Consider the following 113,880-nt stretch of genomic DNA (forward strand, 5'->3'; position numbering starts at 1 on the left):
TGACAGTTCTTCCACGGCGCGCTGCTGCTTGCGGTTGTCCTGCAGCATGCCACCCAGCAAGTCGATCTGTTCTGCCAGGGCCTGGGGTTCGGCCTTGGCCTCGCGGAACAGCAACTCGAAGGCATCGCGCTCGGCCTGCAAGTGCGCATTGGCCTGGCTGGCCTGGGCCTGCAGGCCGGGCAGTTCTTCACGGCCCTTGGCCAGGCGGCCACCGATCAGCATCACCTGCTTCAGTTGTGGCAGGTAGGCGTGCCAGGCATTGGCCAGGCCCGCCAGGTGCTGGCTGTCGGCGAGCGCGGTGTCGATCTGCGCCAGTTGCTGCAGGCTGCGCTGCTGGCTGTCTTCCAGCTGCTGCAGGTGCTGCTGGCCTTCTGCGACCTGTTGCTCGGCCTGTTGGCTGGTGCTGCGCTGCGCTGCCAGCTCCTGGTCCAGGCGGGCCAGGTTGTCCTGGGCGGCAAAGGCCTGGCGCAGACGAGGGGCGTTATCGCTGTGGCGGGCCTGGCTATCGGCAAGCGCCTGACGCGCGGCGTCCAGCGCCTGTTCGAGTTCGCTGGTGCGCACCTGCAGTTCGGCTTGCTGCTGCTGTTGCTCGGCGATCTTCGCTGCCACCGGTGCCAGTTGCGCGGTCAGTGTCTGTTGGCGGTGGAACTGGTGACGCTGCGGGGCCAGGCGCTCCAGGCGCATGAGGTCCAGTCGCTGGTCAGCCAGTTGTTGCCAGTCCTGTTCGGCGGCCTGCAGCGCGGTGCCGGCTTCGGCGTGCTGGGCCTGCAACTGGCGCTGCTCGTTCAGCCAGTTGCGTTGCTGTTCCAGCTGACGCTCGCCGGCCTGGTCGGCCTTGAACTGCTGTTGCGCCTGCTCCAGACGCTGGTCGAGCTCGGCGCGGGCTTCGGTGGCCATCGGTAGCAGGTGGCTGGCACGGTCCTTCAGGGCGTTGTGGGCCTCGCCGGCTTCGCGGGCCTTACTGAAGGCGCGCTGGCCCAGGCGGGTATAGATGGCAGTATTGGTGAGCTTTTCCAGCAGCTCGCTGCGCTCTTTGTCATCGGCCTTGAGGAAGGCGCCAAACTCGCTCTGTGCCAGCATCACCGCGCGGGTGAACTGTTCGAAATTCAGGCCCAGGCGAGCTTCGACCAGCTGCTTGTATTCGTTCTTGCCGCTGCCCAGCACCTGCTCGCTGTCCAGGTCGTAGAGGCTCTGGCGGCTGTGCTGCAGCTTGCCGTTGGCCTTGTCGCGGGCGCGGTTGGCTTCCCAGCGGGCACGGTAGCGGCGGCCATCGATGCCGACGAAATCGACTTCGGCAAAGCCGCTGCCGGTGCCGCGGCGCAGCAGGTTGCGCGGGTCGGAGGTGGGGATTTCACCGTCGGCGTCCGGCACCTTGGCTTCGCGGCCAATGTCGTTCAGGCGTGGCACGGTGCCGAACAGCGCCAGGCACAGGGCATCGAGCAGGGTACTCTTGCCAGCACCGGTGGGCCCGGTGATGGCGAACAGGCCGGCGCTGGCCAGCGGCTCGGCGGTGAAGTCGATGTCGACCGGGCCGGCCAGGGATGCCAGGTTCTTCAGGCGGATGGCGAGAATCTTCATGGCTGTTCCTCTTCCTGCTGCACGTCCTGCAACAGCAGGGCGAAGTCGGCCAGCGCCTGTTCGTCGGCGGGGTTGCCATAGGCCTGCTCCCAGGCGCGGCTGAACAGGTCTTGCGGGGTCATCTGGGCCAGTTCGACAAAGGCCAGGTCATCGTCTTCGGCGTTGTTGCGGCCGGCGTATTCGGCGCTGATGCGGATCAGGCGCACGGCCTTGCCTTGCAGTGCGGTTTCGATCTGCTGGCGCAGGTCGGGTTGCGGCTCGTCCAGTATCACCCGCACCTCCAGCCAGGGCTGGCGGTTGGGGTCTTCGAGCAGGTCGATCACTGGCAGCTCGGCCAACTGCTCCAGCAGTTCGCCCAGTGGTGCCGGGCCGACCCGTTGCAGGGCTACGGCGCGCGGTACCGGGCGTGGTTCGACGCTGACCAGGCCGGTGCCGTCCAGCTCCACTTCCAGCACCTGGTGCGGGTAGTTGATTTCGGCGAACGACAGCGGGATCGGCGAGCCGCTGTAGCGGATGCGTTCTTCGCGGTTGACCTTCTGCGGCTTGTGCAGGTGGCCCAGGGCGACGTAGCTGATGGCCTTGTCGAACAGCTTGGCCGGCAGTGCCTCGGCGTTGCCGATGATCAGGCTGCGCTCGGAGTCCTCCGACACCGCGCCACCGGCCATGTGCGCGTGGCTGATGGCGATCAGCGCCTGGTCCTTCTTGCGCTTCTTTTGCGCGGCGGCGATCAGCTGCTGGTGCACCTGGGTGATGCCTTGCAGGTAGTCGTCACCCAGTTGCGGGCCGGTCACTTCGGCCGGGCGCAGGAAGGGCAGGGCCAGGCACCAGGCGGCGACCTTGCCACGGCCGTTGGTCAGCGGAATCAGCAGGCGCTCGGCATCCAGCTGGCCCTCGTCCAACCAGTGCACACGGCCCAGGGCATGGGTGCGCAGGCGGCGCATCAGCGCCGCGGGCAGCTCGATGCGCGAGCCGGAGTCGTGGTTGCCAGCGATCATCACAATGTCCAGCTTCGGCTGTTGCTCGTGGGCCTGGACGATGAAGTCGTAGAGACGTTCCTGGGCTTTGACCGGCGGGTTGACCGTGTCGAAGATATCGCCGGCGATCAGCAGCGCATCCGGCTGGCGCAGGCGCAGCTGGCCGAGCAGCCAGTCGAGGAAGCAGGCGTGTTCGAAGTCGCGTTCCTGGCCGTGCAGGCTTTGGCCCAGGTGCCAGTCGGAGGTATGAAACAGACGCATGGATGACCTGTTGGTGTCGAGTCGAGCAAGCGGGGGCTTGGCTTGGGTGATGGGTGTTGCGCAAGGGCGGTATGGTAACCCAAGCCTATGCGGCAAGGCAGTCGCTCCTGGCGGGTAAGTGCTTTCCTACAAGCAGGTCCGCGCACTGAACGCCTTGTTCATTGACGGCCTAACGGCGTTTTCCTAGCGTCCTTGGGTTTCAAGCCTCAAGGACGCAACAATGATCAAGGATCTGACCGAGCGCTCGCTGCTTCAGTCTTGTCGTTCATTCACGTTGCACAACTTGGCCGAACAGGAGTAACCCCTCATGTTCGAAGCGGCCAGGTTTGGCGACGAGATTTCACACACCGGCGCATTGGGCGGCTTTCTGCTGGGCGCTGCCCTGGGTATCGCACTGGTGGCCACGGTGGCCATCGCCACCTTCACTTGCGGGTTAGGCGTGGCTTTGCTGGCCGGCATCGCGGCAGGTCTCGGGGGCAGCTTGCTGACCGCTGCCGGCGAGGCACTGGGCAGTCTGTTCTCATCCCCCTCAGGGACGATAACGACTGCCTCACCCAACGTGTTCATCAACAGCCGCGAGGCCGCCCGCGTCGAAAAAAGCATCGGCGCCTGCGACAAACATCCTGGCCCGGTGCAGATCGCCGAAGGCTCGACCAATGTCTTCATCAATGGCGTCGCGGCGGCGCGCAAGGGCGACAAGCTGACCTGCGGCGCGACCATTTCCGGGGGTTCGAACAACGTCTTCATCGGCGGTGGCACTTACCGCTACCTGCCCGTGGATGACGAAGTCCCGGAGTGGCTGCGCACTACCGTGGATGTGCTGATGGCGATTGCTGGCGCAGCCAGTGGCCTCGCGAATGTGCTCAAGATGGGTACCCAGGCCGGTATGAAGGCCGCCCTACCTTGTGCCCTGAAATTCACGGCCGGCTTCATTGCCGGCGAAGTGGCCGCCCGTTACATGGTCGAACCCGTGGCACGCAAGGTGTTGGGTGGACTGGTTGGCAACCCGGTCGACCTCACCACCGGTCGCAAGCTGATCCCCGACGAGATCGACTTCAGCCTGCCCGGGCTGATGCCGATCGAGTGGTCACGTTTCTACGCCAGCGACCTTACCGTCGACCGCGTGCTCGGGCGCGGCTGGGTGCTGCCCTGGGAGCAAAGTCTGCGTCGGCGGGGCTCATTCATTTACCTCACCGACAACCAAGGCCGCAAAGTTCCGTTCGTGACCCTGCAACCGGGCGAACGGATCTACAACCCGCACGAGCAGGTGTACCTGGTGTGCACCGAGGGCGGCCACTACATCCTGCAAACGCGGGACAACCTGTTCTTCTACTTCGGCGAAGTGCCAGACACCAACAGCGAAGTGCCGCTGCAGCGCATCGAGAACGTTCTCGGTCACTTCCTGCATTTCACCCGCACGCCCGATGGTACGCTGACCGACATCAGCGCCACCGGCGGTACCCGCGTGCACCTGCACTACGACCACCCGCTGGGCCGCCTGACCGACATCAAGCGCGTGGTGAACGACCAGGCCGTCGAAACGCTCACCCAGTACCGCTACGATGAACACGGCCAGCTGAGCGCGGTGATCAACCGCAACGGCCACACCGTGCGCAGTTTCAGCTACGCCGAAGGCCTGATGGTGACTCACAGCAACGCGCTGGGCCTGGGCTGCCATTACCGCTGGGAAACCCTCGGCGGCCAGCCGCGGGTGGTCGAGCACTGGACCACCGATGGCGAACACTACCACTTCCGCTACGACCTCGATGCCCGTACCAGCTGGGCCACCGACGTGCTCGGCCGCGAGCTGGAAGTGCAGTACAACCCCGACCACCGGGTGATCGCCAGCCGCGACTACGGCGGCGAACGCTACGCCGCCGAGCTGGACGACAATGGCAACATGGTCGACCTGACCTTGGCGGACGGTAGCTGCCTGCAATTCAAGTACGACGAATTCTCCCGTCTGCTCGAAGAGACCGACCCGCTAGGCCGCAAGACCACCTACGAATATCACCACCTGACCACGCTGGTGACCCAGGTCAGTTACCCGGATGGCAGCACCTGGCGGGCGCGCTACGACGCCAAGGGCAACCTGCTCGCCGAATTCGATGCCCTGGGTCAAATGACCGAATACCTGAACAGCGATGACGGCCTGCCGCACACCATCATCGACGCGACCTACAAGTCCAAGTACCTGTGGTGGAACACCTTGGCCCAGGTCGAGCGTTACCAGGATTGTTCGGGCAAGAACACCTGGTACCGCTACGACGAACGCCAGCACCTCGTCGCGGTAACCGATGCGCTGAACCAGACCACCACGCTGGAGCGCAAGCCCGACGGTGAGGTGCTGCGCATCAGCCATCCCGACGGCACGGCGGAAACTTTCACCTACAACGACCTTGGTCAGGTGCTCGACCACACCGATGGCAAAGGCCAGATCACCCGCCTGCTACGCACTTCCCGTGGTTTGCCGAGTAACCGCCGGGACCCGAAAGGAGGTGTGGTTCGTTACGAGTACGACAAGGCTTGGCGCCTGACCGGGTTGGTGAACGAGAACAACGCCACGTACCGCTTTGCCTATGACGCCTCGGACCGGCTGACTGAAGAAGTGCGGGTGGATAACCTGACCCGGCGTTTCAGCTACAACCTCGGCGGCCATCTGACCCGGCTGGATGAGATTGGTTATGGCGAAAATGCCGAGCGGCCGGAGCGGCATACGCTGTTCGAGCGTGACAGCATTGGCCGGTTGGTCGCCAAGATCAACCGCGATGCGAGCCAGACCTTCGCGTACGACGACGGAGACCGGTTGCTGAGCATCGAGCGGCAGCCGACCGGGATCGGCAAGCAGCTAGGGATCACGGAAGAGAAGCTGGAGTACGCCTACGATCTGCTGGGGCGGCTGACCAAAGAAATCACCCCCGACGGCACGCTCGGCTACGAGTACGATCCGCTCGGCAACCTGACTACGCTGACCCTGCCGGATGGTCGTAAGGTCAATCACCTGTACTACGGCAGTGGGCATCTGCACCAGCTGAACCTGGATGGCCAGGTGATCAGCGACATGGAGCGTGACGACCTGCACCGGGAGGTGTACCGGACCCAAGGCAAGCTCACCAGTTGCTTCGGTTATGACGCGATGGGGCGCAAGGCGTGGCAGTTTGCCTCGAACTTGCCGGCAGACAAGCTCTCGCAGGTGCACAACACCGGTATCAATACCTCATTGCTGGTGGAGCATGCGTACAACCCGATTCACCGCCGTTACCAATACGACCCGGCAGGTGAACTGGTGCGTACGCTCGACAAGCTGCGTGGCGAGATCAAGTACGAGTACGAAGCGAACGGCCAGTTGCGCAGCCGCGATACGGGCTCGCTGGTTGGCAGCGAAGAGTTTCGTTACGACCCTGCGGGCAACCGCCTGGATTTCAATGCCCGGCAATTTGCCAAGTCCAGGGACAACCGCATCACACACTGGCGGGACCAAGAGTACCGCTACGACCCGTGGGGCAACCTGATCGAAAAATGCTCGGAATATGGCAACCGGTTGCAGCGCTTGGGCTATGACGGTGAAAACCGGCTGGTGCGGGCGGAGACATGGGTCAATGGCAAGCTGGAGAGTGCCGGGCACTACCGTTATGACAGCCTGGGGCGGCGGGTGGCCAAGCTGGCTGAGATCAATGGGCAGGTCGAGCAGAAGCGCTTCCTCTGGCAAGGGCTGAGGATGCTGCGTGAGGAGACGCCGGGGCAGAGCATCCTGTATCTGTATGAGCCGGGTAGCTATGCGCCGTTGGCGCGGGTTGATCAGGCGGAAGGGGAGGAGCAGAAGCTTTATTATTTCCATACTGACCAGATTGGTACGCCGCTGGAGGTCACGGACAGTGACGGTAAGATCGTCTGGCAGGCGACGTATCGCTCGTGGGGGGCAATAGAGAGTCTGCCGATCAATGAGATCGAGCAGAATTTGCGTTTCCAAGGTCAGTACTTTGATAGCGAAACGGGACTGCACTACAACACGTTCCGCTACTATGATTCGGAGGTCGGTAAATATATATCGCATGACCCAATAGGCTTGTTAGGCGGAATAAACTTATATCAATATGCGCCGAACCCTGTTAGCTGGCTGGATCCTTTGGGATGGATTACCTATAATACGATGCCTGCGATAGATGGTTTCCAGAAGCATCATATTATCCCGCAGCAGCTATCTAATCATGCGGCCATGCAGGCGGGCGAGGTGAATATTCATAAGCTGTCCAATATTATTTATCTGCCTAAGTATGAGGAGAACCATCCGGTGCGAACGGTGCATCGTGGCTCTCACGCGCAATATAATTCGGCTGTAGAGAAGAAACTGGATATTATTCACGAATACGGCAAGAAAAATGGCTGGACCAAAGCGGACTACCAGAAGGCTATTCACGGAGTCATGGTTGATGAGAGAAAAGGTCTGCGTGCAGGTAAAACGATGCTGAATAAAAACTCTGTTCGGGGAGCGACTTGTGGCTAAAAATTTTATACTTTCTATTTCAGATGACTATCCTGAAAGTTATTGGCTGAAGACAAAGATGTTGTCTGGTGAGGATTCTGGGATTTTCAAAGAGTGCGTGGTTGTAAGCAAGGATATAAAAGTCTGTTTCGAGGGGCCGAAAAGGGTCAGTACTTCCAAGCTCCTTAGCTATGATTTTTTTTTCAGTGATGGGCCCAATTTGATTTCGCCGCGGCTCTACGAACTAATGAGGAGAGAAAGTATTTCTGGTGTTCAGTTTGTGGATGCGGATCTACTGATAGGTGAGGCTTCCTATACTGGTTACAAGATATTAAATGTTATAGGTAAATCACCAGCCTTTAACTTGAAAGAATCTGTTAGTGAGCCGTTACTTAGCTATATGCCAGATGGTCCGAGGTGGTTCAGTAAGATAGTTTTGGATAATGAGGCGGTGCTTTCTAGTGATGTCGTTAGGGCTGAAGAGGACAGCCCTACGATTGTGGTGACTGCTCGCGTCAAGTCTGTTTTGGAGAATGGCTTGGTGCGCGGGGTGCAGTTTAAGGATTAGATGCCTGTGCCGTCGAGTTTTCCCGAGAGTTATTTTCTGTGTAAATTTTTTGTTGTACGACTTTGATGGCGTGATCTTTAACAGTTAAAATAGACTGGCTCTGCCAAATTGCTGGCGGAGCCAAATATTTTTAGGGCAAATACGGTCAGCGCAACCCGCACGAGCAGGTGTACCTGGTGTGCACCGAGGGCGGCCACTACATCCTGCAAACGCGGGACAACCTGTTCTTCTACTTCGGCGAAGTGCCAGACACCAACAGCGAAGTGCCGCTGCAACGCATCGAGAACGTTCTCGGTCACTTCCTGCATTTCACCCGCACGCCTGACGGTACGCTGACCGACATCAGCGCCACCGGCGGAACCCGCGTGCACCTGCACTACGACAACCCGCTCGGTCGCCTGACCGACATCAATTGGTGAACAACGAATTTCTGATCGCGCCGATCTGGAAGCCTTGAGTGTTTCGTGACTTGGCTCTCGCTTTGCGGGAGGTATCAAGCTTGCCCTCAAAGGCATGCTGATTTACCCTCCGAACCGGCCATGATCATGGCTATTCGACACTCATGGACGACGATCACAGGAGTCACCAATGGAAGGCATCCCACAAACCCAATCCACCCCAGGCAACCTCAAGCCAAAATGGCGGGAGCGTTTCGCCTTCTTCGATCAGTACGGCGCACCCACCTCCGAGCCCTACAAAGCCGCTTTCCGCGCCTTGCCATTTGGCAAGAAGCTGCTGATCAACAACAACTTCATCGCCTTTTTCTTCGGCCCGATCTACTGGTTCGTGCTGGGGCTGTGGAAGAAGAACCTGGTCATGCTGGCCATCATGATCGCCATCGGCGTTCTCCTGAGCTACTACGAGATCGCGACGGGTAGCGAGATCCCTCGCCCGGTGGATAACGGCATCAGCATGGCGTTTGCGTTTCTGTACAGCTTCCTGACCAACCGTGCCTACTACCTGAAGCAGACCAAAGGGCAGCAGAGCTGGAACCCGTTCGAGGGGCAGCGGTTCATCTGAGCCGTCAGCCAGTTCAACCGGTGCTCGCAGGTTGATGAAGCCCTGATCACGGTCTCTGTAGGAGCGGCCTCGTGTCGCGAAAGGGCCGCAAGGCGGCCCGGCGATTTTGCGGTGATGCGCAGATCCTGGGGGCGCTTCGCACCCCTTTCGCGACACAAGGCCGCTCCTACAGGGGTCGCGCATGTCTTGGGGCTGTGTAGTCAGTGCCGGGTGATATCCCCGGTTTGCCGGTGCAACAGCAACTCGGCCAAGGCCTTGGTCATCTGTACGTGATGCACCGCGTTGACCAGTATGTTGATGCCGGGCTCGCCGGCATTGGCGCAGATGTATTCGTCCAGCGAGTCTTCGATGCCGGCCATCAGCTGGAGGGGGTGGATCAGGGCGTCAACCGAGGGTGTGTCCTGGTTGATGGTGTAGAAGGGGCGGGCCGTTAGTTTTACGGGTGGATCGGGGACGATCTTTTTCATGATTCAAACCCTTTGCTTGATCAGAGAATGCCACCACCGCAACCTTCTCACGGGTTTAGGTGGCAGCCGTGCGCGGGGTGAGAAACCGAGGAAGCAAAGGAAAACTCGGCCAGACCGAAGTCTGCCCGCGCGCGGCCGCCATGAAAGCTGACGGAATTTGCTTATCGTCGGGTTCTCACACCCGGTCACCGAAGCGACCCGGAAACGTTATCCGTGAGGTGTTTCCCCGACAACAGCGATAGTTCGGCAGCGCGCGTAGGATAATTCCCAAGCGGGTTGATTCTGAAGCATTGGGTTGCAGGTTCAGAAATATCTTACGGTGGCACCGGCTGCGCCGGTGTTCGCGGGCACGCCCGCTCCCACAGGTACTGTGCAAGGTTCTCGGCGGGCGCGGTCACTGTGGGAGCGGGCATGCCCGCGAAGAGGCCCGCACAGGCAACCACTTACTTGGGATAGAGCGGCGGCAGGCTGCCGTTCTCGCCCGCTGGCAACAACACCTGCTCAGCCGGCGGAATCGTACCGATCGCCCGCCACAAGTCCTCACCCTGCCAATACTGCCCGCTCTCGCTATACAGCGCCCCGTTCAACCCATCCAGTGCATCCGACAACGGCACGAACCGCGCGGCCATCTCGGCCAGGGTTTCCGGCTGCTGGCGGGCCCAGGCGTCCAGCGCCTGGCGGGTTGCCTGTGGGTCGTTGGCCTGGCACGCGCGCTTGAGATCATCCAGCAAGGTACGCGGGCTCGGCCCGGCCTGCGCGGCGCGCAGCACCGCTGGCTGCGAGCGGGCGCGCCACCACAGGGCAAAGCCCAGCACGGTGGTGAGGGCGAACACCAGGGTGGCCAGCTGCCAGGGCCACAGCAAGCTGCTGGCACTGCTGTTGTCGCCAACCGGGGTGTCGGCGCTCAGCGCCGGGTTGTCCTGCACATTCAGCGTGCGCGCCGGCAGGCTGCTGTGCTCCAGGTGGTCTTCGCGGGTGTTCCACCAGGCCACTTCCAGCGCCGGCAGGGCCAGCGTACCGCTGTGGGTCGGCACCAGGGCTTCGCGCTCTTCGCGGTTGGCGGTCATGCCGCGGTCGCTGATTTCGTTGCGCAGCAATGGCTGGTCGGGGTACCGGCGCAGGCCGGTGATTTCGGTGGCTGGCAGCGGTGGCAGCTGGGTGCTGGACAAGCCTTCGGCACGCAAGGTGATGTTGCGGGTCAGCGAGTCGCCAATCTGCACCTGCTGGTTGCCAGGGTCGGGGTTCCAGTGCTCTTCCAGGGTCAGGCTGCGGGCCGGTAGCCACGGCACGCCAGCCGGCCAGGCCGCCGGAATCGGCCGTACGGCCAGGCGTAACGGCAGCGAGCTGACCTGCACCTGGTGGCCGGCCCGGGCCGTGCCGTTGGTTTGTGGGGCTTCGTCCGGGCTGGCGGCGGCGGTAGCGGTGAAGGTCAGCGGCGGGATGTCGAGGGTGCCGCTTTGCTGGGGATACACGGCATAGCGGGTTTCGATCACGCCGTGACGGACGCCGTTGATTTCCTTTTCATAGGTGCGCGATTCACCCAGCGGTTCGACTTTGGCGTTCTCCAGTTGCAGCGGGCTGAGGCTGCTGTCGTCGTACAGTGCCACCGAATGGTAGATGCGCAGGGTGAGTACGGCCTGGGCCTGGACGTAGACCTCGTTGCTGTCGAGCGTGGCTTCGATGAACACCTGCGAGGCGCTGTCCTGGCGGCTGGCGTCGGCCTGCAGCACTTGCAGTTCGATGGCCTGGCTGTGCGACTGGCCCAGTTGCAACTCGGGGATACGCAGGCTGCCACTGCGCCGTGGCAGCAGGGTGATGATCCAGCGGGTGCTGGCGCGGGTTTCGCCGTCGAGGCTGTGCAGGCTGTTCAGCTGGCGCGTGCCGCGCACTTCGAAGTCACCCTCCAGCGCGCGCAGGTCGGGCTTGCCGAACTGGGTGACGTCCTGGCTTTCCAGGGTCAGCTCCAGGCTTTCGCCAGCTTCCAGGCGGGTACGGTCAACGCTGGCCTGCAGCACTGGTTCGGCCTGGGCCAGCACGGCCCAGAGCAGGCTGAGGAGAAAGACGCCGAAGCGACTCATCGTGGGGTTTCCTGATGCAATTGCTGTTCATACCAGAATTTGCGCCGCAGCAGCTCCGCCGGGTTGTCGGGGATCTCCCGCAGCCATTGTTCCAGGGCCTGGCGCTGTTCGGCATCGAGGCTGGTCGATACCGGGCGCTGCGGCGGCTGGATGACGCTGTCATCCGCGCCGGCCTGGTTGCCGGGTGCTACCTGGCTGTTGCTGCTGCCTTCGCCGGGCTGCTCGGCGCTGGGTTGTTCGTCGTTGCCGGGCGTGCCCTGGGCCGGGCTGTTGGCCGAGCTGCTGTTGCCTTCGGTTTCGCTGCCGGGCGTGCCTTGGGCATCGCTGCTGGCCGGTTGCTCCTCGGCCTTGGCCTCGCGCTGTTGCAGCAGTTGCTGCACCAGCGCCTGGTTGTCCAGCGCCGCCTGCAGGTCGGGTTGGCGTTCCAGGGCTTGTTCGTAGGCGTCCAGGGCGGCTTCCAGTTCACCGCTGCGGGCCAGGGCATTGCCTCGATTGTAGTGGGCGGCGGCCGTGTCGCCTTGGGAAAAGGCTTCGGCGGCACCGCTATAGTCGCCCGCCTGGTACAGGGCCATGCCGCGCCATTGCGGGTCCTGGAACTGGCGCGCGGCGCTGGCTGGGCGGTTTTGCTCCAGCAGGCGCTGACCTTGCTGGTCGGGGCGCAGCCACAGGTCATTGAATTCGAAGGCCTGGCTGGGCTGGGGCAGGGCCAGCAGCAGCGGCAGGCAGAACAGCCAGCCGCGTCGGCCGGCACAGGCGGCCAGCAGCAACAGCGGCAGCAGCAGCCAGTAACCCTGGTCGGCCCAGCTGTCCAGTTGCAGGGTCCGGCCGTCGTTGCGCCCGGTGCGCGGGTTGTCGAACAGGCCCAGGCCACGAAGGTCGAGGTCGTCGATACGGGCATGCCGGTAGCGCCCGCCCGTGCCGCTGATGAAGCCCTTGAGGCTGGCGCTGTCCAGGCGCGGCAACAGGATGCCGCCCTGGTCGTCCTTGAGGTACTCGCCGTTGGCCTGGCGCACCGGTGCGCCTTCGCGGCTGCCGATGCCCAGCATCAGCAGGCTCGGGCCCTGGCGGCCGAGGGCCTGGGCGATGCCTTGGCGCTCCGGGGCGCTGAGCGACGAGCCGATCAGCAGCAGGCGGCCCTGGCCCAGGCCGCTCTGGGCCAGCAGGGCCAGGCCTTTCTGCACGGCCAGGTCGGCCCGCTGGCCGGGTTTGGGCATGATCGACGGGTCGATCGCCTCGAGCAGGTTGCGGCTGGTAGCCAGGTCGTCGGACAGCGGCACCAGGGTGTGCGCGGAGCCGGCATAGACCACCAGCGCGGTCTGACTGTCACGGCGGTGTTCCAGCAGGTCGAGGATTTTGCGCCGCGCCTGCTCCAGGCGGTTGGGCGGGCTGTCCTCGGCGAGCATCTGTGGGGTCAGTTCGAGGAGGATCACCAGCGGGTCGGCCGGGCGCTGGCGGTTTTCTTCCACGCGCTGCCAACTGGGCCCGAGCAGGGCCAGGATCACCAGCATCCAGGCCAGGCCCAGCGCCACCCACGGCAGTTTGCTGGTGCTGCCGCTGCCACCGCCTAGCAGTACGCCATGGAACGCCGGCGGCAGAATCATCTGCCAGCGCCCGGCGCGCTTGCGCCGGTGCCACAGTTTGTACAGCAGCCAGCCGAGCAGGGGCACGGCCAGCAGCCATAGCGGGCGCAACCATTGGGGCCACAGTTCGATCATCGCCGCCTCCTCAGGCGCAGGCGCTTCAGGCGCTGGCGCCATTCCGGATGCGGTTGCAGGAAGCGCGGCTTGCGCAGCAGGCGCTGCAGCAGGTTGTCGGGCCATTGCACGGCCACCACCAGCAGCACGCTCAGCAGCAGCGCCAGGGCCAGGGGCCAGGCATACAGGGCCTTGGCCGTGCGTGCCTGGGTCGGTTGCTGGGCCACAGGTTCGAGCTGGTCGAGGGTGTCGCCGATGGCGTCCAGTTCGGCGCCGTCATGGGCGCGGAAGTAGGTGCCGTGGGTGATGTCGGCAATTTCCTTGAGCGAGGCTTCGTCCAGGTCCAGGCTCGGGTTCAGGCCGAGCAGGCCAGGAGTGCCACTGGCCTCGGGGTTGGCGCCGATACCTATGGTGTAGATGCGCACGCCTTCCTGAGCGGCCAGGCGGGCGGCGGTCAGCGGGTGGATCTGCCCGCCGTTGTTGGCACCGTCGGTGATCAGCACCAGCACCCGGCTTTGTGCCGGGCGTTGGCGCAGGCGCTTGACCGCCAGGCCAATGGCGTCGCCGATAGCGGTGTTCTTGCCGGCGATGCCGATCTGCGCTTCGTCGAGGAAGGTGCGCACGGTGCGCCGGTCGAAGGTGAGCGGGGCCTGCAGGTAGGCCTGGCTGCCGAACAGGATCAGGCCCACGCGGTCGCCTTCGCGGTCCTGCAGGAAGTCGCCGAGCAGCGCCTTGACCAGGTCGAGGCGGCTGATGTCTTCGTTCTGCCACTGCATGTCGGGGAAGTCCATCGACCCGGACACATCCACCGCCACCAGCAGGTCGCGGCCGCTGGCGGCCACTGGCACCGGGTCGCCCAGCCATTGCGGGCGGGCGGCGGCGCACAGCAGCAACAGCCAGATGACGACAAAGGGCGCCTGCTGGCGCCAGGTCGGCAGGTTGAGGCGCGCGCGGCGCCCGGCCAGGCCTTCCAGCTCGTTGAGGAAGCCCACCTTGAGCACCGGTTCGCCGCTGTCGGCGGCCGGCAGTACCAGGCGTGCCAGCCACGGCAATGGCAACAGGGCGAAGACCCACGGCCAGGCCAGTTCAAACATGCTTGCGGATCCAGGTTTCGACGGCCTGGCTGAGCCCGGCGATGGCCTTGTCATCGAGCTTGCACTCGGGTTTGTAGGCGCCCTCGACCAGCACCATCCAGCGGGTCAGGCCGGCGGCCGGGCAGCGGTTGTCGAGAAACGCCAGCCACTGGCGGCCATTGAGGGTATGGCTGTTGGCGCCCGGGTAGTGGCTGCGGCACAGGCGCTTGAGCAGGGCGTTGATCTGTTGCAGCCAGGCCCCGGCCGGGGCACCGTCGTAGGGGCGTGGCAGGCGGGCCAGTTCGGCCAGCGCTTCCACGCGTACCGGGTCCAAGGGCTGCTCGGCACGCACGATGCGGCGTTTGCCCGGGCGCCAGCGGCGCACCCGCCACAGGCCCCAGGCCAACAGCGGCAGCACGGCCAGCAGCAGCCACCAGCCGGGTGCCGGTGGCCACAGGCCGATTGGTGCTGGGGTAATCAGCGGTTGCAGTTGATCAAGCGGGTTCATTGGCCGCTGCTCTTCATGACGCGCTCCGTGGCCGCTGGGCGTTCAGGTATTCGCGCAATTGCTCGATCATTTCGCTTTGGGTGCTCAGTGGCATCAGCAGCACGCGCAGCTTTTGCGCCATCAGCTCCCAGCGCTCGATGCGTGCTTCGGCCTGCTGGCGGTAGGCCTGGCGCAGGTTGGCGTCCAGGGTGTCGAGCTCCAGCTGCGCGCTGCGCTGGGCGAAGCGCAGCAGGCCGGCGGCGGGCAGGGCGTGGTCGAGCGGGTCGGACACCGGCATCAGCAGCAGGTCGCAATGGCGCGAGAGCATGGCCAGGTGCTGTTCCACCTGGGCGGTGAGCGAGCGCTCATCGCAGATCACGATGGCCAGGCTGCCGGGGCGCAGCACTTCGCGGGCGCGGCGCAGGGCCAGGCCGAGGCTGTCGGCCCCGGGCGTGGCCTCGGTGTGCAGCGCCTGGTTGACCTTGGCCAGGCGGTTGAGCAGTTGCAGCAGGCTCTGCTTGCTGCGCCGGGGCTTGATTTCGTGGTGTTCGTTGTCGCCGAACACCAACCCGCCGATGCGGTCGTTGTGGCCCAGCGCGGCCCAGCCGAACAGCGCCGCAGCCTGGGCAGCCAGCACCGACTTGAACATCAGCCCCGAGCCGAAGAACAGCCGTTGGCTCTGCTCGACGAGGATGAAGATGGGCCGTTCGCGCTCTTCGTGGAAGAGCTTGGTGTGCGGTTCCTGGGTGCGCGCGGTGACCCGCCAGTCGATGTTGCGCACATCGTCGCCGGCCTGGTACACGCGTACCTGGTCGAAGTCCACGCCGCGCCCGCGCAGTTTGGAGTGGTGCAGGCCCACCAGCGGGCTGCGCTGGCCGGGCCGGGAAAACAGCTGGATTTCGCGCACGCGGTGGCGCATGTCGATCAGCTCGGCAAGGCCGATGCGGATGCCGGGTTGGGCCAGCGAGGCGGTGGGCATGGGCTCAGGCAACGGCGACGACGTCGAGGATGCGCTGGACCACGCGGTCCTGGTCGATCCCCGCCGCTTCGGCCTCGAACGAGAGGATGATGCGGTGGCGCAGTACGTCGAACAGCACCGCCTGGATGTCTTCGGGGCTGACGAAATCACGCCCGGCCAGCCAAGCGTGGGCGCGCGCGCAGCGGTCCAGCGAAATGGAGCCACGCGGGCTGGCGCCGTAGGCGATCCAGTCGGCCAGTTCGGCGTCGAACTTGGCCGGGGTGCGGGTGGCCATCACCAGTTGCACCAGGTATTCCTCCACCGCGTCGGCCATGTACAGGCCGAGGATTTCCTTGCGGGCGGCGAAGATGGCCTGCTGGCTGACCCGGCGCTCGGGCTTGGTCTCGCCGCCCAGGGCTTCACCACGGGCCTGCAACAGGATGCGCCGCTCTACCGCAGCGTCGGGGAAGCCGATTTTCACGTGCATCAGGAAGCGGTCGAGCTGGGCTTCGGGCAGCGGGTAGGTGCCTTCCTGCTCGATCGGGTTCTGTGTGGCCATGACCAGGAACAGCGGCGACAGGTCGTAAGTGCTGCGACCCACGCTGACCTGGCGTTCGGCCATGGCTTCGAGTAGCGCGGACTGCACCTTGGCCGGGGCGCGGTTGATTTCGTCGGCCAGCACCAGGTTGTGGAAGATCGGCCCCTGCTGGAACACGAAGCTGCCGGTCTCCGGGCGGTAGATTTCGGTGCCGGTAATGTCGGCCGGGAGCAGGTCGGGGGTGAACTGGATGCGATGGAACTGCGCCTCGATACCTTCGGCGAGCTCTTTGATGGCCTTGGTCTTGGCCAGGCCCGGCGCACCTTCGACCAGCATGTGGCCGTCGGCCAGGAGCACGATCAACAGCCGCTCGACCAGTTTCTCCTGGCCTAGGATCTGGGAAGAAAGAAAGGTGCGCAGCGCGATCAGCGCTTCACGGTGTTCCATCGGTGACGGTTCCTGGTGTGGGGCCGCAGGCGGCTGGAGGCAACTGCCCTGGCAAGGGGTGATACTTTAATCCATCCGGGGGGGTGGCGACCAATGGCGGTAGGGAAATTTATCCTTGCCCGGGGCCAGCAGGTCCGGAAATGTCCTGCATATGACTGGCCATTGACTGATGTTCCGCTGCGGCGTGTTGGCGCCTGCTTGTGTTTTTGCGCAAGCAGGAGGCACGAGGATGGACTTGAACAGCGGCAGCACAGCACGTATTACGCCGGTCACCCTGCGTTTTGGCGTGTTCTTTGATGGGACCGGCAACAACCTGAGCAATGTGATGCCGGCGGATGCTCCGGGGGGCAAGGGTGCCAGTTATGGCAACGCCTTGAGCAATGTGGCCCTGTTGCATGCGCTGTATCCGGCGCAGGGGGGCACGGCTGATGAGACCATGGTGTTTCTGAAACGCTATGTCGAGGGCGTGGGCACCCTGGCGGGGGAGGCGGATAATGCCTATGCCTCGGCCACCGGGAGTGGGCGTCTGGGGGCCGAGGCGAGGGTCGCCGAGGCCTTGGCGGGGATTGCCGGGCAATTGCAGGACTGGCGCCAGGCGCATCCGCAGGCAAGGGTCGAGCGGGTCGAGTTCGACCTGTTCGGTTTCAGTCGCGGCGCGGCGGCGGTGCGGCATCTGGCCAACCTCCTGCACGATGGCGGCGACGAGCGCTTGGCTGTGCCCTGCGAAATCGGGATCAACTTCATCGGCCTGTTCGACACGGTGGCGGCGATCATCGCGCCACTGCAGGGAGACCTTGACCCCGCCGATGACCGCAATGGTGGCTTGCGTCTGGGCCTGGGCGCGGACATTGCCCGGCAAGTGGTGCAGTTGGTGGCGGGGGACGAACAGCGGCACAACTTCCCGCTGGTGCGCAGCGACCATGACATCGTGTTGCCGGGCGTGCACTCGAACATTGGTGGTGGTTACCCGGATACCACGCAGGAGCAGGTGCTGCTGTGCAAACCGCAGTCTCAGCGGGTGCCGCTGGATATGCGCGCCGAGCACACTCGTGTGCATGCCTCAGTCAGTGCGTTGCTGGCGTCGTCATTTGGCGAAATGGGCGCGCCCAGGCCACGGGTGCTGGCCTGGGAGGTTCCGATTGCCGGTGGCCGGTCGAGTGAGGCGCAAAAGCAGGTGTACGCGGCGGTGTACCGCGAACGGGAAGTGGCGGGGCAGCTTTCCCGGGTGTACCTGAGCATCATGCGCGAGCTGGCGGTGCGGGCGGGGGTGCCGTTTGCGCCATTGGGCGGGCAGGCTGAGCATCGGCTGCCGGATGAGCTGCTGGGCATCAGCCGCAAGTTGCATGGGTTTGCCTTGGGTGAATACGAACAGCCTGGGTTGACCGAGGATGAACAGCAATTGTTGCGCGACAGGTACGTGCATGCGTCGGCGAACTGGAATGCGTTGAAGGGGTTGCACAACAGTGTGCTGGATGTGCTGTTCGTCAATCGGCCGGCGGCAGGAGGGCGGGTGGCGCACGCGAACCCGGCAGCTTGATCAGCCTGTACCGGCCTGATCGCCGGCAAGCCGGCTCCCACAGGGATAGCGTGTGGGTTGCGATCATTGCGGTCGAGGTGGAGCAACGGTCTTGTTCAAAATCTCGAAGCGTGCGCAATCCTTGTGGGAGATTGCCCAGCCCTTTGGGCTGCGCTGTCGCACAGGGAACAATGTTCGAGAGTATGTCACCTTCCCTTGTGGGAGCGGGCGTGCCCGCGAAGCAGACGACGCAGTGTATGGCACCGGCTTTGCCGGTGTTCGCGGCGGTTCGACGCCTCGACACGCCCGCTCCCACAGGGATTTGCGCCGGTCCCAGGCCTTGAAGGCAGTGCGATCGAGGTGGCAGCCGGCTTGCCGGCGATAGGGCTGCAACGCAGCCCCAGGGTTCATGCCGGGTGTCGACGTTTCCTGGCCGAATACGCTTCCTGTGCCAGGGTCAGCAGCACCGTCAGCAGCATGAACACGATCGACGCCACGAACACCCCGTTGGGCAGTTGCTGGTCGAGCATCCAGCCAAAGGCCACCGGCCCGAGTGCGCCGCCGATGCTGAAGCCGGTCGAGACCAGCCCGAAGGCTTTGCCCTCGGCCCCGCGTGGCGCCGCCGCCTTGACCAGCATGTCCCGCGACGGGGCGATGACCCCGGTCAGCAAGCCAATGGCGCCCAGCACCACTACCAACCCCCAGCCCCGCAGCAGCCCCAGGGCCACCAGCGCCGTCAACGCCGCGGCCAGGGCAAAGGCCAATGCCGCCACCAGGCCATGACGACGGGTCCGGTCAGCCAGGGCTCCACCGCATAGCACACCCACGGCACTGCTGAGCAGAAACGCCGTGAGCGCCGTGTTGGCCCAGGCCAGGGTCAGACCTTGGCCCTGGACGAGCGCGGCCACGGAGAACTTTTCGATGGCACTGGTGCTCAGGTTGAGCAACATGAACAGCACAGTCAGCACCCCGAGCATGGGCGTGAACAGTCGCACACGAGCTGCTGGGGAGCTAGCGCTACCTGTGATTCCAGGCCTGGCGACCTGATAGACGCCACTGCCTGGCACCGATATCAACAGCCAGGCGGCAAGCCCCGCTGCGGCGCCTGCCGCCAGGGCTGCCTGTGCGCCCGACACGGCAGCAATGCCAAGAAACATTGCTGGCGTTACCGCCGAGCCGAGGAAGCCGGCAAAGGTATGGATCGAGAACGACCGCCCCAGGCGGCCTTGTTCGATGCCGTTGGCCAGCAGCGCATAGTCGGCCGGGTGGTACACGCCATTGGCCAGACCGGCCATGGCCATCGCCACCAACAGCAGCGTATAGCCGGGGCTGACAGCAACCAGCAGGAAGCTGAGGCTGCCCAGCAGCAAGCCTGCCTTGAGCACCTTGCGCGCACCGTAATGGTCGACGGCATAGCCCAGCGGCGCCTGCACCAGGGCGGAGACGATGTTGAACACGGCCAGGGCCACGCCGAGTTCGACGAACCCTACCCCCAGCAAGCCGGGGAGCACGGGTAGCAGCGCCGGGATCAGCATGATGTGCACATGGCTGACGAAATGCACGGCAGCAATTTGGGTTAGAAGCTTGGGGCCAGCTTTGGGCATGTCGATACCTGTTGCAGGGCGTGCGCACCTGGCGCACGGCAGGGTGTTGGAAAGCCCGCTTACCGGGGAGAGTGGCTGAAACCGGGGAGTCGGCCGTTCAGTACGGCATAGGCCAGCAAGCCTATGACCAGCCCCCAGAACGCGCCGCCTATGCCAAACAGGCTGATGTTGGCCGCCGCCGCCAGGAAAGTGATCAGTGCCGCTTCGCGCGAACGGGCATCGACCATTGCGCTGGCCAGGCTGGTGCCGATGGTGCCCAGCAGGGCAAGGCCGGCCAAAGTGGTGATGAAGGTGGCCGGCAGGGCCATGAACACACTGGCCAGGGTGACGCCGAACACCCCCACGAGGATGTAGCAGACACCGGCAGCGATACCCGCGACCCAGCGTTTGTCCGGGTCTTCGTGGGCCTCCTTGCCAGTACAGATGGCGGCGGTGATGGCCGCGATGTTGAAAGCGTGCGACCCGAACGGTGCCATCAGCAACGAGCCCAGGCCAGTGACTGCCACGATCGGGTTGGCGCTGGTCTTGAAGCCATCGTTGCGCAGCACCAGCATGCCTGGCATGTACTGACCGGTAAGGGTGATCAGGAACAACGGCAGGGCCACGCTCAGGGCGGCGTTGAGGGAAAAGGTGGGCGCGGTGAACAACGGCGTGGCGAACTCCAGCCTGAGCGCTGTCAGGTCCACCTGGCCCTGGAGCAGCAGGTAGCCCAGGCCCAGCAGCAGAATGCCTACCACGGCATAGCGGGCGGTGAAGCGTTTGAATGTCACATAGGCCGCGATCAGTAGCCCGGCCAGCGCGGGGTCGACCGACAGGCCTCCGAATGCACCGATGCCGAACTGCAACAGGATACCCGCCAGCAGCCCGGCGGCAATCCCGCCGGGAATGACCCGCACCAGGCGTTCGAAGTAACCGGTCAGCCCCAGGATCACGAAGCCGGCGGCCGACAGCAGGTAGGCGCCGATGGCCTCGCTGTAGGGCACGCTGGCCAGCGCCGTGACCAGGAACGCAGCGGCCGGCGTGGACCAGGCGGTGATCACCGGCTCGCGGCTGTACCAGGACAGGGCCAGGCCACTGAAGCCAACGCCGATCGATACGGCCCAGACCCATGATGAAGTCAGCTCCGGGCTCAGCCCGGCCAGTTTGGCGGCCTGGAACACCAGGATGAAGGTGCCGCCGTAATTGACGATGACCGAAACGATCCCCGCCACCACGGGGTGAAGGATGTCTGTCAGCCGGAGCGGGGTTGGTGCGGTGTGTGCGGGCGTGTTCATCGGGGCCTCGGGCGTTCTGGCGCATAGGGGTTGGAAAGCCTGGTTTTTATAGCGTTAGAATGGCCGGTATAGCCCAGCCACTTTTCGATACATGGCCATACCAATGTTCAAGCATGCACAACTGGAGTCGGTGAAAGCCTGGATCGGCGACCCGGCGCGCGCGTCGCTGCCTTTGCACGTGCGGATCCAGCGGGCGATACGCCAGCTGATTCTCGAAGGGGCATTGCCCGTGGGTAAGGCCTTGCCCGCCTCGCGTGCACTGGCGACCTCGCTGGCTGTGTCGCGGGACACGGTCGAGGCCGCTTATGGCCAGTTGCACGCCGAAGGCTTCATCGAGCGCCGGGTGGGTAGTGGTAGCTTCGTCTCACCCCGTACGCAGCACCTGCCGGCGCGCGCCCGGGGCCGAAGGGTGAAAGCCCCGGTCGAGCCGCCAGCGCTCAGCCGCCGGGGCCAGGCGCTGTGCCAGGAGGGCGGGGTGCACAATTTCTTCGTCCCTCGGCCGTTTGCGCCGGGGGTGGCAGAAACGCGCAACTTCCCCTTGCAGACCTGGGAAAAGCTGCAGCGGCAGGTGTTCAGGGAACATGGCACCCAGGCGCTGCTGCACAGCGCCGCGCAAGGCACCGAGCCACTGCGGCGGGCGATTGCCGATTACGTCAATCTCGAGCGTGGCGCACAGGCCACGGCCGATCGCGTGCTGATCCTCACCAGTTCGCAGCAGGCGTTCAGCCTGTGTGCCCACGTACTGGCCGATGCCGGCGACCAAGTGGTTATCGAAGACCCGGCTTACCATGGCGCCAGGAAGGCGCTGGTTGCTGCTGGCCTGCATTGCATTGCCGTGGCCGTGGACCCCGACGGCATGCAGGTCGAGCAGATCCCACGGTTGGCCCCCCATGCCAGGGCTGTTTTCCTGACCCCGTCGCACCAGTTCCCTACTGGCGTGACCCTGTCCCTGGACCGGCGTCTGGCGGTGATCGAGTGGGCACGGCAACAACGCGCCTGGATCATCGAGGACGACTACGACAGCGAGTTTCACTATGCCGGCAAACCCACCGCGTGCGTGCAAGGCCTGGATGCCCACGACCGGACGGTTTATATCGGCACGTTCACCAAATCCCTGTTCGCCGGCTTGCGCATTGCCTACATGGTCTTGCCGCCGCAACTGGTCGGGCCGATGACCGCAGCGCGGACGTTGCAGGACGGGCATACGGCTTCGCTGGCACAACTGACCCTGGCCAGGTTCATCGAAGGTGGGCACTTCGGTGCCCATGTGCGCTTGATGCGGACAATCTATGCCGAGCGCCGCGATGCACTGGCGGCGCTGGTGCAGGCGCAGCTGTCCGATTTTCTTGTCGCGCGCGTGCCGGCGGGCGGCATGCAGATGCCCTGTGTTTTCACCAGGCCGATGCCTGAAGAACTCGTGGTCAAGGCGGCGCAGGCGGCAGGCATAGACCTGTTGGGGCTCAGTGCCCTGTATGCGTCGTCGAGGGGGGAGGCGGAAGTGTTGATGGGGTTTGCGGCGCATACCCCGGGCGAGCTGGCGATGGCCGTGGCGAAACTGGCGAAGGTATTGCGCCAGGTCGAGGCCAGCCAAGGGGGCGCAAAGCTGTTGCGCTGAGGCCCGGCAGCAGGACGCCGCCGGGGCAGTTGTCGCGGTCAGTTGGCCAGCTCTACCAGCAGGCTCTTCAGATAGTCGCAGCCTTGCGCATCCAGCGGCTGCAGGGGCAGGCGTGGCGCGCCGACATCCTGGCCGAGCATTTTCAAACCGGCCTTGATGGTGGTGGGCAGACCACGGCGGGTGATGTACTCCAGCAGTTCGTACTGGCGGTAGAACAGCGCGCGGGCTTCGGCCAGGTCGCCTTGCTGCACCGCGTCCCAAAGCGCCAGGTTCAGCGCCGGGATCAGGTTGGGTGCGGCGGTGCACCAGCCGGTGGCGCCGGCCACCAGGGCTTCCAGGGTGAGCGGGTTGCAACCGTTGTAGAAGGCCACCTGGCCATCGGTGGCCTTGAACAGGCGGTGCATGCGCTGGATGTCACCAGTGCTTTCCTTGACCATGGTCACATTCGGCACTTCGTTGAGGATGCGCAGGATCAGCTCCACCGACAGGTCGGTGCCGCTGGTGCCGGGGTTGTTGTAGAGCATGACCGGAATGTCGATGGCCGCACCCACCGCCTTGTAGTGGGCGACCACTTCGGCTTCGGTGAGCTTCCAGTAGGAGATGGGCAGCACCATCACCGCGGTGGCGCCGCATGCCTGTGCCAGGCGGGCGCGCTGCACGGTACGTGCGGTGGTCAGGTCGGAGACGCTGACCACGCTGGGCACGCGGCCGGCAATGCGCGCCTGGCTGAAGCGCACCACCGTTTCCCATTCACTGTCGGACAGGTAGGCGCCTTCGCCTGTGCTGCCCAGCGGTGCGATGGCGTGTACGCCGTCGGCGATCAGGCGGTCGATGGACGTGCCCAAGGCATCCAGGTCGAGCGTGCCGTCTGGCGTGAAGGGAGTGATGGTGTAGCCGATAACGCCGCGAATTACAGGTGTAGACATAACCAGGCACCTCTGCCGTTGTTAAGGAAAGGGTACAGCTTCGATCAGCCCAGGCAGTCGCCATGGGCACGCAAGGCACGGCGTGCGTAGTAGCTGAACGCGGCGCCATGACGTTTGGGGGTGGAGATCCAGTCGTGGGCTTCCTTGCCCAGGGCATCCGGGATGGGGCGGATGTCACCGGCGCCCATGGCCAGCAGCTGCATCTTCGCTGCGCGCTCGAACAGCAGGGCGAGCACGCAGGCTTCCTCGATCGAGCGGCCGGCGATCAGCAGGCCGTGGTGGGAAAGCAGGATCGCGCGCTTGTCGCCGATCGCCCTGGAAATGATTTCACCTTCTTCGTTGCCCACCGGTACGCCGGGCCATTCCTTGAGGAATGCGCAGTCGTCGAACAGCGGGCACAGGTCCATGTGCGAGATGGCCAGTGGCACTTCCAGCATCGACAGGGCGGCGCTGTGCAGCGGGTGGGTGTGGATGATGCAGTTGACGTCGGGGCGTGCGCGGTACAGCCAGCTGTGGAAGCGGTTGGCCGGGTTGGCCATGCCGCGGCCTTGCAACACGTTGAGGTCTTCGTCGACCACCAGCAGGTTGGAAGCGGCGATCTCGTCGAAGCCCAGACCGAGTTGTTGCGTGTAGTAGGTGCCAGGCTGCTCGGCGCGGGCGGTGATCTGCCCGGCCAGGCCGGAGTCGTGGCCACCGTCGAACAGGATGCGGCAGGTGAGGGCGAGTTTTTGTCGAGGGGTGTAGGTGTTGTCGGCCAGCGCCGTCAGCATCTGCTGCTGGGCGAGTTTGACCAGTTGGTCCTTGGGGGTCTGCATGGTGGTCGTCATGGGCGGTACCTGCATGGGGAGGGGCGATGGATTGCTGATCGGCGAGGAACACCGTCAGGACACAAATGCGATATTAATGACACAAAGTGTCATATGCAAGCGATGTGTCATCATCAGCGCCAGTCATCTGAGACTGCGCGGGGGAAGGTATGGCGGGGTTGTCAGAGGTGGTGCAGGGCAACGATTGGCAGGCCAGCCCTGGTCAGAGGGCTGGCACGTGCCCTTCAAGGCGCGCCGAACAGCATCGTCCAGTAAACGCCGTTATCGCTACGCGAGTTCTCGGCAAAGGCCGCACCTACCTGGGTAAACACCGGGTTCATCAGGTTGGCGCAATGCCCGGGGCTGGCCAGCCAGCCTGCCATCGCCTTGCTCGGTGACCCCTGGCCTGCGGCAATGTTCTCGCCGATCTGTCGCCCACGGTAGCCGGCATCCCATGCCCGATCCGCGGGTAGATCACCGTCGAGGTCGCGGTGCGCGAAGAAATTGTCGTTGGCCATCGCCCGGCTGTGGCGCTGCGCCGCCGTTCCCAGGGCGGTGTTCCAGGTCAACGGGCGTGCAGCGGCAAAGCGCTTGCGACCACACAGGCGCGGCTTCGCCCGTGCAGCGTTCACCTGTGCCAGCAGCGCGTTGCTTGCCGATCGCCTATCGCCAAGCTGGGCATCGAGCAGGGGCCGAGCCAGCAGCACCCGCCATTCGTTGCGTGAGCGACTCACACCGATATCGGCATATTGGCTATCGAGCAGGGCTGCGCAGTAGTCGCTGCGGAGCATGTCAAAGGCCTCCTCGGCATCTTGCGCGCCGACCAGGCGGATGGCCCGCACCTTCACCGCCTGATAACCCGCAGCCTTCAATCCTTCTCGCAAACCCCCGTCGTAGCCGACTGGCAATGCCAGTTTCGGTTTCAGCACCAGCGGCGTCGAGCCCCGGACAATGCGCCGCTCGCAGCGTTGTGGCTGGGTGCGATAGTCGTTGATGGCTGCCACCAGTTGCCTTTCCCCGCTGGCATGGGCGGGGTTGGCGAACAGGTGGAAAAAAGGGATGAAGCAGAGCGAGACAAAGGGGGAGCGACGGACTGCTTGGCGCATGGGGTGAATGGCTCTGTTGGATAACGACGGCAAGGCCGATTTGAGGGCTCGGCTAAGACTGTGCGGCTCAATACAGGTTCACGTGTACGCGGTACAATTTTTCGCGGGTACTCAACTTGAATGCTGCAACAAGGTAAACCGCAATGACACAAGCTACCGATCAGGCTTTTTACGACCGCGCGGATGCGCATATCGAACTGGCGAACCAGCAGATCGAGAAAATGGAAGACCTGGGCAAGGTCAGTGCCTCACTGACCTTCGGCGCCTCGCGCTTCAATGCCTGGATGAGTGCCCGCAGTTTCAAGACCAGTGCCGAACTGGCTGCCGCGCGGGAGGAGCTGTTGAAGTATTTCTGCGAGCAATACCGGATGATGCTCGAGGACAACCTGGACGAGCACATCGAGCATTTTGACCGGTATGTGCTGGGCAAAAGCGACTGAACCATGGGGGCGCGATCTCATGGAACTGCACAAGGCTCATTGAATTAGCAGGGACCCTGTGGGAGCCGACCGCTTGCGAATTCAGTCTTCTACCCGCCAGCGCAGCCTTATCGGGCCTTCTTTTCCAGAATCCGCGCCCCGGTACCTTCCTTGCCCAGCACATCCTCGGGGTTGCGCAGCGGGCATTCTTCCAGCGACAGGCAGCCGCAACCAATGCAGTTGTCCAGGCTGTCGCGCAACGCTTCCAGGGTGCGAATGCGGGCGTTCAGGTCTTCGCGCCAGGCGGTCGACATCTCGCCCCATTGCGCTGCCGTGAGTTTGCTGTTGGGCGCGTAGCGGCTGAAGGCCTGCCTGATTTCCTCAAGCGGAATACCCGTGCGTTGCGCCACCTTGATGATGGCCAGCGTACGCAACACCAGCGAAGGATAACGGCGCTGGTTACCCGCCGTACGGATGCTGGCGATAAGCCCCTTGGTCTCGTAGAAGTGCAGTGCAGACACCGCCACGCCGCTGCGTTTGGCCACTTCACCTACCGTTAGCATCCGTGTGTTGTCCGCTGTCATGCCTGCTGACCTCAAGTTAAGTTGAGCTCTTATAGTCCCGCCCGATCTTCTTCGCAACCGCTTTCCCCCGGAGCACGCCCGGCGCTCCCACCGCGACCGCATTGACCTCAAACCATGCGCGAACGCTGCGGGAGCTGGCTTGCCGGCGATGGGCCGCATAGCGGCCCCGATTGCCCGATCAGGGCGGCGACCGATCGCGGCGTATCTGGGTAACCAGGGTAAAGCGGTCATCCGGGTGCACCGTCTCGGAAACCGCCATCAGGTCGCCGTTTTCCTCGCGGTAATGGCGAATGATCTTCAGCCCCGGTGAGCCTGCCTCGGCCTTCAGCACCCGGGCCATTTCCGCGGTCAGCAACACTGCCCGCACCTGCTGGTCGACCACTGCGATCGCCCGGCCATAGTGCTGCTCGATCAGCCCTGCAATCAGCTGGTCGGGGTGCTCGCGGGCCAAATCTATGACCGCGGCATAGTCGCGCTGCGCGTACACATCGGTCCAGCACAGCGGCGCCGCGTTGTGGACACGGTCGACGCGGACGCTCGACACGCAGAAGTAATGCTCGCCCGGTACCAGCCCCAGCCGCGCCGCCTCGCTCAGGTCGGCGACGAAGTGGCGCACGTCCTGGATTTCCCGTTGCTGGGTTTCCGCCAGGTGTGCCAGGTCCGCCACGCTGGCCAGTGACTGCGAGTAGCCACCGCGCGGGCTGCTGGCCTCCACCCGGGTGCCCACGCGCTTGCGCCGCGATACCAGCCCTTGGTTGAGCAACTGGTTGATCGCCGTGCGCACCGTGTGCCGGCTTACATCGTAAAGGTCGCACAGCTCGAACTCGGTCGGCAGCAGGCTGCCCACCGGGTAGCGGCCGCTGGCGATGCCCTCCATCAAGTCCTTTGCCACGGTGGTATAGCGCGTCGGGTTCATGCCGTTGGTCTGTCTCGCGAATTTGTAGCAGCGCCAGGGGCGCAAAGCGGCACCGGAAATCAGGCCTGGGCGGGCAGGCTCATATGCAACAACGGGAACGGCCGGCCTTCGCCGTCCAGCGCTGAGCGGCCGGTCTGGATGAAACCGTAGTGCCGATAGAACCCCACTGCCTGCGGGTTTTGCTCGTTGACATCGACGCTCATCGTGCTGCGCGACTGACGGCCGAAATCCAGCAGCGCGCGGCCTATGCCCTGGCCGTGGCGTTCGGGGTCGACGAAGAGCATCTCCACGTGGTTTTCATTGAAGCCGATGAACCCCAGCGGGCGGTCATCGGTGTCTACCGCAACCCAGAGTTCGACGGCCGGGAGGTAGACGTCGCGCAATTGCGGCAGCAGCGCCTCGATGTCGGACGCTTGCAGAAAGTGATGGGTGGCGCGCACGGCGCGCAGCCAGATGTCGAGCAGCTGCGGGTGGTCTGCAGCGATGCTTTGGCGAATGATCATGGAGTCATGCCTGGGCGGTGTATGGCCTGGGGAGTGCGGGATGAAGGAAAAGGGTACCCGGATTGTGTGGGGCGGGGCAATGGACGGTGGGGCAGGACATCAGTTGATGTGTCGGCCGGGCCGGCCCTTTCGCGGGTAAACCCGCTCCCACAAGCACGGCACTGCCCTCGAGCCCGGCGCCGTACCTGTGGGAGCGGGTTTACCCGCGATCTCAGAAGCCCGCCTCCAGACCCAGCAGGTCCTGCACCGTCTGCCTGCGGCGAATCATCCGCAGCGCCCCATCCTCGATCAGGAACTCCGGCAGCAAAGGCCGGCTGTTGTAGTTCGACGACATCGACGCGCCATAGGCCCCGGCGTCGTGGATCACCAGCAGGTCACCCACCTGCGCCAGGGGCAGGTCATGCGGGGTCAGTTCCTGGTCATCCTGGGTAAATACATCGCCCGACTCGCACAGCGGCCCGGCCACCACGGTCGGCTGCCGTGGGCGCTCCACCGGCTGGCCGTTGGCGTCGAGCAGGGTCATGCGGTGGTAGGCCCCGTACATCGCCGGGCGCATCAGGTCGTTGAAGCCGGCATCGATCATGACGAAGGTATTGCGGCCCACCTGCTTCACGGCGCGCACCTCGGCCACCAGGTAACCCGATTCCGCCACCAGGAAGCGCCCTGGCTCGATCTCCATGCGCACGGGGTGGCCCAGCATCGCTTCGATTTCCTTGCGTGCCACGGCCCAGGTCCGGGCGTAGCGTTGCAGGTCGACCGGCTTGTCGCTGCTGCGGTACGGGGTGGAAAGCCCGCCACCAATGGAGAACGCCTCGATGTCCACGCCCAGGCGGCCGATCAGCTCGATCATCGAGCGGGCCACTTGCTCCAGGTGCTGGTAATCCACCCCGGAGCCAATGTGCATGTGCACGCCCACCAGGTGCAGGCCATGGTTTTTAACGCAGGCCAGCGCTTCGCCCAGCTCTTCGTGCCAGATGCCGTGCTTGCTGTTCTCGCCGCCGGTGTTGGTCTTGCGGCTGTGGCCGTGGCCGAAGCCGGGGTTGATGCGGATCCACACGCGGTGGCCGGGAGAGCGTTCACCCAGTTGGCGCAGCATGTCGATGGAACCGGCGTTGACTTCGATCTTCGAGGCCACCACCCGCTCCAGGGTCGGCCGGTCGAGCGCATCGCAGGTCAGTACCACGCCGGCAGGGTCGCCATCCACGCTTGCACCCGCGGCAAAAGCCCGTTCCATTTCGCCCAGCGACACCGCATCCAGCACCAGACCGTGGGCGCGCATCAGGCGCAGCACATGCAGGTTGGGGTTGGCCTTCTGGGCGAAGCGCACGGTGTCGAACACCTTCAGCTGTTCGACCCGTTCGGCGATGGTGCCGGCGTCGTAGGCCCACAGCGGCGAGCCGTGCTGGCGAACTGCGTCGGCCAGAAGAGTGAAGGGTGCAGTCATGGTGGCGTTACTCATATAAGGAAGGCCACGAGGATGAGCCAAAGCAGGAATTCAGAAAAATAGCTATTTTTCTGTCGGTCATTCATATCTGATATGACCATTGCCGACTTACCGGGTTTTGCCATGAAACTGTCCGTCCGCCATATTGAAGTGTTCCGCGCCATCATGGCCGCTGGCAGTGTCACTGGTGCGGCGCGCCTGCTGTTCACCTCGCAGCCCACTGTCAGCCGCGAACTGGCGCGGCTGGAGCAGGTAACCGGGCTGAACCTGTTCGAGCGCGAGGGTGGGCGCCTGGTGGCGACCGCCCAGGCGTTGCTGCTGATCGAGGAGGTTGAGCGGGCCTACGTAGGGCTGGAGCGCATCGACCGCTTTGCCCAGGCCATCCGCAATTTCGAACAGGGTCGGCTGGCCATAACCTGCCTGCCGCTGTTTTCCCAGACCTTGCTACCCAAGGCTTGCCAGCGCTTTCACCAGCAGCACCGGGGCGTGAGCGTGAGTATCCTGGCGCAGGAGTCGCCTTTGCTGGAGGAATCACTGGTGGCCCAGCAGCATGACCTGGGCCTGACCGAGGTCGAGCAGATACCGCGTGGCGCCTACGGCGAATTGCTGTTCAGCGCCAACATGGTGTGCGTGCTGCCCGAGGGGCATCCGCTGCAGGCCCGGGCCGAGCTGGAGTTGAGCGATTTTCACGAGGTCGACTTCATCAACCTGGCCAGCCTCGACACCTACCGGCAGCGCCTGGACCAGCACTTCCGTGCGGCGGGGGTGAACCGCCGCACGGTCATCGAGACCACCAGTGCTGCCTCGGTGTGCGCCATGGTCCGGCAGGGCCTGGGGGTGGCGATCATCAACCCGCTGAGTGGGCTGGAGGCGGCGCAGGGCGGGTTGCCGATTCGGCGGTTGCGGGTGTCGGTGCCGTACCAGGTGATGCTGATAAGGCCGGACCATCGGCCGGCTTCGGCAGCGGTGGAGCCGTTTTGCCAGGCGTTGCGGGTGCAGGCCCGGGAGATGCAGCAAGCGCTGGCATGATCGTTGTGGGGGGGAACTGCCTTGCACAAAACCTGAAAGCTGGCGCGATCACTGTGGGAGCGGGCAAGCCCGCGAAACAGGCGGCGCGATGAATGGCACCGGCTGTGCCGGTGTTCGCGGGCATGCCCGCTCCCACAGGGGCAGCGCCGGTATTCAGTTCGTTACAGCTCGCAGACGAAGGTACCAGTCCCGGCCAGGATGTTCTCCAGGGTTTCCTTCACTTCATCCATGTCACTCAACTCGCTGGTCAGGTTGATCTCCAGCACCTCATCGCCCTTCAGTGCATCGCGGTCGCCGGCCGCCACTTCGATCAGCAGGCGCTTGGCGCTCAGGGTCACTTTCAACCCGTCCAGTGTCGACGGCTCGTCATCCAGGGTCAGGTCGACGGTGTCTTCGTCCGGGTAGCGGGTCAGCAGGAACATCTGACCCTTGTCGCTGTGGCAGCACAGGGTCGCCATGTTGTCTTCCTCGTCATCGCAAGGGGTGGCGAACAGCAGGGCAGTATTGATTTGCATGGACAAGGCTCGGATCAACGGAAACGGAAGGGAATTCTGACAGTCTTGCCGGCAGGCATAAACGTAAAGTTACCGCCCCTTGACCGAAATTGTCGCAGCGCTGCAAGCCTTGTGACCGATCAGTCGTTAAGCTTCGGCGAGCCCTGGGCGTGCCTGCGCACGTTCAACGCCTGGTTTTACCGTCCGCCTTGCCACGGGTTGGCTATCGTTGATCCGTACACGGCGCACGCAGCGACGCTTCAACTATTACAAAGCCCAAGCGGAGTACCACAGATGGCGTTCTTCACCGCAGCCAGCAAAGCCGACTTCCAGCACCAACTGCAAGCGGCCCTGGCGCAGCACATCAGCGAACAGTCCCTGCCACAAGTCGCGCTGTTCGCCGAGCAGTTCTTCGGCATCATCTCTCTGGACGAACTCACCCAACGCAGGCTTTCCGACCTGGCCGGCTGCACCCTGTCAGCCTGGCGCATCATCGAGCGTTTCGACCCCGAATACCCGCAAGTGCGGGTGTACAACCCCGATTACGAACGCAATGGCTGGCAATCGACCCACACCGTGGTCGAAGTGCTGCACCACGACCTGCCGTTCCTGGTCGACTCGGTGCGTACCGAGCTCAACCGCCGCGGCTACAGCATCCACACCCTGCAGACCACCGTGCTCAGCGTACGCCGCGGCACCAAGGGCGAGCTGCTGGAACTGCTGCCCAAGGGCACCCAGGGCGAGGGCGTACGCCATGAGTCGCTGATGTACCTGGAGATCGATCGTTGCGCCAACGCCGCCGAGCTGACGGTACTGGCCCGCGAGATCGAGCAGGTGCTGGCCGAGGTGCGGGTGGTGGTTGCCGACTTCGAACCGATGAAGGCCAAGCTGCGTGAAGTGGTGGCGGAGGTGGAGCAGACCGCCTTTGGCCCGGCGCAACACGAAAAGGGCGAGGTCAAGGCGTTTCTCGAGTGGCTGCTGGACAACCACTTCACCTTCCTGGGCTATGAAGAATTCACCGTCAAGGGCGACGCCGACGGCGGCCAGATGGTCTACGACGAGCAGTCGTTCCTCGGCCTGCCGCGCCGCCTGCGCGTGGGCCTGACCAGCGACGAGCTGCGCATCGAAGACTACGCCGTGGCCTACCTCAACGAGCCGCTGCTGCTGTCGTTCGCCAAGGCCGCGCTGCCCAGCCGCGTACACCGCCCGGCGTACCCGGACTACGTGTCGATCCGCCAGCTGGATGCCGACGGCAAGGTGATCAAGGAGCATCGCTTCATGGGCCTGTACACCTCGTCGGTGTACGGCGAAAGCGTGCATGCCATCCCTTATATCCGTGAGAAGGTCACCGAAGTCGAGCGCCGCTCAGGCTTCGATCCCAAGGCCCACCTGGGCAAGGAACTGGCCCAGGTGCTGGAAGTGCTGCCGCGCGACGACCTGTTCCAGACCCCGGTCGACGAGCTGTTCAGCACGGTCATGTCGATCGTGCAGATCCAGGAGCGCAACAAGATCCGCGTGTTCCTGCGCAAGGACCCGTACGGCCGCTTCTGCTACTGCCTGGCCTATGTACCGCGGGAAATCTACTCCACCGAAGTGCGGCAGAAGATCCAGCAGGTGCTGATGGAGCGCCTGAAGGCCAGCGACTGCGAGTTCTGGACCTTCTTCTCCGAATCGGTGCTGGCCCGTGTGCAGCTGATTCTGCGGGTAGACCCGAAAAACCGCATCGACATCGACCCGCAGCAACTGGAACGCGAAGTGATCCAGGCCTGCCGCTCGTGGAATGACGACTACTCGGCGCTGGTGATCGAGAACTTCGGCGAAGCCCAGGGCACCAACATCCTCGCCGACTTCCCCAAAGGTTTCCCGGCCGGTTACCGCGAGCGCTTCGCCGCGCACTCGGCGGTGGTCGACCTGCAGCACGTGCTGAACCTGTCGGAAAGCAAGCCGCTGGCGATGAGCTTCTACCAGCCGCTGACCCAGGCCGGCGAGCGCATCCTGCACTGCAAGCTGTACCACGCCGACACTCCGCTGGCGCTGTCCGACGTGCTGCCGATCCTGGAAAACCTTGGCCTGCGCGTGCTCGGCGAGTTCCCGTACCGCCTGCGTCATGCCAGTGGCCGCGGCTACTGGATCCACGACTTCGCCTTCACCTACAGCGAAGGCCTGAGCCTGGACATCCAGCAGCTCAATGACATCCTGCAGGACGCCTTCATCCACATCGTCCGTGGCGATGCCGAGAACGACGCCTTCAACCGCCTGGTGCTGACCGCCGGCCTGCCATGGCGCGACGTGGCGCTGCTGCGTGCCTACGCCCGGTACCTGAAGCAGATCCGCCTGGGCTTCGACCTGGGCTACATCGCCAGCACCCTGAACAACCACACCGACATCGCCCGCGAGCTGACCCGGTTGTTCAAGACCCGCTTCTACCTGGCGCGCAAGCTCACACAGGACGACCTGGATGACAAGCAACTGCGTCTGGAGCAAGCCATCCTGACCGCGCTGGATGACGTGCAGGTGCTGAACGAAGACCGCATCCTGCGCCGCTACCTGGACCTGATCAAGGCCACCCTGCGCACCAATTTCTACCAGCCGGACGCCAACGGCCACAACAAGTCGTACTTCAGCTTCAAGTTCAACCCCAAGCTGATCCCCGAACTGCCTAAACCAGTGCCCAAGTTCGAGATATTCGTCTACTCGCCACGGGTCGAGGGCGTGCACCTGCGCTTTGGCAACGTCGCCCGAGGTGGCCTGCGCTGGTCCGACCGTGAGGAAGACTTCCGCACCGAGGTGCTGGGCCTGGTAAAAGCCCAGCAGGTGAAGAACTCGGTAATCGTGCCGGTCGGCGCCAAGGGCGGCTTCCTGCCGCGCCGCCTGCCGCTGGGCGGCAGCCGTGACGAGATCGCCGCCGAAGGCGTGGCGTGCTACCGCATCTTCATTTCCGGCCTGCTGGACATCACCGACAACCTCAAGGACGGTGGCGTGGTGCCGCCGGCCAACGTGGTGCGGCATGACGATGACGACCCGTACCTGGTGGTGGCGGCCGACAAAGGCACCGCGACGTTCTCCGACATCGCCAACGGCATCGCCATCGACTACGGCTTCTGGCTGGGCGACGCCTTCGCCTCGGGTGGCTCGGCCGGTTACGACCACAAGAAGATGGGCATTACCGCACGCGGCGCCTGGGTGGGCGTGCAGCGCCACTTCCGCGAGCGCGGCATCAACGTGCAGGAAGACCCGATCACCGTCATTGGCGTCGGCGACATGGCCGGCGACGTGTTCGGCAACGGCCTGCTGATGTCCGACAAGCTGCAACTGGTGGCCGCGTTCAACCACCTGCACATCTTCATCGACCCGAACCCGGAGCCTGCCTCCAGCTTTGCCGAGCGCAAGCGCCTGTTCGACCTGCCGCGTTCGGCCTGGAGCGACTACGACACCAGCATCATGTCCGAAGGCGGCGGTATCTTCCCGCGCAGTGCCAAGAGCATCGCCATCAGCCCGCAGATGAAAGAGCGCTTCGCCATTGATGCCGATCGCCTGACCCCGACCGAGCTGCTCAACGCGCTGCTCAAGGCACCGGTAGACCTGCTGTGGAACGGCGGCATCGGTACCTACGTCAAGGCCAGCACCGAGAGCCACGCCGATGTTGGCGACAAGGCCAACGACGCGCTGCGTGTCAATGGCAACGAACTGCGCTGCAAGGTGGTGGGCGAGGGCGGCAACCTGGGCATGACCCAGCTCGGCCGGGTCGAGTTCGGCCTGCACGGCGGCGCCACCAACACCGACTTCATCGACAACGCCGGCGGCGTGGACTGCTCCGACCACGAGGTCAACATCAAGATCCTGCTCAACGAAGTGGTGCAGGGTGGCGACATGACCGAGAAGCAGCGCAACCAGCTGCTGGGCAGCATGACCGACGAAGTGGCCGGCCTGGTGCTGGGCAACAACTACAAGCAGACCCAGGCGCTGTCGCTGGCTGCCCGCCGCGCCCGCGAGCGGATTGCCGAGTACAAGCGCCTGATGGCCGACCTGGAAGCCCGTGGCAAGCTGGACCGCGCCATCGAGTTCCTGCCATCCGAAGAGCAGCTGGCCGAACGCCTGGCCGCCGGCCAGGGCCTGACCCGCGCCGAGCTGTCGGTGCTGATCTCGTACAGCAAGATCGACCTCAAGGAACAGCTGCTCAAGTCGCTGGTGCCGGACGACGACTACCTGACCCGCGACATGGAAACCGCCTTCCCGCCGTCGCTGGTCAGCAAGTTCGCCGAGTCCATGCGCCGCCACCGCCTGAAACGCGAAATCGTCAGCACCCAGATCGCCAACGACCTGGTCAACAACATGGGCATCACCTTCGTCCAGCGCCTGAAAGAGTCGACCGGCATGAGCCCGGCCAACGTGGCCGGGGCCTATGTGATCGTGCGCGACATCTTCCACCTGCCGCACTGGTTCCGCCAGATCGAGGCACTGGACTACCAGGTACCGGCGGAGATCCAGCTGACCCTGATGGACGAGCTGATGCGCCTGGGCCGCCGTGCCACCCGCTGGTTCCTGCGCAGCCGCCGCAACGAGCAGGACGCCGGGCGTGACACCGCGCACTTCGGGCCGAAGATCGCGCAACTGGGGCTCAAGCTCGACGAGTTGCTCGAAGGCCCGACCCGCGAGCGCTGGATGGTGCGCTACCAGGGCTTCGTCGAGGCTGGTGTACCGGAGTTGCTGGCGCGCATGGTGGCCGGCACTACCCACCTGTACACCCTGTTGCCGATCATCGAGGCTTCGGACGTTACCGGCCATGACCCGGCACAGGTGGCCAAGGCGTTCTTCGCCGTGGGCAGCGCGCTGGACCTGACCTGGTACCTGCAGGAAATCAGCAACCTGCCGGTGGAAAACAACTGGCAGGCACTGGCCCGCGAGGCGTTCCGCGACGACATCGACCTGCAGCAGCGGGCGATCACCATCTCGGTACTGCAGATGGCCGATGCACCGGAAGACATGGACGCCCGTGTGGCGCTGTGGGCCGAGCAGCACCGGGTGATGGTGGAGCGCTGGCGCGCCATGCTGGATGACCTGCGCAATGCCACCGGCACCGACTATGCGATGTACGCGGTGGCCAACCGCGAGCTGGTCGACCTGGCCATGAGCGGGCAGGCGGCGGTGGTGCCGTCCTGAGCCCAAGGTGAGTAAAACTAAGCCCCGGCAGCGATGCCGGGGCTTTTTTTGTATTCCTGTGCTGGCCCTTTCGCGGGTAAACCCGCTCCCACAGGAGCATCACAAGGCTTGAGTGTAGTGAGGTCCCCGTGGGAGCGGGCGTGCCCGCGAAGAGGCCGGTACAGGCTTACTTGAACCTGCGCTCCACCCCTTTCTCCACCAGGATCTTCGCCGAAATCTCTTCCACCGAAAAATGCGTGGAATTGATGTTGGGAATGTTCTCCCGGCGGAACAGGCTTTCCACCTCGCGCACTTCGAACTCGCACTGGGCAAAGCTGGAATAGCGGCTGTTGGGCTTGCGTTCGTGGCGGATGGCGGTGAGGCGGTCAGGGTCGATGGTCAGGCCGAACAGCTTGTTGTGGTGCTTTTTCAGCACCGCCGGCAGCTGCAGGCGCTCCATGTCGTCCTCGGTCAGCGGGTAGTTGGCGGCGCGGATGCCGAATTGCATGGCCATGTACAGGCAGGTGGGGGTCTTGCCGCAGCGCGATACACCGACCAGGATCAGGTCGGCCTTGTCGTAATAGTGGGTGCGCGCGCCATCGTCGTTGTCGAGGGCGAAATTCACCGCCTCGATGCGTTCCATGTAGTTGGAATTGCCGCCAATGGAGTGCGACTTGCCGACCGAATACGACGAATGGGCGGTCAATTCCTGTTCCAGCGGGGACAAAAACGAAGAAAAGATGTCGATCATGAAGCCATTCGAAGTAGCCAGGATCTCACGGATGTCCTGATTGACGATGGTGTCGAAGATGATCGGGCGTACACCATCACGCTCGGCCGCAGCGTTGATTTGCTGGACCATGGTCCGCGCCTTTTCCGGCGAATCGATGTAGGGACGGGTGAATTTACTGAATGGAATGCTCTCGAATTGAGCGAGCAGACTCTGGCCCAGGGTTTCGGCGGTGATGCCGGTGCCGTCGGAGATGAAGAACGCGGTTCGTTTCATTTGCGATCTGGGCCTTAAGCTGATGACGTTTCTTGGATATGATAAGTTCGGTTTGCCGAATGCGGCTGTCGGCATTCTCACTTATTTTCCAGGTACAGGCCACAAGCGTCCGGCCAAGTCAACGAAGGCAGGCGGGCGCCCTTGAGCTTTTCCAATACAGTCAGTGGAGAGATCACCTTGGTAGAGTACGTAGTTTCCCTCGAAAAGCTCGGCGTCCATGATGTGGAGCATGTGGGGGGCAAGAACGCATCCCTGGGCGAGATGATCAGCAACCTCGCAGGTGCTGGTGTATCGGTGCCGGGCGGCTTTGCCACTACGGCGCAGGCGTACCGCGATTTTCTCGAACAGAGTGGTCTCAACGACCGTATCCATGCCGCACTCGACGCACTCGACGTGGATGATATCAACGCCCTGACCAAGACCGGCGCGCAGATTCGCCAGTGGGTCATGGAAGCCGACTTCCCGGCACGTCTGGATTCGGAAATCCGTACGGCCTTCGCCGAAATGGCTGCCGGCAACGACAACATGGCGGTTGCCGTGCGTTCCTCGGCCACCGCCGAAGACCTGCCGGACGCCTCGTTCGCCGGCCAGCAGGAAACCTTCCTCAACATCCGTGGCGTCGACAACGTGATCCGCGCGGCCAAGGAAGTGTTTGCCTCGCTGTTCAACGACCGTGCCATCGCCTACCGCGTGCACCAGGGCTTCGACCACAAGCTGGTGGCCCTGTCCGCCGGCGTGCAGCGCATGGTCCGTTCCGAAACCGGCACTGCCGGTGTCATGTTCACCCTCGACACCGAGTCGGGCTTCCGCGACGTGGTGTTCATCACCGGTGCCTACGGCCTGGGCGAAACCGTGGTGCAGGGTGCGGTCAACCCTGACGAATTCTACGTGCACAAGAACACCCTGCAGGCCGGCCGCCCGGCCATCCTGCGCCGCAACCTGGGCAGCAAGGCGATCAAGATGGTCTACGGCGAAGAAGCCAAGGCCGGCCGTTCGGTCAAGACCGTCGAAGTGGACCGCGCCGAGCGCGCGCGCTTCTGCCTGACCGATGCCGAGGTCAGCGAGCTGGCCAAGCAGGCCATGATCATCGAGCAGCACTACCAACGCCCGATGGACATCGAATGGGCCAAGGACGGTGATGACGGCAAGCTGTACATCGTCCAGGCGCGCCCTGAGACGGTGAAGAGCCGCTCCAGCGCCAACGTCATGGAACGCTATCTGCTGAAAGAGAAAGGCACCGTACTGGTCGAAGGCCGTGCCATTGGCCAGCGCATCGGCGCCGGCAAGGTCCGCGTGATCAACGACGTATCGGAAATGGACAAGGTCCAGCCTGGCGACGTGCTGGTCTCCGACATGACCGACCCGGACTGGGAACCGGTGATGAAGCGCGCCAGCGCCATCGTCACCAACCGTGGTGGGCGTACCTGCCACGCGGCGATCATCGCCCGTGAGCTGGGTATTCCGGCCGTGGTCGGCTGCGGCAACGCCACCCAGGTGCTGAAAGATGGCCAGGGTGTGACCGTGTCCTGTGCCGAAGGCGACACCGGCTTCATCTTCGAGGGCGAGCTGGGCTTCGACGTCAAGCAGAACTCGGTCGATGCCATGCCCGACCTGCCGTTCAAGATCATGATGAACGTCGGCAACCCGGACCGCGCCTTCGATTTCGCCCAGCTGCCCAACGCCGGTGTCGGCCTGGCGCGCCTGGAGTTCATCATCAACCGCATGATCGGCGTGCACCCCAAGGCACTGTTGAACTACGCCGGCCTGCCAGCCGACCTGAAAGACAGCGTCGACAAGCGTATTGCCGGCTACAACGACCCGGTCGGCTTCTATGTCGAGAAGCTGGTCGAGGGCATCAGCACCCTGGCAGCGGCCTTCTACCCGAAAAAGGTCATCGTGCGCCTGTCGGACTTCAAGTCCAACGAGTACGCCAACCTGATCGGCGGCAAGCTGTACGAGCCGGAAGAAGAAAACCCGATGCTGGGCTTCCGTGGCGCTTCGCGTTACATCAGCGAATCGTTCCGTGACTGCTTCGAGCTCGAGTGCCGTGCCCTGAAGCGCGTGCGCAACGAGATGGGCCTGACCAACGTCGAGATCATGGTGCCGTTCGTGCGTACCCTGGGCGAAGCCAGCCAGGTCGTCGACCTGCTCGCCGAAAACGGCCTGGCTCGTGGCGACAACGGCCTGCGCGTGATCATGATGTGCGAGCTGCCGTCCAACGCCATCCTCGCCGAAGAGTTCCTGGAATATTTCGACGGCTTCTCGATCGGCTCCAACGACCTGACCCAGCTGACCCTGGGCCTGGACCGTGACTCGGGCATCATCGCCCACCTGTTCGACGAGCGTAACCCGGCGGTGAAGAAGCTGCTGGCCAACGCCATTGCCGCGTGCAACAAGGCTGGCAAGTACATCGGTATCTGCGGCCAGGGCCCGTCGGACCACCCGGACCTGGCCAAGTGGCTGATGGAGCAGGGCATCGACAGCGTGTCGCTGAACCCGGACTCGGTACTTGAAACCTGGTTCTACCTGGCTGAAGGCCAAGGCGCGGTCTGATGCAGTAAAACGCGGGGGTGCGTCTGGCGCACCCCCGCCTGGTTTTTTCCAGGGCGAGCTCCAGCAATGGATCCCGCCCTTTTTTGTGCACCAAGCAACCTTATGCAAAGCAGCAGCACTCTATTCCCCGTGGCCCTGCTCAGTGCCGAACGCCGCGGCGACCTCAGCGAAGACGTGTACCGGATCAAGGCCGGCAACAGCCCTGACCCCAGCGTCGAGCTGGCTGTCACCCGTCTGGGGCTGGCCGATCAGGACCAGGCCCAGGGCGTGCCGGTCGTTCTCCTGCACGGCAGCTTCTCCAACCGCCGCTTCTGGTATTCGCCCAAAGGGGTTGGCCTGGGGGCCTATCTCGCTCGCGCGGGCTTCGATGTGTGGATCCCGGAAATGCGCGGCCATGGCCTGTCGCCGCGCAACCATGACTGGAAGCACAACAGCGTTGCTGCCTATGCCCGCGATGACCTGCCGCTGATTGCGGCTTTCGTGCGCGAGCAGTCGGGGCAGGCGCCGCACTGGGTCGGCCACTCCTTGGGGGGTACGACCTTGGTGGCAGCGCTGGGCGGTGGCTTTCTGGCTGCCGAGCAGGTGGCCAGCGTGGCGCTGTTCGGTACCCAGATCAGCCGCGTGTACTGGCCGTTGAAGGTACCGCCACTGACGTGGGGGGCGAAGCTGCTGCTCAAGCGCTGGGGGCAGATTTCCGGGCCGCGCTTCAAGCGTGGGCCGGAGGACGAGCCGATTGGCCTGGCGCTGGAGAGCATGCGCTGGCATGGCCTGTTCGGACGTTTTGGCGACAAGCAGAGCGACTGGTGGGCGGGGCTGGCCGAGGTGGATGTGCCGCTGCTGGCCGTGGCTGGCGCGGGGGATTTCCAGGACCCGGTGTGGGCCTGCCGCAAGCTGTTCGAGCAGTTGGGCGGCGAGCGCAAGCAATTTCTGCGGCTGGGGCGCGAGGAAGGGTTCGAGGCTTTCGGGCATGTCGACATGCTGGTGAGCAAGGCCGCGCAGGTGCAGGTGTGGCCGTTGGTGGAGCGTTGGCTGCGGGATCCGCTGGTGCCGGTGCATGCGTCCACGGTGATGGTGGAGCCTGTGCCCGCCGGTTGAATTTGCGTTGCCTGTACTGGCCCTTTCGCGGGCACGCCCGCTCCCACAGGGATCACACAGGGGCTAAATGCTGTGAGGTCCATGTGGGAGCGGGCGTGCCCGCGAAAGGGCCGAAACAGGCAAAACACAACTGACTGCCTGGTCCCGGATGACTGCAATGGGCTCTACGGTGTAGCCTTGGACGATACCCGCTTTCGTTGTGACTGACAGGAGCTTCCCATGCAGCATTACGTAACGCCCGACCTGTGTGACGCCTACCCTGACCTGGTGCAGGTGCTGGAACCGATGTTCAGCAATTTCGGCGGCCGCGATTCGTTCGGCGGCCAGATCGTCACCATCAAGTGCTTCGAAGACAACTCGCGGGTCAAGGAGCAGGTCGAGCTCGATGGCAAGGGCAAGGTCCTGGTCGTGGATGGTGGTGGCTCGCTGCGTCGAGCACTGCTCGGTGACATGCTTGCCGAAAAGGCTGCCAGAAACGGCTGGGAAGGCCTGGTGATCTATGGCTGCGTGCGTGACGTCGACGTGCTGATCCAGACCAACGTCGGCGTGCAGGCCCTGGCCAGCCACCCGATGAAGACCGACAGGCGCGGCATCGGCGAGCTCAACGTGCCAGTGACCTTCGCCGGGGTGACCTTCCGCCCGGGCGAGTACGTGTATGCAGACAACAATGGCGTGCTGGTCTCGCCAAGCCCGTTGAAAATGCCGGCGTGATGCGCCGACCGCGCTGATGGAGCTTTGATGTTCGAGGAAGACAACGCGCAGTGGGGGCTGGTACACGCCCTGGTGCTCGATGGCAAAGGCGGCGCGCGCTCGATTGCCCGTACCGAGCTGGACGACTTGCAACTGCAACCCGAGCAGAGCCTGTGGCTGCACTGGGACCGCAGCCATCCGCAAACCCGCACCTGGCTGCTGCGCGACAGCGGCCTGAGTGCGTTCGCCTGCGAGCTGTTGCTGGAAGAAAACACCCGGCCGCGCCTGCTGCCCATGGCCGATGAGCAGCTGTTGCTGTTCCTGCGCGGGGTCAACCTCAACCCGGGTGCAGAGCCCGAGGACATGGTCTCGGTGCGCATCTTCGCCGAGGCGCAGCGGGTCATCTCGCTGCGCCTGCGGCCGTTGCGCGCCAGTGACGAGATTCTCCAGCAGCTTGAAGAGGGCAGGGGCCCGAAATCGGCTTCCGAGCTGTTGCTGCTGATGGGCGAACTGCTGACCGAAAAGGTTCAGGGCCTGGTAAGCGACCTGTCCGAACTGGTCGACCTGGAGGAAGAAAAGGTTGAATCCGACGAACGGTACACTCCGGAGAACGGCTGCCTGCAGCAGATCCGCCGGCGTGCCGCCGGTCTACGGCGTTTCCTTGCTCCTCAGCGGGAGATCTACGCCCAGCTGTCGCGTAGCAAATGGAGCTGGTTCGTCGATGCCGACGCCGATTACTGGAACGAGCTGAACAATAGCCTGATCCGCTACCTCGAAGAGCTGGAGCTGACCCGCGAGCGGGCCGCACTGGTGCTGGAAAGCCAGGATCGCCGGCGCAGCGAGCGGATGAACCGCACCATGTACCGCTTCGGCATCATCACCTGCATCTTCCTGCCCATGAGCTTCATCACCGGGCTGCTGGGCATCAATGTCGGGGGCATCCCGGGGGCGGAAAACCCCTATGGCTTCCTGTTTGCCTGCATCATCGTGCTGGGGCTGGCGGTGGGGCAGTGGTGGCTGTTCCGGCGGTTGCGGTGGGTCTAGAAATGTTCTGCCTGTTCTGGCCTCTTCGCGGGCACGCATTCATTTTGAAACACTCGTCCCAATGCGATGTGTGACCCATCGCCCGGCCATCTCGTCTCTGACTGACACTGCGCGAGGTGCCCATGCACGATCCGTTTGAAGAATCCCTGCGCGACCTGCTCAAGGCGTCACCCTCCGGCAATGACCGGGATGACCGGGACGACGCCGCTTGCCTGGGTCGCGTGCTGAAAACCGCCAACCGCCAGGTTGGCGCAGGTGATCTGTTCAGCCTGCTTGGCCGCTGGAGCCAGGCGCTGCTGATCGCCGTGAACAATGGCGCGGCGCATGTGGCGCCGGTGCGTCGACACTCTTCCCGCAACGCTGCCAACGGCAGCAAAGCAGATAAGGCCGATTGAATATGGAACTCGATCTCTGGACCCAGAGCCTGGTCACCGCCATGACTGCCCTTTGGACCAAGGTAGCGAACTTCATCCCCAACCTGTTCGGCGCGCTGGTCGTGGTGCTGCTCGGTTTCGTGGTGGCCAAGCTGCTCGACACGCTGCTGTCCAAACTGCTGGCCAAGTTCGGCCTGGACCGCCTGATGGCCGGCACCGGCCTGACCAAGATGCTCGGCCGGGTCGGTATCCAGGTACCGATCTCGACCCTGATCGGCAAGATCGTCTACTGGTTCGTGCTGCTCATCTTCCTGGTCTCGGCCGCTGAATCGCTGGGCCTGGAGCGGGTTTCGGCAACCCTCGACATGCTCGCCCTGTACCTGCCGAAGGTGTTCGGCGCAGCCCTGGTGCTGCTGGCCGGCGTGCTGCTGGCCCAGGTGGCCAACGGCCTGGTGCGCGGCGCTGCCGAAGGCATCGGCCTGGAATACTCGGCGGGCCTGGGGCGTATCACCCAGGGCCTGGTGATCATCATCAGTATCTCGGTGGCCATCAGCCAGCTGGAGGTGAAAACCGACCTGCTGAACCATGTGATCGTGATCGGGCTGATTACCGTTGGTCTGGCCGTTGCACTGGCAATGGGCCTTGGCAGCCGCGAAATCGCCGGGCAGATTCTGGCCGGCATCTACGTGCGCGAGCTGTACCAGGTGGGCCAGCAGGTGCGGATTGGAGAGGTCGAAGGGCATATCGAGGAGATCGGTACGGTGAAGACGACACTGCTGACCGATGATGGCGAACTGGTGTCGCTGTCCAACCGCGAGCTGCTTGAACAGCGAGTCAATAGCCGCTAACCGCACAAAGCTGTTAATGTATGCCGCCGCGAAAATCGACCCACGGGGTCGCGCGGCGACATTGACCTGACTGTCGGCCAGATCCGTTTTGAATAAAGTTCATTCGCCGCCCATGCGTTATGACCCCCGCGAGCTCACCGACGAAGAGTTGGTGGCGCGTTCGCATGAGGAGCTGTACCACGTTACCCGCGCCTATGAGGAGCTCATGCGGCGCTACCAACGGACCCTGTTCAACGTCTGTGCGCGTTATCTGGGGAACGACCGTGACGCGGACGATGTCTGTCAGGAAGTCATGTTGAAAGTGCTGTACGGGCTGAAGAACTTCGAGGGTAAGTCCAAGTTCAAGACCTGGCTCTACAGCATCACCTACAACGAATGCATTACCCAGTACCGCAAGGAGCGCCGTAAACGTCGGTTGATGGATGCCTTGAGTCTGGACCCTGTGGAAGAGGCGTCCGAAGACAAGGCTCCGAAGCCGGAAGAAAAAGGCGGGCTGGACAAATGGCTGGTGCATGTGAACCCGATTGACCGGGAAATCCTGGTGCTGCGTTTTGTCGCAGAGCTGGAATTTCAGGAAATCGCCGACATCATGCACATGGGCCTGAGCGCCACGAAAATGCGCTACAAGCGCGCGCTAGACAAGCTTCGGGAGAAATTTGCCGGCCTCGATGAAACTTAGTGGCCTGCAAATATCTCTAACGAACCGGCGAGTTCTGCTAGACTAGCCGTCGAGTTGTCCCCCTTGTTTGTGGTGGGACTGCTTAACTATCACCAGATGGGGATTTAACGGATGAAATTGAAAAACACCTTGGGCTTGGCCATTGGCTCGCTCGTCGCTGCTACTTCTTTCGGCGTTCTGGCTCAAGGCCAAGGCGCTGTAGAAATCGAAGGCAACGTTACCAAGCAGTACTACGACAGCGAACGTAACTTCAAGAACGACGGCACCAATCCTGGTGTTCGCCTGGGCTACTTCCTGACCGACGACGTTTCCCTGGACCTCGGCTACAACGAGACCCACAACGCTCGTGGTGAAGTCTTCAACAAAGACATCAAAGGTTCCAAGACCAAGCTCGACGCCACCTACCACTTCGGTACCGTGGGCGACGCTCTGCGTCCGTACGTTTCCGCCGGTTTCGCTCACGAGAGCCTGGGTCAGGCCACTCGTAGCGGCCGCGACCACTCCACCTTCGCCAACGTTGGCGCTGGCGCCAAGTGGTACATCACCGACATGTTCTTCGCCCGTGCCGGCGTAGAAGCCATGTACAACATCGACAACGGCAACACCGAGTGGGGTCCGACCGTTGGTGTTGGTCTGAACTTCGGCGGTAGCCCGAAGCAAGCTGAAGTCGCTCCGGCTCCAGTTGCCGAAGTGTGCTCCGACTCCGACAACGACGGCGTTTGCGACAACGTCGACAAGTGCCCTGACACCCCGGCCAACGTTACCGTTGACGCCGATGGCTGCCCGGCTGTTGCCGAAGTCGTTCGCGTTGAGCTGGACGTCAAGTTCGACTTCGACAAGTCGGTCGTCAAGCCAAACAGCTACGGCGACATCAAGAACCTGGCTGACTTCATGAAGCAGTACCCACAGACCACCACCACCGTGGAAGGTCACACTGACTCCGTCGGCCCAGACGCTTACAACCAGAAGCTGTCCGAGCGTCGTGCCAACGCTGTCAAGCAGGTCCTGACCCAGCAGTACGGCGTAGAATCCAGCCGTGTTGACTCGGTTGGCTACGGCGAAACCCGTCCGGTTGCCGACAACGCCACCGAAGAAGGCCGCGCTATCAACCGTCGCGTTGAAGCTCAGGTAGAAGCCCAGGCCAAGTAATTGGTTTGAAGCTTGATGAAAAACCCGGCCTCGGCCGGGTTTTTCTTTGCCTGGGATTTGTGGGGTGTGTGTCGGCCCTTTCGCGGGCTTGCCCGCTCCCACAGAGATTGCGCATAGCCTGCGGGATACGACGAACCTGTGGGAGCGGGCAAGCCCGCGAAGGGGCCTTTACAGGCACTGTATCATCCTGCAATTGCCACCAATTCCTGAACCACCTGTTCCCCAACCACCTCCCCAATCACCAATATCGCCGGGCTACGCAAGCCAAACCTCCGCGCATCCTCCACCATCCCCCGCACATCGCTCCTGCACTCCCGCTGCTGTGGCAACGATGCATTCTCGATCATCGCCACCGGCATCCCCGGTGCCATGCCGCCGTCCAGCAACCCTTGGCGTACCTGCTCCAGCCTGGCCACGCCCATGTACACCACCAGCGTCGTCCCGCCCTGGGCCAAGGCCGCCCAGTTCAGCTCGCTGTCGTCCTGGGTATGTGCCGTGACCAGCGTCACGCCTCGGCTCACACCCCGTGAGGTCAGGGAAATCCCGCATTGCGTGGCGCCGGCCAGGCCGGCGGTGATGCCGTTGACCACTTCCACCTCGATGCCATGTCCCTGCAGCCACAGCGCCTCTTCACCGCCACGGCCGAAGATGCACGGGTCGCCGCCCTTGAGCCGTACCACGCAGCGCCCTTGCCGCGCATGGCGCAGCATCAGGCGCTGGATGAACGCCTGCGGCGTAGAGCGGCAGCCGCCGCGCTTGCCCACGGCAATCACCCGGGCCTGCGGGCAATGCTCCAGCACCGCCGGGTTGACCAGGTCGTCGATCATCACCACGGCGGCTTGCTGCAAGGCGCGTACAGCCTTGAGGGTGAGCAGTTCGGGGTCACCAGGGCCAGCACCAACCAGCCAGACTTTTGCATTCATCAGGGTTTCCTCATCGGCAAGGCGCGTTCAGCCCTTGAGCAGGGTGAGCAGCAATATCAGGTTGAACAGCAAGGACAGCAGGGCCAGGGTGCGCCAGACCTTCAACGGCTCGCGCTCCAGCAATGGCCGTGGCCGGCTGGGCAGTTCCTGGCGGTCGCCACGTTCGAGCAGCAGCAACCAGTGTTCGGCGGTTTCGAAGCGTTGCGCCGGGTCGGCTGCCAGCGCCTGCTGCAGGTTGTGCTGCAGCCACTCCGGCAGGTCGGGGCGGTAGCGTGCGGCGTTGACCGGCTGACCGAAGCGCGGCCGCTGGAAGGCCTCCACCTCGCCGTACGGATAGTGGCCGGTCAGCAGGTGATAGAGCGTTACGCCCACGGCATACAAGTCCTGGCGTGGACTGGGCGGCAGGCCGTCGAACGCTTCCGGGGCAATGTATGACGGTGTGCCCGGCAACTCATGCTGCGGGTCTTCGGACAGGCCCGGGCAGTAAGCCAGGCCGAAGTCCAGCAGGCGCAGCTGGCCATCGCTGCCCAGGTGCAGGTTCTCTGGCTTGATGTCGCGGTGCAGCAGGTTGCGCCGGTGCAGTACGCCGACCGCCTGCAGCAGTTGCCGGGCCAGCTCCAGCCACTGCGGCATGGGCAGCGGGCCGTGTTCGGCCAGCAGCGCCGCCAGACTCTGGCCGGGGTATTCGCGCATCACGTAGTACAGGTGCTGGCGCTGGCTGGCTGCGTGCAGTTCGGGGAAGTGCCGGCCAGCGACCCGGCGCAGGAACCACTCTTCCAGCAACAGCCCTTGTGCTGCGCCGGGCTCCTGCTCGCGTGCGGCGGGCAGGGTCTTCAGCAGCCAGGCTTGGCCCTGGCCATCGCGCACCCGGTACAGCAGTGACTGGCGGCTGTGCGAAAGCAGCTTTTCGGCTTGCCAGCCATCGATGGCCTGGCCCTCACGCAGCGGGCCGGGCACCGGCCATTGCTGCAACTGCGCCAGGGTGTCACCCAGGTTGGCTGTGCCCAGTTGCTCGACCTGCACCAGCAAGGCGCTGGCGTTGTCCTGGCTGCCGTTGAAGTGCGCGCTGGCAACCAGGGTGTCGACGGCCAGTTGCAGGTCGGGTTGCTCGCGCAGCACCGCCTGGATGTGCTGGTCGCCCAGGCTGGCCCATACGCCATCACTCAGCAACAGAAAACGCTCGCCTGGCTGCAGCTCGCCTTCCAGATAATCCACCAGCAGCTGCTGGTCCAGGCCCAGCGCGCGCTTGAGCACATGCTGCATGCCGGGCTGGTCCCACACATGGTCTTTACTCAGGCACTGCAGGCGCCCGGCGTGCCAGCGATACACGCGGCAGTCGCCTACGTGTGCCAGGGTAAAGCGCCGGCCACGCAGCACCAGCGCGCTGAGGGTGGTCAGCAATGGCTGGCCGTTACCTTGGGCACGCAGCCAGCGGTTCTGCGCCAGCAGCAGGCGGTCGAGAGCCTGGGGCACGCTCCAGGTTGCGGGGGTAGCGTAGTAGTCCAGGGCCAGCGCCTGCAGGCTGGCCCGGGCTGCCAGGCCGCCATCGGCACATTGGCTGACGCCGTCGGCGAGGGCGAACAGGTAGCCCTTGCTGGCGGCCAGCTCCGGCGCCGGGGTAACCAGGCGCAGGGCGTCCTGGTTTTCCTCGCGTGGCCCGGTGGCGCTGGCCTGGGCAAAGCTCAGTTGCAGGCTCATGGCTGTGCCTCAGACCCGCGCCGCGGTAACCGCAGCCGAGCCCCAGGTGGTGCGCCAGCGCTGTTTCACGCCGTGCAGGCCGAACCAGGCCAGCAAGCCCAGGCTGGCGAACAGCCACAGCCCCAGTTGGTAGTCGCCGGTGTGCTGCTTGATGGTGCCAAGCCCGGCCGCCAGCAGGAAGCCTCCGATGCCGCCGGCCATGCCGATCAGCCCGGTCATCACCCCGATCTCCTGGCGGAAGCGTTGCGGCACCAGCTGGAACACCGCGCCATTGCCGGCGCCCAGGCCGAGCATGGCGCTGATGAACAGCGCCAGTGCGGCGGCTGCGCTGGGCAGGTTGAAGCCGACCGCCGCGATGCAGATGGCTGCCACGCTGTACATGCCCAGCAGGGTGCGGATGCCGCCGAAGCGGTCGGCCAAGGCGCCGCCGAGTGGGCGCATCAGGCTGCCGGCGAACACGCAGGCGGCGGTGTAGTAGCCGGCGGTGACCGGGCTCAGGCCATATTGGTCGCTGAAATAGCCGGGCAGGGCGCTGGCCAGGCCGATGAAGCCACCGAAGGTGACGCTGTAGAAGAACATGAACCACCAGCTGTCACGGTCGCCCAGGGCCTTGAGGTAGTCGGCCATGGCTTTTGGCTTGGGCCGCTGCGGAGCATTGCGTGCCAGCAGGGCGAATACCACCAGGGCCAGCGACAGCGGGATCAGCGCAAAGCCGAACACATTGTTCCAGCCAAAGCCTGCGGCCAGCGCCGGGGCCAGCAGGGCGGCGAACACCGTGCCGGAGTTGCCGGCACCGGCAATGCCCATGGCTTTGCCTTGGTGCTGTGGCGGGTACCACTGCGAGGCCAGCGGCAGTGACACGGCGAACGAAGCGCCGGCAAAGCCGAGAAACACGCCCAGCAGCAGCGCTTGTTCATAGCTGTGCACGCCCAGGTGCCAGGCAGCGGCGAGGGCGACGATGACTACCACCTGGCCGATCAACCCGGCGGTCTTGGGCGACAGGCGGTCGACCAGCACACCCATGGCGAAGCGCAGCACCGCCCCGGCCAGGATCGGCGTGGCCACCATCAGGCCCCGTTGTTGTGCGCTCAGTTGCAGATCGGCGGCAATTTGCACTGCCAGTGGGCCAAGCAGGTACCAGACCATGAAGCTGAGGTCGAAGTACAGGAACGCGGCGAACAGCGTGGGCACATGCCCGGATTTCCAGAAGCTGGTACTCATCGAACACCTCACTCGGCAATGCAGCGGAACGAAAAAGACGCCGCTACCCGCTCCACGGGGGTGGAGGGGAGAGCGACGTCTTTGTCGGGGATTAAGTGGGGCAACCGCCGTTGGCTACCGGTGATATTTGTTCAGCAAGAGATGGGCCAACTCAAGACATGGGGCAACTGTTGGCAGAGGCTGGCATGACATTTTTGTTGCCTGTGAAAGTCTCATGCCAGTCCCGTCACCCCAGCATCTCGTGCATGGCAATGATCTGCTCGGCCACCTGGATCAGCTTCTGCTGCCGGCTCATGGCCTGGCGGCGCATCAGGGTGTAGGCCTGCTCTTCGTTGCAGTCCTTCATCTTCATCAGCAAACCCTTGGCCTGCTCGATGCGCTTGCGCTCAGCCAGTTGCTGGTCGCGAGCAAGCAGCTGCGCCTTCAGCGCCTGGTCACTTTCGAAACGCGCCATGGCCACGTCCAGGATCGGCTGCAGCCGCGCGGCATGGATGCCTTCGACAATGTAGGCGCTGACCCCCGCCTGGATCGCCTGGCGCATCACCCCCGGGTCGTGCTCGTCGGTGAACAGCACGATGGGCCGCGGCTGGTCACGGCTGACCAGCACCACCTGTTCCATCACATCGCGGTCTGGTGAATCGGTATCGATCAGCACTACGTCCGGGCGCACCGTTTCGACGCAGGCGGGCAGGTCGATGGTCAGGTCTGGCGCTTCGATGACCTCGAAGCCGGCCTCGCTCAATGCCGCCTTGAGGCGGCCGAGTTTGCTCCGGGTGTCGTCGATCAGCAGGATGCGCAACATGGTGGTCCCCCTCACGCGCCGACACGGGCATCGGGCAGGTCGCCCAGGGCATGCAGGCTGAAACTGCGGGCATAACCGTAGGGGTCGCTGCCGTCCCAGCGGCTGCCGTCGATCAACAGGCTGCTGCGCATCGGCTGCTCGGGGCAGGCCACGCCCAGGCTTTGTGCTGCCTCGCCATAGAGTGCCAACTGCTGGACCTGGCGTGCCACGCCGAGATAGTCGGGGTCTTCGCGCAGCAGGCCCCAGCGGCGGAACTGGGTCATGAACCACATGCCGTCGGACAGGTACGGCAGGTTGGCCCGGCCGTGGTCGTGCAGGCGCAGGGCGTGCGGATCTTGCCAGTGGTTGCCCAGGCCATCGTGATAGCTGCCGAGCAGGCGTGGTTCGATACTCGCCAGCGGGGTGTCTAGGTAGGCGCTGCCGCTGAGCAGTTGCGCAGTGCTGCGGCGGTTTTCCGGGCTTTGCTCAATGAAGCGGCTGGCCGCGAGGACCGCCTTGATCAGCGCGCGGGCGCTGTTGGGGTATTGCTCGGTGAAGGTGCGGGCGCAGGCCAGGACCTTTTCCGGGTGGTCCGGCCAGATCGACTGGCTGGTGGCCAGGGTGAAGCCTTGGCCCGTGGCCACTGCATCGGCGGCCCAGGGTTCGCCCACGCAGAAGCCGTCGATGCGCCCGGCCTGGATATGCGCGGCCATTTGCGCCGGCGGCACCACCACGCTGTCGACATCGCGCAGTGGGTGGATGCCCTGGCTGGCCAGCCAGTAATACAGCCACATGGCGTGGGTGCCGGTGGGGAAGGTCTGGGCGAAGGTGAGGCGTGCGCCATGCTGGTGCACCAGGCGCGCCAATGCTTCAGGGTTGGTCACGCCTTTGCGTTGCAGGGCCGGGGACAGGTTGATGGCCTGGGCGTTCTGGTTCAGCCCCATGAGCACGGCCATGGCACTGGCCGGTACACCGCCGATGCCCAGGTGCACGGCGTAGACCAGGCCATACAGGCAGTGCGCGGCATCCAGCTCGCCGCTGACCAGCTTGTCGCGCAGCCCGGCCCAGGAACCCTGGCGCTTGAGGTTGAGGGTAAGGCCGTGCTGCTGGGCGAAGCCCTGGGTGGCGGCGACTACCACCGAGGCGCAGTCGGTCAGGGCCATGTAGCCGATGTTCAGGCTGGGCTTTTCCGGCGCGTCGCTGCCGTTGACCCAGGCCAGGGGCGTTGCTCGGGGTACAGTGTTCACAAGGTTCCTCGCCCGTACTGATAAGGCTGTGGGCTTCTTCGGTGCAACCGATGTGCCATCTGGCTTCATCGCCGGTAAGCCAGCTCCCGCAGGTACAGCGCAGGTTTCAGCCCTTGTGTTGTCCCTGTGGGAGCCGGCTTGCCGGCGATGGGCTGCGCAGCAGCCCCACGATTTGCTGTCATGCCAGCCCCACGCTGGCTATAATCGCCCCCTCACTCACCCCGAGCCTTGCCCGCCCATGTATACCCTGGCCCGCCAGCTGCTGTTCAAGCTTTCCCCGGAAACCTCCCACGACCTGTCCCTGGACCTGATCGGCGCCGGTGGCCGTCTCGGCCTCAACGGCATGCTGTGCAAGCAGCCGGCGGCTTTGCCTGTTACGGTCATGGGCTTGAACTTCGCCAACCCGGTGGGCCTGGCGGCCGGCCTGGACAAGAACGGCGCGGCCATCGACGGTTTCGCCCAGCTGGGCTTCGGCTTCGTCGAAATCGGCACCGTCACCCCGCGCCCGCAGCCGGGCAACCCCAAGCCACGGCTGTTCCGCCTGCCGGAGGCTACGGCCATCATCAACCGCATGGGCTTCAACAACCTGGGCGTTGATCACCTGCTTGGCCGGGTGCGGGCTGCGCGTTACAACGGCGTGCTGGGCATCAACATCGGCAAGAATTTCGACACTCCGGTGGAGCGTGCCGTCGATGACTACCTGATCTGCCTGGACAAGGTGTACACCGCCGCCAGCTACATCACGGTCAACGTCAGTTCGCCAAACACCCCGGGCCTGCGCAGCCTGCAGTTCGGCGATTCGCTCAAGCAGTTGCTCGATGCCCTGGCCGAGCGCCGCGAGCAGCTGGCCGGCACGCATGGCAAGCGCGTGCCGCTGGCAATCAAGATTGCCCCGGACATGAGCGATGAAGAAACCGCCCTGGTGGCCGCCGCACTGATGGAATCGGGCATGGATGCGGTGATCGCAACCAACACCACGCTGGGGCGTGAAGGTGTCGAAGGGCTGCCGTACGGTGGCGAGGCGGGCGGCCTGTCGGGCGCGCCGGTGCTGGAGAAGAGCACCCATATCGTCAAGGTGCTGGCGGGTGAGCTGGGCGGCAAGCTGCCGATCATTGCCGCGGGTGGCATTACCGAAGGCCGCCATGCCGCCGAGAAAATCGCTGCCGGGGCGAGCCTGGTGCAGATATACTCCGGCTTCATTTACAAGGGGCCGGCGTTGATTCGCGAGGCGGTGGACGCTATCGCAGCAATGTCCAGGTAACCTGACAGGCCAATGCGCGGGTAAACCCGCTCCTACTGGTATTGCACAGCGCTTGAAGGCAGCAGGGCATCTGTGGGAGCGGGTTTACCCGCGAAAGGGCCGGCGCATTTGATAACATTTGCCAAGGCATAAAAAAGGGCCCCATCAAGGGGCCCCTGGGCCTTCGCCCGCCGCCCGGATAGGGCGTGCATGGTGAATCGAATTCAGTGTCCTCGTTCAGCCAACGGCGTGATTTTCGTTGAGTCTATGGATGCCAGCGGTGCCAGTCATTCCGTCCCAGTTATCACCGCGACCTTCGCGCCAGCCGTTGATCCAGGCTTGGCGAACAGAAGGAAGATTGAAGGGGCAAAGTTCGCGGGATTTGCCGGTGACCCCGTATTGGTAGCCACGTGAATATGCTCTTTCCAACGGATCACGCTTAAGTCTTCTCATAGGGTGTTGCCCTCACTTGTTGACTGTAATGTCCCGTCGGCCTCTCCGAGGCCGGGCAGAGTCTTTCTGCCGGTGTGCGCTCGCTGCCGGCGTGGCGAGCTGAAAGTGCCACCTCGTTGCGAAGTGGCCTGAGACCAGTTCTATCGAATGCGAGTCACGGTGTGAATGATCGATTTGTCATAAGCACGTAACCTTTCCAAGGGTGAGGGGATAAGTAAATAAATGCGACTCAACCTTGTTTAGCGTTGAGCCCGCTATGATCGGGGTTTGCCGATCATTGACGTCATTTCGCCAGCGGTGCTTGCAGATGACAGAAATAATTTGAAATGCGACGAAGGGTCACATCGGCCCCGGTATCGCCAGAATTTTTCGTACTGCCTGATGATCTAAGCTGTCTTTGCCACTGGGCCAAGCGCAGATCGGTCAGGCGGCCCGGCCTTTCATCGCGCACTCGCGTGCCGGGAAAGGCCACCCGCACGCCTGCTGGAAAGGTGTGCGGGCAAACATCGCGGGGTGATGCGTTGCCCCGTCAGTCAAATAGCCCAAGGCGCTGGATTACTCATGTCGGACCGTTTCGAACTTTACCTCACTTGCCCCAAAGGCCTTGAAGGCCTGCTTGCCGAAGAGGCCCGGGGCCTCGGCCTGGACGACGTGCGTGAGCACACCTCGGCCATTCGCGGCGCCGCCGACATGGAAACCGCGTACCGCCTGTGCCTGTGGTCACGCTTGGCCAACCGAGTGCTGCTGGTACTCAAGCGCTTCTCCATGAAGAACGCCGACGACCTCTACGACGGTGTGCATGCGGTCGACTGGGCCGATCACCTGGCAGCCGACGGCACCCTGGCGGTGGAGTTCAGCGGTCATGGTTCGGGCATCGACAACACCCACTTCGGTGCGCTGAAGGTCAAGGATGCGATTGTCGACAAGCTGCGCAACCGCGAAGGCCTGCGCCCATCGGTGGAAAAGATCGACCCTGATGTGCGCGTGCACCTGCGCCTGGACCGTGGCGAAGCCATTCTGTCCCTCGACCTCTCCGGGCACAGCCTGCACCAGCGTGGTTACCGCCTGCAGCAAGGCGCCGCGCCGCTGAAGGAAAACCTGGCGGCGGCAGTACTGATCCGCGCCGGCTGGCCGCGCATTGCCGCTGAAGGTGGCGCACTGGCCGACCCGATGTGCGGTGTGGGTACCTTCCTGGTCGAAGCGGCGATGATCGCTGCCGATATCGCGCCCAACCTCAAGCGTGAACGCTGGGGCTTCAGTGCCTGGCTCGGCCATGTGCCGGCGTTGTGGCGCAAGGTGCATGACGAAGCGCAGGCGCGGGCACAGGCCGGCCTGGCCAAGCCACCGCTGTGGATCCGTGGCTACGAGGCCGACCCGCGGCTGATCCAGCCAGGCCGCAACAACGTCGAGCGTGCCGGCCTGGGCGACTGGGTGAAGATCTACCAGGGCGAGGTCAGCACCTTCGAGCCGCGCCCGGACCAGAACCAGAAAGGCCTGGTCATCAGCAACCCGCCCTATGGCGAGCGCCTGGGTGATGAAGCCAGCCTGCTGTACCTCTACCAGAACCTCGGCGAGCGCCTGCGCCAGGCCTGCATGGGCTGGGAGGCGGCGGTGTTCACCGGCGCGCCGCAGCTGGGCAAGCGCATGGGTATTCGCAGCCACAAGCAGTATGCGTTCTGGAACGGCGCCTTGCCGTGCAAGCTGCTGCTGTTCAAGGTGCAGCCTGACCAGTTCGTCACCGGCGAGCGCCGCGAGGCGCAGCCTGAAGGCGCGGAAATCCGCCAGCAGGCAGCGCTGGCCAGCGAGCCGGCGCGCCTGTCGGAAGGGGCGCAGATGTTCGCCAACCGCCTGCAGAAAAACCTCAGGCAACTGGGCAAGTGGGCTCGCCGCGAGCAGGTCGATTGCTACCGCTTGTACGATGCCGACATGCCCGAGTATGCCCTGGCGGTCGACCTGTACCAGGACTGGGTGCACGTACAGGAATACGCCGCGCCACGTTCGGTCGACCCGGACAAGGCCCAGGCGCGCCTGCTCGACGCGCTGGCAGCGATCCCGCAGGCCCTGGGCATTGCGCCGCAGCGTGTAGTGCTCAAGCGTCGCGAGCGGCAGAGCGGCACGCGCCAGTACGAGCGCCAGGCTACCGAGGGCCGCTTCCAGGAAGTGAGCGAAGGTGGCGTCAAGCTGCTGGTCAACCTCACCGACTACCTCGATACCGGCCTGTTCCTCGACCATCGCCCGATGCGCATGCGCATCCAGCGCGAAGCCGCTGGCAAGCGCTTCCTCAACCTGTTCTGCTACACCGCCACGGCCACCGTGCATGCAGCCAAGGGTGGCGCGCGCAGCACCACCAGCGTCGACCTGTCGAAAACCTACCTGGACTGGGCGCGGCGAAACCTGGCGCTCAATGGCTTCTCCGAGCGCAACCGCCTGGAGCAGGGCGATGTGATGGCCTGGCTGGAAGGCAACCGCGACAGCTACGATCTGATCTTCATCGACCCGCCGACCTTCTCCAACTCCAAGCGCATGGAAGGCGTGTTCGACGTGCAGCGTGACCACGTGCAACTGCTGGACCTGGCCATGGCCCGACTGGCGCCCGGTGGCGTGCTGTACTTCTCCAACAACTTCCGCAAGTTCCAGCTGGACGAGCACCTGATGGCACGTTACGCGGTGGAGGAAATCACGGCCCAGACCCTGGACCCCGACTTCGCCCGCAATAACCGCATCCATCGGGCCTGGCGTTTGCAGCTTCGGTGAGGCGACGAGGTACATTGCGCGGCTAATGGCCAATAGCTATAACTGAGGGCAGGGCAAGATAATCCGCAGGACGCTGACGTGACGAGATGGGTGTATGTCAAAGGGTGGCGTGCGTGCGCGGTTGCTTGGCCTGTGCACAGAGGCCGTGCCCGCCTGGGGGGCGGCGTTGGTCGCCCTGGTTGCGGGCGGCCTGTTGACGAGCGTACTGGCCCTTGCCGCGCAAACCTTCTACAAGCAGCAGCTGCGTCAGCGCTTCGAGTTGCTGGCCAGCGAGCGTTTCAGCCTAATCGCCGAGCGGTTTGACGAACAGCAGCAGCGCCTGGATGGGCTGCGGCGGTTTTTCAGCTTTTCCAACGCAATCACTCCACACGAGTTCGACGGCTACGCCCGCCCATTGCTGCAGCGGACCCTGGCCTACGCCTGGGCGCCGCGTGTCGAAGCCGCGCAACGCGACGAGTTCGAGCGCCAGGCCAGTGCGCATTCCGGCCCGGGCTATGTGATCCGCGACCAGGATGAGCAAGGCCAGTGGCGCCCATCCCCCCAGCGCGACCATTACTTCCCGGTACTCTATAGCCAGTCGGGTGAATTGCCCGGGCTGCCCTATGGGCTGGACCTCGCCGGCCAGGAGGTGCCCCTGGCGGCTTTGGCGCGGGCGCTGGGGCCGGGCAGCATGGCGGTGTCCGAGCCGCTGGGCATGTTCGATACCAGCTCGGATGCGCGTGGCCTGCTGATGGTGGCGCCAGTGTTTTCCGATGCCAACCCCCGCGGCTCGGCAGTGGGCTATGTAATGGCCTTGCTGAGCATGCGTGAGCTGGCCAGTGACGGGCGCCCGGTGGCGACAGACGACAACCTGGTCGTACGCATCGTCGACCCCACCGGGCGGAATGGCCCCGAAGTGATGTTCGATTCGCAGAACCCGCTCGCACCCTTGGAGCTGGCCAGCAACCAACTGTTGCACTTGGCTGACCGCCACTTCCAACTGAGTATCCGGCCGAGCCTGGCCTTCGTGCAGGCCAACCGTTCCTCTGCGGTGTTGGCGGTGAGCCTGCTTGGCGGCTTGTTGAGCCTGCTGCTCAGCGTCTTGCTCTACAGCCTGTTCAGCCAGCGCCAGCGCGCCCTGGCCCTGGTCGAGCAGCGCACCGCCGAACTGCGGGTCAGCGAGCAGTCCCTGCGTGGCACCCACAACCAGCTGCGCAGCGTGCTGGATGCTGCAACCCAGGTGGCGATCATCGCCACCAACCTCAAGGGTGTGGTCAGCACCTTCAACGCCGGCGCCGAGCGCATGCTCGGCTACCCGGCCAGCGAGGCGATCGGCCAGCTGCGCCTGGAGGACCTGGTGCTGCCCGAGGAGTTGAGCCGGCGTGCCCATGCCTTGAGCCTGCGTTACGGCCGGCCGATTGCAGGCGGCCAGGCCATGTTTGCCGAAACGGTGCAGGAGCATGGCGCCGAGCCGGGGGAGTGGACCTTGGTGCGCGCCGACGGCAGCCAACTGGTGGCCAACATGCTGGTCACCGCCATGCTCGATGAACACGGATTGTGGATTGGCTACCTGGCGATCTGCATCGATGTCACTGAACGGCGTCGGGTGCATGAGGCGCTGGCGGCGCGTGACCGCCTTCTGGAGAAGCTCAGTGCCGAGGTACCGGGGGGCATCTACCAGTACCGCCTGGATGGCAACGGCCATTCCTGCTTTCCGTACGCCAGCATGGGCCTGTACGACATCTACGAAGTCGACCTGCAGCAGTTGCGCGAGGATGCCACGGTGGTGTTCGAGCGCATCCACCCGGATGACCTGGAGCGTGTGCGCCGGTCGGTGCGTTACTCGGCAGAACACCTGTCGCCCTGGCGCGAAGAATACCGTGTCTGCCTGCCGCGTGCCGGGTTGCGCTGGGTGCGTGGCGAGGCGACGCCGGAAGTGGGCGAGCAGGGCTGCACCTTGTGGCACGGCTACCTGACGGACATCTCCGACCTCAAGGGCGTGGAGGAAGAGTTGCGTGCGCTGTCGGTGACCGACTCGCTGACCGGTATCCATAACCGCCGCTATTTCCAGGAGCGGCTCAAGTTCGAACTGGAGCGGGCCCAGCGCGACGGCCTGGCGCTGGCGGTGATCATGCTTGACATCGATCACTTCAAGCGCATCAACGACCGCTTCGGCCACGCCGCCGGCGACCACGTGCTGCGCAGCCTGTGCCTGCGTATCGGCCAGCGTCTACGGCGTACCGATGTGTTCTGCCGGTTGGGTGGCGAGGAATTCATGGTGTTGTGCCCGGGTAGCGATGCCGAGCAGGCGCGGCTGCTGGCGCTGGAACTGTGGCAAGGGGTGCGCGATGTTCCAGTGGAAGGCGTGGGTAAGGTGACCGCGAGTTTTGGTGTGGCCGGCTGGCGACCGGGGGAAGGGGCCGATGCCTTGTTGTTGCGGGCTGATGCAGGGGTGTATGCGGCCAAGCAGGGCGGGCGGGACCGGGTGGAGGGGGAGTTGGCCTGAGCGTTCGCGGTTGTCGGTACCGGCCCTTTCGCGGCTAAAGCCGCTCTCACAGGTACAGCGCAGGGTTCAAGACCTGTGATGTACCTGTGGGAGCGGCTTTAGCCGCGAAGAGGCCGGTACTGGCTGACGATCAGTTGGCTGCCGTGCTGCCGGCCAGTTTCGGCTGGCGGTAAAGGTCCAGCAGCACCTGGTCGAGTACCTGCGAGGCGCCCCATGGTTTCGGGTCGTTGAGGATCGCCGCCACCGCCCAGGTATGGCCGTTGCTGTCACGGCTGAAGCCGGCAATCGCCCGCACGGTATTCAGCGTGCCGGTCTTGATGTGCCCTTCACCGGTCATGGCGGTGCGCTTCAGGCGCTTGCGCATGGTGCCGTCCATGCCCACCAGCGGCATCGAGCTCATGAACTCGGCAGCATAGGGGCTTTTCCAGGCGGCCTGCAGCATGGCGGCCATTTCCCGGGTGCTGACCCGTTCGGCGCGCGACAGGCCGGAGCCGTTTTCCATCACCAGGTGCGGTGCGGTAATGCCTTTCTTCGCCAGCCACTGGCGCACCACGCGCTGGGCGGCGCGGGCGTCGTCACCATCGGCATCGGTGCGGAACTGCGCGCCAAGGCTCAGGAACAGCTGCTGGGCCATGGTGTTGTTGCTGTACTTGTTGATGTCGCGGATCACTTCCACCAGGTCTGGCGAGAAGGCGCGGGCCAACAGGCGTGCGCCCTTGGGAACGTTCTCGAAGCGGTCGCCACCCTGGATGCTGCCACCCAGTTCGTTCCAGATCGCGCGCACGGCACCGGCGGCGTAGGTCGGGTGGTCGAGCAGCGACAGGTAGGTCTGCGAGTTGCAGCCGTCACCCAGCTGGCCGCTGACCGTTACGCTGATGCCATCGGCCTGTTGCACCGGGTTGTAGCGCACATCTCCCGAGCATTGTTTGGAGGCCACGGCCTTGACCTGGTTGTCGATGCGGATGCTGGCAATCGGCGGTTCGACCGCGATGGTGACCTTGCCGCCATCGTTGCGAGCCACGAAGCGCAGGGCCTTGAGGTTGACCAGCAGCGAGTCGGGCTTGACCAGGAACGGCTTGTTCTCATCGCCGCCATCGTCGTTGAACTGCGGCAGGTTGGGCTGCACGAAGTGGCTGCGGTCCAGCACCAGGTCGCCGGTGATGGTGCGCACGCCATTGGCGCGCAGGTCACGCATCAGCAACCACAGTTTTTCCATGTTCAGTTTGGGGTCGCCGCCACCTTTGAGGTACAGGTTACCGTTGAGTACACCGTTGCTCAGGGTACCGTCGGTGTAGAACTCGGTTTTCCACTGGAAGGTCGGGCCGAGCAGTTCGAGGGCGGCGTAGGTAGTGACCAGTTTCATGGTCGAGGCCGGGTTCACCGAGACATCGGCATTGAACACGGTCGGTGTGCCGGGGCCGTCCAGTGGCAGCATCACCAGCGACAGGGCCGAATCCTGCAGCTTGTTGGCCTTGAGGGCCTGCTGCACTTTGACAGGCAGCGTGGTATTGACGGCGGCGGCCTGGCTGGGCAGGGCGAGTGGCAACAACAGGCCGGCAAGAACGAGGGGACGAAGCGTTTTGATCATAATGAATAAATACCCTACGGCGAGGGAAAAGGGCATTGGGGCTGTAAGGGATGATGGCCCCAGGATGAAAGAATACGCATTATGCCCCAAGCGCAGCGACGATGCGCCACGTTCGACGGAAAAGCACGCCAATAAAAAAGGCCACCCGTAGGGGTGGCCTTTTCAGCGATCGAGCCGGGCCGGAACTACTCGGCCTTGTTGATCGGCTTTTCCGGATACCAGGCGTCCAGCAGCGGGCTGACTTCGATCTTGGTCAGTTCGCTGCGGCCTTTGAGCCAGGCTTCAACGGCTGCACGCTGTTCTTCGCTGACCGAGCCGCGTTTGACCGAGCACACCAGGCCGAAATCGTCACCGCCTACATAGTCCAGGCCATTGGCATCCATGGCTTCTGCCAGGAACGCGTCGAGGAAAGCATCGATTGCCTGGTCGTCCAGATCTTCCTTGAACTCCAGGTTCAGCTCGAAGCCCAATTCCTGAAACTCGTCGACACACAGCTTCTTGCGTAGGCGACGGGAGCGGTTTGTGGCCATGAAACAATCCTCTTAGGTAATAACGCCGCGCAGTCTACCAGTTAACACGCCTGGCTGCCTGCCTGTGTGCAGGTACCTGTGGCCAGTTCCTTGGCCAGGGCGCGTTCTACCCGGCACATATGCCGCGCCAGTGCCTGGCGCCGAAGGCGTAGCTGGGCGGTGGGCAAGCCGCTGGCCTCCAGGGCTTCGCAGGCCGTTATCAGCTCGGGTGCTTCCAGCATCCGCGCGGCGCTGAGCACCTTGTGCGCCTGTTCGGCAATGGCAGCGCTGTCGTGCTGCGGATGCAGTGCCATCAAAGTGGCCAGATCGGCCTGCAGGCTCTGTTGCAAGGCCTGCAGGAAGCGCTGGCGGTCGATCGGGTCATGCCCGACCACTGCGGCAAGGCCGTCCAGCTGGTACAGCTTGCGCCGCCGTTTTTGCTGACGGCGCGGGTGGATGCCGGCCAGGCGCTGGCTGAGCGTGGCCAAGCTGATAGGCTTGAGCAGGCAGTCGTCCATGCCGGCGCTCAGGCACTTGCGGCGTACCTCCGGCTGCGCGTTGGCGGTGTAGCCAAGAATGGTGCAGCGCGGCCGCTTGCCATGGCGTTCTTCGGTGCGCACGGCGGTGGCCAGCTGATAGCCGTTCATGTGCGGCATGTTGCAGTCGAGCACCAGCACATCGAAATCGCCCGCCCGCCAGGTAGCCAGGCCTTCGCGACCGTCGCGGGCGCTGGTGTGCTCCAGGCCCAGGTAGCCAAGCTGCTGTGCCATCAGTTGCAGGTTGGCCGGGTGGTCGTCGACCACCAGCACGTTCAGCCGTGGGTCGGGCACGTCGAGGTTCTCGAGCAGCGGGGCCGGCTGCGCTGCGGCATCAACCCGCTGCAGCGGCATCTTCAGGCGCACCTGGGTGCCGACATCTTCCAGGCTCTTGATGGTCAGGCTGCCGCCCATCATTTCGCACAGGTTGCGACAGATGGCCAGGCCCAGGCCGGTACCCGCGCGGGCGCCTTGGCTATGCGGGTTGGCCTGGATGAACGGGTTGAACAGGCGTTGCAGGTCGTCGGGGTGGATGCCGATGCCACTGTCGCGCACTTCCAGCTCCAGCACTGCGGGGGTACTGGTGTCGTCCTCCACCACGTTGACGCAGATGCGCACCTGGCCGTGCTCGGTGAACTTGATAGCGTTGCTCACCAGGTTGCACAGTACCTGTTTGAAACGCAGGGGGTCGAGCAGCGCATGGCAGCGTGCGGCCGGCGCGATCATCACCTCCAGGGCCAGGCCTTTCTGCCGCGCCTGGCCCTCGAAAATGCGCCCTACCGATTCGACCAGGGCCGCCAGGTCGACGGCCTCCGGGGCGAGGGACAAGTGCCCGGACTCGATGCGCACGATGTCGAGGATATCGCCGATCAGGCCCAGCAGGTCCTTGGCCGAATGGTAGGCCAGCTCCAGCGCGCCGCGGTCTACCCGACCTTGGTCGGCACGTTTGACTGCCAGCTCGAGCATGCCGATGACTGCATTCATCGGGGTGCGGATTTCGTGGCTGATGGTAGCCAGGAACGTGCTTTTTGCGCGGTTGGCATCGTCGGCCTGCTGCTTGGCCCGGCGCAGCTCCATGACCAGATGGCGGCGATCGCTTATGTCGATCCAGCCACCGATGATGCCCTGCACCTCACCCAGTGAGTCGCGATACGGCAGAATCCAGTGGTAGATGGTCATCTCGCGGCCCTTGATCCGTAGCGGCCGGTCCATGATCAGTGGCGAGCCTTCGGCCATCACCTTCAGGTAATCGGCGTGGATCTGCCGGGTCTGCTCGCAATCGGCGAACAGGCTGCCCTCCAGTTGTTTGCCGATGACCTCGTCGGAGCGGGCCTGCACGGCTTCCAGGTAGCTGTAGTTGCAGCTTTGCAGGCAGCCCTCGCGGTCACGCACGTACATGGGGTGGGGCGTGCCGTTGAGCAGGGCGCGCATGAACGCCAACTGGTCGTTCAGCGCCCGCTCGGCGCGTTGCCGCTGGCGAATCTGCAGGCGCAGGCGAGCGTTCCACAGCAAGGCCAGCAGCAACAGCACGGCGGTGCCCAGTACCACCTGTATCGCCAGCCGGCGATAACCCTGGTCGTTGCCATCCTCGTGCAGGCTGAAGCCGCGCCAGCGGTTGTTGATTACCCCCAGTTCTTCCGGCGAGATGCTCAGCAGCGCCTTGTCGAGGATCGACACCAGCGCCCGGGACGAGGCACTGGTGGCCATGGCGAAGTTGGCAGGTTCGCTGCCGACGGTGGCCCGGATGACCAGTTCGGGGTTGCCGGCCAGGGCGTGGTTGGCGTCGATCAAGGTGGTGATCACCGCATCGACGGCACCGCTGTTGAGCAACGCCATGGAATAGAACGCGCTTTCGGTCTCGACCCAGCCGATTTGTGGATAGTGCCGCGACAGCATGGCGTCCATGGCACTGTAGCGGGTAATGGCGATGCGATGCCCCTGCAGTTGCTCGAGCGAGGTGAAGGGCTTTTTGTCCTTGCGGCTGACCAGTACATAGGCGCTTTCCAGGTAGGGCCGGCTGATTTGCAGGTCGTCTTCGCTTACCCCGCCGTTGGCCAATGCAGCGATCACATCGGCGCGGCCATCCTTTAGGCGGGCAATCATGTCGGCGAGGCCGCTGGCGCGCTGCACTTCGAAACGCAAGCCGGTGCGCAGGCGAATGAGTTCGAGCAGGTCGGCGGTGATACCGCGAAAATGCCCCGAGCCATCGAAATAGGAGACCGGTGCAGCGGTGTCGTCGATCGCCACGCGCATCACCGGGTGGTCCTGCAGCCATTGTTCTTCTGCGTCGGTCAGTTGCAGCCTGCGGTCGGTCAGCAGCAGGTCGCTACCGGCGCTCCAGCGCTTGAATATACTGGCGCGTATGGCTGGGGTCTGGCTGTCCAGGGTCGCGTTCACCAATTCCATCAGCAGCCTGTCCTGCTGGCGCAGGGCAAACCCGAAGCCGATGGCTTCGTGCTTGCCGAAACTGGCCATGCGCAGGCGCGGCAGGTGGCTGCGATTGAGCTGGTAGTGGGTGGAAATGGTATCGCCGATGAACACGTCGGCCTGGCCGAACGCCACGGCATTCAGGGCCTGGCTGGACGAGCCGAAGGCCAGCAGCTCGGCCTTGGGGTAGGCGCTTTTCACCTCCTGCCGGGGCAGGTAATGGTAGAGCATGCCCAGGCGCATGCCGTCCAGGCCCATGTCCAGTGCCCGGCTTTCGTCCTCCCGCGTTACCAGCACCGGTTGGTCGATGGCATAGGGGTGCGACAGCGCCAGGCCATCGCTGGCCGCTTCATAGCCGTTGGCGCTGCCAAGCAGGTCGATATCACCGTGCCGCAGCGCCTCCACCGCCGCCTGCCGGCTGGAAAAGCGCAGCACCCGCACGGGCAACTGCAGGGCCTTGCCGATCAGGCTCGCGTACTCGGCGGTAAGGCCCTGGTAGTCGCGGCCGCCACTGGTGATGTCGAACGGCGGGTAGTCCGGTGCCGAGGTACCCAGCACCAGTTCCTGACGGCTTTCGAGCCATTGTCGTTGTTCGTCCGTGAGCGCAGGCGGTGCCGGCCTGGCCGATGACCGTGCCAGCAGGGCATAGGACGAGGCCTCGTGATGGGTAGCCTGCGCCATGCCGCTGAACAGGAGCAGGGTGAGCAGCAGGCGAACGATAAGGCGCGCCATGACGACCCTCAGACCAGCGCGTTGCGTTTGGCCATTTCGATCAGGTCGACCAGAGTATTGACCTTAAGTTTGTGCATCAGACGCTTCTTGTAGGTACTGACGGTCTTGCTGCTGAGGAACATGCCCTTGGCAATTTCCTTGTTGCTGCGGCCTTGGGCGAAGAGTTGCAGCACCATCAGTTCGCGGTCATTCACCTGACGGAAAAGTTGCAGGTCGGCATCTACCGCCTGGTTATGCTTTATTGCCTGGCTGGGGAAGTAGTTGTAACCGGCCAGCACGGCCTTGATTGCACTGAGCAGCTCGCTCAGGTCTTCCTGCTTGCACACGTAGCCCGCAGCACCCGAGTGCATGCAGCGCACGGCAAACAATGCGGGAGACTGCGCAGTCAGTACCAGCACCTTCAGGGGCAGGGCCATGGCCTGGAAGCGGGCAAGCACCTCCAGCCCGTCTAGCTTGGGGATGCTGATGTCGAGGATGACCAGGTCAGGAGCGGTTTCGCGAATCATCTGCATGGCGTCCACGCCGTTGTCCGACTCGCCGACAACCTTGTAATTCTGGTTTTCCAGCAACATACGGACGGCCAGGCGAATGACGGGATGGTCGTCGACAATAAATATGGAATGCATGTTCAACTTCCCTACGGGCGACTGAGGGTGACAGGCGGAACCTTATCGCAGTTGGAAGTCATCGGGCATGCGAGGAAGGGCTATTAGCTCTATATGGGAAATGGCTTACAAGATAAAACAAAACGGGCTACGAAACAGGCGCGTTTAACTCGATGTCAAAGCGTGATTGGTAACTTTTCATTGATTTTTATTCGTGCTGTTTAACTTGCCGCCAGTATATGTAGGAAGTTTCCCACACTACACGGTGCAGCTCCGAGCGATGCCCGGGGCGGCACCGGCAGGCTCAGGTCGGGCTGGAGCGCCCGGTCATTTCCCGGGCCATTTCGCTGGCATAGCTGTCGGTCATTCCGGCGATGAAGTCGATCATGCGCAGGAAGGCACTGTGCAGCGAACCGTGCGGGTCGGGGGCATTGTTGCCGATCAGGTCCAGTACGCGGCGGCTCTTGAACGAGGGCGTGCGTCCACCGTGCTGTTCGAGGGCGGCACCACAGAAGGTGTTGAGCAGAATCTCCAGGGTGGTGTAGGCGCCGATCTCGTGCAGGGTCTTGCGCTTGTCCTGGAAGATCTTGTTGCGTGCCATGTCCTTGGCTTGCAGCACGCAGCGCTTGGCCGGGCCGTGCATGTGTTCGACCAGGTCGCCCGCCAGTTGCCCGGCCAGCAAGGCCTGCTGCTGCTCGACGAAGGCATGTGCGGCAGCGTTGGTCAGGTGCTCGATGGCCTTGCCACGCAGGATTGCCAGCTTGCGTCGCCGTGAGTCGCCAGGGCCAAGCTGGCGGTAGGTTTCCGGCAGGTCATCACCGACCAGGTCGAGCAGCAGCGCTTCGACTTCGGCATATTGCAGCAGCTCCATTTCCAGGCCGTCTTCCAGGTCGATCAGCGCGTAGCAGATGTCATCTGCGGCTTCCATCAGATAGACCAGCGGGTGGCGCGCCCAGCGCTGGTGTTCCAGTTGCGGCAGGCCGAGCTTGCGGGCGATCTGCTCGAGCAGTGGCAGTTCGCTCTGGTAACTGCCGAACTTGTGCTTCTTGTAGCCCAGGGCGTCGGCGTGGCGCGCGCTCCACGGGTACTTCAGGTAGGTGCCGAGGGTGGCATAGGTCAGCCGGGTACCGCCGTCGAACTGGTGGTACTCCAGCTGGGTGAGTACGCGAAAGCCCTGGGCGTTGCCTTCGAAGTTGAGGAAGTCGGCGCGCTCGTCGTCGCTCATGTCGTCCAGCCAGCCGCGCCCGGCGGCCTGCTGAAACCAGTGGCGGATGGCGTCTTCGCCAGAGTGGCCGAACGGTGGGTTGCCGATGTCATGGGCCAGGCAGGCCGACTGTACGATCATCCCCAGGTCGCTGGGGGCGCACCAGTCCGGCAGGCTGTCGCGCAGGGTTTCGCCGACGCGCATGCCCAGTGAGCGGCCGACGCAGCTGACTTCCAGCGAGTGGGTCAGGCGGGTGTGGATATGGTCGTTGCTGGAAACCGGGTGCACCTGGGTCTTGCGCCCTAGGCGGCGGAAGGCACCGGAGAAGATGATGCGGTCGTGGTCTTTGTGGAAGGGGCTGCGCCCGAGTTCATCGGCGCTGTACAGGGCTTTGCCCAGGCGTTCGCGGGTGAGCAGGGTGTGCCAGTCCAAGGCGCGGTCTCCTGTGGATCGAGGGGTATAGCTTCCGGTGTCCGGAAGGGCAGCGCAAGGGGTAAGCCTGCAATGGCCCTATCGCCGGCAAGCCAGCGCCCACACGGATTGCGCATGGTTTGAGGCCGATGCGGTCGAGGTGGGCGCCGGCTTGCCGGCGATAGGGCCGGTGCAGTCGACGGAAAACGCTCAGGGGCGGCGGCTGCCTTGCAGGTACAGGCGCAGCAGTGGCAGCAGGCTGGAGCCCAGGCGCACCAGCCGCGTCAGGTTGCCGCTGCGCACGCCCTTGCCGGTGAGGAAGCCCAGCGCCACCACGGCGCCAATCCCCCACAGCGGTGCATGCTTGATGCCCAGCCCGTCGTGCAGCGAGCTGCCCATGCCGCGCACGCGGCGCAGTGGCTCCAGCAGTTGCGCGGATTCGTGGCGGATTTCCTGGCGGTGCATTTCCATGCGCAGGCGCAACAGCGCCTTGCGCAGTTCGCGCGGGTTACGGGTGTTTGGCAGTTCTGGCAGGCTCATGGCAACAGGCGCTCCCGGTCCTTGGCGAGTTCCTCGAGGGTGGCGCCAAAGGGCGACGACTCGTCGAACACTGCTGCCTTCAGGCGCAACCCGCAGTACAGCGCGGCGATGCCGTAGAACACGCACAAGCCGATGATGCCGGCCAGGCGATAGCTGTCCCACAGCAGCACCAGCAACAGCCCGGACAGCGCCGTCAGCAGCAGCAGGGCAAAAACCAGGGCCAGGCCGGCGAACAGCAGCAGGCTCAAGGTGCGACCCTTCTGCTCCTGCAACTCGATGCCGAACAGTTCGATATGGCTGTGCAACAGCCCCAGCGCAGCCGCGCCCAGGCGCTTGCCCGAGGCGCTGGCGCCGTTGGCGTCATTCTCCATGGGGACCCCTTAGCGCCGGTTGGCCAGCAGGCCGATCAACAGGCCGACGCCAGCGGCAATGCCGATCGCCTGCCACGGTTTTTCCTGTACGTACTGCTCGGCGCTGCCCAACGCTGCCTGGCCGCGCTCCCGCACCGAGTCCTGGGTCAGTTGCAGGGTTTCGCGGGCCTGGGCCAGGCGGTCGTGGATCTGTTCACGCAACTCGTCTGCCTGGTCGCCGGCCAGGTTGGCGGTGTCGGCCAGCAGTTTCTCGGTGTCGCGGACCAGTGCCTGGAAGTCAGCCATCAATATCTCTTGTGCAGTCTTTGCCGATTTGCTGGCCATGGGTGTCTCCCTGTCGATGAGTGTTGGTAGTTCGAGTAATAGCACGCGCCGAAGGTTCAAGTGCCGGCGCTGGTATGGGCCTTGCTAAGTGCTTTGCCACGTTGCGGGGCGCCCCGGTCGGGTATTGCGCCGATTAAGGGCGCCAGCGCAGCGGATACCGATAAACCTTAACCCAATCCACGACAAACCCAAGAAAAAACCACGCAGGCTCCGCCCGGCTCACCAAACAGGGCAGGGGGCTGGCACCGATTCGGTGCAGGGATGCAGGTTCTTGAACTGTCCTGGTGCCTTTTTCAGCAGGTCTGCCTATTTCATGGAAAACATGCACAGCGCGATGGACTCCCTGGTCCACGGTTCCAACACCCTGTTCATTCTCATGGGTGCCATTCTGGTGCTGGCCATGCATGCCGGCTTCGCGTTTCTCGAAGTGGGCACGGTACGCTACAAGAACCAGGTCAACGCCTTGTCGAAGATCCTCAGCGACTTCGCCATCTCGGCGTTGGTGTACTTCCTCATCGGCTACTGGATCGCCTACGGGGTCAACTTCTTCCAGCCAGCGGCAGCGCTGGCGGCCGACCATGGCTATGCGCTGGTCAAGTGCTTCTTCCTGCTGACCTTCGCCGCGGCGATTCCGGCAATCATCTCCGGGGGCATCGCCGAGCGGGCGCGCTTTGTGCCGCAACTGTGTGCCACGGCGTTGATCGTGGCGTTCATTTACCCGTTCTTCGAGGGTGTGGTGTGGAACGGCAACCTGGGCGTACAGGCCTGGTTGCAGGCACGATTCGGCGCGCCGTTCCATGACTTTGCCGGTTCGGTGGTGGTGCATGCCATAGGCGGCTGGCTGGCGCTGGCGGCGGTGCTGCTGCTGGGCGCTCGCCGTGGGCGCTACCGTGATGGTCGGCTGGTGGCGTTTGCGCCGTCGAGCATTCCCTTCCTGGCATTGGGGTCGTGGATCCTGATCATCGGCTGGTTTGGCTTCAACGTCATGAGTGCCCAGACCCTGCAGGGCGTCAGCGGCCTGGTGGCGATCAACTCGCTGATGGCCATGGTCGGTGGCACCCTGTCGGCCTTGCTGGCCGGGCGTAACGACCCGGGCTTCCTGCATAACGGGCCGCTGGCCGGGCTGGTGGCAGTGTGTGCCGGCTCCGACCTGATGCACCCGATCGGTGCGCTGGCTACCGGTCTGGTGGCGGGCGCGCTGTTTGTCTGGACCTTCACTGCGGCACAGAACCGCTGGAAGATCGACGATGTGCTGGGCGTGTGGCCGTTGCATGGCCTGTGCGGCGTATGGGGGGGCATTGCCTGCGGCGTGTTCGGCCAGGAGGCCCTGGGCGGCATGGGCGGCGTCAGTCTGGTCAGCCAGTTGCTGGGCAGCCTGATGGGCGTGCTGGTGGCATTGGCCGGTGGTTTCGCCGTCTACGGTACGATCCGCGCGCTGCATGGCCTGCGCTTGAGCCATGAGCAGGAGTTCCAGGGCGCAGACCTGTCGCTACACCGGATCGGCGCGACCAGCCAGGATTGAGCCAGGTCAGGTGCACGGTGGGCAGGACAGACCTAGAATAGGCTTTCTACCTGCCAAACCGGACTTGCCCCATGCTGCCTGAATGCCAACTGTTCGGTACCCTCGGCTGCCACCTGTGTGAAGTGGCCGAGGCGGTGCTGATGCCCTTCGTCGATCATGGCCTGCTGGTGGAGCTGGTCGACATTGCCGAGAACGAAGCCCTGTTCGAGCGCTATGGCCTGATCATTCCCGTGCTGCGCCGCTGTGACAACGGCGGCGAACTGCACTGGCCGTTCGATGCCGAACAGGTGGTGGCGTTTCTCGCGCAGTAATGGCTCCAGAGGAGCTGCAACCCTGCTCCAAGGTGATGAATGTGAGCTGATGATCCGGTGCCACATTCAGTCATCGGGAGCCTCGCCATGTTGATCACCCCGCATTTCACGCTTGATGAAATGATCGTTTCTCAACTCGCTGCCAGGGACGGATTCGACAACTCACCACCTCCTGAGGCCAGGGCCAACCTGCAACTGCTGTGCTGTGCGCTGGAACAGGTGCGCGCACTGTTCAATGCCCCAGTCATCGTCAGCAGCGGTTACCGCAGTGAGCAGCTAAACCGGGCGATTGGCGGTGCCGCGAATAGCCAGCATATCCAGGGGTTGGCAGCAGACTTCACGGTGATAAAACTCAGCCCGCGGGAAACCGTGCGGCGGATCAGCGAAAGTGCCGTGCCCTTCGATCAACTCATCCTGGAATTCGACAGGTGGGTGCACCTGTCGGTAACGCGCGACACGCCGCGGCGGCAGGTGCTGACCATTCGCAAAGGTAGCGGCTACCTGCCGGGGCTGCGATGAAGCGCATTGACGCCAGCAAGGGGATGTTCGTATGCTGTATATAAGTACAGTATCAGGGTGAAACCATGCTCAATGTCGAGCAACTCAAGTACAGCGTCAACCGTATGCCCGTCGAGCGGGTGGCCGACGCCGTTCTGGAACTGCGTCTCGAAGGCCTGGTGACCGACGACCGCACGCCGTTTGGCAAGGTCCACTTCAATACCTGTTTCGCCGAGATCGAGGCCTTGTTCCAGCGTGCCGGCTACCACCGCGGGCTGGATGTGGTGGGTTACCAGGGGTTGCTGTATGCCCTCTACGACCCGGGCCGCTGGGAGCCCGTGCAGGTGCTGCGCTGGCTCAAGGAGCGCAGCGAGGCGATGGTCCAGGCTGGTTGAGGGCGTGGGCTTGGGGGATAATGCGCGGCCGTGAACGTTTCGAGCCCTGCCATGACCACGCCTTTCGACCCCGCCCGCCAGCAAGCCAGCACGGTGTGCCTGCCACCCGGTAACTGGGCGACCGTGCTCGACTGCCTGTGTGACCATTTCAAGGCCATTGATCGGGCCCAATGGCTCGACCGCTTTGCCCGTGGTCGGGTGCTGGATGCCGAGGGGCGGGCGGTGTCGGCCGGGCTGCCGTACAAGCGCGGCATGCGTCTGCACTATTTCCGCGAAGTGCCGAACGAGCGGCCGATTCCGGTGCAGGAGGTGGTGCTGCATGTGGATGAGCACCTGGTGGTGGCCGACAAACCGCATTTCCTGCCAGTGACGCCGACCGGTGAATACGTCGAGCAGACCTTGCTGCGCCGCCTGATCCGCCGGCTGGGCAACCCGCACCTGGTGCCGTTGCACCGTATCGACCGGCATACCGCCGGGCTTGTGCTGTTTTCCGCCAACCCGCAGAGCCGCAGTGCCTACCAGCGGCTGTTCCCCGAACGACGCATCGACAAGCGCTACCAGGCCATTGCCGCGGCCATGCCGCAGCATGCATTTCCGTTGGTGCACAAAAGCCGTCTGGTGCATGGCGAGCCGTTTTTCCGCATGCATGAGGTAGAGGGGGAGGCCAACAGCGAAACCCTGGCCGAAGTGCTGGAGAAGAATGGCGAGCTGTGGCGTTACGGGCTGTCGCCGGTGACCGGCAAGACCCATCAGTTGCGCGTGCACATGGCGGCATTGGGGGCGGGGATCAGCAATGACCCGTTCTATCCGCAACTGCTCAACGACGAGGACGACTACCAGCGGCCGCTGAAACTGCTGGCGCAGAGCCTGCGTTTTGCAGACCCGCTGAGTGGGGAAGAGCGCTACTTCGAGAGCCGCTTGCAGCTGGACTGGTAATGCTCACGCGCTCATCGCAGGAACAACTGCTGTAAATGCACTCTGAAAGCTTGCGCGGTCCCCTGTGGGAGCGGGTTCACCCGCGAAGAAGCCTGCGCGGTAGATGGCACCGGCTTCGCCGGTGTTCGCGGGTGAACCCGCTCCCACAGTGACCACGCAATCTTTTAGATCTTGAGCAAGACATTTACTCCCACAAGTACGGCGCACGTAAAAAGTGCATGCCGTACCCTTGGAAGCTGCCCTAGCGGTTGAACCGCTCCACCAGCGAGTACTGGGTACCCGCCGTGCTGGTCAGCTCTTCGCTGAGCAGTGCCGAGTGCTGCGCCTGTTCGGCGGTCTGGTCGGCCAGTTCGGCAATGGTGCTGATGTTGCGGCTGATCTCGTCAGCCACTGCAGTCTGCTCCTCGGTTGCGGCGGCAATCTGTGTGGCCATGTCGGTGATGTTGGCCACCGCTTCGCTGATGCCAACCAGGGCCTCGTCGGCCTGCATCACACGGTCAACGCCTTCCTGCGCCTGGCGATGGCCGGTTTCCATGGTCAGCACGGCATTGCTGGCGGTTTGTTGCAGCTTGGCGATCAGGCCGTGGATCTGCCCGGTGGACTCGGCGGTGCGCTGGGCCAGCTGGCGTACTTCGTCAGCCACCACGGCAAAGCCACGGCCCATTTCACCGGCTCGTGCCGCTTCGATGGCTGCGTTCAGCGCCAGCAGGTTGGTCTGGTCGGCGATGCCCTTGATCACATCGACCACGCCACCAATCTCGTCGCTGTCCTTGGCCAGTTGCGTCACTGTCTGGCCGGTCTCGCCTACGGCTGCCGACAGGCGTTCGATGGCCTCGCGGGTTTCACCGGCAATCTGCCGGCCCTGGCTGGTCAGGCGGTTGGCTTCCTGGGTGGCATCGGCAGTGCGCTGCACGTGGTTGGCCACTTCCTGGGTGGTGGCGGCCATCTGGTTGACCGCAGCGGCGACCTGCTCGGTCTCCACCCGCTGGCGTTCCAGGCCCGAAGAGCTCTTGTGTGCCAGGACATCGGACTGGCGCGCCTGTTCGCTGAGGTGTTCGGCGCTGTCCTGCAGGCGGGTCAGGCAGGTTTTCATGCGCGCGTCCTGGCTGAGCATGGCCATTTCCAGGCGCGCCTGCACGCCACGGCTGTCGGTGTACATCTGCGCGATCAGCGGGTCGGAGGTGGTCTGTTCGGCCAGGCGCAGCAGGCGCTTGAGGCCGCGCTGCTGCCAGCCCAGGCCCAGCAGGCCCAGCGGTACGGAAAGCCCGGCGGCCAGGGCGAAGCCCCAGGAATGGCCCAGCCAGTTGCCGATCAGGAAGCCCACCTGGCTGATCAGGATGAACGGCAGCCAGTCCTGCAGTATCGGCAGCCATTTGTCCCGGCGCGGTACCGGCGGCTTGCCCTGGTTGATGCGCTGGTACAGCGCCTCGGCACGGCGGATCTGTTCGGCGGTGGGCTTGACCCGCACCGACTCGAAGCCGACGACCTGATTGTTGTCGAAGATCGGCGTGACATAGGCGTTGACCCAGTAGTGGTCGCCGGACTTGCAGCGGTTCTTGACGATGCCCATCCACGGCTGCCCTTGCTTGAGGGTTTGCCACATGTGGGCGAACACGGCAGACGGCACGTCGGGGTGGCGTACCAGGTTGTGCGGCGCACCGGTCAGCTCCTCGCGGGTGAAACCACTGATCTCGATGAAGGCATCGTTGCAGTAAGTGATCACACCTTTGGCATTGGTGGTGGAGATCAACCGCTGCTGGGCAGGGAAAGTCCGTTCTCTCTGGGTAATCGGCTGGTTGTTACGCATGGGTTGATAGTCCGCAGGGCTTTCGACAGGTATCGGCAAGCCGCTGGTTTTATTGAATGAATATTTAATGTGCTTGATCCGCGGCAATAAGCCATCAGTTGCTATGGGTTATTCCGCGAGCACGTTCAAGCAAGTTAGCGTCATTATTGCGTTTTTACTGCTGTTTAATGACGGATAAGTCGAATGGTGACCGATTGGCTAGCCAAGAGCTAGCATCGGATAACTGAAGAGGGTGAAGTGCACCAGGTTCAGGCCGAAATGGCAGAGCACCGCGGCGGCCAAACCGCCCCAGCGGTACGCCAGGCCGTAGCCGATACCGGCAAGGGTGGCCAGGTACACCCATTGCCAGCCGGCCCCCAGGTGGGCCAGGCCGAACAGCAAGGCGGCGGCGAACAATGCCAGCCCTTGGTGGCGCAACAACCGTTGCAGGCCGGCCTGGATGTAACCGCGGAACAGCAGTTCTTCGGTCAGGCTTACCAGCAGCAGGTTGTTCAGCAGCCAGAGCCAGGCCTGGTCGGGCCATTTCGGGGCCCAGGCCAGCATGCCAAGTGCCCAGGCACCACCCAGGCAGGCAAGCAGGGTCAGGGGCAGGACGTACAGCAGACTGGTCACCAGGCCCTGGCTGCGCCACAGGATCAGCCAAGGGCAGGCCAGCAGCAGCCACGCGCCGATCAGCGGTTTGTCCAGGTTCAGGTACATCGTGAAGGGTAGGGCGCCGGGGCTGAAGATGACGCCGTCGATGACCTTGGCCGCGTTGAAACCGGGCAGCCAGTGCAGGGCCAGGGCGATGGCCAGCAGGATGAACAAGGTGTGGCCCAGGGCTTGTTGCCAGCGCTGGGGACGGCGAGCGAGCAGAGCGCTGGCGAGCAGGGCGAGAAAGGTGGGCAGGGTGGCGATGCCGAGGTTGCCGTGCCTCAGGGCGAGGGTGTAGCCGAGCGCCAGGAGTAAAAGTGCGATCAGGTGGAAGCGAGGCACAAGTGGTCCTTCTGATTGAACAATGTTGGGTCCGCTGCGCGGTCCATCGCCGGCAGCGGACCCAAGCATACCCGCCTCAGCTCGCAATCAGCTGTCGCAACACATAATGCAATATACCCCCCGCCTTGAAGTACTCCACCTCGTTCACGGTATCGATCCGGCACAGCACCTCGATCTGTTCCTGCTGCCCATCTGCGCGGGTGATACGCAAGGGCAGGCTCATGCCCGGGCGGATCTGCGCGCCGTGCAAGCCCAGCACATCGATCCGCTCCTTGCCGGTCAGCCCCAGTTGCTTGCGGTTGTGCCCGGCCTTGAACTGCAGTGGCAGCACACCCATGCCAACCAGGTTGGATCGGTGAATGCGCTCGAAGCTTTCCGCCAGCACCGCCTTGACCCCCAGCAGGTTGGTGCCCTTGGCCGCCCAGTCGCGGCTCGAACCGGTGCCGTATTCCTGGCCGGCGATCACCACCAGCGGGGTGCCTTCCTGCTGATAGCGCATGGCCGCGTCGTAGATCGACAGCTTCTCGCCACTGGGCACGTGCAGGGTATTGCCGCCTTCTTCGCCCGCCAGCATTTCGTTGCGGATGCGGATGTTGGCGAAGGTGCCGCGCATCATCACTTCATGGTTGCCACGCCGCGAGCCGTAGGAGTTGAAGTCGCGTGGCTCCACGCCCTGCTCACGCAGGTAGCGCCCGGCCGGGCTGTCGGCCTTGATGTTGCCGGCCGGGGAAATGTGGTCGGTGGTCACCGAGTCACCCAGCAGCGCCAGGATCCGCGCACCCTGGATGTCGGTGATCTGCGGGGGTGGCCCGCCGATGTCGTCGAAGAATGGTGGGTGCTGGATATAAGTGGAGTCGGCTTGCCATACGTAGGTGGCCGCCTGCGGTACCTGGATGGCCTGCCACTGTGCATCGCCGGCGAACACTTCGGCGTATTCCCTGTGGAACATTTCCGTGTCGACCTTGGCTACGGCGGCGGCGATTTCCTGCTGGCTGGGCCAGATGTCGCGCAGGTACACCGGCTGGCCGTCCTTGCCGGTGCCCAGCGGATCGCGGGTCAGGTCCAGGCGCACGCTGCCGGCCAGGGCATAGGCCACCACCAGCGGCGGCGAGGCCAGCCAGTTGGTCTTGACCAGCGGGTGCACGCGGCCTTCGAAGTTGCGGTTGCCCGACAACACCGAGGCCACGGTGAGGTCGGCGCTGCCAATGGCTTTTTCGATCGCGTCATCCAGCGGGCCGGAGTTGCCGATGCAGGTGGTGCAGCCATAGCCGACCAGGTCGAACCCCAGTTGGTCGAGGTAAGGGCTGAGCCCGGCGGCCTTGAAGTAGTCGGTCACCACCTTGGAGCCTGGCGCCAGCGAGCTCTTGACCCAGGGTTTGCGCTTCAGGCCTTTTTCCAGGGCCTTTTTCGCCACCAGCCCGGCGGCCATCATCACGCTGGGGTTGGAGGTGTTGGTGCACGAGGTGATCGCGGCGATCACCACGGCGCCATCGCGCAGGATCTGGGTCTGGCCCTGATGGCTGTATTCGATTTCCCCGGCCTGGTCGGCGTTGCCTACCGCCACGCCGCCGCCACCTTCGCTTTCCAGGCGGCTGACCTCTTTGGCCAGCGGTTTGGGTTGCAGTTCGATGAAGTGGTCGAAGGCCTGGCTGACCTGGCCAAGGGCCACCCGGTCCTGCGGTCGCTTGGGCCCGGCCAGGCTGGCCTCGACCTCTTGCATGTCCAGCGCCAGGCTGTCGCTGAACAGTGGCTCCTGGCCCGGCAGCCGCCACAGGCCCTGGGCTTTGCAGTACTGCTCGACCAGTTGCACGGTCGCCTCGGGGCGCCCTGACAGGCGCAGGTAGTCCAGGGTCACCTGGTCGACCGGGAAGAAGCCGCAGGTGGCGCCGTATTCCGGGGCCATGTTGGCGATGGTCGCACGGTCGGCCAAGGGCAGCTCGGCCAGGCCATCACCATAGAATTCGACGAACTTGCCCACCACGCCCTTCTTGCGCAGCATCTGCGTCACCGTCAGCACCAGGTCGGTGGCGGTGATGCCTTCACGCAGCTTGCCGGTCAGCTTGAAGCCGATCACTTCGGGGATCAGCATCGACACTGGCTGGCCGAGCATGGCCGCCTCCGCTTCGATGCCGCCCACGCCCCAGCCGAGCACACCCAGGCCGTTGATCATGGTGGTGTGCGAATCGGTGCCGACCAGGGTGTCGGGGAAGGCGTAGGTGCGACCATCGGCTTCACGGGTCCAGACGGTGCGGCCCAGGTATTCCAGGTTGACCTGGTGGCAGATACCGGTGCCCGGCGGTACCACGCGGAAGTTGGTGAAGGCGCTCTGCCCCCAGCGCAGGAAGGCGTAGCGCTCGCCGTTGCGCTGCATTTCGATATCGACGTTCTCGCTGAAGGCCTGCGGCGTGCCGTAGTGGTCGACCATCACCGAATGGTCGATTACCAGGTCCACCGGTGACAGCGGGTTGATCCGCTGCGGGTCACCACCGGCCTTGGCCATGGCTGCGCGCATGGCGGCCAGGTCGACCACGGCCGGCACACCGGTGAAGTCCTGCATAAGTACCCGCGCGGGGCGGTACTGGATCTCGCGGTCGGAGCGCCGCTCGCCCAGCCATTGGGCGAGGGCGCGCAGGTCGTCGCCGGTGACGGTCTTGCCGTCCTCCCAGCGCAGCAGGTTTTCCAGCAGCACCTTCAGCGACATGGGCAGACGCTGCAGGTCGCCCAGCTGGCGGGCGGCCTCGGTGAGGCTGAAGTAATGGTAGGTCTGGTCGCCGACCTTGAGGGATTTGAGGGTATTCAGGCTATCGAGCGAGGGCATTGCCAACTCCTTCTGCGCCGGTGCCTGGCAAGATCTGCCGGTGGCACCGCTCTGTGTCGATCCGCACGGCACGGACCTGGCTGAAAGGTCAGGTTAGACCGCTTTGCGTCACCTGACCCTTTTCTGGACCGGCGGGGCGTGTCGCAGGTTCCGATCTTCCTTTATCATCGCCGCCCTGCCAGCGCCTGTGGTGCGCCAGCCGTAGTGGAGTGAGAGATGAATACCCTGTTCATGCATTGCCGGCCCGGTTTCGAGGGTGAGGTGTGCGCCGAAATCAGCGAACATGCCGCCCGCCTGGGCGTTGCCGGCTATGCCAAAGGCAAGCCGCAAAGTGCCAGTGCCGAGTTTGTCTGTAGCGAGGAGGGCGGTGCCGAGCGCTTGATGGGGGAACTGCGCTTCAACCAGCTGATTTTCCCGCGGCAGTGGGCCCGTGGCGGTTATGTCGAACTGCCGGAAAGCGACCGTATCAGTGTGTTGCTGGCGCACCTGGCCGACTTTCCGGTGTTCGGCAGCCTGTGGCTGGAGGTGCTGGACAGCAACGAAGGCAAGGAACTGTCCACCTTCTGCCGCAAGTTCGAGGTGCCGCTGCGCAAGGCCCTGGAAAAGGCCGGCCGCCTGGTCGACGATGCCAGCCGCCCACGCCTGCTGCTCACCTTCATCAGCGGCCGCCGGGTGTTCGCTGGCGTTGCCCCTGCTACCAACAGCGCGCTGTGGCCCATGGGCATCCCGCGTTTGAAATTCCCCCGCGAGGCACCCAGCCGCTCGACCCTCAAGCTGGAAGAAGCCTGGCACCAGTTCATTCCGCGCGAGCAGTGGGAACAGCGCCTGGGCGATGACATGACCGGTGTCGACCTGGGGGCTTCGCCGGGTGGCTGGACCTACCAACTGGTGCGCCGGGGCATGCTGGTGACTGCCATCGACAATGGGCCGATGGCCGAAAGCCTGATGGACACAGGGCTGGTCCAGCACCTGATGGCCGATGGTTTCACCTGGCAACCGAAGCAGCCGGTGGACTGGATGGTGTGCGACATCGTCGAGAAGCCGGCGCGTACCACTTCGCTGATCGAGACCTGGCTGGGTGAGGGGCTGTGCCGTGAGGCGGTGGTCAACCTGAAGCTGCCGATGAAGCAGCGCTACGCCGAAGTACGCCGGCTGCTCGACCGCATGGAGGCGACGTTCAAGGCGCGCAAGATCAAGGTGTCGATTGCCTGCAAGCAGCTGTACCACGACCGTGAGGAAGTGACCTGCCATCTGCGCCGGATGGACTTGAAACCGCGCTGAGCACAGCGAATCGCTTTGCTCTTGCTTCGGCTTTTGCTTCTAAGCGCGCGATAGTTCAGGCGCCGCAGATTGCGACTTCAGGAGGCCGAGCGAAGGGACTGCGGAGGGAGGTGACGGGCATGGATGCCCGTCACCTCCCTCCGCAAGCCCTCTGCTCGGCCTCCTGAAGTCGCGAAGATCAAGATCAAGATCAAGATCAAGATCAAGATCAAGATCAAGAGCTGGCTCAGCGTGTTCGCAGGCGGTGCTTGGACCACGTCGCGCGATGCGCGACAATGACGATCATTTGCGGAGCCCCCCATGACCGATTTCACCCCCGACGCCATCCTCGACGCCACTGGCCTGAACTGCCCGGAACCGGTGATGATGCTGCACCAGCACGTGCGTGACCTGGCCGCTGGCGGCCTGCTCAAGGTCATCGCCACCGACCCCTCGACCCGCCGCGACATCCCCAAGTTCTGCAACTTCCTCGGCCACGAACTGCTGCAGCAGCAGGAGGACGCCGGTACCTTCCTGTACTGGATCCGCAAGAAAGCCGACTGAAGCGCTCTGGAACACGCCCGGCGTTGCGCCTACACTGCGTTCCCCAGACAGGAGAGCGCCATGCTGATAGTTGCCGACGAGAACATCCCGCTGCTCGATGCCTTCTTCCAGGGTTTCGGCGAAATCCGCCGTTACCCGGGCCGAAGCCTCGATGCCGCCAGCGTCAAGGACGCCGACATCCTGCTGGTGCGCTCGGTGACCAAGGTAGACCGCCAGTTGCTCGAAGGCAGCCGTGTGCGCTTTGTCGGTACCTGCACCATCGGCACCGACCACCTCGACCTGAACTACTTTGCCGAGGCCGGTATCCGCTGGAGTAGCGCGCCGGGCTGCAATGCCCGCGGCGTGGTCGATTACGTGCTGGGCAGCCTGCTGACCCTGGCCGAGCTGGATGGCGTGGCACTGCCCGAGCGCGTTTATGGCGTGGTGGGCGCGGGGGAGGTGGGGGGGCGCCTGGTGCGGGTGCTGCACGGCCTGGGCTGGAAGGTACTGGTATGCGACCCGCTGCGCCAGGCCGCCGAGGGCGGCGACTACGTCAGCCTCGAGACCATCCTGCAACAGTGCGATGTTATAAGCCTGCACACCCCCTTGCAGCGTGGCGGCGAGCACCCGACCTGGCACCTGCTGGGCCAGGCGCAGCTGGCCCAGTTGCGCCCGGGTGCGTGGCTGGTCAACGCCAGCCGTGGCCCGGTGGTGGATAACGCGGCCCTGCGCGAACTGCTGCTGGACCGCGAAGACGTGCATGCGGTGCTGGATGTGTGGGAGGGTGAGCCGCAGGTCGACTTGCAACTGGCCGACCTGTGCACGCTGGCTTCGCCGCACATTGCCGGCTACAGCCTCGACGGTCGCCAGCGTGGTACAGCGCAGATCTACCAGGCGCTGTGCCGCTTCCTCGGTGTGGATGAACAGGTGCAACTGGCCGACCTGCTGCCTCGGCCGCCGCTTGCGCAGATCGAACTGGATGCCAGCACCGACCCGGCCTGGGCCATGGCCACCCTGTGCCGCGCGGTGTACGACCCACGCCGCGACGATGCCGATTTCCGCCGCAGCCTCAGCGACGACCCGCAGCAACAGCGTGCAGCATTCGACCAGTTGCGCAAGCAGTACCCGCCACGGCGCGAGATCGAGGGGCTAGGGGTGCGCTTGCGTGGGGAGTCGCCGCAGTTGGCGCAGCTGGTCAGTGCCTTGGGTGGGGTGCTGGTCTGACGGTATGTTGAGCGCAGTACCGGCCTTTTCGCGGGTAAACCCGCTCCCACAGGTGCCCCGCTGATCTCAAGGCTGGTGTGGTCCCTGTGGGAGCGGGTTTACCCGCGAAAGGGCCAGCACAGGATTCAGGCAAATAAAAACCCGGCGCAAGCGCCGGGTTGCAAGAAACTCGCCGATCAACCTTTGCGTACGCGCTCGACCCGGCTTTCTTCCAGGGCCTTGCAGGCCTGCTGGATCATCTGCTCGGTGATCGGTACTTCGCGCCCCTGGGCGTCGATGATCGAACCGCACACCTGCGGTTGCGGGGTGGTCCGGGGCTTCTGGTTGTCGCTGCCATGCTGCAAGCTCATGTATTGTCTCCTCATCAGGTTCAAGCGCAGGGTAACCCTGTGCCGTGACCGGCCTGTGACAGTGCCTGCAGGATCACGGCAGCCACAGTCCAGCAGAAACGGCCATAAAGCTCCATAGCCTGGTTAGACCGATAGGCTATAGCAACCTTGCAAGGGTTCCCCAGGCCTGGATGAGTGGTAGGCTGCGGATTCCCCACCATAGTGGTCCGCGCCATGCCCGAATCGGTTTCTTCGCGTCAACGCCGCGCCTTGCGCCTGGGTTGGCAGTTCGTTCGCCCGTACCGTCGCCAGGTGCTGCTGGCCTTGCTGGCACTGGTTGTCACTGCCGCCATCACCTTGTCCATGGGCCAGGGCATCCGCCTGCTGGTGGACCAGGGCTTCATGACCCGCTCCGCGCATCAGCTCAACCAGACCATCGGGCTGTTCCTGCTGCTGGTGCTGGCCCTGGCGGTGGGTACCTTCAGCCGCTTCTACCTGGTGTCGTGGATCGGCGAGCGCTGCGTGGCCGATATCCGTCGGGCCGTGTTCGACCACCTGATCGGCTTGCACCCTGGGTTTTTCGAAGACAATCGCAGCTCCGAGATCCAGTCGCGGCTGACCGCTGATACCACCTTGCTGCAATCGGTAATCGGTTCATCGCTGTCGATGTTCCTGCGCAACGCGCTGATGGTCATCGGTGGCGTGGCTTTGCTGTTCATCACCAACCCCAAGCTCACCAGCATCGTGGTGGTAGCGCTGCCGCTGGTGCTGGCGCCGATCCTGCTGTTCGGCCGCCGGGTACGTAGCCTGTCGCGGCAGAGCCAGGACCGGGTGGCCGATGTGGGCAGCTATGTGGCCGAGGCCCTCGGGCAGATCAAGACCGTGCAGGCCTACAACCATCAGGCGCACGACCGCGAGCTCTTCGCCGGCACGGTCGAAGCGGCGTTTGCCGTGGCCCGGCAGCGGATTGCCCAGCGTGCCTGGCTTATCACCCTGGTGATCGTGCTGGTGCTGGGAGCGGTGGGGGTGATGTTGTGGGTTGGCGGCATGGACGTGATCGCCGGGCGCATTTCTGCGGGCGAACTGGCCGCCTTCGTGTTCTACAGCCTGATCGTCGGCAGTGCCTTCGGTACCCTCAGCGAGGTGATCGGCGAGCTGCAGCGGGCGGCGGGCGCGGCCGAGCGCATTGCCGAACTGTTGGCGGCGCGCAGTGCAATCCTGCCGCCCGCCGTGGCGCAGGTGCTGCCGCAGCAGCGGGCCAGTGGGCGTATCGAGTTGCAGCAGTTGGTGTTCGCTTATCCGTCACGGCCCTCGGTGGCGGCTGTCGATGGCCTGAGCCTGGCCATCGAGCCGGGGCAGACCGTGGCGCTGGTTGGGCCATCGGGGGCGGGCAAGTCGACCTTGTTCGATTTGTTGTTGCGCTTCTACGACCCCCAGCAAGGGCGCATCCTGCTCGATGGCCGGGCGATTACCGAACTCGACCCCGCTCAACTGCGCCAGCAGTTCGCCCTGGTGGCACAAAACCCTTCGCTGTTTCGCGGCACGGTCGAGGCCAACATCCGCTATGGCCGGCCCGAGGCGACCCAGGCCGAGGTCGAGGCAGCGGCCCGTGGTGCCCATGCCGACGCATTCATCCGGCAACTGCCGCAGGGCTACCAGACACCGCTGGGCGAGGGCGGCATCGGCCTGTCCGGCGGGCAGCGGCAACGCCTGGCCATCGCCCGTGCGTTGCTGGTCGATGCACCGATCCTGTTGCTGGACGAAGCCACCAGCGCCCTCGACGCGCAAAGCGAACACCTGATCCAGCAGGCGTTGCCCCGCCTGATGGCCGGGCGCACTACCCTGGTGATCGCCCATCGGCTGGCTACGGTACAGCATGCCGACCGTATCGCGGTCATCGACAAGGGCCGTCTGGTGGCGGTGGGGACCCATCGCCAGTTGATCGAAGAGAGCCCGTTGTATGCGCGGCTGGCGGCCTTGCAGTTCACTACGGGGTAGCTTGTAGTGGCCTTGTAACATTTCTGTAGTATTTGCCTGAGAGTATCTAGCTCAACTGTTGCGTAAGTGCTCGACCTGGCTGCCATTGCTTGATGGCAGCCTTTTTTTGGCCTGCCAGTAACCGGGCTGCGTTGCACCCCATTGCCAGCTTGCGCGGCCCCCCGGTCTTCCTCCTGCTTTCCGAGATCCAAGATGTTGCGTAAATCCCTCAGAGTGCAAATTCTCTCCCTGCTCGGCGGCAGTCTGGTGGCGATGTTGCTGATCGCCCTGGTGTGCTTCCAGTTCCTCTCGTCCAGCGTGCGCGGCTACGCCGAGCTGGTCGACGGGCCGCTGCGGGCCTCGCAATTGATCGACGAAGCCAACCTGCAGTTCAAGATCCAGGTGCAGGAATGGAAGAACGTGCTGTTGCGCGGGCGCCAGCAGGCTGATATGGACAAGTACTGGCAGCAGTTCCAGGCTCGCGAGCAGCAGGTGCAGCAACTGCTCGGGCAATTGATCGATAGCAGCGACGCCAGGCTCAAGGCGCCGTTGCAGCAACTGCGTGACAGCCACCGGCAGCTAGGCCTGGCCTATGCACAGGGGCGCCAGGCATTCCTGGCGGCGGGCGGTGACCCGGTTGCCGGCGACCAGGCGGTCAAGGGCGTGGACCGCGCCGCCAGTGAACAGATGAGCGAACTGGTCGAGCAACTGCGTGCCGATGCCCATCAGCAAGCCGCCAGCCTCAGTGCCGGTGCGGAGCGCACGGTATGGCTGGGCTTGCTGGTGATGTTGGCCTCGGCGGTGTTGGTGGGGCTGCTCAGCCTGTGGCTGGTCAACCGCAGCCTGATCGAGCCGATTCGTCAATTGATCGAGTATGTCGCGCAGCTTAGCCAGGGCCGCTTTGCCGCCCGGGTAGAAAGCCGCCGTGAGGACGAACTGGGCCGCCTGGCGCGGGCCGCCAACACCCTGCGCGACTTCCTCGCCGACACGGTCGGCCGGCTGCAGGACAACGCCCAGGAACTGGAAGGCGCCAGCGGCCGGTTGCGCAGCATCGCCGGCGACATGGCCCGTGGCACCCATGACCAGTTCCAGCGCACCGACCAGGTGGCCACGGCCATGCATGAGATGTCTGCTACCGCCCAGGAAGTCGCGCGCCACGCCGCCGAGGCCGCCCGCGCGGCGGACGACGCCGACCACAGTGCCCAGGCGGGCGAGCAGGTGATGCAGCAGACCATCGATATCATCGGCGTGGTCAACCGCGAAATTGCCGGTACGGCGGCGGTGATTCGCGACCTGGAGCATGACAGCACGCGCATTGGCAAAGTCCTCGAAGTGATCCGTGGCATTGCCGAGCAGACTAACCTGCTGGCGCTCAACGCGGCCATTGAAGCGGCCCGTGCCGGCGAGGCCGGGCTTGGTTTTGCGGTAGTCGCCGATGAGGTGCGCAGCCTGGCCCAGCGCACGGCGGCTTCGATTGCCGAGATCCACCAGATCATCGAAGCAGTGCAGTCGGGGGCGGTGGAAGCGGTCAAGGCCATCGAAAGCGGCCAGCAGCGCAGCGAGGAGGGTGCCGAACAGGTGCAGCAGGCCGGGCAGATGCTGCAGCGCATCACCCTGGCGGTGGAGGCAATCCGCGACATGAACCGGCAGATCGCCACGGCGGCCGAAGAGCAGACCAGCGTGGCCGAGGACATCTCGCGCAACCTGATCGAAATCACCCGCATCGCCACGGCCAACCAGGAGGCCGTACAGCATACCGAGCAGGCGGGGCAGCGCCTGCATGGGTTGTCGGGGCAACTGGGCGAAGTCACCTCCCGTCTCACTGCCTGACGCAGTCCTTGTGGGGGTGGCCTTGTGTCGCGAAAGGCCGCTCCCAAAAAGACGCTGCGCCGGGCTGGCTGCTGGGGAAACCCGCCACTTTCACTGCTTCATCCTATGCCCTGTGGCGGATTGTCGCCACGCTCCCCGTCGCGAGCCCCCGTATTCATTGCTCGATACCCAGTTGGCACATTCCCTGCTCAAGGCGGCGCGCGTGTACACAACAACTGGATAACATCAATGAAGAAATTCCTGCTGACGTTCCTCTGCCTGGGCGTCATCGGCTGCTCCAAACCCGCGGAACCGGAAAAGACTGTCGACGTGCTGCTGATCGGCGGTGGCATCATGAGTGCCAGCCTGGGCACCTACCTCACCGAGCTGGAGCCCTCCTGGAAGGTCGACGTCTACGAACGCCTGGACCAGGTGGCCGAAGAAAGCTCCAACGCCTGGAACAACGCCGGTACCGGTCACTCTGCGTTCTGCGAGCTGAACTACACCAGCGTCGGCAAGGACGGCAGCATCGACATCAGCAAGGCTGTGGGGGTCAACGAGCAGTTCGAGGTATCCAAGCAGTTCTGGGCCTACCAGGTCGAGCAGGGCGTGCTGAGCAACCCGAAGTCGTTCATCAACAACGTGCCGCACATGAGCTTTGTCTGGGGTGACGACAATGTCGCCTTCCTGCACAAGCGCGTCGACGCCCTGCAGCACAGTTCGCTGTTCCGCGGCATGGAAATCTCCGAAGACCACGAGCAGATCCGTAAGTGGGCACCCCTGGTGATGGAAGGCCGTGACCCGGGGCAGAAGGTCGCCGCCACGCGCATGGCCATCGGCACCGACGTGAACTTTGGCGAAATCACTCGCCAGCTGTTCGCCGCGATGACCCGCAACCCCAACGTGTCGCTGAACCTGCGTCATGAAGTGCGCGACATCGTACGCAACGACGACGGCACCTGGCAGGTGCGGGTGGCCGACCTGGCCAACGGTGGCAAGGAAAAGGCCGTCAACGCCCGCTTCGTGTTCATTGGTGCCGGTGGTGGCGCGCTGAAGCTGCTGCAGAAGTCGGGGATCCCCGAAGCCGAAGGCTATGCCGGCTTCCCGGTCGGTGGCCAGTTCCTGATGACCGACAACCCCGACCTGGTCGCCCGCCACCAGGCCAAGCTGTACGGCAAGGCCTCGGTCGGCGCGCCGCCGATGTCGGTACCGCACCTGGACACGCGGATGATCGATGGCAAGCAGGTGCTGCTGTTCGGCCCGTTCGCCACCTTCTCCACCAAGTACCTCAAGCATGGCTCGCTGCTGGACATGTTCGCCTCGCTGAACAGCCACAACGTGCTGCCGATGGTCAATGCCGGCATCGACAACATCGACCTCAGCACCTACCTGATGGGGCAGTTGATGCTCAGTTTCGATGACCGCATGAACGCCCTGCGCGAGTATTTCCCCAACGCCAAGAACGAGGACTGGAAGCTGCTGCAGGCCGGCCAGCGGGTGCAGGTGATCAAGAAGGACCCGGTACTGGGCGGTGTGCTGCAGTTCGGTACTGAAGTGGTGGCGGCGCAGGACGGCAGCATCGCTGCGTTGCTGGGCGCTTCGCCGGGTGCCTCGACCGCGGCGCCGATCATGCTGACCGTGCTGGAAAAGACCTTCAAGGACCGTATCCAGTCGCCAGCCTGGCAGGCCAGGCTCAAGGAAATCGTGCCGAGCTATGGGCAGAAGCTGAACAACAACCTGGCGCTGACCAACCAGACCCGTGAGTGGAGCAGCGAGCGCCTGCAGTTGCTGTATGTGCCGGTGGAGGCTGAGGTGGCGCACTGACACATGTGGGAGCGGCCCAGGGCCGCTCCCACAAGAGGGGCCGCGCTGGGGCGGGGACACCTTCCAAGACACAACAAAAAGCCCGCACAAGGCGGGCTTTTTGATAAGGATTTGGTCGGAGAGACAGGATTCGAACCTGCGGCCTTCTCGTCCCGAACGAGACGCGCTACCTGGCTGCGCTACACTCCGATGAAGGAAATCCTACTGCATCCTTTTTTTGCACGCAAGCCCTTGTTGTTGAAAGGGCCTTTGCAAAAAACAGGGTGCGATCAGAGCTCTTTGACGGTGCGGATCTGGTCCTTGTTCAAGCGCGTGCGCTTGCCGTCCAGTTGCTCGAATTCGTAGAAGCCCGAGTCTTCATCGTACTTCGGTGTGTCGGTGGCCTGGATTTCGCGACCGTCATTCAGGGTAATGACGGTTGGCGATGCGCAGCCAGCGAGGGCGCCCAGGCCCAAGACGAGCAGGAAGGCGGGTAGGGTCCGTTGAATCATCGTGTTTCTCCAGTGCGATGGTGCTAGATGACATTAAGACGCAGGGCGTCCACGCAAGTTCCGTCTACAGTGCAGCATAGCGGCAAACCCGGGGCATTGATCGAAGGCAAGGGCCACGGGCGTCACGCTGTGATGGGTGCGTGCTGTGTTATAACTGCGGCCATCCCATCTTCTTGTGACGGACCCCCATGAAAGCCAAGGCAGATACCCCCTTCGTGCCGCTGAACATCGCCGTGCTCACCGTCAGCGACACCCGCACCTTCGACACCGATACCTCCGGCCAGCTGTTCGTCGACCGCCTGAGCGCGGCCGGCCATCGCCTTGCCGAGCGCGTGCTGCTGAAAGACGACCTGTACAAGATTCGCGCCCAGGTTGCCACCTGGATTGCCGATGACAGCGTGCAGGTGGTGCTGATCACCGGCGGCACCGGCTTTACCGGCCGCGACAGCACGCCCGAGGCTGTGGCCTGCTTGTTGGACAAGCAGGTAGAAGGCTTTGGTGAGCTGTTCCGGCAGATTTCCGTGGCCGACATTGGCACCTCCACTGTGCAGTCGCGCGCCTTGGCCGGGCTGGCTAACGGTACCTTGGTGTGCTGCCTGCCAGGCTCGACCAATGCGGTGCGCACTGGTTGGGACGGTATCCTCGCCGAGCAGCTGGATGCCCGCCATCGCCCTTGCAACTTCGTGCCGCACCTGAAGCAGGCAGCAGCCTGTGACAGCCGTGGCTGAGGTCAGCCAGGCCCGGCCGCTGATGCCGGTGGAACAGGCCCTGGAGCAACTGCTGGCATTGGCTGAAGCGGCTCCGATCCGCGACACCGAGAACCTGCCACTGGCCGAGGCCGAGGGCCGTGTGCTGGCCGCTGACCTGGTGGCCTCGCTCGACCTGCCGCCTTGGCCGAACAGCGCCATGGACGGTTACGCCCTGCGCCTGGCTGACTGGCAGGGCGAACCACTGCCGGTCAGCCAGCGGATTTTCGCCGGCCATGCGCCGCAGCCGCTGCAAGCGGGCACCTGCGCACGCATCTTCACCGGGGCACCGCTGCCCGAAGGTGCCGACTGCGTCGAGATGCAGGAAAACACCGAAGTGGCAGAGGATGGCCGGGTACGCTTTCTCGAGCCGTTGAAAGCCGGGCAGAACATTCGTCCCCAGGGCCAGGAAACCCGCAAGGGCGAACAGGTGATGTGCGCTGGCACCCGGCTGGGGCCGATCGAGCTGGGCCTGGCTGCGACCTTGGGCCACGGCCGCCTGGATGTGGTGCGCAAGGTGCGGGTGGCGGTGCTGTCCACCGGTGACGAACTGGTCGAGCCCGGCCTGCCGCTGGGGCCGGGGCAGATCTACAACAGCAACCGCCGGCTGCTGGTCAGCTGGTTGCAGCGGCTGGGCTGCGACGTGGTCGATGCGGGCATCCTGCCGGATGACCTGGCACGCACCCGCACCTGCCTGGCCGAGCTGGGTGATGTCGACCTGATCCTGTCCACCGGCGGTGTCTCGGTGGGGGAAGCCGACTACCTCGGCGCCGCCCTGCGCGAAGCCGGCGAGCTGGCCTTGTGGAAGTTGGCGATCAAGCCCGGCAAGCCGCTGACCTTCGGCCACTTCCAGGGCGTGCCGGTAATCGGCCTGCCGGGCAACCCGGCCTCGACCCTGGTCACCTTCGGCCTGCTGACCCGGCCCTACCTGTTGCGGCGCCAGGGCGTGGCCGATGTCACGCCGCTGCGTTTCGACATGCCGGCCGGTTTTGACTGGCCCAAGCCCGGCACGCGCCGCGAGTACCTGCGCGCCCGCATCGAACAGGGCCAGGTGCGCATCTACAAGAACCAGAGCTCTGGCGTGCTGCGCAGCGCGGCCTGGGCCGAGGGGCTGGTGGAAGTGCGCGAAGGCAGTACGCCGAAGCAGGGTGACAGCGTGCCGTTCATTCCCTTCAGCGAGCTACTTGGCTGAGCGGCCCAGCCAGGCACTGGCCAGCGGCGCGGCCTCGGCTGGTGCCGCCTGGGCCAGGCGCATGTGCACGTTCTCCAGTTGCTGGGCGGCCACGCTCCAGTCGTGGCGCTGGCGGGCGAACTGGCGCCCGGCATCGCTCAACTGGCTCATGCGCCAGGGCTGGTTGAGCAACTGGGTGATCAGCAGGGCCAGCTGGTCGCCATCCTCACTGCCCAGGTAGTGCTCGCCGTTGTTCGCGGCCAGGCCTGAAACGCCTTTGCCGGTGGTGATCACTGGCAAGCCGGCGGCCATCGCTTCGAGGATTTTCACCTTGGAACCACCGGCATAGCGCAGCGGTGCGAAGAACAGTGCCGAACGCCGCTGCAGTTCACGCAGGTCGGGGCGGTAGCCGAACCATTCGATACGCGGGTCGTTCCAGTGCAGTTTCCAGCTGGCCGGCATGGCATGCCCGGCAATCGCCAGGCGCACCGCCGGATTGCTCATCCATACCTGCGGCATGATGTCTTCCAGCGCCCATTCGATGGCCTCCAGGTTGGCGCCACACTCGAAGTTGCCTACGAACAGCAGGCGCTGGCTGTGCAGCGCAGGTTGCACGTGCTGGTAGAAATCACAGTCCACGCCATTGACCACCACGTTCACCGGGCGCCCGCTGATTTGCGCGATCAACTCGGCATCGTGGGCGCTGACCGCCACCAGTTCGGTGGGCTGGCGCAATACCCGCTGTTCCCAGCGTCGATAGCGCCAGCGGTCGAAGGCGTTGAGCGGGCGCAACCACAGCGGCAGGCGATCGTGGCTGGCGCCACCCATCACCGATTCCAGGGTGTGCTCGCAGAGCATGTACGGCAGTCCGCGTGCCTGCAGGGCCTTCTCGAACGGCTGGAAGCTGTAGCTGTGTTCGATCTGGATCACGTCCCAGGGCTCGTCCAGCAATTGCTCGAAGCGGTGCCGCAGGCGAGGGGCCAGGCCATTGATGATTGCCCGCATGGGGTAGTCCAGGATCGGCGAGGCCAGCAGGTTCAGCGGGCTGTGCAGGGGCCGACGGGGCAGCACGATCAGGCGTTCGAGCAAGGGTTCCAGGGCCTCGCGGGCAGCATCGCCGAGGGGGTTCTTCGATTGCACCAGCAGGGTAATCCGGTGGCCCCGTTGTGCCAGTGCGCGTATCAGGTGGTATTGCCGGGTCTTGCTGCCGCTGGTGGTCGGCCAGGGCAGGTACGGCAGTGTCCAGAGAATGCGCATGACCCGGAATCCTCGCTAAAGGTTGCGGATAGCAAGACGCGCCCTTAGGCGGCAGTGGTAAAAACCACTGCCGGGGCGCGTCCATGGCAAGAAAGGTGTATCTGCTGAGCATAGCCGTGCATTGCCACACTTGGGAAAAAGACAGGCCAACGCTTGTCGGTTAATGGCCGGCCAACGCGGTCACTTGTGGGAGCGGCCATGTGTGGCGATAGGGCCGCAGAGCGGCCCCGGCAATGGCCGCTCCCACAAAATTGACCGCGTTGGCCCATTATTTTCTGTGGGCATGCAACGATCCGGGATTGCAGAGGGTCGAGATCTGGGGTGATCACTTCACGGAGGCGCGTATATGCAAGGGCGCAAGGCAATGCTGATCCTGCACGGCAAGCAGGCCATGAACGAAGACTTGCGCAGCGCCGTGCACGGCCTGCGCGATAGCGGCTGGGTGCTGGATGTGCGGGTCACCTGGGAGGCCGGTGACGCTCAGCGCCTGGTCAACGAGGCGCTGTCTGCCGGTTACGGCCATATCGTTGCCGGAGGCGGGGATGGCACGCTGCGCGATGTTGCCGAGGCCATGGGCCTGGCGGGTACCCAGGCCAGCCTGGCGTTGTTGCCACTCGGCACGGCCAACGATTTTGCCAGGGCTGCCGGCATACCCCTGGAGCCCGCCACGGCGCTGGCCTTGCTGAACATACCTGCACAGCCAATAGACCTGGGCCAGGCCGGCGACCAGTTGTTCCTCAACATGGCCACGGGCGGTTTTGGCAGCCAGGTCACGGCCAACACCTCCGAAGACCTGAAGAAAGTGCTGGGCGCCGCCGCCTACCTGTTCACCGGGTTGTCGCGCTTCAGCGAACTGCAGGCGGCCTCGGTGGCGCTGCAAGGGCCGGACTTCCACTGGCAGGGTGACCTGCTGGCGCTGGGGATCGGCAACGGCCGCCAGGCCGGGGGCGGGCAGGTGCTGTGCCCTGAGGCGCTGGTGGACGATGGCTTGCTCGACATCGCCATCCTGCCGGCACCACAGGAGATGGTCGGGGCGCTGCGTGACCTGTTGGCCGGTAACGGGCTGTTCGTCCGGGCCCGGTTGCCCTGGGTCGAGATCAAGTGCTCGCAGGGGCTGGACATCAACCTCGATGGTGAGCCGGCGCAGGCAGACACGTTGCGCTTCCAGGCCAGGCCCGCTGCACTGCGCCTGCACCTGCCGGCCGGGTCGCCGTTGCTCAGTCGTCCAGGCTGATGATTTTCTCGCGCACGGCGAACAGCACCAGGCCGGCCACGTCATGGATCTGCAGGCGTTTCATGATTTGCGAGCGGTGGGTTTCCACGGTCTTGATCGACAGGCCCAGGCCGGTGGCGATTTCCCGGGTGGCCTTGCCGCGCACGATCAGGCGCAGGATCTCCAGCTGTCGCGCCGTGAGGTTATGCCGCTCGCCAGCGGGGTGCTTGCCCTGCCTGGCGCGCTGCAGCGCCTGGTTGATGACCGTATGGGCGATGGCTGGGCTGAGGTAGCGCTCGCCGTTGCGCACCGCGGCCAGGGCCTGCTCCAGTTCGGTGGCGCTGGTGTCCTTGAGCAGGTAGCCGTGGGCGCCGCTTTCCAGGGCCCGCATGATCAGGTCCGGGTCGGTGTGCATCGACAGGATCAGCACCTTGCAGGTGCTGCCGCTGGCGCGCAGTTGGGTGAGAGCATCCAGGCCGCTGGTCGAACGCATGGAGATGTCCAGCAAGACGATGTCCGGCGCCAGTTTGCGTACCTGTTCGAGCAACTGGCTGCCATCGTCGGCTTCACCGATTACATCATAGCCAGGGATGTCGCAGACCAGTGCGCGCACCCCGGCACGGATCAGCGAGTGGTCGTCCACCAGCAGCAGTCTACAGGTCATGGGTGGCAGTACTCCTGGCGCGTTGCTGGGTGCGCGGTGGCCATGGGAACACCGCCTCGATGCGCGTGCCCAGGCCGAGCTGGCTGGTGATGTCGAGGCTGCCCTGCAACGCGGTTACCCGCTCCTGCATGCCGGCCAAGCCGCGCTGGCCAGCTTCGGCCGGTTGCCTGGCGGGTACGAAACCACGGCCATCGTCGTGGATCGACAACGCCAACCCCTCGGGGATGCGCTGCAGACGGACGACCAGGTTGTGTGCCTGTGCATGGCGCAGCATGTTGGTCACGGCTTCCTGGGTAATGCGGAACACCGCCATGGCCACGGCCTCGTCGATGCCGCCCAGGCGCTGGTTGCACGCCAGGCTCCAGTTCACTCCGCTGTTGCCCAGGGTGCGCATCAGGTGTGCCCGCAGGCTGGCTTCCAGGCCAAGGCTGGCCAACTGCCGCGGGTTGAGCAGGGCGGAGACATCGCGCACGTTACCCAGGGTGTCATCCAGCGTGCTGCGCAGGGCGTCGCAGTGGCCTTGCAGCTCATCGGGCATGCGCCTTTGCAGCCACTGCAGCTGCAGCTTGGCGGCGGTGAGCAGCTGGCCGATGTCGTCGTGCAGTTCCCGGCTCAGGTGCTGGCGCTCGTCTTCCTGGACCTTGAGCATGCGCTCGGCCAGTTCCGCCGGGCGCAGGCTGATCGACCTGGCGCGCAGGCCCAGCTGCACGGCGGCGCCCAGCGTGGCGGCCAACTGCAGCACCAGCAGGCTGGCCGGGATCGACTGGTCGGCCAGGTACAGCAACAGGTTGGCGACCAGCGAGGCCACGCACAGCCCGACCGTCGCCCAGCGCAGCAGGGGAGTGCGGGAGCCGCAACGCAAAGGAGTCTTCAAGCGTGGGAACATAAGTAGGGAAGCCACTGAAGTATTGCTGATGGAGGCCTTGCACAATCCTTGTCAGAGGCTTTGGTGCAGTACTTTCGATTGTTTTTTTCGTACACGAGACCTTGCGACCTTGCTGCAGGTTGCAAGCGTTTGTGGGGGCGCATATTACCACTTTGCACTGCATCGGTCGCGGTCGGGTAGCGCTTTGAAACGCCTGCCAGACGGGCGCTGGCGGGTAGCAAAGTGCCACCCGGCTTGATCGCGCAACGAGCCTGGTTGCACTTCGCGTCGGGTCAATATCTGGGAGATGAGCGGCCTGGCTGCGTGCCGTCGGCCATCTCGGTGTGCGGGTGGATGCATACGTTGCCTTGGTCGTCGCAGGGTATGCAGGCTCGTGTAAAAGGTTGCCGCACGACCTTGGCCAGTTCACCCAGCAGCACCAGTTGCTCGCCAATGTCCAGGTTAAGCCGCCCGGTACACGGATCGACCAGTTCCAGTTGCCAGGCCAGCAGGGTCAGGCAGGCCCCTACTGCGGGCAGGGCTTCGCGCTGCAGGCAACCACCATGGCAGGCCGGGGCCAGCAACTGCTGCAGGGCGGTGGTGTAATGGGCAACTTCGCGCAGGCCCAGGTGTGTGGCCTGTCGAGCGAGGTTGCCGAGGGTATTGTCCAGGCAGTGGCAGGCATCCGGGTCGTTATCGATCAGTTCCAGGTGCTGCAGGCATTCCTGGGCCTGGGTCAGCAGCACCTGGGCATCCAGCAGAAACCCCTGCAGGGCGTCATCGAACGATAAGGCGCTGTCCATCATGATGCTCCCGCGCGTGGGGCAGGCGCAGGTGGCGGGCACGCCAAAACGATAGCTAGCAAAAGCCTGACTCCATTCATGCAATGAGAATGGCGTCACATTAATGGCTAAAGGATATCGCGAACATCAGGTTGCACCCGATTGTGGCTAAGGGTTTCCCTGATGCTCGGCTCAGGTGGGGAACTTTTGCAGTCCCGCTGGCTCAGCCCAAGCTGCTCGCAGTAAAGCATGATGGTAAAGTGATATCAATTGCCTTCACGGCATTTTCCCGCAAGGGTCAAGGTGTGCGTGAAGCCGCCGATACAGGGTGGATGATTTCACTTTTTCCGACTCAAGGCTGGGGGTTTTCCAATGGCTGGCATTCTCGACACGGTAGACCAACGCACGCAACTGGTGGGTGAGAACCGCCTGGAAATCCTGATGTTTCGCCTGGCTGGCCGCCAGCTGTTCGCGATCAACGTGTTCAAGGTGCAGGAAGTGCTGCAGCTGCCCAAGCTGACCCTGATGCCCCAGCGCCACGCTTTCGTCTGCGGGGTGGTCAACCTGCGCGGCCAGACCCTGCCGGTGATCGACCTTTCCCAGGCGATCGGCATGCGCCCGCTGCAGCCGGGGCCGGACAGCACCATCATCGTCACCGAATACAACCGCTCTGTGCAGGCCTTCCTGGTCGGCGGTGTCGACCGCATCGTCAACATGAACTGGGAGGCGATCATGCCGCCGCCGTCCAGCGCCGGACGCCAGCATTACCTGACCGCCATCACCAAGGTCGATGACAAGCTGGTGGAAGTGATCGACGTGGAGAAGGTGCTGGCCGAGATCGTGCCGTACAACGCGCGGGTTTCCGGCGACAAGCTCGCCGACCCGGTGCTGGCCCGGGCCCGCGGCCGCGAAGTACTGCTGGTGGACGACTCCAGCGTGGCTCTGGCGCAATTGCGCGACACGCTGTCCCAGCTGGGCGTGAAGCTGCACGTGGCCAGTGATGGCTTGAAGGCTTTGCGCATGCTCAAGGGCTGGGCCGACGCAGGCGAAGATGTGTGCGAGAAACTGCTGATGGTGTTCACCGATGCCGAGATGCCGGAAATGGACGGCTACCGGCTGACCACCGAGATCCGTGGTGATGCCCGTTTGCGCCAGCTTTACGTGGTGCTGCATACCTCGCTGTCCGGCAGTTTCAACGAGTCGATGGTAAAGAAGGTGGGCTGCGACAACTTCCTTTCCAAATTCCAGCCTGATCGCCTGGTCGACGTGGTCAAGCAACGCCTGTTGCTGGATATTGCCACTGCGTGATCCCGGACCCTGCCGGGTATAAGCTTGGCGTTTTGGCATGGCGCGAGGCGGCAGGGATGTTTCTCAGTGAGCTGTATCGGTACCCGGTGAAGTCGGGGCAGGCGCAAAGCCTGCAAGCTTCACCGGTGGGTTTGCTAGGGTTGCAGGGCGACCGGCGCTGGATGGTGGTGGAGGAAGAAAACGGACGCTTCCTGACCCAGCGCGCCTGGCCACGGCTTGGCCTGATCAAGGCGAGCGATGATGATCACGGCCAGTTGCTGCTGGAAACACCTGGGCAGGCACCGTTGCGGGTGCCTGTGCCACCTGCCGATGACGCCCTGCGCGGCGTGACCATCTGGCGCGATACCCTGCGCGTGCCGGATGCGGGCGATGCGGCGGCGGCCTGGCTGAGCGAGCTGTTGGGCAAGGCCGTGCGCCTGGTGCATTGCCCGGAGCAGCGCGCGCGTTATCTGCCCAATGGCTATGGCCTCAACAGTGACCGGGCGGCGTTTCCGGACGGCTTCCCCTTGTTGCTGATCGGCCAGGGTTCGCTGGACGAGCTCAACCGGCGTATCGGCCGGCCCATGGAGATGCTGCGCTTCCGGCCCAACCTGGTGGTGCGGGGCGCGGAACCGTTTGCCGAGGATGGCTGGAAGCGGATTCGTATCGGCAGCCTGGAGTTTCGCGTGCTCAAGCCCAGTGTGCGCTGCATCTTTACCACCATCGACCCGGCTACCGGCGAGCGCAGTGAGGATCGCGAGCCGATGGCCACGCTCAGGACTTTCCGCGAGAAGGAGGGGGATGTGCTGTTCGGGCAGAACCTGGCGGTGGATGGTAGTGGGTGGCTGGAGGCAGGGATGCAGGTCGAAATTCTGGAGTAGCTGTGTTGCCTGTGCCGGCCTCTTCGCGGGTAAACCCGCTCCCACAGGTACTGCACCGCATTCAGGAGTGGTGCAATACCTGTGGGAGCGGGCAAGCCCGCGAAGAGGCCGGCACAGGCTCAGCAACAATCACATGTCATCGAAGTACCGCTCATGCCAATCCACCAGCGGCTGCGGCGAGTTCAGTTTCTGCCCGTAGATCACCGAATACGACAGCACGTTCTGCACGTACTGGCGCGTTTCGTCGAACGGGATCGACTCCACCCACACATCGAAGCTCAGGTGCTTGGCGCCTTTCAGCCACTGGCGCACACGCCCCGGCCCGGCGTTGTAGGCCGCTGAAGCCAGCACCCGGTTGCCGTTGAACTGGCTGTGCACCTGGCTCAGGTAGGCAGCGCCCAGCTGGATGTTCTTGTCCGGGTTGAGCACCTGCGCCGGTGACGCCAGCGGAATGCTGAACTTGCGGGCGGTTTCCTTGGCCGTGGCCGGCATCAGCTGCATCAGGCCGCTGGCGCCCACCGGCGAACGGGCATCTTCCATGAAGGCACTTTCCTGACGAGTGATGGCAAATACCCAGCTCGAATGCAGGCCGCGGACCTTGGCCTCGCGCACCAGGGTGTCGCGGTGGGCCATCGGGAAGCGGATGTCCAGGTCGTCCCAGTACTGCGCCTGGCTGATGGTGCGAATGGCCGGGAAGTACCAGCGCAGGTCGTAGCCCAGGCGCGCCTGGGCGACCATTTCGTCGCGGCTGAAGTGGCGGCTGACGTGGTACCACTCGCGGCGGCCTTCGACGATCTGGCCACGGGCGTGGAACTCCAGGGCACGGCGGATGCCCGGGGTGTTGCGTACCTTGTTGACCAGCTGCGGGCTGAGTACCAGCGGCTTGTTGTTCAACTGGTAAGGCGTCTGTGCCCGGTCGGCGGCGAGGAAGCCGTAAAAGTCACGCTCACGCGCCACGGTCTTGTACAGCAGCGGGATCTGCGGGTTGTTCGGCTGCGCCAGCTCCAGGCTGCGCGCCTGCCAGTACTTCCAGCGGCTGCTGCTGGCCAGGTCCTGGGGCAGGCGGCGGGTCAGCTCGTAGGCGTCTTCCCAGCGGCCCAGGCGCAGCAGAAGGCGCAGGCGCCATTCGCTGACGGTGTTGTCACGCAGCTCGGGGTCGTAGCGGGTCATCAGGTCGAGCGCGCGCGGGTCGTAGCGGCGCGCCAGGGTCAGGCCGATTTCGCGGGCGATGGCCACCTTCTCGTCACGGGAAAAGTGCATGCGCTGGGCGTAGTCGTCGAGCAGCGCCATGGCCCGCTCCGGGTCCTGCCGGGCCAGGCGGCGCAGGCCGAGGCTGACCACGTCGGACATGGCTTCGTTGACCGGGGTGAAACGCGACGGCTGGTTGAGCAGCTCGGGCTTCTGCGCCACATCGACCAGCAGGCGCCCCTGCGGGCCGAGCGTAGTCAGGGTGTTGACCAGGTTGTTGGCCAGGCTGTAGTTGCGCGCCTGGGCCGCCAGTTTGGTGCGTTGCCAGCGCTTGGCCTCGGTCAGCTGGCCTTCGGCCGCCCACATGCCGAACAGCGTGTCGCAGGTGGCCGGCTGCGACTTGCCGACGTTCCACAGTTTGTCGGCCGTGGCGTAGCCCTCGGCGCGCAGGCCGTGGCTGAGCTGGTACTGGCCGTTGAGGCAGTCCAGTTCGGTGAAGTTGAGCTTGGGGTCGTAGTACTTGACGAAAGTGTTCCATTCGCCGCGCTCGGCCAGCCAGCGCAACCAGCGCAGTTTCATCCAGTTGGCCTGGGGCAGGTCGCCATGCTTGGCGAGGAAGCCTTCGATTTCCTGGTTGCTGGCGGTTTTCAGGCGGGCGGTGAGCTCGTCGTAGGCCAGGTAGGGCGTCAGCGGGTAGTCGCTGAGGGCCTGGGCATAGCGCAGGTACGGGCCTTTGTCGCCTTTGGCCAGCGCGCGCTTGGCTTCGTCATAGTACTGGCGTTGCAGGGTAAGGTCGGCGGCCTGCGCCGCGCAGGTGGCGGCGGTAAGCAGCAGGCAGGAAGCAATATGTAACAGGCGGCTGCGCATGATACGTCCGGGCAGTTGAACCATGGGAAAGTGACGGCGGAGCCAGCACTGTTGGAAGCTATTGCCTTAGCTTAGCTGTTTGCCGGCGGCGGGTGAAAGCACTGTGCTTGTATCGGGATATTAAGTTCGACCAGATGTCGCAATACCCTCGCCGGGTGGCCAGGCGGATGCCGTCGGGGGCCAAGTCAGGTAGAATGCGCGCCCGATTTATGGAGACCAACATGACCCTGCTCAAATTCAGCGATGTGTCCCTCGCATTCGGCGCCATGCCGCTGCTGGACAACGTGTCCTGGCAGATCGCTCGTGGCGAGCGGGTGTGCATCATCGGCCGCAACGGCACCGGCAAGTCGAGCATGCTGCGCCTGGTCAAGGGCGAGCAGAAGGGCGATGACGGCGAAATCTGGCGTGCCCCGGGCCTGAAGATCGGCGAGCTGCCACAGGAGCTGCCGGTGGCCGACGAGCGCACGGTGTTCGATGTGGTGGCCGCAGGCCTGGACGGCGTGGGCGAGTTGCTGGCGCAGTTCCACCACCTGAGCCTGAACATCCAGGGCGATGAAGACCTGGAAAAACTCATGCACGTCCAGCACGAGCTGGAAGCCCGTGACGGCTGGCGCCTGCAGCAGGTGGTGGAAAGCACCCTCAGCCGCCTGCAGCTGCCGGCCGACAAGACCCTGGCCGAGCTGTCCGGTGGCTGGCGCCGCCGCGTGCTGCTGGCCCAGGCGCTGGTGTCGGAGCCCGACCTGCTGCTGCTCGACGAGCCGACCAACCACCTGGACATCGGTGCCATCGCCTGGCTCGAAGAGGCCCTGCGCGGCTTCAACGGCGCGGTGCTGTTCATCACCCACGACCGTTCCTTCCTGCAGAACCTGGCCACCCGCATCCTCGAACTGGACCGCGGCGGCCTGATCGACTGGAACGGCGACTATGCCAGCTTCCTGGTGCACAAGGAGGCCGCGCTGGCCGCCGAGGAAACCGCCAACGCGCTGTTCGACAAGCGCCTGGCCCAGGAAGAAGTGTGGATCCGCCAGGGCATCAAGGCCCGCCGTACCCGCAACGAAGGGCGCGTGCGCGCGCTGAAGGCCCTGCGCGTGGAGCGCAGCGAACGCCGCGAGCGCCAGGGCAAGGCCAACATCCAGATCGAGGCGGCGGAAAAGTCCGGCAAGCAGGTGATGGTGCTGGAGAATGTCAGCTTCCATCACCCCGAAGGGCCTGTACTGGTCAAGGACTTCTCCATGGTCCTGCAACGTGAGGACCGCATCGGCCTGCTGGGCGCCAACGGTACTGGCAAGACCACCCTGCTCAAGCTGATGCTCGGCGACCTGGAGCCGACCGCAGGCAAGGTCGAGCGCGGCACCAAGCTGGAGGTGGCCTATTTCGACCAGATGCGCCACCAGCTCGACCTGGAAAAGACCGTTATCGACAACCTGGCCGAAGGCCGCGATTTCATCGAGATCGACGGCCAGAACCGCCACGTGTTGAGCTACCTGGGCGACTTCCTGTTCAGCCCTCAGCGTGCCCGCACGCCGGTCAAGGCGCTGTCGGGTGGCGAGCGTGCACGGCTGTTGCTGGCCAAGCTGTTCAGCAAACCGGCCAACCTGCTGGTGCTTGACGAACCGACCAACGACCTGGACGTGGAAACCCTCGAACTGCTCGAGGAGGTGCTGTCCAACTACAAGGGCACCGTGCTGATGGTCAGCCACGACCGGGCCTTCCTCGACAACGTCGTCACCAGCACCCTGGTGTTCGAAGGCGAGGGCAAGGTGCGTGAGTACGTCGGTGGTTACGAGGACTGGATTCGCCAGGGTGGCTCGCCGAAGCTGCTGGGCGTGACCGAGAGCAAGGGCGGCAAGTCCGAGCTCAACAGCGCGGTGGTTGAAAAGGTCGAGGCCAAGCCAGCGCCTGCGCCTGTTGCAGCGGTGGCCGATGGTTCGAAGAAGAAGCTCAGCTACAAGCTGCAGCGTGAGCTGGAAATGCTGCCGGGGCAGATTGACGAGTTGGAGCAGCGCATGGCCGAGGCCCAGGAAGAAGTGAATGCGGCGGGCTTCTATCAGCGGCCGATTGCGGAAACCTCGGCGGTGCTGGCGAAAATCGAGAAGCTGCAGGGCGAGCTGGATGTATTGGTAGAGCGCTGGGCCGAGCTGGAAGGCTGATTGGCGTTAGCCTGATCCGGCCTCTTCGCGGGTGAACCCGCTCCCACAGGTACTGCACCGCATTCAGCAGCGGCGCGGTCCCTGTGGGAGCGGGTTCACCCGCGAAGAGGCCGGCCCGGTTGAATCATTCCTTCTTCTGCAACCGCACCGCCAGTACATCGCACGGCGCGCCATGCAGCACGTCATTGGCCGTGGAGCCCAGCAGCAACGCCAGGCCGTGACGGCCATGGCTGCCGACCACGATCAGGTCGCACTTCTGGTCCTTGGCCAGCTGGTGGATTTCCTGGCGCGGCTGGCCATAGGTCAGGTGCGAGTCGCCGCGGTGGATGTCCGGGTATTTGTTGAACAGGCGCTCCATGCGCTCCTTGGCCTGGTCGAACTGCTGCTGTTGCAGCTGCGACAGGTCCATCGGCACGTCACCGCCGAACGCCATGGCCATCGGCTCGACGATGTGTACCAGCGAAACCTTGGCATTCGACGGCGCGGCGAGCGCCATGGCACGTTTGATCACCGGGTCGCATTCTTCGGTCAGGTCGACGGCGACCAACAAATGTTCGTATTGCATGAGCGGAACTCCTGACAATCGCGATAGAAGAAGTATGGTCGCTTTCGGGCGGGTCTTCCGTGAAAAATGGCTAACCAGCTCATTTGCAACGTTTTATGGGAACTACTGATATGACGGTATTGCTGGTGGTGTCAATCCTTGCGCTGATTCTCAGCCCGCTTTCCTGGCTGCGCACCTCGCGCAAGCAGAGCGAGCAGATGAAGCTGCGCCTGGAGGCGCGGCGCATGGGCCTGGCCATGCAGCTGGCGCCGCAGCAGTGGCCGCACTGGCTGGAAAAGGAGCCGCCAAGCCCGTGCCCGCAATACCATCGGGCACGTCGTCGCGGGCATGAGGATAGCTTCAGTTTCTGGCAGATCACCCCGGGGGTGTGGTTGAACCAGTGGCGTGAACCCTGCGAGGACCCGCGCTTCATGGAGCCCCTGGCGCGCTTGCCGGCAAGTGTCTACAAGGTCGAGGCCGATGCCCGGATGATCGCGCTTTACTGGACCGAGCGGGGCGATACGGGTGTATTGCAGGATGTTGCCTACGTCCTCGAAGCACTCGCCTGATACCTGTCTGGCACGGTCATTGTGGGAGCGGGCATGCCCGCGAACACCGGCGCAGCCGGTGCCAGCCACCGCGTTGAATTCTTCGCGGGCACGCCCGCTCCCACAGGGAATGCGGAGGTTTCAATAGCTATGAACGACAAAGCGGCGGCTTGGCAGAACCCTGAAGGGGTGGGGTGCCAAGTCGCCGCTTTGCGTTCTGCTGCGCAGAAAAGGCCAGGCAGGCCGGGTATGCATTCAAGCAAGTGCCAGTGTAGCCGTTCGAAGTCGCCGCGCAAGGCAAAAGCTTAAGCATTTTCCTGCGGTTGATGGTCAATCTCCGACATGAATAGTCAGCAATCACCGTCAGCATGTTTAGTACCTGGACGCTACAAAATGACCGGAAAGTCGTGTTTTCACCTTGCTTGCGAGCATTTGACAACGCCGATCTTTTCGGAGAATGTGTGCACACCCAAATCAAACGGGCGTATGAATTGAGCGTTTGTATGTCATGACGCCAAGCCATACTTCCGACTAGCGCGCTGACGGGTGTGCCTGGGGCAGGGCAGCTAAACCTGCTTTTGCTGCAGCGATCGGCGTGTACAGTTCAGCTTCCATATCGTGGAGATCAGTTGATGATTTACGAAGGTAAAGCCATCACGGTTAAGGCTCTTGAAAGTGGCATCGTCGAGCTCAAGTTCGACCTCAAGGGTGAGTCCGTCAACAAGTTCAACCGCCTGACCCTGAACGAGCTGCGCCAGGCCGTCGATGCCATCCAGGCCGACGCCTCGGTCAAGGGCGTGATCGTCAGCAGTGGCAAGGACGTGTTCATCGTCGGCGCCGACATCACCGAGTTCGTCGACAACTTCAAGCTGCCCGAGGCCGAACTGGTCGCCGGCAACCTGGAAGCCAACCGCATCTTCAACGCCTTCGAAGACCTCGAAGTGCCGACCGTCGCCGCCATCAACGGCATCGCTCTGGGCGGCGGGCTGGAAATGTGCCTGGCCGCCGACTACCGGGTCATGTCCAGCAGCGCCAAGATCGGCCTGCCGGAAGTCAAGCTGGGTATCTACCCGGGCTTCGGCGGTACCGTGCGCCTGCCGCGCCTGATCGGTTCGGACAATGCCATCGAGTGGATTGCCGCCGGCAAGGAAAACCGTGCCGAAGACGCCCTGAAGGTGGGTGCCGTCGATGCCGTGGTCGCGCCGGAACTGCTGATGGCCGGTGCCCTTGACCTGGTCAAGCGCGCCATCAGTGGCGAGCTGGACTACAAGGCCAAGCGCCAGCCCAAGCTGGAAAAGCTCAAGCTCAACGCCATCGAGCAGATGATGGCCTTCGAGACCGCCAAGGGCTTCGTCGCCGGCCAGGCCGGCCCGAACTACCCGGCCCCGGTCGAAGCCATCAAGACCATTCAGAAGGCCGCCAACTTCGGCCGTGACAAGGCCCTGGAAGTCGAAGCCGCAGGCTTCGCCAAGCTGGCCAGGACTTCGGTTGCCGAAAGCCTGATCGGCCTGTTCCTCAACGACCAGGAACTCAAGCGCAAGGCCAAGGCGCATGACGAAATCGCCCACGACGTGAAGCAGGCCGCCGTGCTCGGCGCCGGCATCATGGGTGGCGGCATCGCCTACCAGTCGGCGGTCAAGGGCACCCCGATCCTGATGAAGGACATCCGCGAGGAAGCCATCCAGCTGGGCCTGAACGAGGCCTCCAAGCTGCTCGGCAACCGCGTCGAGAAGGGCCGCCTGACCCCGGCCAAGATGGCCGAGGCACTCAACGCCATTCGCCCGACCCTGTCCTATGGCGATTTCGCCAATGTCGACATCGTCGTCGAGGCCGTGGTCGAGAACCCGAAAGTCAAGCAGGCCGTGCTGGCCGAAGTGGAAGGCCAGGTGAAGGACGATGCGATCCTCGCTTCCAACACCTCGACCATCTCCATCAACCTGCTGGCCAAGGCGCTCAAGCGCCCGGAAAACTTCGTCGGCATGCACTTCTTCAACCCGGTGCACATGATGCCGCTGGTGGAAGTCATCCGTGGCGAGAAGTCCAGTGAAGTGGCGGTCGCCACCACCGTGGCCTACGCCAAGAAAATGGGCAAGAACCCGATCGTGGTCAACGACTGCCCGGGCTTTTTGGTCAACCGCGTGCTGTTCCCGTACTTCGGCGGCTTTGCCAAGCTGGTCAGCGCCGGTGTCGACTTCGTGCGTATCGACAAGGTCATGGAAAAGTTCGGCTGGCCGATGGGCCCGGCGTACCTGATGGACGTGGTCGGCATCGACACCGGCCACCACGGCCGCGATGTGATGGCCGAAGGCTTCCCGGACCGCATGAAGGACGAGCGCCGCTCGGCCGTTGACGCACTGTACGAGGCCAACCGCCTGGGCCAGAAGAACGGCAAGGGCTTCTACGCCTACGAAACCGACAAGCGCGGCAAGCCGAAGAAGGTCGCCGACGCCAGCGTGCTCGACGTGCTCAAGCCGATCGTCTTCGAACAGCGTGAAGTCACCGACGAAGACATCATCAACTGGATGATGGTCCCGCTGTGCCTGGAGACCGTGCGCTGCCTGGAAGACGGCATTGTCGAAACTGCCGCCGAAGCCGACATGGGCCTGGTCTACGGCATTGGTTTCCCTCCCTTCCGCGGTGGTGCGCTGCGCTACATCGACTCGATCGGTGTGGCTGAATTCGTTGCCCTGGCCGATCAGTACGCCGACCTGGGGCCGCTGTACCACCCGACCGCCAAGCTGCGTGAAATGGCCAAGAACGGCCAGCGCTTCTTCAACTGAGCGGTCAACGAGCTAGAGCGAGAGATTTGATATGAGCCTGAATCCAAGAGACGTGGTGATTGTCGACTTCGGTCGCACGCCGATGGGCCGCTCCAAGGGTGGCATGCACCGCAATACCCGCGCCGAAGACATGTCGGCGCACCTGATCAGCAAGCTGCTGGAGCGCAACGACAAGGTCGACCCGAAAGAGGTCGAGGATGTGATCTGGGGCTGCGTCAACCAGACCCTCGAGCAGGGCTGGAACATCGCCCGCATGGCCTCGTTGATGACCCAGATCCCGCATACCTCCGCAGCGCAGACCGTCAGCCGCCTGTGCGGCTCGTCGATGAGCGCGCTGCACACCGCCGCTCAGGCGATCATGACCGGCAACGGTGATGTGTTCGTGGTCGGCGGCGTGGAGCACATGGGCCACGTCAGCATGATGCATGGCGTCGACCCCAACCCGCACCTGTCCTTGCATGCCGCCAAGGCTTCCGGGATGATGGGCCTGACCGCGGAAATGCTCGGCAAGATGCACGGCATCACCCGTGAGCAGCAGGACCTGTTCGGCCTGCGTTCGCACCAGCTGGCCCACAAGGCCACGGTCGAAGGCAAGTTCAAGGACGAAATCATCCCGATGCAGGGCTATGACGAGAACGGTTTCCTGAAGGTGTTCGATTTCGACGAAACCATTCGCCCGGAAACCACCCTCGAAGGCCTGGCGTCGCTGAAGCCGGCGTTCAACCCGAAAGGCGGTACCGTCACTGCCGGTACTTCGTCGCAGATCACCGACGGTGCGTCATGCATGATCGTCATGTCCGGCCAGCGCGCCATGGACCTGGGGATCCAGCCATTGGCGGTCATCCGCTCCATGGCGGTGGCCGGTGTCGACCCGGCGATCATGGGCTATGGCCCGGTGCCGTCGACCCAGAAAGCCCTCAAGCGTGCCGGCCTGACCATGGCCGACATCGACTTCATCGAGCTCAACGAAGCCTTTGCCGCACAGGCCTTGCCAGTGCTGAAGGACTTGAAAGTGCTCGACAAGATGGATGAGAAGGTTAACCTGCACGGCGGCGCTATTGCCTTGGGCCACCCGTTCGGTTGCTCCGGGGCCCGGATTTCCGGCACCCTGCTCAACGTCATGAAGCAGAATGGCGGCACTCTGGGGGTGGCGACCATGTGCGTCGGCCTCGGCCAAGGTATCACCACTGTCTTCGAACGCGTCTGATCGCGTAGCGGGACAGCGACCGGGGCCTTGCGCCCCGGTTTTGTTTTTTACAGGTTTTAGTCAAGAGGGTGGGCAACATGCAGATACAACCAGGCGTATACCGGCATTACAAAGGGCCTGAGTACCGTGTCTTCAGTGTTGCACGGCATTCCGAGAGCGAAGAGTGGATGGTGTTCTACCAATGCCTGTATGGTGATTACAGCTTCTGGGTACGGCCACTTTCCATGTTCCAGGAGTCCGTCGAGGTTGACGGCGAGCAGGTGCCACGCTTTGCTTTGGTCAAGGCCGAAGAGGGGCTGCCCGGGTTGCTGGGCAAGTCGCACGAGTGATAGTCCGAACTTGACCTCACACTTTTGCCACTATATATAGCGGTGCCGCGTCTGGCACCTGACGCGTTTTTTATCTTCAGATTCAGGAATACTCCGATCCATGGGCAAATCGCTGGTCATTGTGGAATCCCCGGCCAAGGCCAAGACCATCAACAAGTACCTGGGCAACCAGTACGTGGTGAAGTCGAGTATCGGCCATATCCGAGACCTCCCCACCAGCGGTTCGGCCAGCGCCAGCAAAGAGCCGGCCGCCAAGCGTGGCAAGGCCGCGGGTGAGGCTCCGGCCCTGTCGCCGAAGGAAAAGGCCCGCCGCCAGCTGGTGGCACGCATGGGCGTCGACCCCGATCATGGCTGGAAGGCCAAGTACGAGATCCTGCCTGGCAAGGAAAAGGTGATCGAAGAACTGCGCCGCCTGGCCAAGGATGCCGACACCATCTATCTCGCAACCGACTTGGACCGCGAAGGGGAGGCCATTGCCTGGCACCTGCGCGAGGCCATCGGCGGCGACGACACCCGCTACAAGCGCGTGGTGTTCAACGAAATTACCAAGAAGGCCATCCAGGATGCCTTCTCGCAGCCAGGCGAGCTGGATATCGACCGGGTCAACGCCCAGCAGGCACGACGCTTCCTCGACCGCGTGGTCGGCTACATGGTTTCGCCGCTGCTGTGGGCCAAGATTGCCCGTGGCCTGTCCGCCGGCCGTGTACAGTCGGTAGCGGTGAAGCTGGTAGTGGAGCGCGAACGTGAAATCCGTGCGTTCATCCCGGAAGAGTACTGGGAAATCCACGCCGACCTCGGCACCGCCAAGAACGCCAAGGTGCGTTTCGAAGTGGCGCGCGAAAAGGGTGAGGCCTTCAAGCCGTTGAACGAAGCGCAGGCCATGGCAGCGCTGGAGAAGCTCAAGGCTTCCAGCTACAGCGTGGTCAAGCGCGAAGATCGCCCGACCAGCAGCAAGCCGTCGGCACCGTTCATTACCTCCACCCTGCAGCAGGCGGCCAGCAACCGCCTGGGCTTCGGTGTGAAGAAAACCATGATGATGGCTCAGCGTTTGTACGAAGCGGGTTACATCACCTACATGCGTACCGACTCGACCAACCTGTCGGCCGACGCCCTGGACATGGCACGCAGCTACATCGAGCGTGAGTTCGGCAAGCAGTACCTGCCCGAGGCACCGCTGGTGTACGGCAGCAAGGAGGGCGCCCAGGAGGCGCACGAAGCGATTCGTCCTTCTGACGTGAACACCCACCCGACCAAGCTCAGTGGCATGGAGCGCGACGCCGAGCGCCTGTACGAGCTGATCTGGCGCCAGTTCCTGGCCTGCCAGATGCCGCCAGCGCAGTACCTATCCACCAGCGTCACCGTGGCTGCGGGCGATTTCGAGCTGCGTGCCAAGGGCCGCATCCTCAAGTTCGACGGTTACACCCGTGTGCTGCCGCAGCAGAGCAAGCCGGGCGAAGACGACGTGTTGCCGGAAATGGTCCAGGGCGAAGCGCTGAAGCTGATCCAGATCGACCCGAGCCAGCACTTCACCAAGCCACCGGCGCGCTTCACCGAAGCCAGCCTGGTCAAGGAAATGGAAAAGCGCGGCATCGGCCGCCCGTCGACCTATGCGGCGATCATCTCGACCATTCAGGACAGAGGCTATGTGACCCTGCACAACCGCCGCTTCTATTCCGAGAAGATGGGCGATATCGTCACCGAGCGCCTGTCCGAGAGCTTCTCCAACCTGATGGACTACGGCTTTACCGCCGACATGGAAGAGAACCTCGACGACGTGGCCCAGGGCGAGCGTGACTGGAAGAACGTGCTCGACGAATTCTACGGCGACTTCAGCAAAAAGCTGCAGACCGCCGAGTCCAGCGAAGACGGCATGCGCGCCAACCAACCGACCATGACCAACATTCCGTGCAAGGAATGTGGCCGGCCGATGATGATCCGCACCGCCTCTACCGGCGTGTTCCTCGGCTGCTCGGGCTATAGCCTGCCGCCAAAAGAGCGCTGCAAGGCCACCGTCAACCTGGTGCCGGGCGACGAGATTGCCGCCGACGACGAGGGTGAATCGGAATCCCGCGTGCTTCTGGGCAAGCACCGCTGCCCTATCTGCGCCACGGCGATGGATGCCTACCTGCTGGACGAGAAGCACAAGCTGCACATTTGCGGTAACAACCCGGATTGCACCGGCTACGAGATCGAGGAAGGCAACTACCGCATCAAGGGCTACGAAGGGCCGAGCCTGGAGTGCGACAAGTGCGGCAGCGAGATGCAGTTGAAGACTGGCCGCTTCGGCAAGTTCTTCGGTTGCACCAACCCGGCGTGCAAGAACACCCGCAAGCTGCTCAAGAGCGGCGAGGCGGCGCCACCGAAGATGGACAAGGTGGACATGCCGGAGCTCAAGTGCGAGAAGGTCGACGATACCTACGTGCTGCGTGATGGCGCTTCGGGGTTGTTCCTGGCCGCCAGCCAGTTCCCCAAGAACCGCGAAACCCGTGCGCCGCTGGTGCTGGAGATCGTGCCGCACAAGCATGAGATCGACCCGAAGTACCACTTCCTGTGCGATGCGCCGCAGAAAGACCCGGATGGCCGCCCGGCGGTGATCCGTTACAGCCGCAAGACCAAGGAGCAGTACGTGCAGTCCGAGGTTGATGGCAAGCCGACCGGCTGGAAGGCGTTCTACGACGGCAATGCGTGGAAGGTTGAAGACAAGCGCTGATCTGTCAGTGCTGTAATTGGGGCCGCTTCGCGCCCCTTCGCGGGCTTGCCCGCTCCTACAGGTACAGCGCAGGCCTTGGGCTTGATGCAATTCCTGTGGGAGCGGGCAAGCCCGCGAAGGGGCGCAAAGCGGCCCCAATCATTTATGATGCAGCTATCCGCCTTGCAGCCTCATGGGAGGGCACAGAAATGGCCCAGGAACTCTACACCCGCACCAACCAGAAACTGTTCTTTGCTGGCCTCGCCCTGGAATCCATGGCCAAGGCCGAACAAAGCCAGGCCATGAATGCCCAAGGCCTGGTCCAGGCCGAACGCGAGTCGGCGCTGTTCCACCTGTACGGCGCACTGCTGGGCCTGTGTCATGAAATTGGTGGCTTCTACCGCCTGCCTGTGGTTGCAACGGTTGAGCAAGCACTGGCTGACGACGCCCTGAACGGCATCGCTATTCCGGAAGTGGCCGAACTGCTGGAGCTGGCCCGCCAGCGCGAAACCTGGTTGGCGCAAATGCTCGGTGCTTATGCCGATTTGTTCCGACCACCGGTCGCGAAAAAAGCGCCGAAAACCGACGTCACCCAGCCACTGATCCAGGCCGTCAATCTCGATGAGCCCGAGCATCCGGCGTTGTCGCGTGCCGAACTGGAAAGCTGGCGCAACAACCTCAAGGGCCTGGTGAGACGTTTCCGTGACGCGTTGAGTGAGTGCTGATAGCAGCTACGGCTGGTACAATGTCGGCCTTTCGCGGAGAACTGCCATTTATGTCTACGTCGTTTCTGGAAATTGTCGAGTTGCCTGATGGCCGCATCGAACTGCGTCGCGCCGAGGATGAGGGCTCTCTGGTAACCCTGGATTTCTCGGAAGACGCCAAGGCGTTCCTGCAGGGCCAGCATGTGGAGGTGGCCAAGGCCATGCTCAGTGTGGGTGTACAGATGGCCGGTCGCCTGATGGATGGCGAGCTTGAGCATGACGAAGGGCCACGCGTGCTGCACTGAGGTGCAGCAGGGGCATCAGGCTTTATGCAGTGACAGGCGAAGCCTGAACATCAGCCGAGGCGGATGTTCAGGCTTTGTGCGTTTCCGGCACTGGCAGCGCGCAGCAATTGCTGGCGTGCAGTGGCGTTGACGTTGCCCAGCCAGCTGACCACGGTGTGGCTGAGGCCCAGGCGCAAGGCTTCGCAGGCCAGTTGAAGCGGGCTTTGATTGCCGCGAGGTTGCAGCAGCAGGATACGTTCACGGTTGAGCCCGGCATCGCGCAGCCAGGCCTGGGTCAGGCTCGACGGCGGGGCGATCAGGGTCAGCCAGCGGGTCTCGTCCTCTTCGCTCAGTTCGCGCAGCACCGGTGCCAGCAGGCTTTGGCAGTGCCCGGGGGCTCCACGTAGCGACAGTTCGCTGAACAGCTCGGGCTGGTTGCTCTTGCGCGCCACTTCGCTGACTTTCAGGCCAGGCAGTACGGGCTGGGCGAGGAATGCTTCGAACAATGGCAACTGGGCTTGCTCGGGTGCGTGAATGAACTGCTGCATGACGCCTCCTGGATCAGCGGCGAATGACGCCGACGCTCAAGCCCTCGATCACCAGTTCCTGTTCTTTCAGGTCAACTTCGATAGGGGCGAATTCGGGGTTCTCGGCAAGCAGCCAGACTTTGCTGCCTTCGCGTTTGAAGCGCTTGACGGTGACTTCATCGCCGATACGGGCCACGACGATCTGGCCGTTGCGGGCTTCGCGACAGGTATGTACTGCCAGCAGGTCGCCATCGAAGATGCCGACGTCCTTCATGCTCATGCCGTGTACGCGCAGCAGGTAGTCGGCCTGGGGGTGGAAGAAGTCGGGGTTGATGTTGCAGGATTGCTCGATGTGCTGTTCGGCAAGGATCGGTGCACCGGCGGCAACCCGGCCGATGATGGGCAGGCCGCTTTCTTCGGCCTTGGCTTCCAGGCCGGGGATGCGAATGCCACGGGAGGCGCCCGGGGTCATCTCGATCGCCCCCTTGCGGGCGAGGGCCTTGAGGTGTTCCTCGGCGGCGTTGGGCGACTTGAAGCCCAGCTCCTGAGCGATCTCGGCGCGCGTCGGCGGGAAGCCGTTGTCTTCCAGGCAGCGCTTGATGAACGCGAGAATTTCGGCTTGGCGTGGCGTCAGTTTCAACATGATGAGCGCTCTGTCTTTTTGTACAGTGACTGGAATTATATACAGTACTGGATGCGCTGCAAGCCAAAACCTGCAATAAACAGCAGGAATGGCGCTTGCAGCAGCCCGCCTGGCGCTTTTAAATGGCGACCGACCGGTCACCGAGCCTTGACAGAAGCAGGGCTGAAACGTATGTTTCAAACACCTGTTTGTCTGGCGGAGTAGTCGGAGTAGTCATGGCCCAATCGGAAACCGTTGAACGCATTCTCGATGCTGCCGAGCAGCTGTTCGCGGAAAGGGGGTTCGCAGAAACCTCGTTGCGGCTGATTACCAGCAAGGCCGGGGTCAACCTGGCGGCGGTCAACTATCACTTCGGCTCCAAGAAGGCCCTGATCCAGGCGGTGTTCTCGCGCTTCCTCGGGCCGTTCTGCGCCAGCCTCGAACGTGAGCTGGAGCGGCGCCAGGCCAAGCCGGAGCAAAAGCCCAGCCTCGAAGAACTGCTGGAAATGCTGGTAGAGCAGGCGTTGGCTGTGCAGCCGCGCAGCAACAACGACCTGTCGATCTTCATGCGCCTGCTGGGCCTGGCCTTCAGCCAGAGCCAGGGCCACCTGCGGCGTTACCTGGAAGACATGTATGGCAAGGTGTTCCGCCGCTACATGCTGCTGGTCAACGAGGCCGCGCCGCGCATCCCGCCGCTGGAACTGTTCTGGCGCGTGCACTTCATGCTCGGTGCTGCCGCCTTCAGCATGTCTGGCATCAAGGCCCTGCGGGCAATTGCCGAGACCGATTTCGGCATCAACACCTCGATCGAGCAGGTGATGCGCCTGATGGTGCCGTTCCTGGCTGCAGGCATGCGAGCCGATAGCGGTGTTACCGACGACGCCATGGCCACCGCGCAGCTGCGCCCGCGCATCAAGACCAGCGCAAGCGCCACCACCGCCAAGGCCTGAAGGCTGGGCGGGGCGGGGCGCTTCGGCTAAGCTAGCGCTCATGCCTGACCTCGACTTCCTGCACATTTCCCTCGCCGACCAGCGCCTTTATGGCTTTGCCCATGGCCAGCTGCGCGTGCGCCTGCCGGTTTCCACGGCGCGCAACGGTGCCGGCGAGCGCAACGGCTCGGGTTGCACGCCGTGTGGCTTGCACCAGGTGCGGGCGAAGGTCGGTGCGGGCCTGCCGCTGAATGCGGTATTGGCCGGGCGGCGCTGGACCGGCGAGGTGTGGTCGCCAGCCTTGCATGCGCAATATCCCGGCCGGGACTGGATCCTTACCCGCATCCTCTGGCTCAGTGGCTGTGAGCCGGGTATCAACCGCCTGGGCGCTGTTGACACCTTTCGCCGTTATATCTACTTGCACGGCACTCCGGATACGGAACCCATGGGCGTAGCGCTGTCCCATGGTTGCATACGCCTGCGCAACACCGATTTGCTAAGCCTGTTCGAGCAGGTGCCGGCACATTGCCCGGTACGCATCGAGCAGGCCGCCTGCCCCCAGTGGGCTTCTCTCAGTCTTCAATGAAGGATTACCCATGACTGTCAGCCTGCAAGGCTCCCTGATGGTGGATATCGCCGGTAAATGGCTGACCGCCGAAGACCGTCACCTGCTGCGCCAGCCTGAAGTGGCCGGCCTGATCATCTTTGCCCGCAACATCGACAGCCCGCGCCAGGTGCGTGAGCTGTGCGCATCGATCCGCGCCATCCGCCCCGACCTGATCCTGGCGGTGGACCAGGAGGGCGGCCGCGTGCAGCGCTTGCGCCAGGGCTTTGTGCGCCTGCCGGCCATGCGTGCGCTGGCCGACAATGACAACGCCGAGTACCTGGCCGAGCAGTGTGGTTGGTTGATGGCGACCGAGGTGCTGGCAGTTGGCCTGGACCTCAGCTTTGCCCCGGTACTCGACCTGGACCACCAGCGCAGCGCCGTGGTTGGCAGCCGTGCCTTCGAGGGTGACCCGTTGCGCGCCACGCAACTGGCTGGCGCGTTCATCCGTGGCATGAATGCGGCGGGCATGGCGGCCTGTGGCAAGCACTTCCCGGGGCATGGCTGGGCCGAAGCGGACTCGCATGTGGCCATCCCCACCGATGAGCGCAGCCTCGAGCAGCTGCGCCAGGCCGACCTGGTGCCGTTCAGCCGCCTGAGCGGGCAGCTGGCGGCGGTGATGCCGGCGCATGTCATCTACCCGCAGGTCGATAACCAGCCGGCTGGCTTCTCGCGGCGCTGGTTGCAGGACATCCTGCGTGGCGAGCTGGGTTTCGACGGGGTTATTTTCAGTGACGATTTGTCGATGGCCGGCGCGCATGTGGTCGGGGACGCGGCCAGCCGCATCGAGGCGGCGTTGAGCGCCGGTTGTGACATGGGCCTGGTGTGCAATGACCGGGCGGCGGCGGAGCTGGCGTTGAGTGCGGCGCAGCGGATGAAGGTCAAGCCGTCGCCACGGATTGCCCGGATGCGCGGGCAAGGGTTTGCGCGGACGGATTATCGCCAGCAGCCACGGTGGCTGGAGGCGTTGGGGGCGTTGCGGGAGGCGCAGTTGGTCGATTGACCGCGCCGGCCTCTTCGCGGGCGCGCCCGCTCCCACAGGTGCGGCGCTGGTTTGATATTGGTGTTGTACCTGTGCTGGCCTCTTCGCGGGTGAACCCGCTCCCACAGGTACGGCACCGCCCTTGAGGGCACTGATATCCCTGTGGGAGCGGGCACGCCCGCGAAGAGGCCGGTACAGGCAGCAGACGATTCTGGCCTACCGCCCGCGCTTCCCGGGCAGCGGCGCAAACAGCGCTTCGATCTCTTCATCCCCCAGCCGCCATTGCCCGGCCTGCCCGCCATCGAGCAGGCTCGCTGCCAGCGCTGCCTTCTCCTGCTGCAACAGCTGGATCTTTTCTTCCACCGTCCCCCGGGTGATCAGCTTGAACACGAACACCGGCTTGTCCTGGCCTATGCGGTAGGCGCGGTCGGTAGCCTGGTTCTCGCTGGCCGGGTTCCACCAAGGGTCGAAGTGGATCACCGTGTCTGCGGCCGTCAGGTTCAAGCCCACGCCGCCCGCCTTGAGGCTGATCAGGAACACTTCGCTATCCCCCTGCTGGAACTGTTGCACCGGTGTACGCCGGTCGCGGGTGTCGCCGGTCAGCAGGCTGTAGCGGATCTTGCGTTTCTCCAGCTCTTGCTCGATCAACGCCAGCATCGAGGTGAACTGCGAGAACAAAAGCACCCGGCGCCCTTCGCTGAGCAGCTCTTCGAGCATTTCCAGCAGCGCGCCCAGTTTGCCCTTGTCGGCCTGGTTGCCTTTGCTTTCCACTCCCTTGACCAGGCGCAAGTCGCAGCAGACCTGGCGCAGCTTGAGCAACGCGTCGAGGATGATGATCTGGCTGCGCGCAGCGCCATTGCGGGCGATTTCATCGCGGACTTTCTTGTCCATGGCCACCCGCACGGCCTCGTAGGTGTCACGCTGGGCATCGCTGAGCTCGACCCAGTGCACCATCTCGGTCTTGGCCGGCAGCTCGGTGGCCACCTGTTCCTTGGTGCGGCGCAGCAGGAACGGGCGGATGCGGCTGGCCAGGTGGGCCATGCGCTCGCTGTCGCCGTGGCGCTCGATCGGTGTGCGGTAGTCCTGGTTGAAGCGCTTCAGGTCACCCAGCCAGCCAGGCATGAGGAAGTGGAAAATCGACCACAGCTCGCCCAGGTTGTTTTCCATTGGCGTGCCGGTCAGGCAGACGCGCTGATTGGCCTGCAGCTCGCAGACGGCGAGGGCGGCCTTGCTGGTGCTGCTCTTGATGTTCTGCGCCTCGTCCAGCACCAGCACATGCCAGGCCTGGGCGCGCAGGTGCTCGAGGTCGCGCGGCACCAGGGCGTAGGTGGTCAGGACCAGGTCGTATTCGTGCAGCTTGGTGAAATGCTTGCTGCGCCCCGGGCCTTGCAGGGCCAGCACGCGCAGCTCGGGGGCGAAGCGCTGGGCTTCGTCCAGCCAGTTGGGCACCAGGCTGGTCGGCATTACCGCCAGGGCCGGTGCGTTCAGGCGCCCGGCCTGTTTCTCCAGCAGCAGGTGTGCCAAGGCCTGCAGGGTCTTGCCCAGGCCCATGTCGTCGCCAAGGATGCCGCCAGTACCCATCTCGCGCAGCGCCTGCAGCCAGTTCAGGCCTTGTTGCTGGTACGGGCGCAGGCTGGCCTGTAGCCCCGTCGGCGGTTCTACCTGCAGGTCTCGGGCATCGCGCAGGCGGCGGCCCAGGTCGCGCACATGCTCGCCACCCTCCCAGTGCAGGGGCAGGCCTTCGATGTCGTTCAGGCGTGCGGCATCGGCACGGTCCAGGCGCAGGGACGGGCCTGCGGCGTCTTCGTGCAGGTACAGCTCGCCCAGGGTGCCCATCACTGCCTTGATACGGC

95 protein-coding genes, 1 tRNA gene and 2 pseudogenes (2 of these 98 only partly in view) are annotated in these 113,880 nt (G+C 64.0%); 49 read left to right on the top strand and 49 right to left on the bottom strand.

The genetic code is table 11. The features are described 5' to 3' along the window. On the bottom strand, positions 1-1,578 hold the start of the coding sequence (locus ACIQYU_RS05050; RefSeq protein WP_402798427.1) for an SbcC/MukB-like Walker B domain-containing protein. The gene continues 2,067 nt to the left of window position 1, outside the view; 1,578 of the gene's 3,645 nt are visible here — the first part of the coding sequence; it begins with the start codon at positions 1,576-1,578; its stop codon lies beyond the left edge, outside the window. Continuing rightward, on the bottom strand, positions 1,575-2,813 hold the full coding sequence (locus ACIQYU_RS05055; protein ID WP_013971635.1) for an exonuclease SbcCD subunit D C-terminal domain-containing protein: 1,239 nt from the start codon (positions 2,811-2,813) through the stop codon (positions 1,575-1,577). The genes ACIQYU_RS05050 and ACIQYU_RS05055 overlap by 4 nt, the downstream gene beginning before the upstream one ends. Before the next feature lie 307 nt (positions 2,814-3,120). Here ACIQYU_RS05055 and ACIQYU_RS05060 point away from each other — a divergent pair, with 307 nt between their 5' ends. The 4 genes and pseudogenes from ACIQYU_RS05060 (at position 3,121) to ACIQYU_RS05075 (ending at position 8,884) form a co-directional block, all read left to right on the top strand. Then, positions 3,121-7,317 (top strand): RHS repeat-associated core domain-containing protein, encoded by a 4,197-nt coding sequence (locus ACIQYU_RS05060; protein ID WP_402798429.1) that lies wholly within the window; start codon positions 3,121-3,123, stop codon positions 7,315-7,317. Beyond that, positions 7,310-7,864, top strand: a complete 555-nt coding sequence (locus ACIQYU_RS05065) for a hypothetical protein (RefSeq protein ID WP_402798430.1) — start codon at positions 7,310-7,312, stop codon at positions 7,862-7,864. Before ACIQYU_RS05060 ends, ACIQYU_RS05065 begins: the two co-directional genes overlap by 8 nt. Positions 7,865-8,007: 143 nt before the next feature. Further along, positions 8,008-8,274: pseudogene (locus tag ACIQYU_RS05070) on the top strand (hypothetical protein); the annotation flags it as partial. Between the two features lie 178 nt (positions 8,275-8,452). Then, positions 8,453-8,884, top strand: coding sequence for a DUF2628 domain-containing protein (locus ACIQYU_RS05075; protein ID WP_233687134.1), 432 nt, complete (start codon positions 8,453-8,455; stop codon positions 8,882-8,884). A gap of 200 nt (positions 8,885-9,084) precedes the next feature. On the opposite strand, the gene ACIQYU_RS05080 is transcribed toward ACIQYU_RS05075, so the two are convergent. The 7 genes from ACIQYU_RS05080 to ACIQYU_RS05110 all read right to left on the bottom strand — a co-directional run bounded on the left by ACIQYU_RS05080 (position 9,085) and on the right by ACIQYU_RS05110 (position 16,626). Continuing rightward, on the bottom strand, positions 9,085-9,351 hold the full coding sequence (locus tag ACIQYU_RS05080) for a hypothetical protein (protein ID WP_233694783.1): 267 nt from the start codon (positions 9,349-9,351) through the stop codon (positions 9,085-9,087). Between the two features lie 443 nt (positions 9,352-9,794). Then, positions 9,795-11,429 (bottom strand): BatD family protein, encoded by a 1,635-nt coding sequence (locus ACIQYU_RS05085; protein WP_087502394.1) that lies wholly within the window; start codon positions 11,427-11,429, stop codon positions 9,795-9,797. After that, positions 11,426-13,144, bottom strand: a complete 1,719-nt coding sequence (locus ACIQYU_RS05090) for a tetratricopeptide repeat protein (RefSeq protein ID WP_087502393.1) — start codon at positions 13,142-13,144, stop codon at positions 11,426-11,428. The genes ACIQYU_RS05085 and ACIQYU_RS05090 overlap by 4 nt, the downstream gene beginning before the upstream one ends. Further along, a complete protein-coding gene (locus ACIQYU_RS05095; protein WP_207831791.1) occupies positions 13,141-14,217 on the bottom strand; it encodes a VWA domain-containing protein in 1,077 nt (358 codons plus the stop codon). The genes ACIQYU_RS05090 and ACIQYU_RS05095 overlap by 4 nt, the downstream gene beginning before the upstream one ends. Next, a complete protein-coding gene (locus ACIQYU_RS05100) occupies positions 14,210-14,704 on the bottom strand; it encodes a DUF4381 domain-containing protein (protein ID WP_402798434.1) in 495 nt (164 codons plus the stop codon). The genes ACIQYU_RS05095 and ACIQYU_RS05100 overlap by 8 nt, the downstream gene beginning before the upstream one ends. Positions 14,705-14,717: 13 nt before the next feature. Further along, positions 14,718-15,662, bottom strand: coding sequence for a DUF58 domain-containing protein (locus ACIQYU_RS05105; RefSeq protein WP_207831788.1), 945 nt, complete (start codon positions 15,660-15,662; stop codon positions 14,718-14,720). A gap of 4 nt (positions 15,663-15,666) precedes the next feature. Beyond that, positions 15,667-16,626, bottom strand: a complete 960-nt coding sequence (locus ACIQYU_RS05110; protein WP_013971644.1) for a MoxR family ATPase — start codon at positions 16,624-16,626, stop codon at positions 15,667-15,669. A gap of 229 nt (positions 16,627-16,855) precedes the next feature. Here ACIQYU_RS05110 and ACIQYU_RS05115 point away from each other — a divergent pair, with 229 nt between their 5' ends. Then, on the top strand, positions 16,856-18,163 hold the full coding sequence (locus ACIQYU_RS05115; protein WP_207831786.1) for a DUF2235 domain-containing protein: 1,308 nt from the start codon (positions 16,856-16,858) through the stop codon (positions 18,161-18,163). A 386-nt stretch (positions 18,164-18,549) separates the two neighbouring features. Here ACIQYU_RS05115 and ACIQYU_RS05120 read toward each other — a convergent pair whose 3' ends face one another. Together ACIQYU_RS05120 and ACIQYU_RS05125 are read right to left on the bottom strand one after the other, a co-directional pair. Beyond that, on the bottom strand, positions 18,550-19,746 hold the full coding sequence (locus tag ACIQYU_RS05120) for an MFS transporter (RefSeq protein WP_233687131.1): 1,197 nt from the start codon (positions 19,744-19,746) through the stop codon (positions 18,550-18,552). Between the two features lie 59 nt (positions 19,747-19,805). After that, positions 19,806-21,020 (bottom strand): benzoate/H(+) symporter BenE family transporter, encoded by a 1,215-nt coding sequence (locus ACIQYU_RS05125; RefSeq protein WP_207831782.1) that lies wholly within the window; start codon positions 21,018-21,020, stop codon positions 19,806-19,808. Between the two features lie 103 nt (positions 21,021-21,123). Here ACIQYU_RS05125 and ACIQYU_RS05130 point away from each other — a divergent pair, with 103 nt between their 5' ends. Next, complete coding sequence (locus ACIQYU_RS05130) at positions 21,124-22,635, top strand: PLP-dependent aminotransferase family protein (RefSeq protein ID WP_402798438.1); 1,512 nt, start codon at positions 21,124-21,126, stop codon at positions 22,633-22,635. A gap of 38 nt (positions 22,636-22,673) precedes the next feature. Here the strand turns inward: ACIQYU_RS05130 and ACIQYU_RS05135 are convergent, their stop codons facing one another. The 3 genes from ACIQYU_RS05135 to ACIQYU_RS05145 form a co-directional block, all read right to left on the bottom strand. Continuing rightward, on the bottom strand, positions 22,674-23,561 hold the full coding sequence (locus tag ACIQYU_RS05135; RefSeq protein WP_233687129.1) for a dihydrodipicolinate synthase family protein: 888 nt from the start codon (positions 23,559-23,561) through the stop codon (positions 22,674-22,676). Between the two features lie 44 nt (positions 23,562-23,605). Continuing rightward, positions 23,606-24,388, bottom strand: coding sequence for an aldolase (locus ACIQYU_RS05140; RefSeq protein ID WP_207831776.1), 783 nt, complete (start codon positions 24,386-24,388; stop codon positions 23,606-23,608). Positions 24,389-24,612: 224 nt separating this feature from the next. Then, positions 24,613-25,473, bottom strand: coding sequence for a CAP domain-containing protein (locus ACIQYU_RS05145; RefSeq protein ID WP_207831774.1), 861 nt, complete (start codon positions 25,471-25,473; stop codon positions 24,613-24,615). Positions 25,474-25,616: 143 nt separating this feature from the next. Here ACIQYU_RS05145 and ACIQYU_RS05150 point away from each other — a divergent pair, with 143 nt between their 5' ends. Beyond that, positions 25,617-25,913 carry a DUF3144 domain-containing protein gene (locus tag ACIQYU_RS05150; protein WP_207831772.1) on the top strand — a complete coding sequence of 99 codons (297 nt, stop codon included), beginning with the start codon at positions 25,617-25,619 and terminating at the stop codon, positions 25,911-25,913. 107 nt (positions 25,914-26,020) lie between these two features. On the opposite strand, the gene soxR is transcribed toward ACIQYU_RS05150, so the two are convergent. The 4 genes from soxR to lysA form a co-directional block, all read right to left on the bottom strand. After that, positions 26,021-26,476, bottom strand: a complete 456-nt coding sequence (gene soxR, locus ACIQYU_RS05155) for a redox-sensitive transcriptional activator SoxR (RefSeq protein ID WP_207831770.1) — start codon at positions 26,474-26,476, stop codon at positions 26,021-26,023. A 178-nt stretch (positions 26,477-26,654) separates the two neighbouring features. Then, entirely contained in the window at positions 26,655-27,392 is a 738-nt protein-coding gene (locus ACIQYU_RS05160) for a GntR family transcriptional regulator (RefSeq protein WP_207831768.1), read from the bottom strand. Between the two features lie 59 nt (positions 27,393-27,451). Next, a complete protein-coding gene (locus ACIQYU_RS05165) occupies positions 27,452-27,895 on the bottom strand; it encodes an acetyltransferase (protein ID WP_063913847.1) in 444 nt (147 codons plus the stop codon). Positions 27,896-28,106: 211 nt separating this feature from the next. Further along, a complete protein-coding gene (lysA, locus tag ACIQYU_RS05170) occupies positions 28,107-29,339 on the bottom strand; it encodes a diaminopimelate decarboxylase (RefSeq protein WP_207831766.1) in 1,233 nt (410 codons plus the stop codon). A 123-nt stretch (positions 29,340-29,462) separates the two neighbouring features. Between lysA and ACIQYU_RS05175 the strand changes: the two genes are divergently transcribed. Continuing rightward, positions 29,463-30,368, top strand: coding sequence for a LysR family transcriptional regulator (locus ACIQYU_RS05175; RefSeq protein ID WP_207831764.1), 906 nt, complete (start codon positions 29,463-29,465; stop codon positions 30,366-30,368). A 161-nt stretch (positions 30,369-30,529) separates the two neighbouring features. Here the strand turns inward: ACIQYU_RS05175 and ACIQYU_RS05180 are convergent, their stop codons facing one another. Beyond that, the gene (locus ACIQYU_RS05180) at positions 30,530-30,883 is read right to left on the bottom strand and encodes a hypothetical protein (RefSeq protein WP_013971664.1); all 354 of its coding nucleotides are present in this window, start codon (positions 30,881-30,883) and stop codon (positions 30,530-30,532) included. A gap of 273 nt (positions 30,884-31,156) precedes the next feature. Here ACIQYU_RS05180 and ACIQYU_RS05185 point away from each other — a divergent pair, with 273 nt between their 5' ends. Continuing rightward, positions 31,157-36,022 (top strand): NAD-glutamate dehydrogenase, encoded by a 4,866-nt coding sequence (locus ACIQYU_RS05185; RefSeq protein ID WP_233687123.1) that lies wholly within the window; start codon positions 31,157-31,159, stop codon positions 36,020-36,022. 166 nt (positions 36,023-36,188) lie between these two features. On the opposite strand, the gene ACIQYU_RS05190 is transcribed toward ACIQYU_RS05185, so the two are convergent. Continuing rightward, positions 36,189-37,007 carry a pyruvate, water dikinase regulatory protein gene (locus ACIQYU_RS05190; protein ID WP_063913850.1) on the bottom strand — a complete coding sequence of 273 codons (819 nt, stop codon included), beginning with the start codon at positions 37,005-37,007 and terminating at the stop codon, positions 36,189-36,191. Positions 37,008-37,184: 177 nt separating this feature from the next. Here ACIQYU_RS05190 and ppsA point away from each other — a divergent pair, with 177 nt between their 5' ends. The 8 genes from ppsA (at position 37,185) to ACIQYU_RS05230 (ending at position 45,439) form a co-directional block, all read left to right on the top strand. Next, entirely contained in the window at positions 37,185-39,560 is a 2,376-nt protein-coding gene (gene ppsA / locus ACIQYU_RS05195) for a phosphoenolpyruvate synthase (RefSeq protein ID WP_207831821.1), read from the top strand. Between the two features lie 102 nt (positions 39,561-39,662). Then, the gene (locus ACIQYU_RS05200) at positions 39,663-40,655 is read left to right on the top strand and encodes an alpha/beta fold hydrolase (protein ID WP_402798442.1); all 993 of its coding nucleotides are present in this window, start codon (positions 39,663-39,665) and stop codon (positions 40,653-40,655) included. Between the two features lie 219 nt (positions 40,656-40,874). Next, positions 40,875-41,366 (top strand): ribonuclease E activity regulator RraA, encoded by a 492-nt coding sequence (gene rraA / locus ACIQYU_RS05205; RefSeq protein ID WP_207831761.1) that lies wholly within the window; start codon positions 40,875-40,877, stop codon positions 41,364-41,366. 27 nt (positions 41,367-41,393) lie between these two features. After that, positions 41,394-42,389: a zinc transporter ZntB gene (locus ACIQYU_RS05210; RefSeq protein ID WP_207831759.1), complete on the top strand. Its 996-nt coding sequence runs from the start codon at positions 41,394-41,396 to the stop codon at positions 42,387-42,389. A 122-nt stretch (positions 42,390-42,511) separates the two neighbouring features. Continuing rightward, the gene (locus ACIQYU_RS05215; protein ID WP_004376140.1) at positions 42,512-42,784 is read left to right on the top strand and encodes a hypothetical protein; all 273 of its coding nucleotides are present in this window, start codon (positions 42,512-42,514) and stop codon (positions 42,782-42,784) included. Between the two features lie 2 nt (positions 42,785-42,786). After that, positions 42,787-43,611, top strand: a complete 825-nt coding sequence (locus ACIQYU_RS05220; RefSeq protein ID WP_004376138.1) for a mechanosensitive ion channel family protein — start codon at positions 42,787-42,789, stop codon at positions 43,609-43,611. 112 nt (positions 43,612-43,723) lie between these two features. Further along, positions 43,724-44,290, top strand: coding sequence for an RNA polymerase sigma factor SigX (sigX, locus tag ACIQYU_RS05225; RefSeq protein ID WP_003248665.1), 567 nt, complete (start codon positions 43,724-43,726; stop codon positions 44,288-44,290). A 111-nt stretch (positions 44,291-44,401) separates the two neighbouring features. After that, positions 44,402-45,439: an OmpA family protein gene (locus tag ACIQYU_RS05230; RefSeq protein ID WP_063913856.1), complete on the top strand. Its 1,038-nt coding sequence runs from the start codon at positions 44,402-44,404 to the stop codon at positions 45,437-45,439. 182 nt (positions 45,440-45,621) lie between these two features. On the opposite strand, the gene cobA is transcribed toward ACIQYU_RS05230, so the two are convergent. From cobA to ACIQYU_RS05255, 5 genes are all read right to left on the bottom strand, one after another. Next, entirely contained in the window at positions 45,622-46,362 is a 741-nt protein-coding gene (gene cobA, locus ACIQYU_RS05235) for a uroporphyrinogen-III C-methyltransferase (protein ID WP_207831757.1), read from the bottom strand. Positions 46,363-46,389: 27 nt separating this feature from the next. Further along, positions 46,390-48,060, bottom strand: a complete 1,671-nt coding sequence (locus ACIQYU_RS05240; RefSeq protein ID WP_207831755.1) for a bifunctional protein-serine/threonine kinase/phosphatase — start codon at positions 48,058-48,060, stop codon at positions 46,390-46,392. A 9-nt stretch (positions 48,061-48,069) separates the two neighbouring features. Next, positions 48,070-49,281 (bottom strand): NarK/NasA family nitrate transporter, encoded by a 1,212-nt coding sequence (locus tag ACIQYU_RS05245; RefSeq protein ID WP_063913859.1) that lies wholly within the window; start codon positions 49,279-49,281, stop codon positions 48,070-48,072. A gap of 226 nt (positions 49,282-49,507) precedes the next feature. After that, a complete protein-coding gene (locus ACIQYU_RS05250) occupies positions 49,508-50,083 on the bottom strand; it encodes an ANTAR domain-containing response regulator (protein ID WP_207831753.1) in 576 nt (191 codons plus the stop codon). 11 nt (positions 50,084-50,094) lie between these two features. Then, the gene (locus tag ACIQYU_RS05255) at positions 50,095-51,309 is read right to left on the bottom strand and encodes a CmpA/NrtA family ABC transporter substrate-binding protein (protein ID WP_333957644.1); all 1,215 of its coding nucleotides are present in this window, start codon (positions 51,307-51,309) and stop codon (positions 50,095-50,097) included. A 238-nt stretch (positions 51,310-51,547) separates the two neighbouring features. On the opposite strand from ACIQYU_RS05255, the gene ACIQYU_RS05260 reads away from it, so the two are divergent. Further along, complete coding sequence (locus ACIQYU_RS05260; RefSeq protein WP_207831749.1) at positions 51,548-52,570, top strand: quinone-dependent dihydroorotate dehydrogenase; 1,023 nt, start codon at positions 51,548-51,550, stop codon at positions 52,568-52,570. A 216-nt stretch (positions 52,571-52,786) separates the two neighbouring features. Here ACIQYU_RS05260 and rmf read toward each other — a convergent pair whose 3' ends face one another. Then, on the bottom strand, positions 52,787-53,002 hold the full coding sequence (rmf, locus tag ACIQYU_RS05265; RefSeq protein ID WP_003248687.1) for a ribosome modulation factor: 216 nt from the start codon (positions 53,000-53,002) through the stop codon (positions 52,787-52,789). A 561-nt stretch (positions 53,003-53,563) separates the two neighbouring features. Between rmf and rlmKL the strand changes: the two genes are divergently transcribed. Continuing rightward, positions 53,564-55,756 carry a bifunctional 23S rRNA (guanine(2069)-N(7))-methyltransferase RlmK/23S rRNA (guanine(2445)-N(2))-methyltransferase RlmL gene (gene rlmKL, locus ACIQYU_RS05270; RefSeq protein ID WP_207831748.1) on the top strand — a complete coding sequence of 731 codons (2,193 nt, stop codon included), beginning with the start codon at positions 53,564-53,566 and terminating at the stop codon, positions 55,754-55,756. 94 nt (positions 55,757-55,850) lie between these two features. Next, positions 55,851-58,241: a diguanylate cyclase gene (locus tag ACIQYU_RS05275; RefSeq protein ID WP_402798448.1), complete on the top strand. Its 2,391-nt coding sequence runs from the start codon at positions 55,851-55,853 to the stop codon at positions 58,239-58,241. Between the two features lie 130 nt (positions 58,242-58,371). On the opposite strand, the gene dacB is transcribed toward ACIQYU_RS05275, so the two are convergent. The 8 genes from dacB to ACIQYU_RS05315 all read right to left on the bottom strand — a co-directional run bounded on the left by dacB (position 58,372) and on the right by ACIQYU_RS05315 (position 67,488). Beyond that, entirely contained in the window at positions 58,372-59,829 is a 1,458-nt protein-coding gene (gene dacB / locus ACIQYU_RS05280) for a D-alanyl-D-alanine carboxypeptidase/D-alanyl-D-alanine-endopeptidase (protein WP_063913864.1), read from the bottom strand. A gap of 185 nt (positions 59,830-60,014) precedes the next feature. Beyond that, positions 60,015-60,359 (bottom strand): YggL family protein, encoded by a 345-nt coding sequence (locus tag ACIQYU_RS05285; RefSeq protein WP_004376110.1) that lies wholly within the window; start codon positions 60,357-60,359, stop codon positions 60,015-60,017. 41 nt (positions 60,360-60,400) lie between these two features. Then, positions 60,401-64,033, bottom strand: coding sequence for an ATP-binding protein (locus ACIQYU_RS05290; protein WP_402798452.1), 3,633 nt, complete (start codon positions 64,031-64,033; stop codon positions 60,401-60,403). Between the two features lie 8 nt (positions 64,034-64,041). Then, the gene (locus ACIQYU_RS05295) at positions 64,042-64,659 is read right to left on the bottom strand and encodes a response regulator transcription factor (RefSeq protein ID WP_207831741.1); all 618 of its coding nucleotides are present in this window, start codon (positions 64,657-64,659) and stop codon (positions 64,042-64,044) included. 283 nt (positions 64,660-64,942) lie between these two features. Then, positions 64,943-66,274: a deoxyguanosinetriphosphate triphosphohydrolase gene (locus ACIQYU_RS05300; RefSeq protein ID WP_063913867.1), complete on the bottom strand. Its 1,332-nt coding sequence runs from the start codon at positions 66,272-66,274 to the stop codon at positions 64,943-64,945. 189 nt (positions 66,275-66,463) lie between these two features. Beyond that, entirely contained in the window at positions 66,464-66,793 is a 330-nt protein-coding gene (locus ACIQYU_RS05305; RefSeq protein ID WP_207831737.1) for a hypothetical protein, read from the bottom strand. Continuing rightward, positions 66,790-67,164 (bottom strand): phage holin family protein, encoded by a 375-nt coding sequence (locus ACIQYU_RS05310; protein WP_013971683.1) that lies wholly within the window; start codon positions 67,162-67,164, stop codon positions 66,790-66,792. Before ACIQYU_RS05310 ends, ACIQYU_RS05305 begins: the two co-directional genes overlap by 4 nt. 9 nt (positions 67,165-67,173) lie before the next feature. Further along, the gene (locus ACIQYU_RS05315; RefSeq protein ID WP_063913869.1) at positions 67,174-67,488 is read right to left on the bottom strand and encodes a YqjD family protein; all 315 of its coding nucleotides are present in this window, start codon (positions 67,486-67,488) and stop codon (positions 67,174-67,176) included. A gap of 313 nt (positions 67,489-67,801) precedes the next feature. On the opposite strand from ACIQYU_RS05315, the gene ACIQYU_RS05320 reads away from it, so the two are divergent. From ACIQYU_RS05320 to ACIQYU_RS05340, 5 genes are all read left to right on the top strand, one after another. Further along, the gene (locus tag ACIQYU_RS05320) at positions 67,802-69,010 is read left to right on the top strand and encodes an ammonium transporter (protein WP_402798456.1); all 1,209 of its coding nucleotides are present in this window, start codon (positions 67,802-67,804) and stop codon (positions 69,008-69,010) included. Positions 69,011-69,081: 71 nt separating this feature from the next. Beyond that, on the top strand, positions 69,082-69,321 hold the full coding sequence (locus ACIQYU_RS05325; RefSeq protein ID WP_019096182.1) for a glutaredoxin family protein: 240 nt from the start codon (positions 69,082-69,084) through the stop codon (positions 69,319-69,321). A gap of 87 nt (positions 69,322-69,408) precedes the next feature. Further along, positions 69,409-69,840, top strand: coding sequence for a D-Ala-D-Ala carboxypeptidase family metallohydrolase (locus ACIQYU_RS05330; protein ID WP_207831733.1), 432 nt, complete (start codon positions 69,409-69,411; stop codon positions 69,838-69,840). 65 nt (positions 69,841-69,905) lie between these two features. Beyond that, the gene (locus tag ACIQYU_RS05335; protein ID WP_207831731.1) at positions 69,906-70,214 is read left to right on the top strand and encodes a transcriptional regulator; all 309 of its coding nucleotides are present in this window, start codon (positions 69,906-69,908) and stop codon (positions 70,212-70,214) included. Between the two features lie 51 nt (positions 70,215-70,265). Continuing rightward, positions 70,266-71,150: a pseudouridine synthase gene (locus ACIQYU_RS05340; RefSeq protein WP_207831729.1), complete on the top strand. Its 885-nt coding sequence runs from the start codon at positions 70,266-70,268 to the stop codon at positions 71,148-71,150. Positions 71,151-71,391: 241 nt separating this feature from the next. Here the strand turns inward: ACIQYU_RS05340 and ACIQYU_RS05345 are convergent, their stop codons facing one another. The 3 genes from ACIQYU_RS05345 to acnA all read right to left on the bottom strand — a co-directional run bounded on the left by ACIQYU_RS05345 (position 71,392) and on the right by acnA (position 76,750). Next, positions 71,392-72,957, bottom strand: a complete 1,566-nt coding sequence (locus tag ACIQYU_RS05345) for a PAS domain-containing methyl-accepting chemotaxis protein (protein ID WP_207831727.1) — start codon at positions 72,955-72,957, stop codon at positions 71,392-71,394. A gap of 198 nt (positions 72,958-73,155) precedes the next feature. Beyond that, complete coding sequence (locus ACIQYU_RS05350) at positions 73,156-73,932, bottom strand: CPBP family intramembrane glutamic endopeptidase (protein WP_333957633.1); 777 nt, start codon at positions 73,930-73,932, stop codon at positions 73,156-73,158. Between the two features lie 76 nt (positions 73,933-74,008). Then, a complete protein-coding gene (acnA, locus tag ACIQYU_RS05355) occupies positions 74,009-76,750 on the bottom strand; it encodes an aconitate hydratase AcnA (RefSeq protein ID WP_207831723.1) in 2,742 nt (913 codons plus the stop codon). A 216-nt stretch (positions 76,751-76,966) separates the two neighbouring features. Here acnA and rlmM point away from each other — a divergent pair, with 216 nt between their 5' ends. The 4 genes from rlmM (at position 76,967) to pdxB (ending at position 79,777) form a co-directional block, all read left to right on the top strand. Continuing rightward, a complete protein-coding gene (gene rlmM / locus ACIQYU_RS05360; RefSeq protein WP_233687114.1) occupies positions 76,967-78,031 on the top strand; it encodes a 23S rRNA (cytidine(2498)-2'-O)-methyltransferase RlmM in 1,065 nt (354 codons plus the stop codon). Positions 78,032-78,154: 123 nt separating this feature from the next. After that, positions 78,155-78,310, top strand: a complete 156-nt coding sequence (locus ACIQYU_RS05365; protein WP_284382858.1) for a hypothetical protein — start codon at positions 78,155-78,157, stop codon at positions 78,308-78,310. A gap of 21 nt (positions 78,311-78,331) precedes the next feature. Then, entirely contained in the window at positions 78,332-78,574 is a 243-nt protein-coding gene (gene tusA, locus ACIQYU_RS05370; protein WP_016500764.1) for a sulfurtransferase TusA, read from the top strand. Positions 78,575-78,634: 60 nt separating this feature from the next. Then, positions 78,635-79,777 carry a 4-phosphoerythronate dehydrogenase PdxB gene (pdxB, locus tag ACIQYU_RS05375; RefSeq protein ID WP_063913879.1) on the top strand — a complete coding sequence of 381 codons (1,143 nt, stop codon included), beginning with the start codon at positions 78,635-78,637 and terminating at the stop codon, positions 79,775-79,777. Between the two features lie 176 nt (positions 79,778-79,953). On the opposite strand, the gene ACIQYU_RS05380 is transcribed toward pdxB, so the two are convergent. Next, positions 79,954-80,127, bottom strand: coding sequence for a PA1571 family protein (locus ACIQYU_RS05380; protein WP_170929323.1), 174 nt, complete (start codon positions 80,125-80,127; stop codon positions 79,954-79,956). 213 nt (positions 80,128-80,340) lie between these two features. Between ACIQYU_RS05380 and ACIQYU_RS05385 the strand changes: the two genes are divergently transcribed. From ACIQYU_RS05385 to mqo, 4 genes and pseudogenes are all read left to right on the top strand, one after another. After that, positions 80,341-82,104 (top strand): ABC transporter transmembrane domain-containing protein, encoded by a 1,764-nt coding sequence (locus tag ACIQYU_RS05385; RefSeq protein WP_333957631.1) that lies wholly within the window; start codon positions 80,341-80,343, stop codon positions 82,102-82,104. A 765-nt stretch (positions 82,105-82,869) separates the two neighbouring features. Beyond that, positions 82,870-82,980 (top strand): annotated as a pseudogene (locus tag ACIQYU_RS05390) (hypothetical protein); the annotation flags it as partial. Between the two features lie 228 nt (positions 82,981-83,208). Next, the gene (locus tag ACIQYU_RS05395) at positions 83,209-83,913 is read left to right on the top strand and encodes a methyl-accepting chemotaxis protein (protein WP_402798534.1); all 705 of its coding nucleotides are present in this window, start codon (positions 83,209-83,211) and stop codon (positions 83,911-83,913) included. Positions 83,914-84,141: 228 nt separating this feature from the next. After that, on the top strand, positions 84,142-85,716 hold the full coding sequence (mqo, locus tag ACIQYU_RS05400) for a malate dehydrogenase (quinone) (protein ID WP_207831715.1): 1,575 nt from the start codon (positions 84,142-84,144) through the stop codon (positions 85,714-85,716). Between the two features lie 112 nt (positions 85,717-85,828). On the opposite strand, the gene ACIQYU_RS05405 is transcribed toward mqo, so the two are convergent. Then, positions 85,829-85,905: transfer RNA gene (locus ACIQYU_RS05405), tRNA-Pro, on the bottom strand. 80 nt (positions 85,906-85,985) lie between these two features. Next, positions 85,986-86,207, bottom strand: coding sequence for a YgdI/YgdR family lipoprotein (locus ACIQYU_RS05410; protein WP_063913882.1), 222 nt, complete (start codon positions 86,205-86,207; stop codon positions 85,986-85,988). Positions 86,208-86,395: 188 nt separating this feature from the next. Between ACIQYU_RS05410 and moaB the strand changes: the two genes are divergently transcribed. Further along, positions 86,396-86,935: a molybdenum cofactor biosynthesis protein B gene (moaB, locus tag ACIQYU_RS05415; RefSeq protein WP_025338313.1), complete on the top strand. Its 540-nt coding sequence runs from the start codon at positions 86,396-86,398 to the stop codon at positions 86,933-86,935. Between the two features lie 22 nt (positions 86,936-86,957). Then, a complete protein-coding gene (glp, locus tag ACIQYU_RS05420) occupies positions 86,958-88,145 on the top strand; it encodes a gephyrin-like molybdotransferase Glp (RefSeq protein WP_402798535.1) in 1,188 nt (395 codons plus the stop codon). On the opposite strand, the gene ACIQYU_RS05425 is transcribed toward glp, so the two are convergent. After that, on the bottom strand, positions 88,134-89,381 hold the full coding sequence (locus ACIQYU_RS05425; RefSeq protein WP_207831712.1) for a glycosyltransferase family 4 protein: 1,248 nt from the start codon (positions 89,379-89,381) through the stop codon (positions 88,134-88,136). The genes glp and ACIQYU_RS05425 overlap by 12 nt on opposite strands. A gap of 346 nt (positions 89,382-89,727) precedes the next feature. On the opposite strand from ACIQYU_RS05425, the gene yegS reads away from it, so the two are divergent. Beyond that, positions 89,728-90,615, top strand: a complete 888-nt coding sequence (yegS, locus tag ACIQYU_RS05430; RefSeq protein WP_233687110.1) for a lipid kinase YegS — start codon at positions 89,728-89,730, stop codon at positions 90,613-90,615. Here yegS and ACIQYU_RS05435 read toward each other — a convergent pair. From ACIQYU_RS05435 to ACIQYU_RS05445, 3 genes are all read right to left on the bottom strand, one after another. Continuing rightward, on the bottom strand, positions 90,599-91,258 hold the full coding sequence (locus ACIQYU_RS05435) for a response regulator transcription factor (protein ID WP_233687109.1): 660 nt from the start codon (positions 91,256-91,258) through the stop codon (positions 90,599-90,601). The two genes, yegS and ACIQYU_RS05435, sit on opposite strands and share 17 nt — an antisense overlap. Then, the gene (locus ACIQYU_RS05440) at positions 91,248-92,144 is read right to left on the bottom strand and encodes a sensor histidine kinase (protein ID WP_233687108.1); all 897 of its coding nucleotides are present in this window, start codon (positions 92,142-92,144) and stop codon (positions 91,248-91,250) included. The genes ACIQYU_RS05435 and ACIQYU_RS05440 overlap by 11 nt, the downstream gene beginning before the upstream one ends. 272 nt (positions 92,145-92,416) lie before the next feature. Continuing rightward, positions 92,417-92,926 carry a histidine kinase gene (locus ACIQYU_RS05445; RefSeq protein ID WP_207831709.1) on the bottom strand — a complete coding sequence of 170 codons (510 nt, stop codon included), beginning with the start codon at positions 92,924-92,926 and terminating at the stop codon, positions 92,417-92,419. Positions 92,927-93,277: 351 nt separating this feature from the next. Between ACIQYU_RS05445 and ACIQYU_RS05450 the strand changes: the two genes are divergently transcribed. After that, a complete protein-coding gene (locus ACIQYU_RS05450; protein ID WP_207831707.1) occupies positions 93,278-94,213 on the top strand; it encodes a chemotaxis protein CheV in 936 nt (311 codons plus the stop codon). Between the two features lie 56 nt (positions 94,214-94,269). Beyond that, entirely contained in the window at positions 94,270-95,073 is an 804-nt protein-coding gene (locus tag ACIQYU_RS05455; protein WP_333957626.1) for an MOSC domain-containing protein, read from the top strand. A gap of 129 nt (positions 95,074-95,202) precedes the next feature. Here ACIQYU_RS05455 and ACIQYU_RS05460 read toward each other — a convergent pair whose 3' ends face one another. Further along, positions 95,203-97,128, bottom strand: coding sequence for a transglycosylase SLT domain-containing protein (locus ACIQYU_RS05460; protein ID WP_207831703.1), 1,926 nt, complete (start codon positions 97,126-97,128; stop codon positions 95,203-95,205). Positions 97,129-97,349: 221 nt separating this feature from the next. On the opposite strand from ACIQYU_RS05460, the gene ACIQYU_RS05465 reads away from it, so the two are divergent. After that, the gene (locus ACIQYU_RS05465; protein WP_063913893.1) at positions 97,350-99,278 is read left to right on the top strand and encodes an ATP-binding cassette domain-containing protein; all 1,929 of its coding nucleotides are present in this window, start codon (positions 97,350-97,352) and stop codon (positions 99,276-99,278) included. Positions 99,279-99,402: 124 nt separating this feature from the next. Here ACIQYU_RS05465 and ACIQYU_RS05470 read toward each other — a convergent pair whose 3' ends face one another. Next, a complete protein-coding gene (locus ACIQYU_RS05470) occupies positions 99,403-99,843 on the bottom strand; it encodes a universal stress protein (protein WP_056806485.1) in 441 nt (146 codons plus the stop codon). Between the two features lie 110 nt (positions 99,844-99,953). On the opposite strand from ACIQYU_RS05470, the gene ACIQYU_RS05475 reads away from it, so the two are divergent. From ACIQYU_RS05475 to ACIQYU_RS05505, 7 genes are all read left to right on the top strand, one after another. Continuing rightward, positions 99,954-100,391 carry a hypothetical protein gene (locus ACIQYU_RS05475; protein ID WP_207831702.1) on the top strand — a complete coding sequence of 146 codons (438 nt, stop codon included), beginning with the start codon at positions 99,954-99,956 and terminating at the stop codon, positions 100,389-100,391. Between the two features lie 611 nt (positions 100,392-101,002). Further along, positions 101,003-103,150, top strand: a complete 2,148-nt coding sequence (gene fadB / locus ACIQYU_RS05480; RefSeq protein WP_207831700.1) for a fatty acid oxidation complex subunit alpha FadB — start codon at positions 101,003-101,005, stop codon at positions 103,148-103,150. A 31-nt stretch (positions 103,151-103,181) separates the two neighbouring features. After that, complete coding sequence (gene fadA, locus ACIQYU_RS05485; RefSeq protein WP_013971712.1) at positions 103,182-104,357, top strand: acetyl-CoA C-acyltransferase FadA; 1,176 nt, start codon at positions 103,182-103,184, stop codon at positions 104,355-104,357. 77 nt (positions 104,358-104,434) lie between these two features. Next, positions 104,435-104,686 (top strand): DUF1653 domain-containing protein, encoded by a 252-nt coding sequence (locus ACIQYU_RS05490; protein ID WP_023661154.1) that lies wholly within the window; start codon positions 104,435-104,437, stop codon positions 104,684-104,686. A 100-nt stretch (positions 104,687-104,786) separates the two neighbouring features. Continuing rightward, positions 104,787-107,396 (top strand): type I DNA topoisomerase, encoded by a 2,610-nt coding sequence (topA, locus tag ACIQYU_RS05495; RefSeq protein WP_063913896.1) that lies wholly within the window; start codon positions 104,787-104,789, stop codon positions 107,394-107,396. A gap of 188 nt (positions 107,397-107,584) precedes the next feature. Then, positions 107,585-108,100, top strand: coding sequence for a DUF6586 family protein (locus ACIQYU_RS05500; protein ID WP_063913897.1), 516 nt, complete (start codon positions 107,585-107,587; stop codon positions 108,098-108,100). A gap of 50 nt (positions 108,101-108,150) precedes the next feature. Beyond that, positions 108,151-108,384 carry a hypothetical protein gene (locus ACIQYU_RS05505; RefSeq protein ID WP_085625656.1) on the top strand — a complete coding sequence of 78 codons (234 nt, stop codon included), beginning with the start codon at positions 108,151-108,153 and terminating at the stop codon, positions 108,382-108,384. 50 nt (positions 108,385-108,434) lie between these two features. Here ACIQYU_RS05505 and sulA read toward each other — a convergent pair whose 3' ends face one another. Both sulA and lexA read right to left on the bottom strand, forming a co-directional pair. Continuing rightward, positions 108,435-108,911: an SOS-induced cell division inhibitor SulA gene (sulA, locus tag ACIQYU_RS05510; protein WP_207831698.1), complete on the bottom strand. Its 477-nt coding sequence runs from the start codon at positions 108,909-108,911 to the stop codon at positions 108,435-108,437. A gap of 13 nt (positions 108,912-108,924) precedes the next feature. Further along, a complete protein-coding gene (lexA, locus tag ACIQYU_RS05515; protein ID WP_004376420.1) occupies positions 108,925-109,533 on the bottom strand; it encodes a transcriptional repressor LexA in 609 nt (202 codons plus the stop codon). Positions 109,534-109,748: 215 nt separating this feature from the next. Here lexA and ACIQYU_RS05520 point away from each other — a divergent pair, with 215 nt between their 5' ends. Genes ACIQYU_RS05520 through nagZ form a run of 3 tightly spaced genes read left to right on the top strand, consistent with a single transcriptional unit; the run spans position 109,749 to position 112,048 of the window. Next, complete coding sequence (locus ACIQYU_RS05520; protein ID WP_207831696.1) at positions 109,749-110,462, top strand: TetR/AcrR family transcriptional regulator; 714 nt, start codon at positions 109,749-109,751, stop codon at positions 110,460-110,462. A gap of 40 nt (positions 110,463-110,502) precedes the next feature. Next, positions 110,503-111,027, top strand: a complete 525-nt coding sequence (locus tag ACIQYU_RS05525; RefSeq protein WP_207831694.1) for a L,D-transpeptidase — start codon at positions 110,503-110,505, stop codon at positions 111,025-111,027. Positions 111,028-111,049: 22 nt separating this feature from the next. Beyond that, positions 111,050-112,048 carry a beta-N-acetylhexosaminidase gene (gene nagZ / locus ACIQYU_RS05530; protein WP_207831813.1) on the top strand — a complete coding sequence of 333 codons (999 nt, stop codon included), beginning with the start codon at positions 111,050-111,052 and terminating at the stop codon, positions 112,046-112,048. A gap of 195 nt (positions 112,049-112,243) precedes the next feature. Here the strand turns inward: nagZ and ACIQYU_RS05535 are convergent, their stop codons facing one another. After that, positions 112,244-113,880: the 3' portion of a DEAD/DEAH box helicase gene (locus ACIQYU_RS05535; RefSeq protein WP_233694885.1), read on the bottom strand. Its footprint extends 1,672 nt past the window's final position; the window shows 1,637 of its 3,309 coding nt (coding positions 1,673-3,309); its start codon lies off the right edge, out of view — the gene reads right to left on this strand; its stop codon occupies positions 112,244-112,246.

Source organism: Pseudomonas sp. NPDC096925 (assembly GCF_044762545.1).
Taxonomy (GTDB): domain Bacteria; phylum Pseudomonadota; class Gammaproteobacteria; order Pseudomonadales; family Pseudomonadaceae; genus Aquipseudomonas.

Bases quoted from the DNA above. Each gene is read 5' to 3' on its own strand.
- ACIQYU_RS05055 (WP_013971635.1), bottom strand. From the start codon at position 2,813: ATGCGTCTGTTTCATACCTCCGACTGGCACCTGGGCCAAAGCCTGCAC.
- ACIQYU_RS05060 (WP_402798429.1), top strand. From the start codon at position 3,121: ATGTTCGAAGCGGCCAGGTTTGGCGACGAGATTTCACACACCGGCGCA.
- ACIQYU_RS05075 (WP_233687134.1), top strand. From the start codon at position 8,453: ATGGAAGGCATCCCACAAACCCAATCCACCCCAGGCAACCTCAAGCCA.
- ACIQYU_RS05080 (WP_233694783.1), bottom strand. From the start codon at position 9,351: ATGAAAAAGATCGTCCCCGATCCACCCGTAAAACTAACGGCCCGCCCC.
- ACIQYU_RS05085 (WP_087502394.1), bottom strand. From the start codon at position 11,429: ATGAGTCGCTTCGGCGTCTTTCTCCTCAGCCTGCTCTGGGCCGTGCTG.
- ACIQYU_RS05090 (WP_087502393.1), bottom strand. From the start codon at position 13,144: ATGATCGAACTGTGGCCCCAATGGTTGCGCCCGCTATGGCTGCTGGCC.
- ACIQYU_RS05095 (WP_207831791.1), bottom strand. From the start codon at position 14,217: ATGTTTGAACTGGCCTGGCCGTGGGTCTTCGCCCTGTTGCCATTGCCG.
- ACIQYU_RS05100 (WP_402798434.1), bottom strand. From the start codon at position 14,704: ATGAACCCGCTTGATCAACTGCAACCGCTGATTACCCCAGCACCAATC.
- ACIQYU_RS05105 (WP_207831788.1), bottom strand. From the start codon at position 15,662: ATGCCCACCGCCTCGCTGGCCCAACCCGGCATCCGCATCGGCCTTGCC.
- ACIQYU_RS05110 (WP_013971644.1), bottom strand. From the start codon at position 16,626: ATGGAACACCGTGAAGCGCTGATCGCGCTGCGCACCTTTCTTTCTTCC.
- ACIQYU_RS05115 (WP_207831786.1), top strand. From the start codon at position 16,856: ATGGACTTGAACAGCGGCAGCACAGCACGTATTACGCCGGTCACCCTG.
- ACIQYU_RS05120 (WP_233687131.1), bottom strand. From the start codon at position 19,746: ATGCCCAAAGCTGGCCCCAAGCTTCTAACCCAAATTGCTGCCGTGCAT.
- ACIQYU_RS05125 (WP_207831782.1), bottom strand. From the start codon at position 21,020: ATGAACACGCCCGCACACACCGCACCAACCCCGCTCCGGCTGACAGAC.
- ACIQYU_RS05130 (WP_402798438.1), top strand. From the start codon at position 21,124: ATGTTCAAGCATGCACAACTGGAGTCGGTGAAAGCCTGGATCGGCGAC.
- ACIQYU_RS05135 (WP_233687129.1), bottom strand. From the start codon at position 23,561: ATGTCTACACCTGTAATTCGCGGCGTTATCGGCTACACCATCACTCCC.
- ACIQYU_RS05140 (WP_207831776.1), bottom strand. From the start codon at position 24,388: ATGACGACCACCATGCAGACCCCCAAGGACCAACTGGTCAAACTCGCC.
- ACIQYU_RS05145 (WP_207831774.1), bottom strand. From the start codon at position 25,473: ATGCGCCAAGCAGTCCGTCGCTCCCCCTTTGTCTCGCTCTGCTTCATC.
- ACIQYU_RS05150 (WP_207831772.1), top strand. From the start codon at position 25,617: ATGACACAAGCTACCGATCAGGCTTTTTACGACCGCGCGGATGCGCAT.
- soxR (WP_207831770.1), bottom strand. From the start codon at position 26,476: ATGACAGCGGACAACACACGGATGCTAACGGTAGGTGAAGTGGCCAAA.
- ACIQYU_RS05160 (WP_207831768.1), bottom strand. From the start codon at position 27,392: ATGAACCCGACGCGCTATACCACCGTGGCAAAGGACTTGATGGAGGGC.
- ACIQYU_RS05165 (WP_063913847.1), bottom strand. From the start codon at position 27,895: ATGATCATTCGCCAAAGCATCGCTGCAGACCACCCGCAGCTGCTCGAC.
- lysA (WP_207831766.1), bottom strand. From the start codon at position 29,339: ATGACTGCACCCTTCACTCTTCTGGCCGACGCAGTTCGCCAGCACGGC.
- ACIQYU_RS05175 (WP_207831764.1), top strand. From the start codon at position 29,463: ATGAAACTGTCCGTCCGCCATATTGAAGTGTTCCGCGCCATCATGGCC.
- ACIQYU_RS05180 (WP_013971664.1), bottom strand. From the start codon at position 30,883: ATGCAAATCAATACTGCCCTGCTGTTCGCCACCCCTTGCGATGACGAG.
- ACIQYU_RS05185 (WP_233687123.1), top strand. From the start codon at position 31,157: ATGGCGTTCTTCACCGCAGCCAGCAAAGCCGACTTCCAGCACCAACTG.
- ACIQYU_RS05190 (WP_063913850.1), bottom strand. From the start codon at position 37,007: ATGAAACGAACCGCGTTCTTCATCTCCGACGGCACCGGCATCACCGCC.
- ACIQYU_RS05200 (WP_402798442.1), top strand. From the start codon at position 39,663: ATGCAAAGCAGCAGCACTCTATTCCCCGTGGCCCTGCTCAGTGCCGAA.
- rraA (WP_207831761.1), top strand. From the start codon at position 40,875: ATGCAGCATTACGTAACGCCCGACCTGTGTGACGCCTACCCTGACCTG.
- ACIQYU_RS05210 (WP_207831759.1), top strand. From the start codon at position 41,394: ATGTTCGAGGAAGACAACGCGCAGTGGGGGCTGGTACACGCCCTGGTG.
- ACIQYU_RS05215 (WP_004376140.1), top strand. From the start codon at position 42,512: ATGCACGATCCGTTTGAAGAATCCCTGCGCGACCTGCTCAAGGCGTCA.
- ACIQYU_RS05220 (WP_004376138.1), top strand. From the start codon at position 42,787: ATGGAACTCGATCTCTGGACCCAGAGCCTGGTCACCGCCATGACTGCC.
- sigX (WP_003248665.1), top strand. From the start codon at position 43,724: ATGCGTTATGACCCCCGCGAGCTCACCGACGAAGAGTTGGTGGCGCGT.
- ACIQYU_RS05230 (WP_063913856.1), top strand. From the start codon at position 44,402: ATGAAATTGAAAAACACCTTGGGCTTGGCCATTGGCTCGCTCGTCGCT.
- cobA (WP_207831757.1), bottom strand. From the start codon at position 46,362: ATGAATGCAAAAGTCTGGCTGGTTGGTGCTGGCCCTGGTGACCCCGAA.
- ACIQYU_RS05240 (WP_207831755.1), bottom strand. From the start codon at position 48,060: ATGAGCCTGCAACTGAGCTTTGCCCAGGCCAGCGCCACCGGGCCACGC.
- ACIQYU_RS05245 (WP_063913859.1), bottom strand. From the start codon at position 49,281: ATGAGTACCAGCTTCTGGAAATCCGGGCATGTGCCCACGCTGTTCGCC.
- ACIQYU_RS05250 (WP_207831753.1), bottom strand. From the start codon at position 50,083: ATGTTGCGCATCCTGCTGATCGACGACACCCGGAGCAAACTCGGCCGC.
- ACIQYU_RS05260 (WP_207831749.1), top strand. From the start codon at position 51,548: ATGTATACCCTGGCCCGCCAGCTGCTGTTCAAGCTTTCCCCGGAAACC.
- rmf (WP_003248687.1), bottom strand. From the start codon at position 53,002: ATGAGAAGACTTAAGCGTGATCCGTTGGAAAGAGCATATTCACGTGGC.
- rlmKL (WP_207831748.1), top strand. From the start codon at position 53,564: ATGTCGGACCGTTTCGAACTTTACCTCACTTGCCCCAAAGGCCTTGAA.
- ACIQYU_RS05275 (WP_402798448.1), top strand. From the start codon at position 55,851: ATGTCAAAGGGTGGCGTGCGTGCGCGGTTGCTTGGCCTGTGCACAGAG.
- dacB (WP_063913864.1), bottom strand. From the start codon at position 59,829: ATGATCAAAACGCTTCGTCCCCTCGTTCTTGCCGGCCTGTTGTTGCCA.
- ACIQYU_RS05285 (WP_004376110.1), bottom strand. From the start codon at position 60,359: ATGGCCACAAACCGCTCCCGTCGCCTACGCAAGAAGCTGTGTGTCGAC.
- ACIQYU_RS05290 (WP_402798452.1), bottom strand. From the start codon at position 64,033: ATGGCGCGCCTTATCGTTCGCCTGCTGCTCACCCTGCTCCTGTTCAGC.
- ACIQYU_RS05295 (WP_207831741.1), bottom strand. From the start codon at position 64,659: ATGCATTCCATATTTATTGTCGACGACCATCCCGTCATTCGCCTGGCC.
- ACIQYU_RS05305 (WP_207831737.1), bottom strand. From the start codon at position 66,793: ATGAGCCTGCCAGAACTGCCAAACACCCGTAACCCGCGCGAACTGCGC.
- ACIQYU_RS05310 (WP_013971683.1), bottom strand. From the start codon at position 67,164: ATGGAGAATGACGCCAACGGCGCCAGCGCCTCGGGCAAGCGCCTGGGC.
- ACIQYU_RS05315 (WP_063913869.1), bottom strand. From the start codon at position 67,488: ATGGCCAGCAAATCGGCAAAGACTGCACAAGAGATATTGATGGCTGAC.
- ACIQYU_RS05320 (WP_402798456.1), top strand. From the start codon at position 67,802: ATGGAAAACATGCACAGCGCGATGGACTCCCTGGTCCACGGTTCCAAC.
- ACIQYU_RS05325 (WP_019096182.1), top strand. From the start codon at position 69,082: ATGCTGCCTGAATGCCAACTGTTCGGTACCCTCGGCTGCCACCTGTGT.
- ACIQYU_RS05330 (WP_207831733.1), top strand. From the start codon at position 69,409: ATGTTGATCACCCCGCATTTCACGCTTGATGAAATGATCGTTTCTCAA.
- ACIQYU_RS05335 (WP_207831731.1), top strand. From the start codon at position 69,906: ATGCTCAATGTCGAGCAACTCAAGTACAGCGTCAACCGTATGCCCGTC.
- ACIQYU_RS05340 (WP_207831729.1), top strand. From the start codon at position 70,266: ATGACCACGCCTTTCGACCCCGCCCGCCAGCAAGCCAGCACGGTGTGC.
- ACIQYU_RS05345 (WP_207831727.1), bottom strand. From the start codon at position 72,957: ATGCGTAACAACCAGCCGATTACCCAGAGAGAACGGACTTTCCCTGCC.
- acnA (WP_207831723.1), bottom strand. From the start codon at position 76,750: ATGCCCTCGCTCGATAGCCTGAATACCCTCAAATCCCTCAAGGTCGGC.
- rlmM (WP_233687114.1), top strand. From the start codon at position 76,967: ATGAATACCCTGTTCATGCATTGCCGGCCCGGTTTCGAGGGTGAGGTG.
- ACIQYU_RS05365 (WP_284382858.1), top strand. From the start codon at position 78,155: ATGCCCGTCACCTCCCTCCGCAAGCCCTCTGCTCGGCCTCCTGAAGTC.
- tusA (WP_016500764.1), top strand. From the start codon at position 78,332: ATGACCGATTTCACCCCCGACGCCATCCTCGACGCCACTGGCCTGAAC.
- pdxB (WP_063913879.1), top strand. From the start codon at position 78,635: ATGCTGATAGTTGCCGACGAGAACATCCCGCTGCTCGATGCCTTCTTC.
- ACIQYU_RS05380 (WP_170929323.1), bottom strand. From the start codon at position 80,127: ATGAGCTTGCAGCATGGCAGCGACAACCAGAAGCCCCGGACCACCCCG.
- ACIQYU_RS05385 (WP_333957631.1), top strand. From the start codon at position 80,341: ATGCCCGAATCGGTTTCTTCGCGTCAACGCCGCGCCTTGCGCCTGGGT.
- ACIQYU_RS05395 (WP_402798534.1), top strand. From the start codon at position 83,209: ATGTCTGCTACCGCCCAGGAAGTCGCGCGCCACGCCGCCGAGGCCGCC.
- mqo (WP_207831715.1), top strand. From the start codon at position 84,142: ATGAAGAAATTCCTGCTGACGTTCCTCTGCCTGGGCGTCATCGGCTGC.
- ACIQYU_RS05410 (WP_063913882.1), bottom strand. From the start codon at position 86,207: ATGATTCAACGGACCCTACCCGCCTTCCTGCTCGTCTTGGGCCTGGGC.
- moaB (WP_025338313.1), top strand. From the start codon at position 86,396: ATGAAAGCCAAGGCAGATACCCCCTTCGTGCCGCTGAACATCGCCGTG.
- glp (WP_402798535.1), top strand. From the start codon at position 86,958: ATGCCGGTGGAACAGGCCCTGGAGCAACTGCTGGCATTGGCTGAAGCG.
- ACIQYU_RS05425 (WP_207831712.1), bottom strand. From the start codon at position 89,381: ATGCGCATTCTCTGGACACTGCCGTACCTGCCCTGGCCGACCACCAGC.
- yegS (WP_233687110.1), top strand. From the start codon at position 89,728: ATGCAAGGGCGCAAGGCAATGCTGATCCTGCACGGCAAGCAGGCCATG.
- ACIQYU_RS05435 (WP_233687109.1), bottom strand. From the start codon at position 91,258: ATGACCTGTAGACTGCTGCTGGTGGACGACCACTCGCTGATCCGTGCC.
- ACIQYU_RS05440 (WP_233687108.1), bottom strand. From the start codon at position 92,144: ATGTTCCCACGCTTGAAGACTCCTTTGCGTTGCGGCTCCCGCACTCCC.
- ACIQYU_RS05445 (WP_207831709.1), bottom strand. From the start codon at position 92,926: ATGGACAGCGCCTTATCGTTCGATGACGCCCTGCAGGGGTTTCTGCTG.
- ACIQYU_RS05450 (WP_207831707.1), top strand. From the start codon at position 93,278: ATGGCTGGCATTCTCGACACGGTAGACCAACGCACGCAACTGGTGGGT.
- ACIQYU_RS05455 (WP_333957626.1), top strand. From the start codon at position 94,270: ATGTTTCTCAGTGAGCTGTATCGGTACCCGGTGAAGTCGGGGCAGGCG.
- ACIQYU_RS05460 (WP_207831703.1), bottom strand. From the start codon at position 97,128: ATGCGCAGCCGCCTGTTACATATTGCTTCCTGCCTGCTGCTTACCGCC.
- ACIQYU_RS05465 (WP_063913893.1), top strand. From the start codon at position 97,350: ATGACCCTGCTCAAATTCAGCGATGTGTCCCTCGCATTCGGCGCCATG.
- ACIQYU_RS05470 (WP_056806485.1), bottom strand. From the start codon at position 99,843: ATGCAATACGAACATTTGTTGGTCGCCGTCGACCTGACCGAAGAATGC.
- ACIQYU_RS05475 (WP_207831702.1), top strand. From the start codon at position 99,954: ATGACGGTATTGCTGGTGGTGTCAATCCTTGCGCTGATTCTCAGCCCG.
- fadB (WP_207831700.1), top strand. From the start codon at position 101,003: ATGATTTACGAAGGTAAAGCCATCACGGTTAAGGCTCTTGAAAGTGGC.
- fadA (WP_013971712.1), top strand. From the start codon at position 103,182: ATGAGCCTGAATCCAAGAGACGTGGTGATTGTCGACTTCGGTCGCACG.
- ACIQYU_RS05490 (WP_023661154.1), top strand. From the start codon at position 104,435: ATGCAGATACAACCAGGCGTATACCGGCATTACAAAGGGCCTGAGTAC.
- topA (WP_063913896.1), top strand. From the start codon at position 104,787: ATGGGCAAATCGCTGGTCATTGTGGAATCCCCGGCCAAGGCCAAGACC.
- ACIQYU_RS05500 (WP_063913897.1), top strand. From the start codon at position 107,585: ATGGCCCAGGAACTCTACACCCGCACCAACCAGAAACTGTTCTTTGCT.
- ACIQYU_RS05505 (WP_085625656.1), top strand. From the start codon at position 108,151: ATGTCTACGTCGTTTCTGGAAATTGTCGAGTTGCCTGATGGCCGCATC.
- sulA (WP_207831698.1), bottom strand. From the start codon at position 108,911: ATGCAGCAGTTCATTCACGCACCCGAGCAAGCCCAGTTGCCATTGTTC.
- lexA (WP_004376420.1), bottom strand. From the start codon at position 109,533: ATGTTGAAACTGACGCCACGCCAAGCCGAAATTCTCGCGTTCATCAAG.
- ACIQYU_RS05520 (WP_207831696.1), top strand. From the start codon at position 109,749: ATGGCCCAATCGGAAACCGTTGAACGCATTCTCGATGCTGCCGAGCAG.
- ACIQYU_RS05525 (WP_207831694.1), top strand. From the start codon at position 110,503: ATGCCTGACCTCGACTTCCTGCACATTTCCCTCGCCGACCAGCGCCTT.